Annotated in this window: 103 protein-coding genes, 1 tRNA gene and 2 pseudogenes (1 of these 106 only partly in view); 55 read left to right on the forward strand and 51 right to left on the reverse strand. The window is 64.8% G+C overall.

The features are described 5' to 3' along the window. Positions 1 to 313 precede the first annotated feature (313 nt). The 6 genes from LJ656_RS26980 to LJ656_RS27005 all read right to left on the reverse strand — a co-directional run bounded on the left by LJ656_RS26980 (position 314) and on the right by LJ656_RS27005 (position 4,128). On the reverse strand, positions 314 to 802 hold the full coding sequence (locus LJ656_RS26980) for a hypothetical protein (protein WP_230512587.1): 489 nt from the start codon (positions 800 to 802) through the stop codon (positions 314 to 316). Further along, positions 795 to 1,190, reverse strand: a complete 396-nt coding sequence (locus LJ656_RS26985) for a hypothetical protein (protein WP_230512588.1) — start codon at positions 1,188 to 1,190, stop codon at positions 795 to 797. The genes LJ656_RS26980 and LJ656_RS26985 overlap by 8 nt, the downstream gene beginning before the upstream one ends. Before the next feature lie 96 nt (positions 1,191 to 1,286). Then, a complete protein-coding gene (locus tag LJ656_RS26990; protein WP_230512589.1) occupies positions 1,287 to 1,619 on the reverse strand; it encodes a hypothetical protein in 333 nt (110 codons plus the stop codon). Between the two features lie 109 nt (positions 1,620 to 1,728). Further along, a complete protein-coding gene (locus LJ656_RS26995) occupies positions 1,729 to 2,148 on the reverse strand; it encodes a DUF4279 domain-containing protein (RefSeq protein ID WP_230512590.1) in 420 nt (139 codons plus the stop codon). Between the two features lie 7 nt (positions 2,149 to 2,155). Continuing rightward, the gene (locus tag LJ656_RS27000; RefSeq protein WP_230512591.1) at positions 2,156 to 2,929 is read right to left on the reverse strand and encodes a hypothetical protein; all 774 of its coding nucleotides are present in this window, start codon (positions 2,927 to 2,929) and stop codon (positions 2,156 to 2,158) included. A 389-nt stretch (positions 2,930 to 3,318) separates the two neighbouring features. Then, positions 3,319 to 4,128 carry a mechanosensitive ion channel family protein gene (locus LJ656_RS27005; protein ID WP_230512592.1) on the reverse strand — a complete coding sequence of 270 codons (810 nt, stop codon included), beginning with the start codon at positions 4,126 to 4,128 and terminating at the stop codon, positions 3,319 to 3,321. A 202-nt stretch (positions 4,129 to 4,330) separates the two neighbouring features. On the opposite strand from LJ656_RS27005, the gene LJ656_RS27010 reads away from it, so the two are divergent. Next, positions 4,331 to 4,552 carry a hypervirulence associated TUDOR domain-containing protein gene (locus tag LJ656_RS27010; RefSeq protein WP_230512593.1) on the forward strand — a complete coding sequence of 74 codons (222 nt, stop codon included), beginning with the start codon at positions 4,331 to 4,333 and terminating at the stop codon, positions 4,550 to 4,552. Between the two features lie 14 nt (positions 4,553 to 4,566). On the opposite strand, the gene LJ656_RS27015 is transcribed toward LJ656_RS27010, so the two are convergent. The 3 genes from LJ656_RS27015 to LJ656_RS27025 all read right to left on the reverse strand — a co-directional run bounded on the left by LJ656_RS27015 (position 4,567) and on the right by LJ656_RS27025 (position 7,403). Then, positions 4,567 to 6,276, reverse strand: coding sequence for a putative bifunctional diguanylate cyclase/phosphodiesterase (locus LJ656_RS27015; RefSeq protein ID WP_230512594.1), 1,710 nt, complete (start codon positions 6,274 to 6,276; stop codon positions 4,567 to 4,569). Positions 6,277 to 6,317: 41 nt separating this feature from the next. Further along, the gene (locus tag LJ656_RS27020; protein ID WP_230512595.1) at positions 6,318 to 6,818 is read right to left on the reverse strand and encodes a GAF domain-containing protein; all 501 of its coding nucleotides are present in this window, start codon (positions 6,816 to 6,818) and stop codon (positions 6,318 to 6,320) included. A gap of 159 nt (positions 6,819 to 6,977) precedes the next feature. After that, positions 6,978 to 7,403 (reverse strand): TOBE domain-containing protein, encoded by a 426-nt coding sequence (locus tag LJ656_RS27025; protein ID WP_230512596.1) that lies wholly within the window; start codon positions 7,401 to 7,403, stop codon positions 6,978 to 6,980. A gap of 150 nt (positions 7,404 to 7,553) precedes the next feature. Between LJ656_RS27025 and LJ656_RS27030 the strand changes: the two genes are divergently transcribed. From LJ656_RS27030 to LJ656_RS27060, 7 genes are all read left to right on the forward strand, one after another. Next, complete coding sequence (locus LJ656_RS27030; protein ID WP_230512597.1) at positions 7,554 to 9,188, forward strand: SH3 domain-containing C40 family peptidase; 1,635 nt, start codon at positions 7,554 to 7,556, stop codon at positions 9,186 to 9,188. A 134-nt stretch (positions 9,189 to 9,322) separates the two neighbouring features. After that, positions 9,323 to 9,808 carry a VOC family protein gene (locus LJ656_RS27035; protein WP_230512598.1) on the forward strand — a complete coding sequence of 162 codons (486 nt, stop codon included), beginning with the start codon at positions 9,323 to 9,325 and terminating at the stop codon, positions 9,806 to 9,808. Positions 9,809 to 9,900: 92 nt separating this feature from the next. Beyond that, complete coding sequence (locus LJ656_RS27040; RefSeq protein ID WP_230512599.1) at positions 9,901 to 10,377, forward strand: VOC family protein; 477 nt, start codon at positions 9,901 to 9,903, stop codon at positions 10,375 to 10,377. Positions 10,378 to 10,480: 103 nt separating this feature from the next. After that, on the forward strand, positions 10,481 to 11,689 hold the full coding sequence (locus LJ656_RS27045) for an MFS transporter (protein WP_230512600.1): 1,209 nt from the start codon (positions 10,481 to 10,483) through the stop codon (positions 11,687 to 11,689). 418 nt (positions 11,690 to 12,107) lie between these two features. Then, entirely contained in the window at positions 12,108 to 12,635 is a 528-nt protein-coding gene (locus tag LJ656_RS27050; protein ID WP_230512601.1) for a spore coat protein U domain-containing protein, read from the forward strand. Positions 12,636 to 13,258: 623 nt separating this feature from the next. Beyond that, entirely contained in the window at positions 13,259 to 13,864 is a 606-nt protein-coding gene (locus tag LJ656_RS27055) for a sigma factor-like helix-turn-helix DNA-binding protein (protein ID WP_230512602.1), read from the forward strand. Continuing rightward, entirely contained in the window at positions 13,842 to 14,834 is a 993-nt protein-coding gene (locus tag LJ656_RS27060) for a FecR domain-containing protein (RefSeq protein ID WP_230512603.1), read from the forward strand. The genes LJ656_RS27055 and LJ656_RS27060 overlap by 23 nt, the downstream gene beginning before the upstream one ends. A 65-nt stretch (positions 14,835 to 14,899) precedes the next feature. On the opposite strand, the gene LJ656_RS27065 is transcribed toward LJ656_RS27060, so the two are convergent. Continuing rightward, positions 14,900 to 15,832: a recombination-associated protein RdgC gene (locus tag LJ656_RS27065; RefSeq protein WP_230512604.1), complete on the reverse strand. Its 933-nt coding sequence runs from the start codon at positions 15,830 to 15,832 to the stop codon at positions 14,900 to 14,902. 212 nt (positions 15,833 to 16,044) lie between these two features. Between LJ656_RS27065 and LJ656_RS27070 the strand changes: the two genes are divergently transcribed. Beyond that, positions 16,045 to 16,374: a hypothetical protein gene (locus LJ656_RS27070; protein ID WP_230512605.1), complete on the forward strand. Its 330-nt coding sequence runs from the start codon at positions 16,045 to 16,047 to the stop codon at positions 16,372 to 16,374. A gap of 51 nt (positions 16,375 to 16,425) precedes the next feature. Here LJ656_RS27070 and LJ656_RS27075 read toward each other — a convergent pair whose 3' ends face one another. The 3 genes from LJ656_RS27075 to LJ656_RS27085 all read right to left on the reverse strand — a co-directional run bounded on the left by LJ656_RS27075 (position 16,426) and on the right by LJ656_RS27085 (position 19,577). Continuing rightward, entirely contained in the window at positions 16,426 to 17,271 is an 846-nt protein-coding gene (locus LJ656_RS27075) for a glycosyltransferase family 2 protein (protein ID WP_230512606.1), read from the reverse strand. 63 nt (positions 17,272 to 17,334) lie between these two features. Beyond that, entirely contained in the window at positions 17,335 to 18,273 is a 939-nt protein-coding gene (locus tag LJ656_RS27080; protein ID WP_230512607.1) for a glycosyltransferase family 2 protein, read from the reverse strand. A 14-nt stretch (positions 18,274 to 18,287) separates the two neighbouring features. After that, complete coding sequence (locus LJ656_RS27085) at positions 18,288 to 19,577, reverse strand: O-antigen ligase family protein (protein ID WP_230512608.1); 1,290 nt, start codon at positions 19,575 to 19,577, stop codon at positions 18,288 to 18,290. Positions 19,578 to 19,908: 331 nt separating this feature from the next. Here LJ656_RS27085 and LJ656_RS27090 point away from each other — a divergent pair, with 331 nt between their 5' ends. Next, positions 19,909 to 21,069, forward strand: a complete 1,161-nt coding sequence (locus LJ656_RS27090; protein WP_230512609.1) for a glycosyltransferase family 9 protein — start codon at positions 19,909 to 19,911, stop codon at positions 21,067 to 21,069. 149 nt (positions 21,070 to 21,218) lie between these two features. On the opposite strand, the gene msbA is transcribed toward LJ656_RS27090, so the two are convergent. Continuing rightward, positions 21,219 to 23,012, reverse strand: a complete 1,794-nt coding sequence (gene msbA / locus LJ656_RS27095; protein WP_230512610.1) for a lipid A export permease/ATP-binding protein MsbA — start codon at positions 23,010 to 23,012, stop codon at positions 21,219 to 21,221. A 261-nt stretch (positions 23,013 to 23,273) separates the two neighbouring features. Here msbA and LJ656_RS27100 point away from each other — a divergent pair, with 261 nt between their 5' ends. Then, positions 23,274 to 24,035, forward strand: coding sequence for a glycosyltransferase family 2 protein (locus LJ656_RS27100; protein WP_230512611.1), 762 nt, complete (start codon positions 23,274 to 23,276; stop codon positions 24,033 to 24,035). Positions 24,036 to 24,084: 49 nt separating this feature from the next. Here the strand turns inward: LJ656_RS27100 and dnaE are convergent, their stop codons facing one another. Continuing rightward, positions 24,085 to 27,657 carry a DNA polymerase III subunit alpha gene (dnaE, locus tag LJ656_RS27105; RefSeq protein WP_230512612.1) on the reverse strand — a complete coding sequence of 1,191 codons (3,573 nt, stop codon included), beginning with the start codon at positions 27,655 to 27,657 and terminating at the stop codon, positions 24,085 to 24,087. A 395-nt stretch (positions 27,658 to 28,052) separates the two neighbouring features. Here dnaE and LJ656_RS27110 point away from each other — a divergent pair, with 395 nt between their 5' ends. After that, complete coding sequence (locus tag LJ656_RS27110; protein WP_230512613.1) at positions 28,053 to 28,916, forward strand: sulfurtransferase; 864 nt, start codon at positions 28,053 to 28,055, stop codon at positions 28,914 to 28,916. Between the two features lie 55 nt (positions 28,917 to 28,971). Further along, positions 28,972 to 29,862: a tRNA glutamyl-Q(34) synthetase GluQRS gene (gene gluQRS / locus LJ656_RS27115; protein ID WP_230512614.1), complete on the forward strand. Its 891-nt coding sequence runs from the start codon at positions 28,972 to 28,974 to the stop codon at positions 29,860 to 29,862. 76 nt (positions 29,863 to 29,938) lie between these two features. Here gluQRS and LJ656_RS27120 read toward each other — a convergent pair whose 3' ends face one another. The 6 genes from LJ656_RS27120 to purT all read right to left on the reverse strand — a co-directional run bounded on the left by LJ656_RS27120 (position 29,939) and on the right by purT (position 36,866). Beyond that, positions 29,939 to 31,405 carry a DEAD/DEAH box helicase gene (locus LJ656_RS27120; RefSeq protein WP_230512615.1) on the reverse strand — a complete coding sequence of 489 codons (1,467 nt, stop codon included), beginning with the start codon at positions 31,403 to 31,405 and terminating at the stop codon, positions 29,939 to 29,941. Between the two features lie 210 nt (positions 31,406 to 31,615). Further along, entirely contained in the window at positions 31,616 to 33,052 is a 1,437-nt protein-coding gene (locus LJ656_RS27125; RefSeq protein ID WP_230512616.1) for an aldehyde dehydrogenase family protein, read from the reverse strand. A gap of 52 nt (positions 33,053 to 33,104) precedes the next feature. After that, complete coding sequence (locus LJ656_RS27130) at positions 33,105 to 34,757, reverse strand: acetolactate synthase large subunit (protein ID WP_230512617.1); 1,653 nt, start codon at positions 34,755 to 34,757, stop codon at positions 33,105 to 33,107. 171 nt (positions 34,758 to 34,928) lie between these two features. Continuing rightward, entirely contained in the window at positions 34,929 to 35,309 is a 381-nt protein-coding gene (locus LJ656_RS27135; protein WP_230512618.1) for an MliC family protein, read from the reverse strand. 86 nt (positions 35,310 to 35,395) lie between these two features. Next, on the reverse strand, positions 35,396 to 35,620 hold the full coding sequence (locus LJ656_RS27140; RefSeq protein WP_230512619.1) for a DUF6726 family protein: 225 nt from the start codon (positions 35,618 to 35,620) through the stop codon (positions 35,396 to 35,398). A 31-nt stretch (positions 35,621 to 35,651) separates the two neighbouring features. Then, positions 35,652 to 36,866, reverse strand: a complete 1,215-nt coding sequence (gene purT, locus LJ656_RS27145) for a formate-dependent phosphoribosylglycinamide formyltransferase (protein ID WP_230512620.1) — start codon at positions 36,864 to 36,866, stop codon at positions 35,652 to 35,654. 194 nt (positions 36,867 to 37,060) lie between these two features. Here purT and LJ656_RS27150 point away from each other — a divergent pair, with 194 nt between their 5' ends. Further along, entirely contained in the window at positions 37,061 to 37,597 is a 537-nt protein-coding gene (locus tag LJ656_RS27150) for an META domain-containing protein (protein WP_230512621.1), read from the forward strand. A gap of 3,569 nt (positions 37,598 to 41,166) precedes the next feature. Beyond that, positions 41,167 to 42,711 (forward strand): annotated as a pseudogene (locus LJ656_RS35140) (DNA translocase FtsK); the annotation flags it as partial. Positions 42,712 to 42,837: 126 nt separating this feature from the next. On the opposite strand, the gene LJ656_RS27160 reads toward LJ656_RS35140, so the two are convergent. Beyond that, on the reverse strand, positions 42,838 to 44,019 hold the full coding sequence (locus tag LJ656_RS27160; RefSeq protein ID WP_230512623.1) for a lactonase family protein: 1,182 nt from the start codon (positions 44,017 to 44,019) through the stop codon (positions 42,838 to 42,840). Positions 44,020 to 44,486: 467 nt separating this feature from the next. Between LJ656_RS27160 and LJ656_RS27165 the strand changes: the two genes are divergently transcribed. Continuing rightward, complete coding sequence (locus LJ656_RS27165) at positions 44,487 to 44,639, forward strand: DUF3096 domain-containing protein (protein WP_013088853.1); 153 nt, start codon at positions 44,487 to 44,489, stop codon at positions 44,637 to 44,639. A 270-nt stretch (positions 44,640 to 44,909) separates the two neighbouring features. On the opposite strand, the gene LJ656_RS27170 is transcribed toward LJ656_RS27165, so the two are convergent. Then, entirely contained in the window at positions 44,910 to 45,155 is a 246-nt protein-coding gene (locus tag LJ656_RS27170; RefSeq protein WP_230512624.1) for a hypothetical protein, read from the reverse strand. 242 nt (positions 45,156 to 45,397) lie between these two features. Between LJ656_RS27170 and LJ656_RS27175 the strand changes: the two genes are divergently transcribed. Both LJ656_RS27175 and LJ656_RS27180 read left to right on the forward strand, forming a co-directional pair. After that, positions 45,398 to 47,278, forward strand: a complete 1,881-nt coding sequence (locus tag LJ656_RS27175) for a glycoside hydrolase family 15 protein (RefSeq protein WP_230512625.1) — start codon at positions 45,398 to 45,400, stop codon at positions 47,276 to 47,278. Between the two features lie 181 nt (positions 47,279 to 47,459). Next, positions 47,460 to 48,737 (forward strand): polyhydroxyalkanoate depolymerase, encoded by a 1,278-nt coding sequence (locus tag LJ656_RS27180; protein ID WP_230512626.1) that lies wholly within the window; start codon positions 47,460 to 47,462, stop codon positions 48,735 to 48,737. Between the two features lie 128 nt (positions 48,738 to 48,865). Here the strand turns inward: LJ656_RS27180 and LJ656_RS27185 are convergent, their stop codons facing one another. After that, positions 48,866 to 49,498, reverse strand: a complete 633-nt coding sequence (locus LJ656_RS27185) for a TetR/AcrR family transcriptional regulator (protein ID WP_075296257.1) — start codon at positions 49,496 to 49,498, stop codon at positions 48,866 to 48,868. A 185-nt stretch (positions 49,499 to 49,683) separates the two neighbouring features. On the opposite strand from LJ656_RS27185, the gene rsxB reads away from it, so the two are divergent. The 3 genes from rsxB to LJ656_RS27200 all read left to right on the forward strand — a co-directional run bounded on the left by rsxB (position 49,684) and on the right by LJ656_RS27200 (position 51,992). Beyond that, positions 49,684 to 50,655 (forward strand): electron transport complex subunit RsxB, encoded by a 972-nt coding sequence (gene rsxB / locus LJ656_RS27190; protein ID WP_230512627.1) that lies wholly within the window; start codon positions 49,684 to 49,686, stop codon positions 50,653 to 50,655. Positions 50,656 to 50,699: 44 nt separating this feature from the next. Beyond that, positions 50,700 to 51,344: an endonuclease III gene (gene nth, locus LJ656_RS27195; protein WP_230512628.1), complete on the forward strand. Its 645-nt coding sequence runs from the start codon at positions 50,700 to 50,702 to the stop codon at positions 51,342 to 51,344. Between the two features lie 213 nt (positions 51,345 to 51,557). Beyond that, positions 51,558 to 51,992, forward strand: a complete 435-nt coding sequence (locus tag LJ656_RS27200; protein ID WP_230512629.1) for a DUF1841 family protein — start codon at positions 51,558 to 51,560, stop codon at positions 51,990 to 51,992. Between the two features lie 112 nt (positions 51,993 to 52,104). On the opposite strand, the gene LJ656_RS27205 is transcribed toward LJ656_RS27200, so the two are convergent. Together LJ656_RS27205 and LJ656_RS27210 are read right to left on the reverse strand one after the other, a co-directional pair. Further along, complete coding sequence (locus tag LJ656_RS27205) at positions 52,105 to 52,488, reverse strand: c-type cytochrome (protein WP_230512630.1); 384 nt, start codon at positions 52,486 to 52,488, stop codon at positions 52,105 to 52,107. 46 nt (positions 52,489 to 52,534) lie between these two features. Further along, positions 52,535 to 52,903, reverse strand: coding sequence for a c-type cytochrome (locus LJ656_RS27210; RefSeq protein ID WP_230512631.1), 369 nt, complete (start codon positions 52,901 to 52,903; stop codon positions 52,535 to 52,537). Between the two features lie 339 nt (positions 52,904 to 53,242). Between LJ656_RS27210 and LJ656_RS27215 the strand changes: the two genes are divergently transcribed. The 4 genes from LJ656_RS27215 (at position 53,243) to tal (ending at position 57,828) form a co-directional block, all read left to right on the forward strand. Beyond that, a complete protein-coding gene (locus LJ656_RS27215; RefSeq protein WP_075296245.1) occupies positions 53,243 to 54,085 on the forward strand; it encodes an AAA family ATPase in 843 nt (280 codons plus the stop codon). 61 nt (positions 54,086 to 54,146) lie between these two features. Further along, a complete protein-coding gene (locus tag LJ656_RS27220; protein WP_230512632.1) occupies positions 54,147 to 55,322 on the forward strand; it encodes a vWA domain-containing protein in 1,176 nt (391 codons plus the stop codon). Between the two features lie 110 nt (positions 55,323 to 55,432). Next, entirely contained in the window at positions 55,433 to 56,653 is a 1,221-nt protein-coding gene (locus LJ656_RS27225) for a benzoate/H(+) symporter BenE family transporter (RefSeq protein WP_230512633.1), read from the forward strand. Positions 56,654 to 56,874: 221 nt separating this feature from the next. Beyond that, on the forward strand, positions 56,875 to 57,828 hold the full coding sequence (tal, locus tag LJ656_RS27230) for a transaldolase (RefSeq protein WP_230512634.1): 954 nt from the start codon (positions 56,875 to 56,877) through the stop codon (positions 57,826 to 57,828). Positions 57,829 to 57,957: 129 nt separating this feature from the next. On the opposite strand, the gene LJ656_RS27235 is transcribed toward tal, so the two are convergent. The 5 genes from LJ656_RS27235 to LJ656_RS27255 form a co-directional block, all read right to left on the reverse strand. Then, a complete protein-coding gene (locus LJ656_RS27235) occupies positions 57,958 to 59,097 on the reverse strand; it encodes an FUSC family protein (RefSeq protein WP_230512635.1) in 1,140 nt (379 codons plus the stop codon). 164 nt (positions 59,098 to 59,261) lie between these two features. Next, the gene (gene mctP / locus LJ656_RS27240) at positions 59,262 to 60,812 is read right to left on the reverse strand and encodes a monocarboxylate uptake permease MctP (protein ID WP_230512636.1); all 1,551 of its coding nucleotides are present in this window, start codon (positions 60,810 to 60,812) and stop codon (positions 59,262 to 59,264) included. Continuing rightward, positions 60,812 to 61,051 carry a DUF3311 domain-containing protein gene (locus tag LJ656_RS27245; protein ID WP_230512637.1) on the reverse strand — a complete coding sequence of 80 codons (240 nt, stop codon included), beginning with the start codon at positions 61,049 to 61,051 and terminating at the stop codon, positions 60,812 to 60,814. The genes mctP and LJ656_RS27245 overlap by 1 nt, the downstream gene beginning before the upstream one ends. Positions 61,052 to 61,504: 453 nt before the next feature. Next, the gene (locus LJ656_RS27250) at positions 61,505 to 62,428 is read right to left on the reverse strand and encodes a class I SAM-dependent methyltransferase (protein WP_230512638.1); all 924 of its coding nucleotides are present in this window, start codon (positions 62,426 to 62,428) and stop codon (positions 61,505 to 61,507) included. Between the two features lie 155 nt (positions 62,429 to 62,583). Then, positions 62,584 to 64,824, reverse strand: a complete 2,241-nt coding sequence (locus LJ656_RS27255) for an NADP-dependent isocitrate dehydrogenase (RefSeq protein ID WP_230512639.1) — start codon at positions 64,822 to 64,824, stop codon at positions 62,584 to 62,586. 353 nt (positions 64,825 to 65,177) lie between these two features. Between LJ656_RS27255 and LJ656_RS27260 the strand changes: the two genes are divergently transcribed. The 3 genes from LJ656_RS27260 to LJ656_RS27270 all read left to right on the forward strand — a co-directional run bounded on the left by LJ656_RS27260 (position 65,178) and on the right by LJ656_RS27270 (position 67,024). After that, complete coding sequence (locus tag LJ656_RS27260) at positions 65,178 to 66,005, forward strand: AraC family transcriptional regulator (RefSeq protein ID WP_230512640.1); 828 nt, start codon at positions 65,178 to 65,180, stop codon at positions 66,003 to 66,005. An 81-nt stretch (positions 66,006 to 66,086) separates the two neighbouring features. Beyond that, positions 66,087 to 66,500, forward strand: a complete 414-nt coding sequence (locus LJ656_RS27265; RefSeq protein ID WP_230512641.1) for a cupin domain-containing protein — start codon at positions 66,087 to 66,089, stop codon at positions 66,498 to 66,500. Positions 66,501 to 66,520: 20 nt separating this feature from the next. Then, the gene (locus LJ656_RS27270; protein WP_230512642.1) at positions 66,521 to 67,024 is read left to right on the forward strand and encodes a GNAT family N-acetyltransferase; all 504 of its coding nucleotides are present in this window, start codon (positions 66,521 to 66,523) and stop codon (positions 67,022 to 67,024) included. Here the strand turns inward: LJ656_RS27270 and LJ656_RS27275 are convergent. The 4 genes from LJ656_RS27275 to LJ656_RS27290 all read right to left on the reverse strand — a co-directional run bounded on the left by LJ656_RS27275 (position 67,009) and on the right by LJ656_RS27290 (position 71,946). Beyond that, positions 67,009 to 67,485, reverse strand: a complete 477-nt coding sequence (locus LJ656_RS27275) for a DNA-deoxyinosine glycosylase (RefSeq protein ID WP_230512643.1) — start codon at positions 67,483 to 67,485, stop codon at positions 67,009 to 67,011. The genes LJ656_RS27270 and LJ656_RS27275 overlap by 16 nt on opposite strands. Next, positions 67,485 to 68,243: a chorismate--pyruvate lyase family protein gene (locus tag LJ656_RS27280; protein WP_230512644.1), complete on the reverse strand. Its 759-nt coding sequence runs from the start codon at positions 68,241 to 68,243 to the stop codon at positions 67,485 to 67,487. Before LJ656_RS27280 ends, LJ656_RS27275 begins: the two co-directional genes overlap by 1 nt. A 215-nt stretch (positions 68,244 to 68,458) precedes the next feature. After that, positions 68,459 to 70,357, reverse strand: a complete 1,899-nt coding sequence (gene htpG, locus LJ656_RS27285; RefSeq protein ID WP_230512645.1) for a molecular chaperone HtpG — start codon at positions 70,355 to 70,357, stop codon at positions 68,459 to 68,461. A 131-nt stretch (positions 70,358 to 70,488) separates the two neighbouring features. After that, positions 70,489 to 71,946, reverse strand: coding sequence for an aminotransferase-like domain-containing protein (locus tag LJ656_RS27290; protein ID WP_230512646.1), 1,458 nt, complete (start codon positions 71,944 to 71,946; stop codon positions 70,489 to 70,491). Positions 71,947 to 72,235: 289 nt separating this feature from the next. Between LJ656_RS27290 and LJ656_RS27295 the strand changes: the two genes are divergently transcribed. From LJ656_RS27295 to LJ656_RS27320, 6 genes are all read left to right on the forward strand, one after another. Further along, the gene (locus LJ656_RS27295) at positions 72,236 to 72,928 is read left to right on the forward strand and encodes a VOC family protein (protein WP_230512647.1); all 693 of its coding nucleotides are present in this window, start codon (positions 72,236 to 72,238) and stop codon (positions 72,926 to 72,928) included. Positions 72,929 to 73,032: 104 nt separating this feature from the next. Next, on the forward strand, positions 73,033 to 74,229 hold the full coding sequence (locus LJ656_RS27300) for an aminotransferase-like domain-containing protein (protein ID WP_230512648.1): 1,197 nt from the start codon (positions 73,033 to 73,035) through the stop codon (positions 74,227 to 74,229). Between the two features lie 105 nt (positions 74,230 to 74,334). After that, the gene (locus LJ656_RS27305; protein WP_075296211.1) at positions 74,335 to 74,799 is read left to right on the forward strand and encodes a RidA family protein; all 465 of its coding nucleotides are present in this window, start codon (positions 74,335 to 74,337) and stop codon (positions 74,797 to 74,799) included. 223 nt (positions 74,800 to 75,022) lie between these two features. Then, entirely contained in the window at positions 75,023 to 75,937 is a 915-nt protein-coding gene (locus LJ656_RS27310; RefSeq protein WP_230512649.1) for a PhzF family phenazine biosynthesis protein, read from the forward strand. Positions 75,938 to 76,285: 348 nt separating this feature from the next. After that, positions 76,286 to 78,640 (forward strand): bifunctional diguanylate cyclase/phosphodiesterase, encoded by a 2,355-nt coding sequence (locus LJ656_RS27315; RefSeq protein ID WP_230512650.1) that lies wholly within the window; start codon positions 76,286 to 76,288, stop codon positions 78,638 to 78,640. Positions 78,641 to 78,675: 35 nt separating this feature from the next. After that, on the forward strand, positions 78,676 to 79,884 hold the full coding sequence (locus LJ656_RS27320; protein ID WP_230512651.1) for a chromate transporter: 1,209 nt from the start codon (positions 78,676 to 78,678) through the stop codon (positions 79,882 to 79,884). 72 nt (positions 79,885 to 79,956) lie between these two features. Here the strand turns inward: LJ656_RS27320 and LJ656_RS27325 are convergent, their stop codons facing one another. The 5 genes from LJ656_RS27325 to LJ656_RS27345 all read right to left on the reverse strand — a co-directional run bounded on the left by LJ656_RS27325 (position 79,957) and on the right by LJ656_RS27345 (position 87,887). Next, positions 79,957 to 80,415, reverse strand: coding sequence for a CopD family protein (locus tag LJ656_RS27325; protein WP_230512652.1), 459 nt, complete (start codon positions 80,413 to 80,415; stop codon positions 79,957 to 79,959). Positions 80,416 to 80,697: 282 nt separating this feature from the next. Then, the gene (gene parC / locus LJ656_RS27330; RefSeq protein WP_230512653.1) at positions 80,698 to 83,019 is read right to left on the reverse strand and encodes a DNA topoisomerase IV subunit A; all 2,322 of its coding nucleotides are present in this window, start codon (positions 83,017 to 83,019) and stop codon (positions 80,698 to 80,700) included. A gap of 62 nt (positions 83,020 to 83,081) precedes the next feature. Beyond that, a complete protein-coding gene (locus LJ656_RS27335; protein WP_230512654.1) occupies positions 83,082 to 85,067 on the reverse strand; it encodes a DNA topoisomerase IV subunit B in 1,986 nt (661 codons plus the stop codon). A gap of 347 nt (positions 85,068 to 85,414) precedes the next feature. Beyond that, positions 85,415 to 87,349, reverse strand: a complete 1,935-nt coding sequence (locus LJ656_RS27340; RefSeq protein WP_230512655.1) for an ATP-binding cassette domain-containing protein — start codon at positions 87,347 to 87,349, stop codon at positions 85,415 to 85,417. A gap of 136 nt (positions 87,350 to 87,485) precedes the next feature. Then, positions 87,486 to 87,887, reverse strand: a complete 402-nt coding sequence (locus tag LJ656_RS27345) for a DUF4399 domain-containing protein (protein ID WP_230512656.1) — start codon at positions 87,885 to 87,887, stop codon at positions 87,486 to 87,488. 307 nt (positions 87,888 to 88,194) lie between these two features. Between LJ656_RS27345 and LJ656_RS27350 the strand changes: the two genes are divergently transcribed. The 4 genes from LJ656_RS27350 (at position 88,195) to LJ656_RS27365 (ending at position 90,688) form a co-directional block, all read left to right on the forward strand. Continuing rightward, a complete protein-coding gene (locus tag LJ656_RS27350; protein WP_075296315.1) occupies positions 88,195 to 88,386 on the forward strand; it encodes a rubredoxin in 192 nt (63 codons plus the stop codon). A 240-nt stretch (positions 88,387 to 88,626) separates the two neighbouring features. Continuing rightward, a tRNA-Arg gene (locus LJ656_RS27355) sits at positions 88,627 to 88,701 on the forward strand. Between the two features lie 167 nt (positions 88,702 to 88,868). Next, on the forward strand, positions 88,869 to 90,080 hold the full coding sequence (locus tag LJ656_RS27360) for a tyrosine-type recombinase/integrase (protein WP_230512657.1): 1,212 nt from the start codon (positions 88,869 to 88,871) through the stop codon (positions 90,078 to 90,080). 104 nt (positions 90,081 to 90,184) lie between these two features. Continuing rightward, the gene (locus tag LJ656_RS27365; protein WP_230512658.1) at positions 90,185 to 90,688 is read left to right on the forward strand and encodes a hypothetical protein; all 504 of its coding nucleotides are present in this window, start codon (positions 90,185 to 90,187) and stop codon (positions 90,686 to 90,688) included. Between the two features lie 345 nt (positions 90,689 to 91,033). On the opposite strand, the gene LJ656_RS27370 is transcribed toward LJ656_RS27365, so the two are convergent. Both LJ656_RS27370 and LJ656_RS27375 read right to left on the reverse strand, forming a co-directional pair. After that, positions 91,034 to 91,285, reverse strand: a complete 252-nt coding sequence (locus LJ656_RS27370) for a transcriptional coactivator p15/PC4 family protein (protein WP_230512659.1) — start codon at positions 91,283 to 91,285, stop codon at positions 91,034 to 91,036. Next, positions 91,282 to 91,515 carry a helix-turn-helix transcriptional regulator gene (locus LJ656_RS27375; protein ID WP_230512660.1) on the reverse strand — a complete coding sequence of 78 codons (234 nt, stop codon included), beginning with the start codon at positions 91,513 to 91,515 and terminating at the stop codon, positions 91,282 to 91,284. The genes LJ656_RS27370 and LJ656_RS27375 overlap by 4 nt, the downstream gene beginning before the upstream one ends. Before the next feature lie 376 nt (positions 91,516 to 91,891). Here LJ656_RS27375 and LJ656_RS27380 point away from each other — a divergent pair, with 376 nt between their 5' ends. From LJ656_RS27380 to LJ656_RS35145, 9 genes and pseudogenes are all read left to right on the forward strand, one after another. Beyond that, positions 91,892 to 92,122, forward strand: coding sequence for a hypothetical protein (locus LJ656_RS27380; RefSeq protein ID WP_230512661.1), 231 nt, complete (start codon positions 91,892 to 91,894; stop codon positions 92,120 to 92,122). Beyond that, a complete protein-coding gene (locus LJ656_RS27385) occupies positions 92,115 to 92,369 on the forward strand; it encodes a hypothetical protein (RefSeq protein ID WP_230512662.1) in 255 nt (84 codons plus the stop codon). Before LJ656_RS27380 ends, LJ656_RS27385 begins: the two co-directional genes overlap by 8 nt. Further along, the gene (locus LJ656_RS27390) at positions 92,359 to 92,703 is read left to right on the forward strand and encodes a hypothetical protein (protein WP_230512663.1); all 345 of its coding nucleotides are present in this window, start codon (positions 92,359 to 92,361) and stop codon (positions 92,701 to 92,703) included. The genes LJ656_RS27385 and LJ656_RS27390 overlap by 11 nt, the downstream gene beginning before the upstream one ends. Then, on the forward strand, positions 92,700 to 93,032 hold the full coding sequence (locus LJ656_RS27395) for a hypothetical protein (protein ID WP_230512664.1): 333 nt from the start codon (positions 92,700 to 92,702) through the stop codon (positions 93,030 to 93,032). The genes LJ656_RS27390 and LJ656_RS27395 overlap by 4 nt, the downstream gene beginning before the upstream one ends. Then, positions 93,029 to 95,755 (forward strand): DUF927 domain-containing protein, encoded by a 2,727-nt coding sequence (locus tag LJ656_RS27400; RefSeq protein WP_230512665.1) that lies wholly within the window; start codon positions 93,029 to 93,031, stop codon positions 95,753 to 95,755. The genes LJ656_RS27395 and LJ656_RS27400 overlap by 4 nt, the downstream gene beginning before the upstream one ends. A 410-nt stretch (positions 95,756 to 96,165) precedes the next feature. Continuing rightward, on the forward strand, positions 96,166 to 96,960 hold the full coding sequence (locus LJ656_RS27405; protein ID WP_230512666.1) for a hypothetical protein: 795 nt from the start codon (positions 96,166 to 96,168) through the stop codon (positions 96,958 to 96,960). A 130-nt stretch (positions 96,961 to 97,090) separates the two neighbouring features. Then, positions 97,091 to 97,930, forward strand: coding sequence for a hypothetical protein (locus LJ656_RS27410; protein WP_230512667.1), 840 nt, complete (start codon positions 97,091 to 97,093; stop codon positions 97,928 to 97,930). Beyond that, positions 97,930 to 98,145, forward strand: a complete 216-nt coding sequence (locus LJ656_RS27415; RefSeq protein ID WP_230512668.1) for a hypothetical protein — start codon at positions 97,930 to 97,932, stop codon at positions 98,143 to 98,145. Before LJ656_RS27410 ends, LJ656_RS27415 begins: the two co-directional genes overlap by 1 nt. A gap of 146 nt (positions 98,146 to 98,291) precedes the next feature. After that, a pseudogene (locus tag LJ656_RS35145) lies at positions 98,292 to 98,933 on the forward strand (phage baseplate assembly protein); the annotation flags it as partial. Between the two features lie 233 nt (positions 98,934 to 99,166). Here LJ656_RS35145 and LJ656_RS35000 read toward each other — a convergent pair. Both LJ656_RS35000 and LJ656_RS27425 read right to left on the reverse strand, forming a co-directional pair. Next, positions 99,167 to 99,928 carry an excisionase gene (locus LJ656_RS35000; RefSeq protein WP_329958907.1) on the reverse strand — a complete coding sequence of 254 codons (762 nt, stop codon included), beginning with the start codon at positions 99,926 to 99,928 and terminating at the stop codon, positions 99,167 to 99,169. A gap of 123 nt (positions 99,929 to 100,051) precedes the next feature. Further along, positions 100,052 to 101,275 (reverse strand): hypothetical protein, encoded by a 1,224-nt coding sequence (locus tag LJ656_RS27425; protein WP_230512669.1) that lies wholly within the window; start codon positions 101,273 to 101,275, stop codon positions 100,052 to 100,054. A gap of 200 nt (positions 101,276 to 101,475) precedes the next feature. On the opposite strand from LJ656_RS27425, the gene LJ656_RS27430 reads away from it, so the two are divergent. The 3 genes from LJ656_RS27430 to LJ656_RS27440 are packed head-to-tail and all read left to right on the forward strand — an operon-like array spanning position 101,476 to position 102,429. Next, a complete protein-coding gene (locus LJ656_RS27430; protein WP_230512670.1) occupies positions 101,476 to 101,784 on the forward strand; it encodes a hypothetical protein in 309 nt (102 codons plus the stop codon). A gap of 2 nt (positions 101,785 to 101,786) precedes the next feature. Further along, on the forward strand, positions 101,787 to 102,116 hold the full coding sequence (locus tag LJ656_RS27435) for a hypothetical protein (protein WP_230512671.1): 330 nt from the start codon (positions 101,787 to 101,789) through the stop codon (positions 102,114 to 102,116). Between the two features lie 10 nt (positions 102,117 to 102,126). Then, positions 102,127 to 102,429, forward strand: coding sequence for a hypothetical protein (locus tag LJ656_RS27440; RefSeq protein ID WP_230512672.1), 303 nt, complete (start codon positions 102,127 to 102,129; stop codon positions 102,427 to 102,429). Between the two features lie 348 nt (positions 102,430 to 102,777). Here LJ656_RS27440 and LJ656_RS27445 read toward each other — a convergent pair whose 3' ends face one another. The 3 genes from LJ656_RS27445 to LJ656_RS27455 form a co-directional block, all read right to left on the reverse strand. Beyond that, entirely contained in the window at positions 102,778 to 103,497 is a 720-nt protein-coding gene (locus LJ656_RS27445; RefSeq protein WP_230512673.1) for a glutathione binding-like protein, read from the reverse strand. A 169-nt stretch (positions 103,498 to 103,666) separates the two neighbouring features. Then, the gene (locus LJ656_RS27450; protein ID WP_230512674.1) at positions 103,667 to 103,888 is read right to left on the reverse strand and encodes a hypothetical protein; all 222 of its coding nucleotides are present in this window, start codon (positions 103,886 to 103,888) and stop codon (positions 103,667 to 103,669) included. Positions 103,889 to 104,157: 269 nt separating this feature from the next. Further along, entirely contained in the window at positions 104,158 to 104,349 is a 192-nt protein-coding gene (locus LJ656_RS27455) for a CsbD family protein (RefSeq protein WP_230512675.1), read from the reverse strand. A gap of 210 nt (positions 104,350 to 104,559) precedes the next feature. On the opposite strand from LJ656_RS27455, the gene LJ656_RS27460 reads away from it, so the two are divergent. The 5 genes from LJ656_RS27460 (at position 104,560) to LJ656_RS27480 (ending at position 109,221) form a co-directional block, all read left to right on the forward strand. Beyond that, entirely contained in the window at positions 104,560 to 104,871 is a 312-nt protein-coding gene (locus tag LJ656_RS27460) for a hypothetical protein (RefSeq protein WP_230512676.1), read from the forward strand. 347 nt (positions 104,872 to 105,218) lie between these two features. After that, complete coding sequence (dcm, locus tag LJ656_RS27465) at positions 105,219 to 106,499, forward strand: DNA (cytosine-5-)-methyltransferase (protein WP_230512677.1); 1,281 nt, start codon at positions 105,219 to 105,221, stop codon at positions 106,497 to 106,499. Between the two features lie 57 nt (positions 106,500 to 106,556). Continuing rightward, positions 106,557 to 107,003 carry a very short patch repair endonuclease gene (locus tag LJ656_RS27470; RefSeq protein ID WP_230512678.1) on the forward strand — a complete coding sequence of 149 codons (447 nt, stop codon included), beginning with the start codon at positions 106,557 to 106,559 and terminating at the stop codon, positions 107,001 to 107,003. 250 nt (positions 107,004 to 107,253) lie between these two features. After that, a complete protein-coding gene (locus tag LJ656_RS27475; RefSeq protein ID WP_230512679.1) occupies positions 107,254 to 107,757 on the forward strand; it encodes a YbhB/YbcL family Raf kinase inhibitor-like protein in 504 nt (167 codons plus the stop codon). A gap of 39 nt (positions 107,758 to 107,796) precedes the next feature. Beyond that, on the forward strand, positions 107,797 to 109,221 hold the full coding sequence (locus LJ656_RS27480; protein ID WP_230512680.1) for an MFS transporter: 1,425 nt from the start codon (positions 107,797 to 107,799) through the stop codon (positions 109,219 to 109,221). 162 nt (positions 109,222 to 109,383) lie between these two features. Here the strand turns inward: LJ656_RS27480 and otsA are convergent, their stop codons facing one another. From otsA to LJ656_RS27500, 4 genes are all read right to left on the reverse strand, one after another. Further along, positions 109,384 to 110,811, reverse strand: coding sequence for an alpha,alpha-trehalose-phosphate synthase (UDP-forming) (otsA, locus tag LJ656_RS27485; protein WP_230512681.1), 1,428 nt, complete (start codon positions 110,809 to 110,811; stop codon positions 109,384 to 109,386). Between the two features lie 281 nt (positions 110,812 to 111,092). Then, the gene (locus LJ656_RS27490; protein ID WP_230512682.1) at positions 111,093 to 111,305 is read right to left on the reverse strand and encodes a hypothetical protein; all 213 of its coding nucleotides are present in this window, start codon (positions 111,303 to 111,305) and stop codon (positions 111,093 to 111,095) included. A gap of 202 nt (positions 111,306 to 111,507) precedes the next feature. Next, a complete protein-coding gene (locus LJ656_RS27495) occupies positions 111,508 to 111,768 on the reverse strand; it encodes a hypothetical protein (RefSeq protein WP_230512683.1) in 261 nt (86 codons plus the stop codon). Positions 111,769 to 111,934: 166 nt separating this feature from the next. Beyond that, positions 111,935 to 112,869, reverse strand: the 3' portion of a protein-coding gene (locus LJ656_RS27500; protein WP_230512684.1) for a sigma-54-dependent transcriptional regulator. It continues 466 nt past the right edge of the window; only the last 935 of its 1,401 coding nucleotides appear in the window; its start codon lies beyond the right edge, outside the window — the gene reads right to left on this strand; its stop codon occupies positions 111,935 to 111,937.

The raw sequence follows: 112,869 nt of genomic DNA on the forward strand, positions 1-112,869 counted from the left end.
CAGGGCAGGCAGCGGCCCTCGGGCCGCTGCCTGCGAAGCGACGGTGCGTTTCTTCTTCATCGGCATATCCATGACCTTGGTCCTTCATGATATGCCCCGCCCACAAAATGACGGATAGGTCCGGGATCGACGTCGCTTTGCTCGTCCGTGAGCAACGCTGAAAGAGCATCCGGCCGTAACCGGCGCATCGCCTTTTCTACCTTGCGATCGTAGCGCCTGTCGTTGGGACCGTGCCCCGCGTGTGCCTTGCGTGCGTATCGCTGCACGAAGCAGCCGAGTTCACCAGCGAGGCGGACGCGCTTGCGATTGACCGTCACGACAGTGACCATGGATCGACCTTCCCGCCCTCGATCACGAAATGTCGCGCGTCAGAATCGGGGGCAAAGAAACGCCAGTCTTCGTCCCCCTCCATTCCGCTCGGTGTTATGACGATGCGAAAAGTTTTCGACAGCGAAAGACACAGGCCACCGGAATCGTCTACCTGCACGCTCTCAACAGTGGTGCGACCATGTTTGATCAGAAGATCCTCTATCCGCTCAGTTGCACGATGTTGAGCCGCATCGTCCGGCACAGATAAATCGCTTTCTGTTGCCACGGTCTCACCAGCCCGTTCTAGACGCCAACTGCACTGAATGTGTAGCGCCCAAGCGCCCCCTTCGAGGATCGTTCCACGCCGCGTGGTGGATTCCTTTTGCGGGCCGAACTGCAATGTGAGCATGTCGGCGGCATGGCTCACAGCGCTTACATTGAGACCGATTAGCGCGGAAACGCGGTTTGCAGTCTCTCGTTTCGTGTCAATCACTACGACCTCCAAACATGTCCCGTGCCGAAATAGCCCGTACTGTCAGCGAATCAAATTCGACAGCCAATTCGGCACCAAGGCTCGCGTACATAAACACGAGCTTTTGCGCTTTCCGCCCGACTAGTCGCTCCGCCTTGCTTAAGGCAACCATAGTCGCGTCATAGTTTGTTTCGCCCGGCTCAATCGGCCTGATGCTGTACACGATATTTTGTGGCCCGAATCCATCCAGGTGCATGCAGGTCACCCCTTCGAATGTCACTGCCACTCGTTTTGAGTCGAAGTAAAGTCCAAGCGTCAGCGCACACGATTCGACATCTGGCCCAACGGAGATCGAGTCCAGATACCAATCATGAAAATGATTCCATTCGGTCACTGTATTCGCTGTCATCTGGTTCACCAGGGGAGTAACAATATCGGCACGCTCTTGCCCCACATGGATGCGATCTAGTCGTGCGAATAGGAAGCGCAGTTGCGTTGATGTTGTTCACGTCCTGAGAGCAACAGAACCGCAGATAACAGCCATCTCCGCACTGCACGACAGCTCAAGAACGAATAGCACCCGTCTCCCAGCTCCAAAATCTCCGACGTAGTCTTCGCTTTGCCCTTCACTGATAGCTGTTGCCTTATAGTCATCCCGACTGTCGATCCACTGAACCCACGTCTGAACCGCCACCGGCGAAAAGATATATCGCGGCGAAACAAGAAGCCTCGATACAACGTTCTGGTTGGCGAAATCGATCAAGCGCTGGCCGGTCACTTCTGAAAATCTCAGCACTTCGATTCCACCACCAACCCGTCGAAAGCGAAGTGCGAGCACACGCTCCGCGGGAGCGTGTTCGACGCCGATTAGCTCCGCATCGTGGAAGCTCGGAAAATTCGGAGAACGCTAACTCACCCTGCGCGGCCCGCGTCCTCAGCCAAACGAACTAGCGATATTCATCAATCTCGACAGTGCCGCCCATCGCTGCGACCATCACGCGAATATCGGCAGGGACATCCGGTACACGGTCGCCGCTCTCGTTGTCCCAGTAACACAAGAAGCGCATTCGGGCCCCGTTGTCCGCGAGCACCTGGCGCAGATCCGATCGTGGCAAGCGCAGACGAGCCAAGAGGTAGCGCAGATGCGGCTCTAGCGTGTCGCTACGAATAACAATCTCGCTCCGTACTGCCCACACGCCGGTACGCCCGGGCACGCTGCTGAGCTGGCCCGACGGCGTTGTGAATCGCTCCCCTTTCACAGCCGAAAAATCTGGCACGACGCCAAAGTAAGCGCTCCAGAACTCAGGGCGGAGACTTTCTCCAGTCACCGTGAACGAAACGTGGGCGAGCCGATGTGTATCTGTCATATCGTTCTCAGTACGCATAGTCGTGCATGTTACCGATGATGCCTTTATTGAATTCCACGTCGCCGTTGTCGTGCCAGATAACGTTGTCGTCGCCTCGCAAGTCAAGGCTGTATTTCATGGCGTGGACCATGTTGCCAAAGACCTTCCTGTCATACCCGAGCATCTTGGCTGCATAGTTTGGTTCATTGGTACTGGCCGCAAGTTCTTTTACGTCGTTGCTCAGTTCAGCTGGACGAAAGTCGAACGCCTGTGCCTCCCCAAGCCCCGCCGCTACCGGCGTAGCAATGGTTCCATCGGGCAGCACGTCGCCGGGCTTAGCGAACCAGAGAGCAAGACCATCGTCGGCGGCTAGCCGCGGCAGCGCTGGACGCTTGCATGACCGCACGGACTTCACCACGGAAAGCGAGCGCCGGAATAGCTGCGATGGCGTGACGGTTTCGTAGTACGGCCGAATCTCCTGCTCAATCGGCGCACCGGTTCTTACTGCGGCAAGCGACTTCGCCACAACCGCAATAACATCGCCACGCTCGACAGCGGCCTGCAGCGCCTGAGCAAGTTGCTCCGGTGCAGCGCCACTCGCGCGAGCACCGACACACAAATCGCGCATGAACGCGGCGAGCACCACCAATTGCCGCGTGTCGCGCGTAAGTTCGCGCGACGATGCCGACGCAACCAGCCGTCGACCATCGCGCGCCTCACTGCTCGTGGCACTTCCGTGATATTCCCGTCGCGCGCAGAGCGTGCAGCGCCTATCTGCCCCAACCGTGAAGTCAATCGCCATCCGTGCGTCACCCCGTCGATATGCGTCACACCGCCCGCTTATATATCGATCGATGACAGCGAAATGCGGTGTGCAATCTCTTTTCCGGTACCCGCCGCGTCCCCTTCAGCTTCGAGACCAACTCACAGAACACAACACTTTCCGCTTCGCATCGCAGCTTGAAAAAAATAAGCGTTGTCTCAGGCGCACATACGAACACGCGACACACCCCGGCAGCAATCGGAATAGTCCTATTAAGAGTTCTGACGACCAGGCCAAAACTGCCTCTCAGCGAACGCAGAACGCCTCGGCGAACGCAAACGCAGAGCGCAAAAAAAAACGGCCCACTACGGCCGGCTCTTCCCACAAACCTCTCAAACAACAAAAAAAACAAACAACCACCAACAGCCTTAAATCGCCACCTCACATCCCGCCTCCTCCAGCACCGCCTGCGCTCGCTGCTGCAAATCGCCTCCAGCCAGCGACGCATCCGGCGCCTTTACCCAAGCCGCGATCCGCAGCTTCGCGCCGCCATCGCGCGGATAATCGGCCACGCTAACCACCGGCGCGAGGGTCGTCCCGCTCAACACCCGCGGCTCATCGGCGACGAGCTTTTGCAATTGCCCGATCGCGGCATCGACATCCTTGCGTTGCGTGAGCTCCACTTCGACCTCGATGCGTTGCGTGCCGCCGCAGCTGTAATTGATCACCGGATTACTCCAGATCTGGCTATTCGGCACGAACACGATATTGCCGTCGCCCCGTTCGATCCGCGTCGTGAACAAGCCCACCTCGCGCACGATCCCAGCCGCCGCGCCGCTGCCTTCGATCACATCGCCGACACGAAACGGCCGCAGCAACAGCAACATCAAACCGGCCGCGATGTTCTGCAACGTCCCTTGCAGCGCCAGCCCGATCGCGAGACCCGCCGCGCCGAGGACGGCCAGCACGCTCGCGGTCGCGATACCGACTTCGCCGAGCGCCGCGATGAACACCAGCACGCGCACCGCCCACGTGCCCATCGCCGCGAGCATCGGCGCCAATGTCGGATCAGCGTGCGTGCGCGCGAGCGCCTTCGCGAACATCGCGCCGACGCGATTCGAAATCCACCAGCCGATCACGAGGATCAGCACCGCAATCGCGACATGAACAGCGTTTTGCGTGATCGCGACAAGCAACGACGGCTGAAGATGAAATAGACGGCCAAAAAAATCGTTCATCGTCCGGCCTCCCGGAATTTATCCCGACGCAAACGAAGCAGAATATGTTCCCGTCCCGTGCGCTCAGCAACGCGGTACGCGACTTGCTTTAACGGTAAAAGAAAGCCGCACTCACTCCCTCAACCTCCGCAACAAAAAGGTCGGCGCGACTTTCACGACCGCGAAGGCTGCATTCCAGACACGCATCTGAAGGAACTCTCCAATGCCCGCTCATCTGAAACTTCACGACCGCGTCAGCTGGAATACGCCGCAAGGCGTTACGCATGGGAAGATCGTGCGTGTCATATCTACTCGCGAGACGATCGACGGCAGAACCGTCGATGGATCGAAAGCCGATCCGCACTATGAGGTGGAAAGCGAGAAGAGCGGCAAACATGCGGTGCATCGGGGCGATGCACTAACACTAACGCTCCTGAAAGACTGACAGTATTGACAGACTCAAAACGTCCCCAACGGCTGCAACACATTGCGCAGCGCCGCGATCGTCAGCGGACGCGAGAACCAGAACCCCTGCGCTTCGTCGCAACCGAGCGCTTCGAGTTGCGCGGCTTGCCCGGCCGTCTCGACGCCCTCGGCCGTCACACGCAGTTTCAGCGCGTGCGCCATCGCGATGATCGCGCCGACGAGCGCCGCGCTCTGCGCATCGGTACTCATGCGTTGCACGAACGAGCGATCGATCTTCAGTCGATTGAGCGGAAAGCGCGTTAGGTACGCGAGGCTCGAATAGCCGGTGCCGAAATCGTCGACCGCCGCTTCGACGCCGAGCTCGCGCAGCGCGTGCAACGTCTGCGACGCCTGCTCGACGTCGCGGAGCAGCACCCCTTCGGTGATTTCCACTTCGAGGTACGAAGGATCGAGCGCGGCCGCATCGAGCGCATCGCGAATCGTGTCGAACAGGTCCTGCCGCTGGAACTGCTGCGGCGATACGTTCACCGCGATGCGCGGCAACGTGCCGGTCTGGCGCAGCAGTTTGCCCGCTTCCCGGCACGCGGTACGGATCACCCACTCGCCGATCCGTTCGATCAACCCCGCCTCTTCCGCGACCGGCACGAACTCGCTGGGACTGATCATCCCGCGTTGCGGGTGGTTCCAGCGCAGCAGCGTCTCGACCTGCGCGATGCGGCCGGTCGCGAGCGTGATCTGCGGTTGATAGACGAGATGCAGTTGCTCCCGCTCGAGCGCTTCGCGCAGCATCGTCTCGAGTTCGAAGCGGCGCGCGGCCTGCCCTTCGAGCGCGGTCGAAAACCGCCGCACCGCATTGCCGCTCACCGTCGAGGCGGCCGACAACGCGACGCCCGCGCGACGCATCAAAGTCGGCGCATCGGCGCCATCGGCCGGATACGCGGCGGTGCCGATGCTCGCGGTGATGTTCAGCGTGGTGCCCGCATAGTCGATGGCCTCGGCGAGGCGGCCGAGCGCTTCGGCGGCGAACGCATCGGCCGCCGGGCCGGTCTCGTTGACGAGCAGAGCGAACTGCGTGCCGCCGATCGATGCGATCGTGCCGTCGTGCGGGAACATGCCGCGCAGGCGTTCGCCGACGATCTGCAGGATCAGTTCGGCCGCGGGCAGCCCCAGCGCGTCGCGCAGCTTGCGCAGATGATCGAGTTCGGCGATCAGCACGGTGAAGCCGCCGCCGCTGCGCCGGCAACGCGCGATCGTCAGTTCGAGCCGTTCGGTAAACAGCGTTTGATTCGGCAGCCGCGTGACGCCATCGTGATGCGCGACGTACCACAGGCGCGCTTCGGATTGCGCATAGCGCGTCATGTCGATCGCGATGCCGACATAGCGAAGCGCCGGCAATGCCGCCGCATCCGAGCCTTCGCTTTCGCTCGCGAGCGGCGCCAGCGCGAACGCGACGCGCACCGTCGAACCGTTGCGGCGCAGATAGGTCCATTCGCCTTCGTAGCGCGATTCGAGCGCCGCGAGCGACGGCAATTCCGCGCGCCGTTTGATCAGTTCGGAAGGATCGTGCAGCGACTCGAACGAGCGCCGGCCGATCAGTTCCTGCGCGGCGAAACCGGTCAGCTTTTCGAAAGCCGCGTTGACGGTCTCGAAGATGCCGTCCGCGGTACAGATGAACATGCCGTAAGGCGCGGCTGCCAGAACGGCATCGCGCGGGCGCGCGTCGACGAGGGAGGAGTCTTGCATCGCGCCGGCCTTATGGTCCTGTTTGATCAACCGGCGAAAAACTACACGCCGCGCGGCAGCGCCGCTTCGATGAACACCGTGCACAACGCTTCCATGCCCTTCGCGTCGTCCGCGTCGAAGCGCGCAACAACCGGACTATCGACGTCCCACACACCGATCAGCGTGCCGTCGGCCGCGACCAGCGGCACGACGATTTCCGATTGCGACGCGCTATCGCACGCGATGTGGCCGGGAAACTCGTGCACGTCGCGCACGACCTGGATCTGACGGGTTTGCGCGGCCGTACCGCACACGCCCTTGCCGAGCGGGATGCGCACGCAGGCGGGCTTGCCCTGGAACGGGCCGACCACCAGTTCGCGGCCGTCGTGAAAGTAGAAGCCGGCCCAGTTCAGATCGCTCAACGAATGAAACACGAAGGCGGAAAAATTCGCCGCGTTGGCGATCCAGTCGGTTTCGCCGGCGAGCAGCGCGCGCGCCTGCGCGACCAGTTCTTCGTATTGGGCGGCTTTGGGCAGATGCGAGGTGGAGGAAACTTCGAACATGACGGCGTCCGTGATGAGAGCGGAAAGACGGGCGGATTGGAAAACCGCAAGGCGTGCAGTGTAATGCAAGCGAGGCCACACCGGTCAGCGCGAACCGCGGGGCTACGCCGGCCGGACGCCCGCCAAATGTGCGATCTGCGCGCCGCGAAAAACCGCGCGTTACTGATCGACGCCGATGATCACGCTCGATGCCTTGAAAATCGCCGTAGCGGGTTTGCCGCTCGCGAGGCCGAGGCGCTCGACGCTGTCGTTGGTGACGATCGCCGCGATCTGCGCGGCGCCCGCGCTGATCGTCACTTCGGCATTGACCGCGCCCTTCGTGACCGCGGCAACGCTGCCTTCGATGCAGTTGCGGGCCGACACCTGCTGCTTCGCAACGTCGACCATCACGATCACCGACGACGCCTTCACCAGAGCAAACGCCGCCTTGCCGACCGCAAGGCCGAGCGACTGCGCGCTGCCGTGCGTGACGATCGCAACGATGTCGAGACCGTCCTGGGTGCGCAGCGTGACTTCGTCGTTGACCGCGCCGTGGGTGACGGCGGTAACTTGTCCGCTGAACTGATTGCGGGCGCTGGTTTTCATGTGGACCTCCTCGCCGGTTCGACGCGCTCGCGTAAGCGTTGTGCCGCAACGCGGCCGGACGCGAGGTTAAAGAGAATGACGCGAGTGTAGCGGAACCTCGATGCGCCGACACCGTATCATCGTCCCCTTGAACTTCGGACCGAACCTTTTATGCCCGTAGCCGTTGCCTCCCGCCGCGCGTCGTCGTGGCCAGCCTCCTTGTCCGCCGCGCGATCCGCGCGATCCGCGCGATCTGCGATACGCAGCGTGTACCGCGCCGTCGCGCTCGCCGCGAGCGTCACCGCGCTGGCCGCGTGCAGCACCCCGGCACCGCCGCGCGACACCCGCGCGGCCGTCGAGACCATCTCGCTGTTCCCGCTCGCGAACTACGACCAGAACGTCGATCACTGGCTCGACCCGGACAGCCCCGGCTACGACCAGCCGTTTGTCAGCGCCGCCGAGCAGCGCGCGCACTTCGACGCGCTGTTCGCCCGTTACTTCGGCACCGGTCCGAACGCGCCGTCGCCATGGAATGCCGCGTATGTGAGCACGCGCGTTTTTCGCGCGCAGGGCGCGGACATTGCCGCGCTGCAGCAGCGCCGCATCGACAAGTTCGACAACACCGGCAAACAGGGTCGCGCGCTCGGCTACGGCGAGAACTTCCGGCCGCACGACAAGGCGTGGATCGACGCGATCGCACGCAACATGAACGTCGCGCAATTCACTCAGGCGCCGTTTTATCAGCCCGAGCGCCGCGCAATCGCGACCGGCAATCTGATGGTGCGCGAGCTGCCGACCACCGATCCGTCGTTCTACGACCATCGGCTGGCGGGCGAAGGCTATCCGTTCGACAACCTGCAGATTTCGGCGGTGCGGCCGGGCACGCCGCTGTATGTGCTGGGCAGCAGCGTCGACGGCGCGTGGCATTACGTGCAGACGCCCGACGTGCAGGGCTGGGTGCGCAGCGACGGGGTCGGTTTCGCGGACGAGCGCTTCATCGATCAATGGCGCGCGGCGGCCGGGCAGAAACTCGGCGCGGTGATCGTCGCGTCGGCGGCGGTGCGCGACAGCCACGGCGTGTTCCGCTTCGACGCGCCGGCGGGAACGATGCTGCCGTTGGTTCCGGCAGCGGCAGCAACGGCAGCGGCAACCCACAACGACGCAACAGCAACCCTCCAACTGCTCGTCCCCGCTCGCGACGTGGACGGCCGCGCGCTGATCCGCACCGCGTCGCTCGACCCCGCCCAGATCGCGCCGATGCCGCTCGCCGCGACGCCCCGCCATCTGGCCATGCTGCTCAGGGCGCTGATCGGCCGGCCGTACGGCTGGGGCAACAGCGGCCTCTACAACGACTGTTCGTCGGAACTGCAGAGCATCTTCGCGGCATTCGGCGTGTGGCTGCCGCGTCATTCGTCGACACAGATGAGCGCCGGCCAGATGACCGACCTGTCGGATTCGACGCCCGCCGAGCGGCTCGACTATCTGGCGCGGCATGGGGTGCCGCTGCGCACGCTGATCTACATCGGCGGCCACGTGATGCTGTATCTCGGCAACACGACCCGCGACGGCCACGCGGTGCCGGTCGTCTATCAGGACGTGTGGGGCTTGCGGCCCGCCGACAACAGCCGGCGCGCGGTGATCGGCGGCTCGGTGATCCTGCCGCTCTACGAGCACATCCCCGAGGACGCGACGCTGCAATCGCTCGCCGCGACGCGCACGTTCCAGATCAGCATTCTGGGCGCGCCGCCTGGCAGCGCGACGCCGTCCACCGCGCCGCCGGCCGACGAGGACAACCCGGCGGGATAAGCGCAAAAAGATAAGCGCAAAAAATTTTCCCCGCTGTGTCGATCCGGTGGCCGCCGACTCGTCGTAATGTTGAAGACCCAGCTCAAGCAGCCGGTCTTTCCACTGAGGAATCGTTACTTCAAGGAGCCACCGTCATGTCCAGCGACGCAGTCAAACCCATCCCCGACGGGATGCATTCGCTCACGCCATACCTGATCTGCAAGAACGCCGCCGACGCGATCGCGTTCTACATCAAGGCCTTCAACGCCGTCGAACAGATCCGTCTGCCGGGCCCGGACGGCAAGGTGATGCACGCGACGCTGAAGATCGGCGACTCGATGCTGATGCTGACCGACGAATGGCCCGAGCATCAGGCGTTCGGCCCGCTCACGCTGAAGGGCACGCCGGTCACGATTCACCTGTACGTGCCGGACGTCGACGCCAGCTTCAAACAGGCGGTCGACGCGGGCGCCACTCCGTCGATGCCGGTCACCGACATGTTCTGGGGCGACCGCTACGGTCAGGTGAAGGACCCGTTCGGTCACAGCTGGTCGATCGCGACGCACAAGCGCGATCTGAGCGCCGAGGAAATCCAGCAGGCGATGGCCACGATGCAGTGCCCATCGGAGGAGCAGAAATAAGCGGCCGGGCCGATTCGACCCGCGAGCCGCGAGCCGCGAGCCGATTCGACCCGCTTCCCGCCAACCCTCAGCAGTCCGGAAGGAGCCAGCTCATGCAGAAAATCGCGCCGTGCCTGTGGTTCGACGGCCAGGCGGAAGAAGCCGCGCGCTTCTACCTGTCGGTGTTTTCCGGGTCGCGCATCGCCGCGACGCTGCACTATACGGAAGCCAGTCCCGGCCGCACAGGCGACGTGCTCGCCGTGACGTTCGAGATCGAGGGCCAGGAGTTCATGGCGCTGAACGGTGGGCCGCAATACCAGTTCACGCCGGCGATCTCGCTGATGGTGCATTGCAGCTCGCAGGCGGAAGTCGATCGCTACTGGTCGGCGCTTCTCGACAGCGGCGGCAAGACGATGGCGTGCGGCTGGCTGACGGACCGCTATGGGGTGTCGTGGCAGATCGTCCCGGACGTGCTGCTCGACATGCTGCGCGACCCCGATCACGACAAGGCGAACCGCGTGATGGCCGCGATGATGAAGATGATCAAGCTCGATATCGGCGAACTGGAAAAAGCCTGGCGCGGCGACTAGCAACGAAGCCGCCCGGGCCGCGGGCGCGCCGCCGCATGACGACGACGCGCCCGCGCGAACTTTGTTAGGATCGCTGTCGACCCCATCCGGCGAGACGATCCCCGTGCGCGCAAACCATCAGGCCTTCTTCTGCTCGCTGTTCATCGCCCGTCTCGCCGACCAGATCCTGCTGTTTCTCGTCCCCCTCGTCGTGTTTCAGACCACCCGCCAGGTGTCGTGGTCGGGCCTTGCGTTCTTCATCGAAACGCTGCCGCGCTATCTGGTGTTCCCGCTGTTCGGTGCGCTGTGCGACCGCTTCCCGCCGCTGCGGCTGATGCGCGTGAGTCAGGCGGTGCGCGCGCTCGCGTGCTTCGGCGGGATCGCCGGCTATGCGCTGTTCGGCGGCATCGGCTGGTTGATTGCGTTGTCGGCCGCATGCGGGGTCGCGACGAGCCAGGGGCTGGTCGCGCGCGAAGTGATGCTGCCGCAGATCTTCAGCACCCAGCAGATTCAGCGCGTACTCGCCTATTCGCAGCTGGCCGATCAGTTGGGCTTCGTGCTCGGGCCGATGCTCGCCGCGCTGCTGCTCGGCGTATGGCCCTGGCAAGCGGTGGTCGCCGCGAGCGGCGTGCTGTTTCTCGCCGCCGATACCGCGCTGTTCGTCTGGCAGCGGCTGAGCGGCTTTCGCATGGCGCCGCGCAGCCCCGTCCCCGCCGCGCACTGGACCCGGCCGCTGCGCATCGCGCTGCACCACGTATGGACGCTGCCCGGCCTGAAGAAAGTGATCCTGCTCGCGGCGGCGGAAAACCTCGTGATCGGCGTCACGCTCGCGACTTCCGCGGCGATGGTCACCGGTTTTCATGCGCAGTCGAACCGCTACTACGCGGGACTGCAAACGGCCGGGGCGCTCGCGACGGTGCTGGTGCTGCTGACGGTCGCGCGCGCCGGCTGGCCCGCGCGCGTGCTCGGCCTCGTCGCGTTCGTGACGATCTGCGCGGGCGGCGTGATCGCCGGCGCGAGCACGACGCCGTGGGGTTATGCGCTCGGCTTCCTGCTGATCGTCGGCTTCGACAAGATGTTCAACGTCTACATCCGCAGCGCGCGACTACGGATCATTCCGCCCGAGGACTACGGCAAGACGATCGGCGTCGCGATCCTGCTGAACAACCTCACGCAACCGCTCGCCGGCCTGCTGGTCGGCGTGTTCTCCGCGCGCACGCAGACCGGCCCGTTGATCGTCGCGCTGTCGCTGACGATGGGCGCGATCGGCGCGGCGGTCTCGCTCGGCGCGGCGCTGCTGCGCCGCAAGCGCGGCTGGGCGCTCGAAGAGTGAGCGCCGGCGCGCCGCCGCTTCACCGTTTTATCCGGCCGGTTCTCGCAATTTATTGCCGCTTGTTCGCGCGGCATTGCGCATCCCATTTCGAGAAACGGCGATGGCATAAAAATATGCGCCACCATTACTCAAACATAAAAAATAAATCTTTATATAAAAAAATCACCTGATTTTATGCGGAACCGCATATAGCACCACCCGCTACAATTACGGCCCGCTCTACGGAAACCCGTACGAACCTTGAATCTTTCGAAATACTGCACAACAATCCCACCGTCGACGATTGGTATGAATAGTTCGTTCCCAGCGAGTTATTGACGCACTATTCAATTAGCGTTTAAGAATGAATTTCGCGCCCGCGCAATGGGAAGAAAAAACGCGCTATGCCGGCTGCCCTCAATCCGACTGGCGCGCTGCAATGAAACAAGCCCTGCTTCTGCTCGCCCTGGGCCTGCTGCTCGGCGGCGCGCCGCGCGGTGCCGGCGCGCACACTTGTAGCGCGAGCCCGTCGGCGCTCAGCTTCGGCAATGTCAGTCCGATCGCGCTGAACGCGGTCGCGGCCACCGGCAGCGTCACCGTGCAGTGCACGTGGCCCATGCTCACGCTGACGCCGAGCGTGCAGGTGTGCCTGAACCTTGGTGGCACGCGGCCGCGCTATCTGGCGAGCGGCATCGGCCAGGTGCGGTACGACCTGTATCGGGACGCCGCGCATTCGCTCGCGTGGGGTTCGACCGCACTCGGCACCACGCCGATTTCGCTGACGCTCGACAAACCGCTGAACGGCACGCGCGCGTCGGCGACCGTGAACTTCTATGGACTGATCGCCGCGAACCCGCCGACCGTGCCGACCACCGGCAACGTCAGAACCGTCTACGCGCAGACGTTGAGCCAGACTTCGCTGAACTATGGGTTTTTCCTGATGCTCGCGCCGGGCTGCCGGCAGTGACGACGAGCGCCGGCAGCTTCGCGATCGACGCGCGCGGCCGCCCCGAAGTTACCCACAGATTTTGTTGGCAAATCTGTGCATAACTTTCCGGGAAACTCCGCAAACCGTTGATGCAACTGTCCTTTTTCCGCCGACGCCGAATCCGGGCAGCCCCGCCAGTCGTGAGGATCACCGCCTGTGGCCCGGACCGGCGAACGATCAATCAGGTTTTTATGCATACGCTGGATAAGTACAACGCAGGCAATTACAAACATCGATCTGATTTTTCCCGTAGTGCAATTAACACTGATCCAGATCAGATGTTATAAGAAATAAACCAGCGACCCATAGCGCAATACGGTTACGCTTTGATGACAACGCGCGCGTTGGCGGAAAAGCGCTAGTCGCCACGCGACACAATGTTAAACGCGCCCCTGCCGACAGCGACGTAAATTGGCAAAACAACGGATTGCCGTTTGGGGAAGTTCCAATGCATAAATCAAAACCTAAACCACCTGCGCATTTTTAAATCCCGCAAAGTGGAATAACCGACAAAGATTGTTAAATGGCATTGTTAAATCCAGCCCGGCTCGGGCACATTTAACAAAATTCTCTTGTCTCAAAATCGGAAACTCCAGTCAATCATGACCACGACTCCTGCCGGCTCATTGCAGTCGCTGTACACCGAGCGCTCGGGCTTCATGAGCGCCTGCCTAAGCGCCTGCCTGAAAGGTTGCTTGGGCGGCGGGCTGCGCAGGCTTCTGGGCGCAGGCGAGCGCGCGGACCCGCTGGCGCGCGCCGGTTTCGCGCCCCCGCCGCACGCGGGGTCCGCCGCGAGCACCGCCGGCACCGCCAGCGCCACCCACGCCGCGCTACCGCCCGGCCCGCCCCTGCTGCCGCAGCCGGCCGGCTTGTTGGGCTCGCTCGCGCGCCGGCTGGGCCTCGCGCAGCCGGACGTCCAGTCGCTCGAACACAGCTATCTGGCGATGCTCGCATCGCAGCCCGAACTGCACGCGCCGTCGGAACAGGAACGCGCGCTCGTGCTCGCGAGCCTGCGCCGTCTCGATACGCTGCTGCCGCGGCTGACCCCGCCGGCCCGCGCGGCGCTGCTGCTGTCGCAACTCGACGGCCTGAACGACCGGCAGATCGCCGCGCATCTCGCGGTGTCGGTGCGGACCGCCCAACGTTATCTGGCGACGGCGTTCGAAGCCTGCCTCGCCGCGCTCGATGACCAGCCCACCCGCCGTTGACCGGCACCTCCTGCGGCAAGCCGCGCAACTGCTGGCCCGGCTCGAGGCGGCCGACGCCAGCGACACGGACCACGCCGACTGCGAACGCTGGCGCGAGCAGAGCGACGCGCACCGGCGCGCATGGGCACTCGCCGAGCAGTTGCGCCAGCAGTTCGACGCGGTGCCCGCCGGCGTCGGCCCCGCGCTGCGCGAACGCGCGGGCATCGGCACCGTGTCGCGTGGACGGCGCCGCGCATTGAGGATGCTGACCGGCGTCGTGCTTGCGGCGCCCGCGGGATGGCTCGCGAGCCGCCTGCCGTGGCACGCGTGGAGCGCCGACTTTCACACCGCGACCGGCGAACGGCACGACGTGCTGCTCGCCGACGGCACGCAGATCACGCTCGGCAGCGCGAGCGCGGTCAACGTCGGCTTCGATGCGGGCGTGCGGCGGATTCATCTGCTCAGCGGCGAGATCATGGTGCGCCCCGCCGACCACTCGCGCGACGCGACCAACCCGCAAAGCGAGCGCCTGCGCCCGGCGGCGCTGCTGGTGCAAACGGCGGAAGGGGTGGTGGAAGCGCTCGGCACGCAGTTCAGCGTGCGTCAGCAAAATGGTTTCACGCGGGTGGCCGCGTTTCGCGGCGGCGCGCAACTGTCGCCCGCGGCGAGCGACGGTGTGCTGCTGATGCAGGATCAGTCGAGCACCTTCACCCGCACCGGCGTGGCGGCGCCGCGGCCGCTCGACGCGCGCGAGGCGATGTGGACGCGCGGCCTGCTCTACGCGAACCGGATGCCGGTCGCGGATCTCGTCGCCGAACTCGCGCGCTACCGGCACGGCATCCTGCGCTACGCGGCCGACGTCGCCGGCCTGCGCGTGTCGGGCATCTATCAGCTCACCGATACCGACGCGACGCTCGCGCTGCTGCAGCGGACCTACCCGCTGCGCCTGCGCTCGATCACGCCGTACTGGACGGTGGTCGAAGCGCGCTGAGTACGGCGCCGGCCTGCATTACCGCCGTCAACACCATCCTCGACGCCCACCGCTAGCGTCAAGCGTCAGGCCGCCACCGTCTGCGGCAAACCGAAACGCGCCTGGTCCTGCTCGCCGCCGAGCGCGTCGATCAGATCCGTCAGCAGCCGGTCCAGCTCCGCGGTCATCAGCACGACGTCCGAATCGAAACGCTCGTCGTCGTTCTGCGCGGTCGGGTCGCTCGCTTCCTTCAGCACGTCGAGCGGCGCGATCCGCTTGATCGTCAGCGACGGCGTCAGCACGAACGACACCCGGTCGTTCCACGTCATCGCGAGCCGCATGCACTGCTTGCCCGCTTCGATATGGCGGCGCATGTCGTCGGCGTCCAGCGTATGGCCGACATAGCGCACCGTCGCGTTGCCCTCGGCGGGCGAACGCAGTTCGGTGTCCTGGTCGAGCGTGAAGCCGGCCGGGCCCTCGCCGTCGAGCAGCCAGCCGGTCATCGCCGCGACCGGCGACTGCGCGACGCTCACGCTCATCAGCGGCAACTGATCGATCGACTTCACCAGCAGCCCGCGCACGTCGTCGGCGACCGTCTGCGACGCCGCGTCGATCACCAGCCAGCCGTTCTTGCAATCGATCCACACACGTGTATCGCGGCGGATGCTGAACGCGCGCGGCCGCAACTCGTCGGTAACCTGCTCCTTCAATTCGCGCATCTGCTTGCGGCCGGGTTTGAAGCCCTGCTGCTCTTCGAGTTCGAGTGCGCGCTCACGCGTGACCTGGGTGACGACCGAGGCCGGCAGCAGCTTCTTTTCGGCGCGGTAGGTCAGCAGCATCTGGCCGTTTAGCGCATACACGAGCGAGTCGCCGTCGCGCGGCGGCGCCCACCCCTGCGCCTGCATCTCGACGCTCTGGCCCGGCGCGAACGCGTACGGCGCGAGCCACTTCTGCATCTGTTCGGGGGTAACGGACCACGGCGCGGGAAGACGGTGCAACTGGAGGTTTTTGAACCACATGGGCGGACTCGGAATTCGGGCAAAGCGCAGCATTCTATCCGACCGCGCGCGGCGCAAGCGTGCTCGCCGGCCGGTCGCGGGATGCGTTCGCGTGCTTGCGCGGCAGCGTCTCTCGTCCGCGTCCTACGGGTTTTGCTCAGGGCTCGCGCCCACGCGCTGCGGCGGCAAATCACCTAGACTTTTTGACATCACACAGCAAGACGGAGGCGGCCATGGCCGACGAAACCGCAGCGTGGCAAAGCGTGCTCTACGAGGGCTTCGAAATACATGTGTCGCCGCTCGCGATCGAACCGCCGGGCGCCGCCCAGACCATCGCTTCGGCGGCCGCGCAAAGCAGCCGCTACACGTATCTCGGCTATGTGTGCCATCCGGGCGCCGACCCGCATATTCCGGGCCATGCGGTGCCGTTTCACGCGGACGGCGAAGAGAGCTTCGCGAGTCGCGACGAAGCGCTCCACGAAGCGGTGCACGTGGGGCGCAGCATCGTCGACGGCACGCATCCGGATCTGACGGTGCTGCCGCTGGTGACGGGCGGGGTTTGAAGCGGCGGGGGTTTGAACCCGCTGCGCGGCCGCGGGTCTGAAGCCGCTGGTTCAGCCCAGCGCGCGCTTGATGCGCGACTTCAGCAGCGCGCGCTTGAGCCGCCCCGTGCGCTCCGGCTCGCCGACCGCGAGCGCGCCGTCGAGCGCGGTGCCGCGGCGCAGGTAGTAGCGGTCGAAGGTCGCCTGCGTGATCCCCCACTTGTTGAGAAACTGGCGACGCCCGTCGTTCTTCACGACCTTGCCGGTGCTCTTTTGCTGGAAGTGATAGACGAGACTGTCGCCGACCCCGACGAACACGCGGCAGCCCGCGTCCCACAGCTTCATCGAGAAATCGTTGTCGCTGCTCATGCCGGGGCTCAGCTCGCTGCTGTAGCCGCCCAGCTTGAACCACCAGTCGCGATGCACGAGCGTCGGCGGCCACGTCGCGCCGCGCCAGTCGGCCCGCGCGAGGCCCGGCGTCGCGGCGACCAGCTCTTCGGCGCGAAACACCTGCGCGTCGCGGCCGAAGTCGCTGACCACCACGCACGGATTGCCGGTGTCGACCGGCTCGATCATCGTGCCCGACAGCATGAACAGGTTGTCGGCCGGCATCTGCGCGAGACGCTTGATCAGCGCGTCGTCCCAGCCCGGGCAGCAGTACATGTCGTCGTTCATATAGACGATGTAGTCCTGGGTCGCGCGCGCCGCCGCGATGTTGACCGCGTGGCAGATGCCGATGTTGTCCGGCGACGCGGTGTGCTCGATGCCCTCGTCGCGCACCCACGCGAGCGTGCCGTCCGAGCCGTCGTTCACGTGCACGATGATCTGATGCTGATGCGTCGAATGACGCCGCAGACTTTTGATCACGAGGCGCAGGTACGGCAGGTTGTTCCAGGTCGGGATGATGATTGAGAACATCGGCGATGAATTCCGTAGTGATGTGGTCCGCGCGCGGCGCACGGCGCGTGTGACGCGGGCCGCTCAGTCGCGCCCGCCGCGCTGTGCCGGCGTCGCGCCGGACGGCTTCTTCAGGAACGGCAGCTTGGCGGGCAGATCGGCGTCCCAGCCTTCGAGATCCTCGAACGGATAGCGGCTCAGCGCGTACAGCACCCGTTTGACGCGGCTTTTGAACGGCGCGCGCGGCACGTTCGGCAGCGTGCCGGGCGCCGCCTCGGCGCTGCGGCGAATATAGCCGCGCAAAAAGTCGCGCTGCGAGATCCCCCACTTCATGAGGAATTCGCGGCCGCCGCGATTGCGGCGAATCCGGCCGGTCGACTTGCAGCCGAAGTGATAGATGCGGCTCGCGCCGACCACCCGGAACACCCGGCAACCGACCAGCCACAGCTTCATCAGAAAGTCGTCGTCGCTGCTCATGCCGGGGCCGAATTCGATGCTGTAGCCGCCCACCGCATGCCACAGCCGGCGGCTGATCAGCATCGGCTGCACGGCCACGCCGTCGCGATCGGCCGCCTGCATCGCGGCCGTGTACGCGAGCAGACCCGCCTCGTCGAAATTCTGCGGCCCGGTGCCGAAATTGGCCGCGGTGACGTTGCTGTTGCCGGTATCGGTCGGCTCGATCAGCACCGACGACAGATACGCGGCCGAGCCGTCGAGCGCGCGCACCGCGGCCTCGAAGCCGAGATCCCAGCCTGGGGTGCAGAACATGTCGTCGTTCAGGAACAGGATCCAGTCGCGGGTCGCGAGCCGGGCCGCGTCGTTCAACGCGATGCAGACGCCGACGTTGCCCGCGCTCCACGTGTGTCGAATGCCTTGCGCGCGCACCCAGTCGAGCGTGCCGTCGCTACCCTCGTTCACGTGCACGATGATCTCGTGATCGAACGCCGAGTGACGCCGCACACTGTCGATGCACAGTTGCAGATACGGCAGGTTATTCCAGCTCGGAATCAGGATGCTGAACATGAGTGGATCGGACCTTATTGATTGGAACGGGGCGAGGACTGCGCGGTGCCGCTGTGCGGCGCGCGGCGGTCGGCGTACGTGCAACCGGCGACGAGGATCGCCAGCAGCGTCGAATAGAACGACACGGTCAGCTTCAGATCGAAGGTTTCCACGCTCAGCCCGAAGATCCAGAACGACACCACGAAGGTCAGCCCCAGCAGCGCCGCCCGTTGGGCCGGCAGGGCCGGCGCGCCCAGACGGCGCCAGAAAATGATGCCCGGCACCAGATAGATGCCTAGCAGCGCGAGGCCGCCGATGCCGCCGTAGTCCGTCATATACGCGAGCATCTGATTGTGCGCCTCGCCGCGGCCGAACTGCGCGGCGATCGGCGTGATCAGGCCGGCATCGGCGAACGCCTGCATGCTGTCGCGAAAGCCGTCGCCGCCCAGCCCGAGCAGCGGATGGCTTTCGACGATGCGCAGCGCCGCCTCGTAAAGCTGCAGGCGAATGCCCATCGCGGTGTCTTTATGGCCGTGCATGTACTGGACCAGATCGGACGACACGCTGCCGAAGCGGGCCCGCACGGTCGACGAAAAAACGTAGACGCCGGCCAGCAGCGCCGCCATCGCGAGCGGAAGCACCACTTTCCACTTGCGCGACTTGCCGCGGCTGCGCAGATAAACCACCATCACCGCGACGACCGGAATCGCGATCCAGCTGCCGCGCGTGCCGGTGATCACCGACGCGGCCAATCCCGCGAACAGACCGGCGATCTTGACGAGCCGCACTGCCGCGCGATCCTTGCGCCACCAGTTCAGCGACAGCACCGACAGCGCACCCATCGCCAGCGCGATATCGCCGAAGTGGATCGGATTGAGGAACTTGCTGCTGATGCGCCCGAGACCCCAATCGCGCGGAATGAACAGCAAAATGCCGAGCGAGGCCAGCGCCGCCAGCGCGAACGACAGATCGGCCCACGCGAGCGTGCCCGGCAGGCTACGCCGCAAGATCAGAAAGACCGGCGCGGCGAGCAGGAAACGGGATGGGGAATCGAGCGTGCTGACGACCAGCTGGCCGTGCGCGACACCGGCCAGCAGTACCGCGAGCACCGGCAACGCGGCGCACACGCAGAACGCGGTATCGATGCGGTCCCAGTCGCGCATCGACAGATCGGTCCAGCGCTGCGGTAACGCCAGCAGCACCAGCGCGACGATCGCGGCGGCGATCGACAACGCGCTGCCCGCGCCCGGAATCAACAGGGACGCCGACGGATACGTGAGCAGGAACAGGGCAGGCGGTAGACTTCGCAAAGTGACGCGCGGCAAACAGATTTTCGAGGGCGTCGACATGTCTTTAGTAGGAGCCAGTCGTCGCAGAATTCGATATGCGACCGGGTAATGTGGCCCGCCATTGTACCGGGTCCGCGTGCTAATCCCGTAATTCGCGGGGCCGTTGGGGGCCTCGCCGGGGCGTTGCCACGCTGCTGCCAGGGCCTTGCCGGCACGCCCGCCAATGCGGCGGCCCAGGGCCCCGCCCCCGGTGTGTCGGCGCTAAGCGCACTGTTACCATAGCGGGCTACGTGACGCGCGATGACCGGCGCGCCCGCTCTCGACAACCGTCGCCTGTCGCAGCCCACCGGCTTGCAGGCTTCAGACAATGAAACCGTTGATGCGCTCGCTCTACCGTCTTGCTCCCGCCCCGTTCAAAACAATCGTGGAAACCGCCGTCGACCGTTCGGTGCGAATTCCTTATAGCGGCGTCGCGCACGAGCCGGACACCTTTCTGCGCAAGACCTCGCGAGCGAAGATCGTCAAAAAGTTCCTGCACAAAGCGCTGTTGCTGCGGTGGTTCGGACAGCGCGGACTGGAACTGGACAGCGTGTCCACGACGAAGCGGCTGCTGTGGATCTATACCGGCAAGCGCAATTTCGGCGACGCGACGATGGACCTGTCCGGACGCGCGTTGCTGAAGGGACGCGGCTTCGAGATCGACCTGTTCACGCTGCCGAACCTGCATCCGCTGTTCGGCGAAGACGATATCTTCCAGCACGTTTATTCCGACTTGCAGCAACTTGCCAGCCGCCACTACGACGCGATCGTGATGTCGGAATTCAATCTGCCGTCGATCAAACTGAAAGCCCGCCACTTTCGGCACCTGCCCTATGTGTGCCTGTTCCAGTTTTTCTACGGCCCCGACCGCAACCAGACCGCGTTCAGCCATGCGGCGGTCAATCGCTATTTTTCGCTCGGCTATTCGGCCGCGAGCGCGGTCGAGTTGAGCAAGCCTTATCTGACGGCCTCGGCCGCGACGCGCGAGTCGGTGCGCGCGCTGCTGCCCGACGAGCGGTTCGTCGCGCTGGCGGTCGGCGGACTCGACGCGAACCGGACCTACAACCGCTGGGGCGAAGTGCTGTCGCTGCTCGATCGGTCGGCGGACAGAACGCTGCCCAAACGGGTCGTGCTGCTCGGCTCGGACAATGGGCTGGCGGCCGCGCAGGCGCTGGCCGGGCAAGCGTTCACGACGTTGCGGATCGAGTCCTGCGTCGGCAAGCTGAGCCTGCTGCAATCGCGCGAGGTCGCGGCCAACGCGTGTCTGTTCGTCGGCGCGGACGGCGGGTTGATGCACGTCGCGCATTCGACCCCGACGCCGAGCGTGTCGCTGTTTTCGGACCGCGAGCCGCCCTATCTGCGGCTGACCGCGCAGTGCCATTCGATCGGCATCCAGAGCAGCGGCGACGTCGACGAGATCGCGCCCGCGGACATCTTCAGCGCGATCCGGCAACAGTTGGTCGAGACGGCGGGCGCGGCTTCGCATTAAAGGGCCTGGGGCGGCGGCGCCAGCGCTGGGGCCGCTACCAGTGCCAGTGCCGCTGCCGCTGCCGAAAAAAAGCGCCCGGGGCGGGCGCTTCGGCTGGACTTCAGCAGGAACGGCGCGTCGCGCCGCCCCGCTGCACCCGTTCCTGGAAATTACGCGGGGCTGTGCTGAAACTGGATCCGGTGCAGATGCGCGTACAAACCGTCCTGCGCGAGCAGCTCGCGATGGCTGCCGCGCTCGACGATCTTCCCTGCTTCCATCACCAGAATCCGGTCCGCGCGCTCGATCGTCGACAGCCGGTGCGCGATCACCAGCGTCGTGCGGCCCTTCATCAGCGTTTCGAGCGCGGCCTGCACGTGGCGCTCGGATTCGGAGTCGAGCGCCGAGGTCGCTTCGTCGAGAATCAGGATCGGCGCGTCTTTGTAGATCGCCCGGGCGATCGCCAGACGCTGGCGCTGGCCGCCCGACAGCATCATGCCGTTGTCGCCGACCAGCGTCTCGATGCCCTGCGGCATCGCCTGCACCGTATCCCACAGATTGGCCGCGCGCAGCGCCGCCTTGACCTTCTCCGGATCGGCGGTTTGCCCGTACGCGACGTTGTGCGCGATCGTGTCGTTGAACAGCACGACGTCCTGGCTCACCATCGCGATCTGGCTGCGCAGCGCATGCAGGTCGTATTCCGGCAGCGCGACGCCGTCGACCAGAATCTGCCCGCCGGTCGGATCGAAGAAGCGCGGCAGCAGATTCACCAGCGTGGTCTTGCCGCTGCCCGACGGGCCAGCGAGCGCGACCATCTCGCCCGGCGCGACCTTGAACGACACCTGATCGAGCGTGTGACGGCTATGCGTCGAGTTGCTGCCGTAGCTGAACGACACGTCGCGGAACTCGACTTCGCCGCGCGCGCGCTCGAGCGGCCGGCCGCCGCCTTCCGGCTCGGCCGGCTCGTCGATCAGACCGAAGATCAGCTCGGCGGCGGTCATTCCGCGTTGCAGCGGCTGGTTCACGTCCATCAGATGCTTGAGCGGCGAGATGATCAGCAGCATCGACGTGACGAACGCGACGAAGCCGCCAACCGTGGTCTGATCCGACGACGACTGCACCACCGCGATCGTGATCACGACCGCCAGCGCGATCGACGCGAGGAACTGCGTGAGCGGCTGCGCGAGCCCGCCGGACACCGTCATGCGCATCGCGTAGCCGCGCAGACGCCGGCTCATCGCGGTGAAGCGGTCCATTTCGTACTGCTCGCCGTTGTGCACCTTGACGACCTTGTAGCCGCCGACCGTCTCCTCGACGATGTACGACAGCTCGTTGGTCAGCAGCTGATGCTCGCGATTCAGACGCCGCAGCCGCCGGTTGATCTTGCCGACCAGCCAGCCGATCCCCGGCAGCAGCACCGCGACGATCAGCGTCAGCCGCCAGTTCAGATAGAACAGGTAGCCGAGCAGGAAGATCACCGTCAGCGAATCGCGCACCAGCGTGACCATCACGCTCAGCAGCACGTTGAGGATCTGGTTGACCTCGAAGACGATCGCGTTGATCACGGTACTCGCGGTTTCGCGCTGGAAAAACGCGACGCTCGTGTGGATCATCCGGTTGAACATCTTCAGGCGCAGTTCGAGCAGGATCTTGTTCGACACATACGCGAGCAGATAGCCGGACGCGTACTGCGACACGCCGCGGATCAGCGCGAGGCCGATCACCGCGAGCGGCACCAGCCACTTGGTCTTGTCGATTGCATGCGAGCCGAAGCCCTTGTCGAGCAGCGGCTTGAGCAGCGCGGGAATCGCGGCGTCGGTGCCGGCGCTGACCGCCATCGCGAAGATCGCGCCGAACAGGACCCCCAGCAGCGGCTTGATGAACGGCCACAGGCGGCGCAGGACGACGGCCGGCGACGACGCATCGCCTGTCCCGATGGGTTTGCTTAAGGTTGGCTTCGCGCTCAAGGAGTCCTCTGGAAATGCGGAACGGCGAACACGCGACGCCCGGGGCCGCCGCGTGAAATATGGAAAAGCTGCATTGTAATCGCTTGAAGATCGCGGCCGGCGCGGCGTGCGCGCTGCCGCACACGGAAACGCGCAACCCGGTGGTGCGCGGACAAAAGGGGCTGTGTATACTCGCCGCTCGCGTGGCACCTCTACGCAACCGGGTCCACGCACCGAGTCGCCGCACCCGAATCCCCGCAACCGAGCCCACGCTACCCAGGTATGCAAAACACTACTCTTGGCGTCGCCCTCATCACCCGCAACGCGGCGGCCCGGCTCGCCGAGTGCCTGCAGGCGGTGGCCTTCGCCGATCAGATCGTCGTGATCGACGGCGGCAGCACCGACGGCACCGCCGAGATCGCCCGCGCGAACGGCGCCCGCGTGATCGAACAGACCGACTGGCCGGGTTTCGGCCCGCAAAAGAACCGCGCGGTCGAGGCGCTGACCACGGACTGGATCCTGTCGATCGACGCCGACGAAATCGTCACGCCCGAACTGGCCGCGTCGATCCGCGCGGCCATCGCGGCGCCCGCCGCGAACGTCTACGCGGTGGACCGGCTGTCGAGCTTTTGCGGCCAGTGGGTGCATCACAGCGGCTGGTATCCGGACTGGATTCCACGGCTGTTCAAACGCGGCACCGCGCGTTTCTCCGACGACCTCGTGCACGAGCGGCTGGTGTTCGACACGCCTGCGCAGCGCCTGACCGGCAAGCTGCTGCACTACTCGTACGAGGACTACGAGGGCGTGCTGCGCAAGCTCGACGCGTATTCGACGGCCGGCGCGCGGCAACGCTACGAGGCCGGCAAGAAAGGCAGCATCCGGCTCGCGATCGGGCGTGGGTTGTGGGCGTTTTTGCGCACTTACGTGCTGCGGCGCGGGTTTCTGGACGGCCGCGCGGGTCTGCTGATCGCGGTGTTCAACGCGGAGACCGTGTATTACCGGTTCCTGAAGATTTCCCGGCTGGAGAAAACCGGCGGGCGGTGAGCAGCGGTGCCCGCGCACTCGGCGCGGGTCCACGCTTTCATCAGCTACATCAGTAAACGATCTCGATCGAACTGCCGGCGAACTCCCCGCGCAACGCGGCGAGCAGTTCGTCGGTCGGCTTCACGCGCCACGCGTCGCCCAAGCGCATTTCGCCCTGCGCGTTCTCGCTGCGATAAACGATCTGCACCGCGAGGCCGTTCGGAATCTGCACCGGCTGACGCTGCCGGTCGCCGCCGAAGCCGCCGCGCCCGCCGCCGTTGCCGCCGCCACCATTGCCGCGCGCGGCCGGCGCCGGAGCCGGAGCCGGCACGTCCTTGCCCGCGCTATGCGCTTCGAGCACGCGCCGCAGCGCCGCCGCATCCGCATTGCCGTTCATCTGCACCTTGACCGAGTCCGCGTAGCGGCAGCGCGCGCGGCCCAGGTCCATCACCGTCTCGACCGTGAAGCGGATCCCGCCGGTGAACGCGTCGTTGCGCGCCTGGCCCTGCACGACCAGCAGTTCGTCTTCCTTGAACAGCTGCTTGTGCTCTTCGAAGACCTCGTTGAAGACGGTCACTTCGCACTGGCCGCTGCCGTCGTCGAGCAGCGCGATCAGCATCTTGCCGCGCTGGGTCATCTGCGTGCGCAGCGACACGATCACGCCGGCGACCAGCTTGTCGCGCCCTTCCTTCAGATCGCCGATCTTCTGGCGCACGAAGCGGCGCACTTCATCCTTGTACGCGTCGAACAGGTGGCCCGACAGGTAGAAGCCGAGCGCGGCCTTCTCTTCCTGCAGCTTGCGCTTTTCCGGCCACTCCGCCTCGTCGACCAGCTCATGACCTTGCGACGGCGCATCGCCCATGTCGAACAGGCCCGCCTGCAACGCATTGGCCGCCGCCTGTTCGGCCGCTTCCATCGCGAGCGACACCGACGCGATCAGTTGCGCGCGGTTCGGGTGCAGCGAATCGAACGCGCCCGCGCGGATCAGCGCCTCGATCGTGCGGCGATTGACGATACGGCGATCGACCCGATTGCAGAAATCGAAGATGTCGATGAACGCGCCCTCTTCGCGCGCGCGCAGGATTTCCTCGATCGCGTTCTGGCCGCTGCCCTTGATCGCGCCCAGACCGTAGCGGATCGTGCGCGAGCGTTTGCCGTCGGCTTCCGCGACCGGCTCGAAGCGGTACGCGGACTGGTTCACGTCCGGCGGCAGCACCGCCATCTTGTTCGCGAGGCAGTCTTCGAACAGGATCTTGACCTTGTCCGTGTCGTCCATCGCGAGCGACATGTTGGCCGCCATGAATTCGGCCGGATGGTGCGCCTTCAGCCACGCGGTGTGGTACGCGAGCAATGCATACGCGGCCGCGTGCGACTTGTTGAAGCCGTAGCCCGCGAACTTCTCCATCAGGTCGAAGGTTTCGTCCGCTTTCTCGCGCGTGAGGCCGTTCTTGGCCGCGCCCTCCGCGAAAATCTCGCGGTGCTTGGCCATTTCCTCGGGCTTTTTCTTACCCATCGCGCGCCGCAGCAGGTCGGCGCCGCCGAGCGAGTAGCCGCCGATGATCTGCGCCATCTGCATCACCTGCTCCTGGTAGACCATGATGCCGTAGGTCTCTTTCAGAACAGGTTCGACGCGCGGGTCCGGATACTCGACCACTTCGCGCCCGTGCTTACGCGCGCAGAAACTCGGGATCAGGTCCATCGGACCCGGCCGGTACAACGCGACCAGCGCGATGATGTCCTCGAAACGGTCGGGCTGCGCGTCCTTGAGCATGCCCTGCATGCCGCGGCTTTCCAGCTGGAACACGGCGACCGTATTCGCTTTCTTCAGGATCGAGAACGCCGCGGGGTCGTCGAGCGGCACCTGGGCGAGCGACCAGTCCTGCTTCGACGGATCGAGACGGCGAATGTAACGCTCGGCCCAGTCGAGAATCGTCAGCGTGGTCAGACCCAGAAAGTCGAACTTCACGAGGCCGACCGCTTCGACGTCGTCCTTGTCGTACTGGCTGACCACGCCGCTTTCGTCGCCCTGCGTGTACAGCGGGCAGAAGTCGGTCAGCTTGCCGGGCGCGATCAGCACGCCGCCCGCGTGCATGCCGACGTTACGCGTGAGGCCCTCCACGCGCTGAGCGAGTTCGAGCAGCTGGTGCACTTCGTCTTCGTTGTCGAAGCGCTCCTGCAGCAGCGGCTCTTCCTTCATCGCGTCGGCGATGGTCACGTGCTTGCCGGGCTTGAACGGGATCAGCTTCGCGATGCCGTCGGTGAACATGTAGCCGAGGTCGAGCACCCGGCCGATGTCGCGCACCGCCGCCTTCGCCGCCATCGTGCCGAAGGTCGCGATCTGCGACACCGCATTCGCACCGTACTTCTCCTTCACGTACTGGATCACGCGATCGCGGCCGTGCTGGCAGAAGTCGATGTCGAAGTCGGGCATCGACACCCGCTCCGGATTCAGAAAACGCTCGAACAGCAGGTTGTAGCGCAGCGGGTCGAGGTCGGTCACGCCGAGCGCGTAGGCGACCAGCGAACCGGCGCCCGAGCCCCGGCCCGGACCGACCGGCACGCCGTTGTTCTTGGCCCAGTTGATGAAGTCCGCAACGATCAGGAAGTAGCCCGGAAAGCCCATCTTGATGATCGTGCCGCACTCGAATTCGAGCCGCTCGTAATAGGTCGGGCGCTGCGCGTCGCGCTCGGCCGCGTCCGGATACAGCTGTTCGAGACGCTTTTCGAGGCCCTCTTTCGACAGCTGCACCAGGTAGTCGTCGAGCGACATGCCGTCCGGCGTCGGGAACAGCGGCAGCTTCGGCTTGCCGAGTTCGAGCGTCAGATTGCAGCGCTTGGCGATCTGCACGGTGTTGGCGAGCGCCGCCGGGATGTCGGCGAACAGCTCGGCCATCTCCTGCTGGGTGCGGAAATACTGCTCGGGCGTGAAGCGCTTCTGGCGACGCGGATTCGCGAGAATGTCGCCTTCGGAAATACACACGCGCGCTTCGTGCGCGGTGAAGTCGTCCGGCGTCATGAACTGCATCGGGTGGGTCGCGACGACCGGCAGCTTCAATGCCGCCGCCAACGCGACCGCCTGCTGCACGTATTGCTCGCCGCCCGGGTGGCCGCAGCGCTGCAACTCGATATAGAAGCCGCCCGGAAATACCTTCGCCCAATGGAGCGCGTTGCGCCTGGCCGCTTCCTCATTGCCGGCCGCGAGCGCCAGACCGATATCGCCGGATTGCGCGCCCGACAGCGCGAGCAGCCCTTCGCCCAGCTCGGTTTCGAGCCAGCCGGCTTCGAGTTCCGCGCGGCCGCGATACTGGTTCGTCAGCGACGCCTTGCTGAGCAGTTCGCACAGATTCAGATAGCCGCGCCGGTCCTTGACCAGCAGCAGCAGACGGGAAGGCTTGTCGCGGTCGTCCGGATTGGTGATCCAGACGTCGCAGCCGGCAATGGGTTTGACCCCTTTGCCACGCGCTTCCTGATAGAAACGGACGAGGCCGAACGCATTGCCGAGGTCGGTGAGCGCGAGCGCGCCCTGACCGTCTTTGGCCGCCGCATTGACGATGTCGTCAAGACGCACGATGCCGTCGGCAATCGAAAATTCGGAGTGAACGCGGAGATGAACGAAGCGGGGATCTGACATGATGGGCGACATTGTAACCCCAGCGTTGCGCGGATTTCAGGTCGAAACGGCGGGTTGGCCATGCGGCCAGGACGGGCTGGGCGCGACGGACTGCGCGGTTGTGCGCGGCGGTTTTTGCGCGGCTTTTTGCGCGGGTGTTGCAAGGGTATCGAGCGGGTATTGCGACGGCGTTTACGGAATTACTGACCGTCCTTTGCGCTAGCGCAACCCATAGTGTTTCGGCCACGTCGGGCAAAACCCCAGCTTGAGGGATAATAGCGGTTTCGCCTGATTCGACGTGGCCGCGAATGGATCCCACCCCGGAGCCGCGCTCGCGCCCAACTGCGCAGCTCAGCGCGCGCCCCAGTGGGCTTGCGGGGCGCCGCAACGCCCCTCGCCACGCCGGCCATTTTTACCGCAGACCACACATGAGTATCGTCAATCTCGCCGCGTATCAATTCGCGACCATCGAAGACACCGCCGCCTGGCGTCCCCTCGTCACCGAACGTTGCAACGCGCTCGGCCTGCGCGGCACCGTGCTGCTCGCGCCGGAAGGCATCAACCTGTTCGTCGCCGGCACGCGCGAGAACACCGACGCGTTCATTCACTACATCCGTCACGATCCGCTGTTCGAAGGCAAGTTCGCGAGTCTGCAATTCAAGGAAAGCCTGTCCGACTCGCAGCCGTTCACGCGCATGCTGGTCAAGCTCAAGCGCGAAATCATCACGATGAAAAAGCCGGCGATTCGCCCGGAACTCGGCCGCGCGCCGTTCGTCGATGCGGCCACGCTCAAGGGCTGGCTCGACCGCGGCCACGACGACGAAGGCCGTCCGGTCGTGATGCTCGACACGCGCAATGCGTTCGAAGTCGACGTCGGCACGTTCGACAACGCGCTCGACTACCGGATCAGCAAGTTCAGCGAATTTCCCGAAGTGATCGAGAACAATCGCGCGGACCTGGAAGGCAAGACCGTGGTGTCGTTCTGCACCGGCGGGATCCGCTGCGAGAAGGCCGCGATCCATATGAAGGAAGTCGGCATCGACAACGTCTACCAGCTCGAAGGCGGCATCCTGAAGTACTTCGAGGAAGTCGGCGGCGCGCACTATCACGGCGACTGCTTCGTGTTCGACTATCGCACCGCGCTGAACCCGCAGCTGGAGCCGTCGGCCACCACTCAATGCTTCGGCTGCCGCGCGGTGGTCACGCCCGAGCAGCAACAATCGCCGCTGTACGTGGCGGGCAAGACGTGTCCGGCGTGCCATCCGGACAGCAAGGCGGCCCGCGCCGCGTAAGCGCGGCGGGCAGCCGGCGGCGTCACCCGGACGCCGCCCTCTCTCCTTCACACCCATGACCTATCGCGGACGCTTCGCGCCGTCGCCGACCGGCCCGCTGCATTTCGGCTCGCTGGTCAGCGCGCTCGCCAGCTGGCTGGACGCGCGCGCGCATCGCGGCGAATGGCTGGTGCGCATCGAAGACATCGACGGGCCGCGCACCGTGCCCGGCGCGGCCGAGGACATCCTCGCCACGCTCGAACGCTTCGGCATGCGCGCGGACGCGACCCCGCTGTGGCAAAGCCAACGCGTCGCGCATTACCGGCAGGCGCTCGAACAGCTGAAGGCCGGCGGCCTCGTCTATCCGTGCGGCTGCACACGCCGCGAAATCGCCGATTCGCTGCTGCACGCGCACGCGCGCAACACCACGCTCGCGTACCCCGGCACTTGCCGTAGCGGTCTGCATGGCAAACCGGAACGCGCATGGCGGCTGCGGGTGCCTGACGGCGACGCGGCCATCGTCAGGTTCGACGACCGCTGGCAAGGTCCGCAAGCGCAGAACCTCGCGACCGAAGTCGGCGACTTCGTGCTGCGTCGCGCGGACGATCAATGGGCGTATCAGCTGGCTGTGGTGGTGGACGACGCCGATGCGGGCATCACGCATATCGTGCGCGGCGCGGATCTGCTCGATTCGACCGCGCGGCAGATTTATCTGCAGCACTGCCTCGGTGTCGCAACGCCCGCCTATCTGCACGTGCCGGTCGTCACGAACGAGCACGGCGAGAAGCTGAGCAAGCAGAACGGCGCGACCGCGCTCGACAGCGACCGGCCGCTCGACGCGCTACGCGCCGCGGCTGCGCATCTGGGACTGGATCTGGGCAGTGAGCCGGCGGGAACGCTGGAACAGTTCTACAGCGCCGCGACGGCGGCGTGGGCGAAACGGATGGAGATTCGCGGCTCGCAGTGAGCCGCATCCGGCACGATCCGCGGCATTGGGCGCCGCGGCATTCACTCGACGCATTGCACGTCGAGCGCAAGCCTCATCAGGACGACGAGCTCTTGCGCGGCATTCCCAAACCACCGAGCAGCGCGGCCAGTTGACGCTTCGGCGCCGGCTTCTGCGGCGCGCCGCCGTTCGACCCTGCGGTTTCCTCGACCTTGCGCACCGAAGCCGGCGACGGCTCGTACGGCTTCAGGAAGAAGTCGTCGACGGGTTGCGCGCGATGATGATGCGGCCGGTCATACGAACCCGATGCGCCACCCGGACGGCGGCGGCTGCGCTCGTCGCGTGCGTCGCTGCGCTCGCGGCGCGGCGGGCGATCTTCATGGCGGTGACGCGGCGGCGCATCGACGGTCAGGCGCTGCAGTTCGAGCGGGCGCTTGATCAGCTTTTCGATGTCGGCGAGCTGTTTGCGCTCGTTCGGGCTGCACAACGACAGCGCGTCGCCCGATGCGCCCGCGCGGCCCGTGCGGCCGATCCGGTGCACGTAGTCTTCCGCGTTGAACGGCAGGTCGAAGTTGATCACCGCCGGCAGTTCGGCGATATCGAGACCGCGCGCGGCCACGTCGGTCGCGACCAGTGCTTCGACTTCGCCGCGCTTGAAGGCGTCGAGCGCCTGCATGCGCTCGCTCTGCGAGCGGTCGCCGTGAATCGCGGTCGCCACCACGCCGTCGCGTTCCAGGCTGCGCGCGAGCCGGCTCGCGCCGATCTTGCTGTTGCAGAACACGATCACCTGCTTCAGGCCGCGCTCGCGGATCAGTTGCACGACCGCGCCGGTCTTGTCGCCTTCGGCGACCTCGTAGACGATCTGCGTGACGTTGGTCGCGGTCGAGTTGCTGCGCGCGACTTCGATGGTCTGCGGGTTGCGCAGATAAGTGGCGGCCAGCTTCTTGATTTCGCCGGAGAACGTCGCCGAGAACAGCAGCGTCTGACGCTCCTTCGGCAGCAGGTTCAGGATGCGCTGCAGGTCCGGCAGGAAGCCCATGTCGAGCATGCGGTCGGCTTCGTCGAGCACCAGCATCTGCACCTGACCGAGGTTCGCGGTCTTTTGCTGCACGTGGTCGAGCAGACGGCCCGGCGTCGCGATCAGGATTTCGACGCCGCGGCGCAACTGGTCGGACTGAGAATTCATATCGACGCCGCCGAACACGACCGCGCTGCGCAGCGCGGTGTGCTTCGCGTAGGCCTGCACGTTGGCGGCGACCTGGTCGGCCAGTTCGCGGGTCGGCGTGAGGATCAGCGCGCGCACCGGATGGCGCGCCGGCGACGCGCTGGTACTGGCCTGTGGCAACAGACGCTGGATGATCGGCAGCGAGAAGCTGGCGGTCTTGCCGGTGCCGGTCTGCGCGGCGCCCATCACGTCACGGCCCGACAGCACGACGGGGATCGCCTGCGCCTGGATCGGCGTGGGCGTCGTGTAGCCCGATTCCTTGATGGCTTTCAGGATGTCTGGCGCGAGACCGAATTGGTCAAAAGTCTCAGTGCTGGGCGTGACGGCTGTGTCGGACATGGTGGCTTTCGCTAAAAATGCGCGTGGCGCGATGCGCGCGACAGCGGTCGGGACCGCGTGGGCATCAGAATGAAGGTGGAGCCACGGCGTTGCGCGCGAGGCCCGTCGGAGTCCGGGCAATCCACCGGCTCCGGTCGGCGGAAACGACCGCCGAAAGGCCGGTATTGTAGCACTTCAGCAAAATCGCTCGCGGTGGCGGGCGCCCTCACCTCACCACGTCTCCCGCATCACCATCAGCCGCATCTCGGTCATGTCCTCGATCGCGTAGCGCACGCCCTCGCGGCCGAGCCCCGAGTCCTTCACGCCGCCGTACGGCATGTTGTCGACGCGGAACGACGGGATATCGTTGATCACCACCCCGCCGACCTCCAGCGCGTCCCACGCGCGATGCGCATGCGCGAGCGAATCGGTGAACACGCCCGCCTGCAGGCCGAAGTCGCTGTCGTTGACCTGCGCGAGCGCCGCCTCGAAATCGTCGAAACGCTCGAGCACCGCGACCGGCCCGAACGCCTCCTTGCGATACAGATCGGTGTCGCGCTTCACGTCTTCGAGCAGCGTCGCCTCGAACATCGCGCCGTCGACCTTGCCGCCCGCGATGATCTTCGCGCCCGCCTGCACGGCACTATCCATCCAGCCGGCGAGGCGCTTCGCCTCCGCTTCCGAGATCATCGGCCCGACGAAGGTCTTCTCGTCCTTCGGGTCGCCCATGACCAGCGACCTCGTCTTCGCGATCAGCTTTTCGCGCAGCGCATCGTAGACGCTCGTGTGCACGAGAATCCGCTGCACGCCGATGCAGCTTTGCCCCGACTGATAGAACGCGCCGAACGCGAGCCGCTCCACCACGTAGTCGAGCTTGCCCGCCTGATCGCCATCGACGATCGCCGCCGCGTTGCCGCCGAGCTCCAGAATCACCTTTTTCTTACCGGCCCGGCTCTTCAGATCCCAGCCGACCGCCGGCGAGCCGGTGAACGACAGCAGCTTGAAACGCTCGTCGGTGGTGAACAGATCGGCGCCGTCGCGATGCGCGGGCAGGATCGAGAACGCGCCTTTCGGCAGATCGGTCTCGGCGAGGATTTCGCCGATGATCAGCGCGCCGACCGGCGTGCGGCTCGCCGGCTTCAGCACGAAGGGCACGCCCGCGGCGAGCGCCGGCGCGACCTTGTGCGCGGTCAGGTTCAGCGGAAAGTTGAACGGCGAGATAAACGAGCACGGCCCGATCGGCACGCGCTTTACGTACCCGTGATACCCGTTCGCGCGCGGCGAAATCTGCAGATTGATGATCTCGCCGTCGATCCGCACGCTTTCCTCGGCGGCCACCTTGAAGGTATCGATCAGCCGCGTGACCTCGCCCTTCGAATCGTTGATCGGCTTGCCCGCCTCGATGCACAGTGCGAGCGCGAGTTCGTCGTAGCGCTCGCGAAAGCGCTTCACGCAATGTTCGAGCACCGCCTGGCGCTTGAACGGCGGGTACGCGCGCATGGCCGGCATCGCGTCGACCGCGTAGCCGATCGCCTTGTCGATCGCGGCCGCGTCGGCCATCGCGACGCGGGTCGCGACTTCGCCGCTGAATTTGTCGGTGACTTCGAGATCGGTGTTGGCCGCCACCGGCTCGTTGGCGAGATAGTACGGGTAGGTCTTCTGCAACATCACGCGTTCTCCTTCCGAGGCATTCGATTCGTTCGATGACTGTCGCGCCCGCTTACAGCCGCGCCGACAGCCGCTTGATCTCGCGATTGAGCACGCGCTCGTTGTCCGAATAGTCGATCGGCAGATCGATCACGTGCACGCCCGGCGTCGCGAAACACTCGCGCAGCAGCGGCGCGAACTGGTCGGCCGATTCGATCCGATGTCCTTTTGCGCCGTAGCTCTGCGCATAGGCGACGAAATCCGGATTGGCGAGCGTCATCCCGTAGTCGGGGAAATTCATGTTTTCCTGCTTCCAGCGAATCATCCCGAACGCGTCGTCGCGCAAGATCAGGATCACCAGATCGAGTCTCAAACGCACCGCCGTTTCGAGTTCCTGCGAGTTCATCATGAAGCCGCCGTCGCCGCACACCGCGATCACCTTGCGCTCCGGGTGCACGATCTTGCTCGCGATCGCCGACGGCAAGCCCGCGCCCATCGACGCCAGCGCGTTGTCGAGCAGCAGCGAATTGGGCTCGTGCGCGCGGTAGTAGCGCGCGAACCAGATCTTGTACATGCCGTTGTCGAGACAGACGATGCCGTCCACCGGCGTGGTCTCGTACACGTCGTTGACGATCCGCACCGGGTACATCGGGAAGCGGTCGTCGTGCTGGCCCTTCACCAGATGCGCTTCGAAGTGCTCCTTGATCTCCTTGAAGCGCGAGAAGTCCCAATGCTCCTGACGCTCCTTCAGGCTTTCCTTCAGCTGCCACACCGCATTGGCGATATCGCCGACCACCTCGATCTGCGGGAAATACACCGGATCGACCTCGGCGCCGAGGAAGTTCACGTGGATCACGGTCTTCTCGCCGGCCTCGCCGCTGCGCATGAAGAACGGCGGCTTCTCGATCACATCGTGGCCGACGTTGATGATGCAATCGGCGTGCTCGATCGCGCGATGCACGAAGTCGCCGTCGGACAGCGTCGCGTTGCCGAGCCACATCGGATGCGATTCGTCGATCACGCCCTTGCCCATCTGCGTGGTGAAAAACGGAATGCCGATCTGGTCGACGAACTCGCGCAGCATTTTGGTGGTGGTCTTGCGGTTGCCGCCGGCGCCGATCATCAGGAGCGGATGCTTCGCCGCGGTGATCGCCTCGACCGCGCGCGCGACCGCCTTCTCCTCGGCCACCGGCCGCCGGCTATAGCTCTTCGGAATCGGCTTGCCGTCGCCCTCCTCGTGCGCGACGTCCTCCGGCAACTCCAGATGAGACGCGCCCGGGCGCTCCTCCTCCGCGCGCCGCACCGCCTCGCGCACCGCCGCCGGAATATTGCCGATCGAGACGATCTGCCGCGTGTACTTGGTGAGCGGCTCCATCATCCGCACCACGTCGACGATCTGGAAGTGACCCTGCTTGCTCGACTTGATCGGCTTCTGCCCGGTGACCATCAGCATCGGCATGCCGCCCAGTTGCGCATAGGCCGCGGCGGTCACGAAGTTGGTCGCGCCGGGGCCGAGTGTCGCCAGACATACGCCGGTGCGGCCGGTGAGACGGCCGTAGGTGGCGGCCATGAAGCCGGCCGCCTGTTCGTGGCGGGTGAGGATCAGACGGATTTTCGAGCGGCGCAGCGACTCGAGCAGATCGAGATTTTCTTCGCCGGGGATGCCGAACACATACTCGACACCTTCGGCTTCCAGCGACTTGACGAACAGGTCCGATGCTTTCATTGAGGGTCTCGCTTGATGACAAGGGGACGGATAGCGGATTCGGGATGCTGCGCGCGACGACGCGCCCGGCATGGCGGACGCGATGCCGGACAGCTTACTACTCGAACGGAAACGATGCCCGCTAGCGGGCAGGGCCGCAGGGGGCGTGTCTGGAGGTGATTGAGATGGGAATCAGCGGATCACGGTCACGCAATCCGACAGCAGCGGCGGCGCGTTCTCGCCGCTGGCGAGGTCGTACAGATTCGCGCGCGGTCCCTTGGTCCACCACGTATAGCTGCCGGCCTGGTACTTCGCGCCCGACGCCGACACGGTGTTGACGAACAGCATCGGCGTGCCCTTGACCGGCAGCACCGCGAAGCTCTGGCCGTTCTGCGCGTCCCAGTAGGTAACCTGCAGGATGCGGCCGGTTGCGCACGTGTATTTGCGCGTCGTATGGTGCTTGCCTTCGATCTGCCGGAACTGCAGCGGCGCCGCCGCCGCGCCGCCCGGAAACGCCGCCGTCGAAACCAGCGTTGCCGCCGCCGTGAGAGTTGCAACGAGCGCTGTCTTCATCGAACACCTCGGTTGGTGCTGCGGATTGAACACGGGGAACGCGTGATCCGGGCGGTGCCCGGCCCCTAAGGTTGCCGGCGCTGCGATCAGGGATCGATGACGCCGGCGCAGGCATCGGTCGGCGCGGCGGCCACGTGCCCGACCACCGGCACGATCTTCAGCCCCGCCGAGGCGATCCGGCACGGCGCGGCGGCCAGACCGCAGCCGCCGAGGCCGGCGCACACCGCCACCAGCACGCCGAGTGCGCCGAGCGCGCCGAGATGGCGAGCCGTGATCCGACGCGGCGCATTGGCGCGAACTTCGACTGTCATGAATTGCTCTGCCCGGGCCTGGCGATGCGGCTTACTTCGCCGACACCGGCCGCACCGCCGCCGCGGCGCGTTTCGCGCGCGCGCGGGCTTCGTCGATGTTCTCGCCGGTCGCGAGCGCCACGCCCATGCGGCGCTTCGTGAAGCTTTCCGGCTTGCCGAACAGGCGCAGGTCCGCGTTCGGCACCGCCAGCGCGTCCGCCACGCCTTCGAACGCGATGCCGGCTTCGTCCCGGCCGCCGTAGATCACCGCCGACGCACCCGGCGCGCGCAGCGACGGATCCACCGGCAGACCGAGGATCGCGCGCGCATGCAATTCGAACTCCGAGAAGCGCTGCGAGCACAGCGTGACGAGACCTGTATCGTGCGGACGCGGACTCACTTCGGAGAACCACACGTCGTCGCCGCTCACGAACAGCTCGACGCCGAACAGGCCGCGGCCGCCGAGCGCTGCGGTGACCTTGTGAGCGATTTCGCGCGAGCGTTCGAGCGCGCGCGGGCTCATCGGCTGCGGCTGCCACGATTCGATGTAGTCGCCCGCCACCTGCACGTGGCCGATCGGATCGCAGAAGTACGTGCCGACCTGGCCGGTCTCGAAATCGATCGCGCGCACGGTCAGCTGGGTGATTTCGTATTCGAAGTCGATAAAGCCCTCGACGATCACCCGGCCGTGATTCACGCGGCCGCCCGCCATCGCGTACTGCCATGCCGGTTCGACGTCGGCGTCGCTGTGCAGCACCGACTGGCCCTTGCCCGAGGACGACATCACCGGCTTGACCACACACGGATAGCCGACCTTGGCGATGCCGGCGCGCAGTTCATCGAGCGAGTCGGCGAACGCGTACGGCGAGGTCGGCAGGCCGAGTTCCTCGGCGGCGAGGCGGCGGATGCCTTCGCGGTTCATCGTCAGTTGGGTCGCGCGCGCGGTCGGGATCACTTCGGCGAGCGCTTCGGCTTCGATCGCGGCGAGCGCGTCGGTGGCGATCGCCTCGATTTCGGGGACGATCAGATGCGGACGTTCCTGCTCGACCAGCGCGCGCAGCGCGGCGCGGTCGGTCATGTCGATCACGTGCGCGCGATGCGCGACCTGGTGACCCGGCGCGTTCGGATAACGGTCGACGGCGATCACTTCGACGCCCAGCCGTTGCAGCGCGATGATGACTTCCTTGCCGAGCTCGCCGGCGCCGAGCAGCATGACGCGCGTCGCGGATTCAGAAAGGGGCGTGCCGATCCGTTGGCCGATCTGCATGAGGTCTCCAGATAAAAGTCGAATGAAAGTGGGATTGGACAGGACGCGATGTTAACATGCGGACCCCTTCGCAAGCGGCGCTCGGACAGACGGTCGCGGGGGACGGCGAGCGCTGCGCCGCACGCGTGCGCTCGCGCACGAAGAGCTTAGTACGTTACCCTTACGCCTTCGCCAGTTTGAAGAGGACCGCCGCCATGCTCACCCGCTCCATCCCGCGACGTCTCGCGCGTGTCGCCCCGTGCCTGCGCACGGCCGCCGCCGCGTTGAGCATCGCCACGCTGCTCGGAGCCTGCGCGATCCCAACCCATCCCGACGCGTCGGCGGCGCCGCCCGATCCGTTCAATCCCGCCGCCGCGCAGTTGCTCGACGACACCAGCTGGACGCTCAGTTCGTGGAACAGCGCCGACGGCGCGGCGCGCGCGGTGCCGTCGAAAGATCAGGGCCCGCTCACGCTGGCGCTCTCGACCGAAGGCGGCAAGCGTCACGCGAGCGGTTTCTCCGGCTGCAACCGCTTCGCCGGCACCTATGCGCTGAAGGACGGCAAGCTCAGCTTCGGCCCGCTCGCCGGCACCCGCAAAGCGTGCGTGTCGCCGGCCGGCGAACTCGAACGGCCGTTCCTCGATGCGCTCGCGCGTATCGAGCGCACCGGCGTGCAGATGCGCGCGCCGCAACAGATGCAACTGATCCTCGACAACGGCGACACGCTGGTGTTCGATCGCAGCGACCAATGACGCCAACCTCGCTCGTGCGACGGTTCGCTTTTAAACTCGACGGGTTGCGCGCTCGCGCGGTCCGTCATTCGTAGATGTCTGGTATGCACACGGTAGTTTTCGGCTGGTTCGGCGGGTCGGCCGTCTGGTTTCTTCCTCTCTTGTGGCGCGTCGTGAAGTCGGTGCTGCCGGGCGGCGCGGGGCTGCGCGGCCCCGGCACGATCCGGCTGTGGCTCGGCTTCGTCGGCGTGCTGATCGCCAGTTGCACGCTCGAGGCTTCGCTGCTCGATCTGATCGGCATCAACGGTTTCGGCCACGCGCTCGCCGCGGGCTTCGGCCATCTGCTCGGCCACATCGGCACGCCGCTCGCCGCGCTCGCGCTGCTGCTGATCAGCTTGCCGTGGCTGATCGATTTCAGCTGGGGCGACGTCGCAATCTGGGCCGACGGCGCGTTCGGCCTCGGTCTGTCGCGCGGGCTCGCGAAACGCGACGAGGAAGCGCGGCGTCATCGCACGGTCGACGATGCCGCGCCGTCGCATGCGCTGCCCGCCACTAATACGATGGCGCCGAGGACCAGCCGCGGGCGTTATGCGCGGCCTACCGTGTGGCGCCCGCCTGCCGGCGGGCGTGGAGCGCGCGACGGTGGCGCTGCGGCGGCCGCTGCGGCCGGAGTTGGCGGCGCTGCTGTGGCCGGCGGCAAGGACGCGGCCGCGCGCGGCGCCGGCGCGGGCTCGCGTGCGGACGGGAATGGTGGCAACGGCAGCGCGCGCGGGCCCGTGACGCAGATCGAGCCGGTGTTGCGCACCGGGACCCTCGCGACGCCGCGCTCGACGGCTGCGGCGGCATCGATGTCTTCAATGCAAACGCAGGCGCTTGGGGCGGACCGGACCTCGTCCGGAAAATCGACGGATAAGGCAGCCGCGCCCTTCGTGCCGACCGAGCCGGTTGCGCCGGCCGGCTGGCTGCGGTCGGCCGAGGCGCGCGTAGGCGCGGGTGTTGCCGGTTCAGGTGTTGCGGGCTCGGGTTCGGGTTCGGCGCTGGCGGGTGCGGGTTCGGCCGCTGTGTCCGCCGCGCGCGCTGCGGGCGCCCCGGTTTCGGCTCGCGATGGTGTCGCGCTGCCTGGCCGCCGTGCCGCGGCTGAAGCGCGTCCGGCTGCGTCGTTCGGCTCCAGCGCGGCGCTGGCGGCGACGGCTGCGAGCGCGTCGGGGGTGTCGCCGCGCGCCGCGCAGGCGATGGCCGCGCGTTCGTCGGCGGCGGGCGCCGGTATCGGCATGAGCACGGGATCCGTGCATGCGGCGACTCGCGGCGACCGGCCGTCGTCGCTGCAACGTCCGGCCGAGCCTGGCGCGTCGCTCAATCGCGGCGCGACGCCGCGTCAACCGTTCCAGGTCACGCGCAACAGCGGCGTCACGCCGCCGGCGGTCGCCCGCCGGAGCGCGCCTGCGGCGCCTGCGTTTACCCGGCCGCTGTCGAACGCGCCGCAAGTCACCCCGCCCGCGAGCGTCCAGGAGACGCTGCGCAGCATCGCGGAAAACGCCGCCCGCTGGACCGATATGGCCGGGGTGAGCCTTGCGCGTAGCCGCGCCAGCGAAGCGGTGAAGGTCGGTGAGGTGGCGACGGCGGTGGCGGGCGGAGACTTGCAGCCGGCGCCGGTGGGGCTTCGGGCGGATGAGCAGGTCGGGGATGTGGCGGCGGTCGAGGCTGTGCCGGTAGAAGCTCTGCCGGTAGAAGCTCTGCCGGTAGAAGCTCTGCCGGTGGAAGCTCTGCCGGTCGAAGCTGTGCCGGTCGAAGCTGTGCCGGTCGAAGCGGCGCCAGTTGAAGCTGCATCCGTCGAAGCGGCGCATGTCGGTGCAACGTCGGCTCCCGCACAGCCGGTGCAAGTGGCACCGCTCGCGGCAACGCCGGTCGATGCCACGCCGGTTCAGGCGGAGCCGACACAAGTAACGCCGTCCCATGTCGTGCCGGTCGACGCAGTGCCCTTCGAAGAAGCGCCAATTGCAGCCGACCCCGTGCACGCAGCACCGGCGGAGGCAGCACCCGCACCGACCCCGGACGCCATCGATACCCCGCTGGAGGTCATCGCGCAGCCAGTGGCGCAATGGCCGACCGAACCGCCGGTCATTCACGTGCAGCCGGCGACTACATCGCAGGCGACAGATGCGATCGAGTCCGCTGCTCCCATTGCAACGAAAGCGGCCGCCGGGATCGAGACCGAAGTAACGAGCGAAGCAACGGCCGAAGCGCTAGCTGAAACTCCTGCACCGGTCGTGCTGGCGCACACCGTGTCCGTGTCTGTAGAGCCGGTCGCTGAGCCCACGCCTGCGAAACCTCTATCGACGGTGGCGGCACCGGTCGCGTCGGCAGTCGCTGTATCGGCGCCGGCCCATGCCGCCTCGCCGGCCGACACGCCGGAGCACTCGCCCGCAGCCGCGGCGACACCGTTCCAGCGTTTCGCGGCGCAGCTGCACGACGAAATTTCGCAAGACGACTCGCTGCCGGACGAAGACGACGCGCAGGACTGGGCGACTGCCGTCCACCACGACGACGAAACCCAGCCGGCCCCTGCCCTCCCCGTGAGTGAGCCGGTCGCACAGCAACACGCCAGCGAACCGGCCGGCCATGCGCTCGCCGCGGCGCAAACCGCTGCCGCGCCGACGCCTGCCGTCGCCACTGCGCCCTGGCTGGACGAAGCGACGCCCGAAGCCGCACTGGCAGCGAACACCAGCGCGGCGTCGGACTCGCCGGTCACTCCGGCCACTCCGGTCGCTCCGGTCGCTCCGATCACTCCGATCACTCCGATCACTCCGATCACTCCGATCACTCCGATCACTCCGATCTCGCCGGTCTCGCCGGTCTCGCCGGTCTCGCCGGTCTCGCCGGTCTCGGCGGTCTCGCCGGACGCACCGGTCGCTCCGGCCACTCCGGTCTCGCCGCCCCACCCCGTCGCCGACGCGGCCACCACCGCCCCATCGGCGCAGCCAATACAGCTGCCGCAACCGGTCGCGCCCGAAGCCGAACTCGTCATCGACAAAACGCTGGTGCCATGGGAAAGCATGCTCGGACAGGCGGCGGCGCAACACGCGGCGGCGGTATCGCCTGCCGCGCAGCCTGCTTCGGTCGCCCCGACGACCGATATCGACCCGCCCGTCTCCGCCCCGCTCGCGCCACGTGTCGAAAGCGGCGCTCCGACAGCGAACGAAGCAGCCGCAGCGCCGCTCCAACCGGCCCCGGCGGCACACGACACACCTGCTGCCCACTCCGCCGGACTGAACGCAGCATCGTTCGCGCCGACAGCTCCGACAATTGCAACAGCGTCGACGCCGCTGGTTTATCCGGTAGGCCAAGCCGCCGCCTCACCGATTATCGAATCGCCGACGGCGCTGCCCGCCGCACCATCGACGCCACTGACCCAAGCGGTCGGCCAAGCCGCGAGCGCGGCGCTCACTGGAGCGCCGGCGGTACCGCCTGCCGATCCGGCCAACCCGGCGACTCAACCGCCCGGCGAACCGCTCGGCCAACAGCCCGGCCAACCGACAGTTCCGGCACTCACCGAAGCCCCGGCGTCCGCCCCCACCGAACCACCCGCTCCCCGCGCGCCCCTGCGCGGCCACGCGCCGGTCAACGGCTTCGAATTCCACGCGCCGGCCGCGTCGATGGTCGAACTGCCGACGCTCGATCTGCTCGCCCGCGCCGACACCGACGTCGAGCCGGTCTCCGAGGACAAGCTGATCGAAACCGGCCTGCTGATCGAGCAGCGCCTGCAGGAATTCAAGGTGCCGGTGACGGTGGTCGGCGCATCGGCCGGTCCGGTGATCACGCGCTTCGAAGTCGAGCCCGCGCTCGGCGTGCGCGGCAGCCAGATCGTCGGCCTGATGAAGGACCTGTCGCGCGGTCTCGGCCTCACGTCGATCCGCGTGGTCGAGACGATCCCGGGCAAAACCTGCATGGGTCTCGAACTGCCGAATGCGAAGCGGCAGACGATCCGGCTGTCGGAAATCCTCGAGGCGAGCGTCTACCAGAACTCGCATTCGCAGCTGACCCTCGCGATGGGCAAGGACATCACTGGTCATCCGGTCGTCGCCGATCTCGCCAAGGCGCCGCACATGCTGGTCGCCGGCACGACCGGTTCGGGCAAGTCGGTCGCGATCAACGCGATGATCTGCTCGCTGCTGTTCAAGGCGACGCCCGAGGAAGTGCGCCTGATCATGATCGACCCGAAGATGCTCGAACTGTCGGTGTACGAAGGAATTCCGCACCTGCTCGCGCCGGTCGTCACCGACATGAAGCTCGCCGCCAACGCGCTGAACTGGTGCGTCGGCGAAATGGAGAAGCGCTATCGGCTGATGTCGGCGGTCGGCGTGCGCAACCTCGCGGGCTTCAACCAGAAGATCCGCGACACCGAGGCCAAGGGCAAGAAGCTCGGCAACCCGTTCTCGCTGACGCCCGATGCGCCCGAGCCGCTCGCGCCGCTGCCGCTGATCGTCGTCGTGATCGACGAGCTCGCCGACCTGATGATGGTCGCGGGCAAGAAGATCGAGGAGCTGATCGCGCGCCTCGCGCAGAAGGCGCGCGCGGCCGGCATCCACCTGATCCTGGCGACCCAGCGGCCCTCGGTCGACGTGATCACAGGCCTGATCAAGGCAAACATTCCGACCCGGGTCGCGTTCCAGGTGTCGTCGAAGATCGACTCGCGCACGATTCTCGACCAGATGGGCGCCGAATCGCTGCTCGGTCAGGGCGACATGCTGTTCCTGCCGCCGGGCACCGGCTACCCGCAGCGCGTGCACGGCGCGTTCGTCGCCGACGAGGAAGTGCATGCGATCGTCGAATACCTGAAGCAGTTCGGCGAGCCGCAGTACGAGGAAGGCATTCTGGACGGCCCCGCCAGCGATGGCGGCGCCGCCCAGGACCTGTTCGGCGAATCGCCGGATGCGGAAGCCGATCCGCTGTACGACGAAGCGGTTGCGTTCGTCGTGCGGACGCGGCGCGCGTCGATTTCGTCGGTGCAGCGGCAGTTGCGCATCGGCTATAACCGCGCGGCGCGGCTGGTCGAACAGATGGAAACGGCCGGGCTGGTGTCGGCGATGAGCATCAACGGCAGCCGCGAAGTGCTGGCGCCGGGGCCGGCGGAGTAAGCGGCGGGTGTCGGCCAATCGCCAGCCGATCGCCGGCCGCAAAAAAAACGGACCGTCTCACCTCGTGAGCGGTCCGTTTTTTTATTGCCCGCGCGCGTCGCTACCAAAGCCGCCGCGCGCCATCTATCACGCCGGCGACACCAGCTTGAAATCGACCGGCGCGCCGAGATCGAAATGCTGCTTCGGCGTCGGATCGAGCAAGCCGCTGTGCGGATCGCGCTTGAACACATACACGGTGTCGCTCAGCTGATTGCCGACGATCAGCCAGTTGCCGGTCGGATCGATCGCAAACTCGCGCGGCGACTTGCCGAGCGTCGACTGGCGGCCGATCTGCTTCAGATGTCCATTGGACGCATCGATCGAGAAGATCACGATCTCGTTCGCGTCGCCGCGATTGGACGCGTACAGGAAGCGCCCGTCCGGCGACAGATGGATCGCCGCCGCCCCCACCTTGCCCTTGAAGCCGGCCGGGCTCAGCGGCAAGGTCTGCACGAGCTTCAGTTTGCCGTCCTGATAGTCGAAGCTGCTGACCGTCGCCGTGAGTTCGCTGGTCAGGTAAGCGTGCCGGCCGTCCTTGTCGAAGATCAGATGGCGCGGGCCGGTGCCGGCCTTCATCTGCGTGTACGCCCAATCGGTCGCCGCGAACGGCGCGCCGCCGCTTTGCGGCGTATAGCGGTACGAGTACAGCTTGTCGGCGCCGAGGTCCTGCGCAAACATGTAGCGGCCGTCCGGCGAGAACACCGTCGAATGCACATGCGAGCCGTCCTGGCGCCCCTTCACCGGACCGCTGCCCTCGTGATGCACGGTCTGCACCGACGTGCCGACCTGACCGTCGCCCTGCAGCGGGAACACCGCGAAGCTGCCGCCCGGATCGGCGGCGACCGAGTAGTTCGCGGCCAGCAGATATTTGCCGTCCGGCGAAAGGCTCAGATGCGCCGGATCATTGCCATCGGACGACACCTTGTTCAGAAACGTCAGTTGCCCGCGCGCCGGATCGAAGCCGAATGCGCTGACGCCGCCACGCTGCGTGGCCGGACCGTCGTCGCCGGGCAGTTCGTTCACCGAATAAACGAAGTGCCGGTCGGGGCTCACCACCAGAAACGACGGATTGACCGTCTTCGCGACCGACACCGGCGTCGCCGCGCCGCTCTTCGTATCGAAGCGATAGACATAAATGCCCTCGCTCTTGCCGCTGGTGTACGTGCCGATCAGCATCGTATAGACGCCATCGGCCGGGACCGGGCCGGAATCTTGCGCATAGGCGTGCGCGGCGACCATCGAGACCATCAGCATGAAACCTTTTATCATCGTGCTGGCGGCACGCACCGGCGCGCGGCGCTGCGCGCGAGTCCGCTGAACCTCGGGCTCGCAACGTGGGATGGCAGCAAAGGCGGAAACGGGCGCAGAAGCAGAAACAGAAGCAGAAGCAGAAGCAGAAAGTGGGCTCGAAACGGGGCGCGCGGCAAACCGCCCGGCGGCACGGCGACTACGAAGCATGAGACCTCCTCGACATCGATTGTCGGTTGCAAACGGTGCAATGGGTGTAAACGGTGTCTGGTCTGCCGCGCATCGAAACGTGATGGTGCGTTGTTATTTGTGGGAGCCAGTATAAGAGCGTTACGTCGGCGCATGCAGCCAATCCGTCCGGTTGCCCGAGCCGTTGTATGACTGACCGCGCGGCCGCTTGCCTGAAGGGCCGCGCCGGCAGCTTTCCGGTTCCGCGTCGCGGGACCGTTTTTTAATCGCGTGTTACGCGCTTCACCTAGGGAGTCTCCATGAACGTCACTCTGAGCCTGGGCCCGCTCGTTTCGCTGATCGCCGGCATTCTGATCCTGATCATGCCGCGCCTGCTGAACTACATCGTCGCGCTCTATCTGATCATCATCGGCATCATCGGAATCTTCGGGGTGGGCTCGTCGCATCTATGACGATGCGCGGCGCGCGAGCGGGAGCAAGGCTTGCAACCGCTGCGCGCGCGCCTGCGCGACGGGCCGCAAACCGGGCTCATGTCATGTGTATGACGCGCAGGTGAACGCGTGGCCTCGCCACGCAGAGGTGGGATACACGCGGCGCGTAGCGGGCGCGAATGGCTGCGCCGCGTCGCGCGGTAGAAGCCGGGCGACGCAGCGCGGAAACGCCGGAGCAACGCCGGAGCAACGCCGACGAGCCGTCAGCGAATCTTCAGGACAACCGTTGATTTAGCCGTTCACGAGCTGGTCGAGCCGCAGGCGTCCCTGCAACGACAGGGGGCCGACGGCATAATGGCCGTGGTCTGCCCAATAGCGCCGGAAACATGCACGTTCGATCAGAAACGACGCGGTGGCGAGCATGCAGTTGCGGCTCAAACCGAGCCGGTCATGATCGAGAGACAACAAGGAATCCTCGCTGAGTTGGCTGGCGGCCGAGAGAATCGTGATGCAATCTGATTTCGAAGGGTTCAGCATAGCTTTCGTCCTCGGAAACGGCGTCTGCATGCGCCATGAGCAAGGCCGATTCGCAGCCCGGCGAGCACCGGGTATCGGCATGAAGTTTGATTGTAAGCACGGATTTGACGTTTTCCAACTCGCGTTTTGCCGTAGTGTGCGGTGAACCAGACAAAGCAGATGATGTTCCGGTAATAACGTCCATCAAGGACGCAGCAGTCCTGAATATCCGTAATAACGACTCGCTCTACGACACGTTTTCCATGCCTGCACTCATCGAAGACTATGCACTCATCGGCGACGGCCACACGGCCGCGCTCATCTCCCGCGAAGGTTCGGTCGACTGGCTGTGCTGGCCGCGCTTCGACTCCGCCGCGTGCTTCGCCGCGCTGCTCGGCACGCCCGCGAATGGCCGCTGGCTGCTGACCCCCGCCACCGACACCGCGCCGACCGTCACGCGCCGTTATCGCGGCGAAACGCTGATCCTCGAAACCGATTTCGAAACGCCAGAAGGCGCAGTCACGCTGATCGACTTCATGCCGCCCGGCAACGGCTGGTCGGAGATGGTGCGGATCGTCGTCGGCAAGCGCGGCACCGTGCGCATGAAAATGGAGCTGGTGCTGCGCTTCGACTACGGCTTTTCGATTCCGTGGGTCGACAAGCTCAGGAACGACAGCGGCATCAAGGCGATCGTCGGCCCCGACAACGCGGTGCTGCGCACGCCGGTCGAGCTGCGCGGCGAGGACATGAAGACGGTCGCCGACTTCACCGTCACCGCGGGCGAGCGCGTGCCGTTCTCGCTCGCGTACGCGCAGTCGCATCTGCGCATTCCGCCGGCGCGCGATCCGCACACCGCGCTCGCGCGCACCGAGACCCATTGGCTCGAATGGTCGGCGCGCAGCACGGTCAAGGGCCGCTGGGCCGCGCAGATCCAGCGCTCGCTGATCACGCTCCGCGCGCTCGCCTACGAGCCGACCGGCGGCATCGTCGCGGCGCCGACCACCTCGCTGCCGGAAAAGATCGGCGGCTCGCGCAACTGGGACTACCGCTACTGCTGGCTGCGCGACGCGACCATCACGCTGCTCGCGATGATGCGCGGCGGCTACTACGACGAAGCGCGCGCGTGGCGCAGCTGGCTCGGCCGGGTGATGGCCGGCGCGCCCGATCAGTTGCAGATCATGTACGGAATCGCCGGCGAGCGGCGCCTGCCCGAATCGGAGATCGACTGGCTGCCCGGCTATCAGGACTCGAAGCCGGTGCGGATCGGCAACAACGCGGTCGGCCAGCGCCAGCTCGACGTCTACGGCGAAGTGATGAACGCGCTGCATCTGGCGCGGGTCGGCGGGCTGCAGGCGGACAACACCGCGTGGAGCGTGCAGTGCGCGATGCTCAAGCACCTCGCGACGATCTGGCGCGAGCCCGACGAAGGCATCTGGGAAACCCGCGGCGGGCGCCAGCACTTCACGTTCTCGAAGGTGATGGCGTGGGTCGCGTACGACCGCGCGATCCGCTCGGCCGAAATGTTCAAACTCGACGGCCCGCTCGACGACTGGCGCGAGATCCGCGACACGATTCACGCGCAAGTCTGCGACAAGGCGTGGAACCCGGATCTGAACGCGTTCGCGCAGTCGTACGGCAGCGACCAGCTCGACGCGAGCGTACTGCTGATGCCGCTGCTCGGCTTCCTGCCGCCGAAGGATCCGCGCATCAAGGGCACCGTCGCCGCGATCGAACAGAATCTGATGCACGACGGTTTCGTGATGCGCTACCGCACCACCGAGTTCGACGACGGTCTGCCGCCGGGGGAAGGCACCTTTCTTGCGTGTTCGTTCTGGATGGTGGACAACCTCGCGCTGCAAGGTCGCGTGAAGGAGGCGACCGAGATGTACGAGCGCCTGCTCGCGCTGTGCAACGACGTCGGCCTGCTGGCCGAGGAATACGACCCGGTCGAAAAGCGCCAGGTCGGCAACTTCCCGCAGGCGTTCTCGCACGTCGCGCTGGTGCATACCGGACTGAACCTGATGAAGCACGAGGAGGAAATGGCGCAGGCGACCGGCCAGCCGCCGCATAACGGCAGCCGTGCAGCGGAACTTGAGGTTCAGGCAAGCCCTGATAGCGGCGCAGCAACATCGCCACTAGCATGAGCCGATGACAGTTTGCGTACACTGAATGCGGAAATTGTTGCGTTGCACAAAATTGCTTTGTTCGATATCATCGTCCCGACTGTCGGCCTAAAACATATGTGCCAACAACCAAAAATGGCCCGCCGCAACGCATCGTGCGTGTTTGCGAAGCCCAATGCGAACCGCTTTATACGGAGCACCCATGCTCTATCAATTGCATGAATTCCAGCGGGCGATGTTGAGCCCCCTCACCGCCTGGGCGCAGGCAGCGTCGAAGTCATTCGCGAATCCGGCCAGTCCGCTGGCCTATGTGCCGGGCGCCACCCGCCTGTCCGCCGGTTACGAATTGCTCTACCGGCTCGGCAAGGACTACGAGAAACCTGAGTTCAACATCCATCAGATCGTTAAGGATGGTCATAACATCCCGATCGTCGAGCAGACCATCGTGGAGAAACCGTTCTGCCGTCTGATGCGTTTCAAGCGTTTCGCCGACGACAGCGACGCTGTCAACCAATTGAAAGACGAGCCGGTCGTGCTGGTGTGCGCACCGTTGTCCGGACACCACGCCACGCTGCTGCGCGACACCGTGCGCACGTTGCTTCAGGACCACAAGGTCTACATCACCGACTGGATCGACGCGCGCATGGTGCCGCTCGAAGCCGGCGAATTCCGCCTGGATGACTACATCGCGTACATCCAGGACTTCATCCGCCATATCGGCGCGAAGAATCTGCACGTGATCTCGGTGTGCCAGCCCACGGTGCCGGTGCTCGCGGCCATCTCGCTGCTGGCAAGCCGCGGTGAAGATACCCCGCGCACCATGACGATGATGGGCGGCCCGATCGACGCCCGTAAGAGCCCGACCTCGGTCAATTCGCTGGCCACCCAGCACTCGTACGAGTGGTTCGAAAACAACGTGATCTTCACGGTGCCGCCGAACTATCCGGGCGTCGGTCGCAAGGTATATCCGGGCTTCCTGCAGCACACCGGGTTCGTCGCGATGAATCCGGAGCGTCACGCCGCATCGCACTGGGACTTCTACCAAAGTCTGCTGCGCGGCGACGAAGACGACGCCGAAGCGCATCGCCGCTTCTATGACGAGTACAACGCGGTGCTCGACATGGACGCCGACTATTACCTCGACACGATCCGCGTGGTGTTCCAGGAATTCCGCCTCGCCGAAGGCACGTGGGACGTGGCCGGCGAACGCGTGCGGCCGCAGGACATCAAGACGACCGCGCTGTTTACGATCGAAGGCGAACTCGACGACATTTCCGGCGACGGCCAGACCTTCGCGGCGCATGAACTGTGCAGCGGCATTCCGGCGAAGAACAAACGTCACTTCACCGCGGAAAAATGCGGTCACTACGGGATCTTCTCCGGCCGCCGCTGGCGCACCATTATTTATCCGCAGCTGCGCGACTTCATCCTCGAGCATAACAAGACGACAAGGACGACGAAGGAAAAAGTCGAAGCCTGAACGTCTGACCGGCAAGCATGAAAAAAACCGACGGCCTCTACGGAGGCCGTCGGTTTTTTTTTGGTGCTTGGTTCGTGATACTGATTGTCTGCCGCGGCAGAGGCGCGGCAGACGATGCGAGCCGGCCGCTACTTGCGCAACAGGTACGCGAGCAGCAACTCGGTATTCATCTGGATCACTTCGCTGCGTTCGGCGGCGCTGCTGAAATCGCGGCCGAGCGTCGCTTCGAGCGTAAAACGGTTCGACACGATGTAGTAGCCCATCCCCGACAGCGTCACGTAAAAGCGCAACGGGTCGACGTTCTGGCGAAACAGTCCGGCGCGCTGACCGCGTTCGAGAATGCCACCGAGCGTCGCGACGATCGGCGAGATCATTTCGCGGATGCGCGTGGACTTCTGCATGTAGCGTGCTTCGTGCAGATTCTCGTTATTGATCAGCCTGAGCAGTTCGGGATGGTCGCGGTAGTAGTCCCATACGAAATGGGCGAGCCGCGTAACCGCCTCGACGGGCGCGACGCCGTTCAGTTCGAGCGTGCGTTCCGCTTCGTTGAGTGCGCTGAATGCATGCTCGAGTACCGCCGTGAATAGCTGCTCCTTACTACCGAAGTAGTAATACAGCATGCGTTCATTGGTTTCCGCGCGGCGGGCGATCTGATCGACGCGTGCGCCGAATAGTCCACCATTTGCAAACTCTTCGGCCGCCGCAAGCAAAATTCGGCGCCTCGTGCCTTCAGGATCTCTTTTGATTTTCGGCTGATTCATGGTGGCATCGTCTTCGTGAGCCGCGTTATCCGGATCGCGCCGCCGGCCTCTCTCCTGAGCCTTTTTTTGGCGGCGTTGACGGGCGCGTCATGGTTGGGGAACACACCCTTTTCTGCGGTCTTTCGAAAAAAGCGCTTCGATTATGGCACATGGATTGCGAATGGCAATTGGGGAAATCGGCGATAATGTGCTATTTAGTTCAGGCCGTGCATCAGCATGGCAAACCCCGCGCCGTAACCGTGACAGACGTCAAAACACTCGCGGATCGCATCGAAGATCTGCTGCCCCAAACGCAATGCACGAAGTGCGGTTATCCCGCATGCCGTCCCTATGCCGAAGCCGTCGCTACTGGCGACGCGAACTATAACCAGTGCCCGCCCGGCGGTGCCGAAGGCATCGCGCGTCTGGCCGCGCTGCTCGGCAAACCGGTGATACCGCTCAATGGCGCCAATGGCGTCGAACGTCCGCGACCGCTGGCGGTTATCGACGAACAGGTGTGTATCGGCTGCACGCTGTGCATGCAGGCGTGTCCGGTCGACGCGATAGTTGGCGCACCGAAACAGATGCACACGGTCATCGCCGAACTGTGTACCGGCTGCGATCTGTGCGTGCCGCCCTGCCCGGTCGATTGCATCGCCACCCCGGCCGTTACCGGCGAAGCGACCGGTTGGGCCGCGTGGAGCCAGAGCCAGGCCGACGCCGCGCGCAAGCGCCACGACCGGCGCACAGCGCGTCTCGCGCGCGAACGCGACGCGGCCGAAGCGCGTGCGGCTGCGCGGCGCGCCGCGAGCACGGCGCCAGCGCCGGAAGCGGCCGATGCGGCTGCCGACGCGTCCGCTACGTCCGCCTCGGCGCAGACGCCTGCCGCCCCGGCGGTGAACGACGCCGAAGCGAAGAAACGCGCGATCATCCAGGCCGCGCTCGAACGCGCCCGCCAGAAAAAAGAAGAAATGGCCGCGAAAGGCCAGGGTCCGCAGAACACCGCCAACGTCAGCGCCGACGTGCAGGCGCAGATCGACGCCGCGGAAGCACGCCGGCGCCGGCTCGGCGTCGCCGGCAAAGACAGCAACGACAGCAACGACGGCAACGCCAACACCGGCGAACCCGCGCAGCCGCCCGAGCCGCGCCAACCTCCGAAGCCGTCGACCCCGCGCTAGCTCCGCCCGCGCGCCACGCCTTAACCGCCACCGACACGCTCCGCATGAACGCGAACAAACGCCGCGCCATCTACGAAACGCTTCAGAGCCTGAATCCGCATCCGACCACCGAGCTCGCGTACACGACGCCGTTCGAACTGCTGATCGCGGTGCTGCTGTCGGCGCAGGCGACCGACGTGTCGGTCAACAAGGCAATGCGCAAGATGTTCCCGGTCGCGAACACGCCGCAGAAGATCGTCGAGCTCGGCGAAGCGGGCGTGGCCGACTACATCAAGACGATCGGCCTGTATCGCACCAAGGCCAAGAACGTGATCGCGACCTGCCGGATCCTGCTCGACCAGTACGGCGGCGAGGTGCCGGAGGATCGCGAGGCGCTCGAAAGTCTGCCGGGCGTCGGCCGCAAAACCGCCAACGTGATCCTGAATACCGCGTTCGGCCATCCGACCATCGCGGTCGACACGCATATCTTCCGCGTCGCCAACCGCACCGGGCTCGCGCCGGGCAAGGACGTGCGCGCGGTCGAGGCGGCGCTGGAGAAATTCACGCCCGCCGAGTTCAAGCAGGATGCGCACCACTGGTTGATCCTGCATGGGCGCTACGTGTGCAAGGCGCGCCGGCCCGAATGCTGGCATTGCGTGATCGAGCCGCTGTGCGAGTTCCGGCCGAAAACGCCGCCGCCCGAGCTGTGAGCGAGCCTGGCGGCGGCACGGCGCGCGCTTCGAGGCCAACGCCAGCGTCAACACCAACGCCAATGCCAGCGCCAACAACAGAGCACACACCAGCGCCAGCAGCCCCTAACGCCGCGGCGTAAAATGTCGCTTTCGCGCGCCGCGCCGGCCCCACAGCCACACGCGCCACACGCGCAACCCGGCACCCCATTCCCTACACCCACCGGTTCCACGATGTTCAATCCCAGCCGCGACGAAGTCCGCCAATTTTTCATCGACACCTGGCGCAAGCAGCGCAACGGCGAAATCCTGACGCCGCTCGAAGCGATCGCCGCCGACTGGATCGTCGAACATCCGGAATATCACGCGGACCTGTCCGACGGCCCGGCCGCGCAGGCGCAGGACTATTCGCCGGAACGCGGCCAGACCAACCCGTTTCTGCATCTGTCGATGCATCTGGCGATCTCCGAGCAGTTGTCGATCGATCAGCCGCCCGGCATCCGCGCCGCGCACGAGCGGCTGGCCGCGCGCATGGGTTCGAGCCACGACGCGCAGCACGCGATCATGGATTGCCTCGGCGAAACCATCTGGGAAGCGCAACGCACCGGCATGCCGCCCGATACCGATGCCTATCTGCAACGGATCGAACGACGCGCGACGCGCGACTGAAGAACGCGCGAACGCGCGCCGCCAACCCCGCCCCAAAAGCAAAACACCCCGCCGAGGCGGGGTGTTTCGTTTGCAGCCGCTTCGCTCGCGCAACGCGCGCGAGGTCGAAGGCTTACTTCTTCTGCACCAGATCGCCTTGGAGCGATTCGATGTAAGCGGCGATGTCCTTCATATCGCTCAGCGACAGGCTCTGCACCTGGGCCTGCATGATCGCGTTGTTGCGGCCGAAGTGCGGATTGCCGAGGCCCATCTGATATTGGCGCAGCGCGAAGAACACGTAGTCGGAATGCTGGCCGGCGAGCTTCGGATACTCGGGGCTGACCGGCTTGTTCAGGTTCACGCCGTGGCAGGCCGCGCAGTTGTGGCTGTCGGAGAGCACCTTGCCGTTGGAAGCGTCAGCCGCGTGGGCGCCGTTCGCTGCAACCAGACCGAGCACGGCCGCCGACGCGCAGGCAGCCTTGAATACCGTGTGGAGTGCCTGTTGGGGCTTGATCATGGAATCTCCTATCCCGAGAATTTGATGTGCTGGTGACCGACGCCGATCACTTGTCGGGATTGTTTTTCGAAGCGGCAGTTTGCGCTGCGTAGTACGCGGCGATGTCGGCAATGTCCTGATCCGACAGCGACACCGCGATCGCATGCATCGTGTCGAAGTGGCGGTCGCCCTTCTTGTACGCGTGCAGTGCGTTCTCGAGGTACGCCTGGTTCTGGCCGCCGATCTTCGGCACACGGAACACCTCGGGATACGCGGTGCGATATTCGGGGATGCCGTGGCAGCCGATACACATCGCGACCTTGCCCTGGCCCGCCTTCGCGTTGCCCACGACATCCGCTGCCTGCGCACTGGCCGCATAGCCCGCGAGCACCGCCAGCGCTGCGATCACGACGTGTTTGCCGACGAATTTATTCATAGATGTAACCTGGCTTGAGGGGAAACGGGCGCCCAGAAAAGCGCGGTCCGTGCCGTTCTTCTTGTAGGGTAGCCACGCAGGCCAAAAAAATCGGGCTCATTGTACCGCGACGCCACGACGCACGTCCACCAGCCGCGGGGGCCGCGCAACGCCCGCCACGGCAGGCCGCAGCGCCTTATCCGGCGGGGCTGAGCGCACGCCGGGCGGGCCTGCCGGACCTGTATCAGGCAGCCGCTCCCGGGTGCCGCGCAACCCGGCTCACACCATACGCGAGCCGGTTTCAGGCCAACAGGTCTTCTGACTTATACTGGGTTTTTTCCCAAAAAAGAGCACCTCGCCATGCGTTTCGAAGGCTCATCGCAGTACGTCGCCACCGACGACCTCAAGCTCGCGGTCAACGCCGCGATGACGCTCAAGCGCCCGCTGCTGATCAAGGGCGAACCCGGCACCGGCAAGACCATGCTCGCGGAGGAAGTGGCCGCCGCGCTCGGCATGCCGCTGCTGCAGTGGCACATCAAGTCGACCACCAAGGCGCAACAGGGGCTGTACGAATACGATGCGGTCTCGCGTCTGCGCGACTCGCAGCTCGGCGACGAGCGCGTCAAGGACATCGCCAACTACATCGTCAAGGGCGTGCTGTGGCAGGCGTTCGAGGCCGACCAGCAAACCGTGCTGCTGATCGACGAGATCGACAAGGCCGACATCGAATTTCCGAACGACCTGCTGCGCGAACTCGACCGCATGGAGTTCTACGTGTACGAGACGCACGAACTGGTGCGCGCGAAGCATCGGCCGCTCGTGATCATCACGTCGAACAACGAGAAGGAACTGCCCGACGCGTTCCTGCGCCGCTGCTTCTTCCACTACATCAGGTTTCCCGATCCGCAGACGATGCAGCAGATCGTCGAGGTGCACTATCCCGGCATCAAGAAGGAACTGCTGGCCGCCGCGCTGCAAAGTTTCTTCGAACTGCGTAACGTCGCGGGCCTGAAAAAGAAGCCGTCCACCTCGGAACTGCTCGACTGGCTCAAGCTGCTGCTCGCCGAAGACATCCCGCCCGAAGCGTTGCGCTCGGCCGACCAGAAGCAGATCGTGCCGCCGCTGCACGGCGCGCTGCTGAAGAACGAACAGGACGTGAGCCTGTTCGAACGGCTGCTGTTCATGAACCGCAACAACCGTTGAGCGGGCACCCCGCCCTGACCCGACTGCGCGGCCGAGCCCGGCCGCCGCAAGGACACCCAGCATGCTGATCGACTTCTTCTACTCGCTGCGCGCCGCCAAACTGCCGGTGTCGGTGAAGGAATACCTGACGCTGCTCGAAGCGCTGAAGGCGAACGTGATCGCGCCGTCGCTCGACGAGTTCTACTACCTCGCGCGCATCACGCTCGTGAAGGACGAGCAGTACTTCGACAAGTTCGACCAGGCGTTCGGCGCGTATTTCAACGGCGTCGCGCAGAGCTCGGAACTCGCGTTCGAGGTGCCGCTCGACTGGCTGAAGAAGAAACTGCAACGCGATCTGTCGCCGGAAGAGAAAGCGCAGATCGAGGCGATGGGCGGCCTCGACAAGCTGATGGAGCGCCTGAAGGAACTGTTCGACGAACAGAAGGAGCGCCACGAAGGCGGCAACAAATGGATCGGCACCGGCGGCACGTCGCCGTTCGGCAACGGCGGCTATAACCCGGAAGGCGTGCGCATCGGCGGCGACGCGGCCGGCAACCGCACCGCGGTCAAGGTCTGGGAAGCGCGCGCGTATCGCGACTACGACGACCAGGTCGAGATCGGCACCCGCAACATCAAGGTCGCGCTGCGGCGGCTGCGCCGCTTCGCGCGCGAAGGCGCGGCCGAGGAGCTCGATCTGCCCGACACGATCCGCAGCACCGCGGCGAACGCCGGCTGGCTCGATCTGAAGATGGTGCCCGAGCGGCACAACAACGTGAAAGTGCTGATGCTGCTGGATGTCGGCGGCTCGATGGACGATCACGTGAAACGCACCGAGGAGCTGTTCTCCGCCGCCAAGGCCGAGTTCAAGCACCTCGAGTTCTACTATTTCCACAACTGCGTGTACGACTTCCTGTGGAAGAACAATCGGCGCCGGCACGCCGAACGCACGCCGACGTGGGACGTGCTGCACAAGTTCACGCCCGACTACAAGCTGATCTTCGTCGGCGACGCGACCATGAGTCCTTATGAAGTGCTGCAGCCCGGCGGCTCGGTCGAGTACAACAACGCCGAGGCCGGCGCGGTGTGGCTGCGCCGGCTCGCCGATCATTTCCCGCATTTCGCGTGGCTGAACCCCGAGCCCGAGGCGCTGTGGCCGTACCGCCAGTCGGTCAGCGCGATTCGCGAAGTGCTCGGCCACCGGATGTATCCGCTCACGCTAGCGGGCCTCGAGACTGCCATGCGCGTGCTGAGCAAGTAACGGCGCCGCTCGGCGCCCCGCGCCGCTTTATCGACTCACCGCTTTACCGCCTCACCACCTCACCGCTTCACCTCCGATAACAAGCAACAGGCCATAAGAAAAGCATCCGCATGAGCTCGCCCCCTTCGCCCCAGCTGTCCCCCGCCACCACGCCGCCTGGGCGCTTCAACCCGCTCGCCGATACCTCGCTATCGACGATCGTCGCCGGCTTCGTCGCGATGATGACCGGCTACACCAGTTCGCTGGTGCTGATGTTCCAGGCCGGCCAGGCCGCGCACCTCACCGATGCGCAGATTTCGTCGTGGATCTGGGCGCTGTCGATGGGCATGGGTTTCTGCTCGATCGGACTGTCGCTGCGCTTTCGCGCGCCGATCGTGATCGCGTGGTCGACGCCGGGCGCGGCGCTGCTGGTGTCGTCGCTCGCGCATGTCGAGTATGCGCAGGCGATCGGCGCGTTCATCGTCTGCGCGGTGCTGCTCACGCTGGTCGGCGTGACCGGCTGGTTCGACACGCTGATGAAAAAAATTCCGGCCGGCCTCGCGTCGGCGCTGCTCGCCGGGATCCTGTTCGAAATCGGCATCGAGATTTTCCGCGCCGCGCAGTACCAGAGCGCGCTCGTGCTGACGATGTTCTTCACCTACCTGATCGTCAAACGGCTGTCGCCGCGCTATGCGATCGTGACGACGCTGGTGGTCGGCACGGCGGCCGCCGGCGCGCTCGGACTGCTCGATTTCAGCCACTTTCACGTCGCGCTCGCGCATCCGGTGTTCACGATGCCGGCGTTCTCGGCGGCCGCGGTCGTGAGCATCGGGATTCCGCTGTTCGTCGTCGCGATGGCGTCGCAGAACGTGCCCGGCATCGCGGTGCTGCGCGCCGACGGCTACCAGACCCCGTCCGCGCCGCTGATCGCGACGACCGGCCTCGCGTCGCTGCTGCTCGCGCCGTTCGGCTCGCACGGCGTCAATCTGGCGGCGATCACCGCGGCGATCTGCACCGGCCCGGAAGCGCACCAAAATCCGCGCCGCCGCTACACCGCGGCGGTGTGGGGCGGCATTTTCTATCTGCTCGCCGGCGTGTTCGGCGCGACCATCGCCGCGCTGTTCGCCGCATTGCCGAAGGCGCTGGTGGTGTCGGTCGCCGCGCTCGCGCTGTTCGGCTCGATCATGAGCGGACTTGCGAACGCGATGCAGGACACGCGCCAGCGCGAAGCGGCGCTCGTCACCTTCATGGTGACCGCGTCGGGACTGACGCTGCTGTCGATCGGCTCGGCGTTCTGGGGGCTCGTCGCCGGTGTGCTCACGCAACTGATCCTCAATGCGCGGCGCGCGTGAACGAAGCGCCGCCTGGCGGGGTCCATATCGGTTGTCGCTATCCGCTGTTCATACCGTTGCCGGCGATCCGCCATAGAATAGATACATCCGGCAGCGCATCGCCGCCCCTCGCGGAACGCGCTGCGGCTTGACTCGCGGCCGCCGCGCCGCTCCACCGGGCGACGCGGCGGCGTCCTCATTTCCCCTGAACCACGGCGCACAGGCGCCCTGAAGGCCCGAACATGACAACCGCACTCGATCAACTCAAGCAATACACCACCGTGGTCGCCGACACCGGCGACTTCCAGCAGCTCGCGGCCTACAAGCCGCAGGACGCGACCACCAATCCGTCGCTGATTCTGAAGGCCGTGCAAAAAGACGACTACCGGCCGCTGCTCGAAAAAACCGTCAAGGCGCACGCGTCGAAACCGGTCGGTGCGATCATCGACCAGTTGCTGATCGCGTTCGGCACCGAAATCCTCAAGATCATCCCGGGGCGGGTCTCGACCGAAGTCGACGCGCGCCTGTCGTTCGACATCGAAGGCTCGGTCGCGAAGGGCCGCGAGCTGATCGCGCTGTACAAGGACCACGGCATCGAGCGTGAGCGCGTGCTGATCAAGCTCGCTTCCACCTGGGAAGGCGTGCGCGCGGCCGAGGTGCTGCAGAAGGAAGGCATCCGCTGCAACATGACGCTGCTGTTCTCGCTCGCCCAGGCGGCCGCCTGCGCGGAAGCGGGCGCGCAACTGATCTCGCCGTTCGTCGGCCGGATCTACGACTGGTACAAGAAGAGCGCCGGCAGCGCGTGGGACGAAGCGAAGGACGGCGGCGCGAACGACCCGGGCGTCAAGTCGGTGCGCCGCATCTACGCGTACTACAAGAAGTTCGGCTACAAGACCGAGGTGATGGGCGCGAGTTTCCGCACCACTTCGCAGATCCTCGAACTGGCCGGCTGCGATCTGCTGACCATCAGCCCGGACCTGCTGCAGAAGCTGCACGACAGCAACGAGACGGTCGAGCGCAAGCTGTCGGGCGACATGGCGCAGGAAGCGGACCTCGAACGCGTGCCGGTCGACGAAAAGTCGTTCCGCTTCCTCGTCAACGACGATGCGATGGCGACCGAGAAGCTCGCCGAAGGGATCCGCACGTTCGCCGCCGATGCGGTAAAGCTCGAAAAGCTGATCGACTCGCTGCGTTGAAAGCCTGCGTCGAGAAGCTGAGCCGCGCGCGCTGATGGAGCGGTGATCGAGCGCCGATCCGCGCTCCAGCCGAGCCCGCTGCGCAAAACCGAACGACCCTGAACCTCACGGTTCAGGGTCGTTCGCCGTTTACCGTCGCGCGGTCTTCGCGTCGCTCCGCGAACCGCGCGTATGCCCTTCGATATCCCAGTTCGGCTCGGTCTCGAGCAACAGCGCGCGCAGCCGGTCCACCTGTTCCGCGAGCCGCTGGCCGAGCCAGTACGGCCCCTGCCATTCGGGCGGCAACCCCGCCGCCCCGCCCGGCGCGTCGACCAGCGGCGCCGCGGCTGGAATGCCCGCGTTGGTCGTGTGACCGAAGCGCAACGCGCGCGCCATCGACAGCAGAATCGCCCGCACCGCGCGCACCTCGTTGCCGCAGTGCGCGGCGTACGCGGCACGCGCGGCGGCGTCGGCGTGCATCAGCGGACCGGTCGCGAGCAGTTCGAGCGAACTGAGCACCGAGCGATGCAGCCGCTGGATCTCCTCGAGCCGGGTCAGCGGCACGCCGATTTCCTTCGCGACCGACGGCATCAATCCGCGCAACTGCACGAGCCGCTTGTTGATCGCGACGAAATGCCGGACCTGCTCTTCCTCGCCGATCGTCTCGCCGTCGAGCAGCCGCGCGTAGATGCCCGCGCATTCGCGCAGATTGGTCGCGAGCCCGTAGCGCCACGAATACGTCGCGTGCAACGGAAACGCGAACGAGAAGCCCAGCGCGATCACGATGCCGATCAGCACATTGAAAGTGCGCCACAGCCCGACGTCGATCAGGTTGTCGCCGTGACCGGCGACGATGCACATCGTGATCGCGGTCAGCAGTCCGACATAACCCGCCTTGCCGATCGCGAACCATGCGCAGATCCCCGCGATGATCGCCTCCAGCACGAAGGTGAGCGGCAACGAGCCGATCATGTTCTGCTGCATGATCAGCACGAGTCCGATCGCCGCGCCGAGCAGCGTGCCGGCCGCGCGCTCGGCCGCTTTCTGGCGGATATTTCCGTGATGCTGGAGGCCGCCGATCACGACCAGCAGCGTCACCGACGACCAGATGCCGTGCGGAATGTCGATGCCGGTGGTCGCGAGAATCGAGAACAGCATCGCGAGGCCGACCCGCAGGCTGTGCAGCACCTTCGCGTGGCGATAGCGGTAATAGGGCGAGCTCACCGCGCGAATCATCCGGCTGAGCGCCGAGCGGCGCGGGATCACGGTGGGAGTATCGGCAGCAGCCATGGCAGCGCGCGGCGAACGCGTGAAGGAACGGTTCCGCTATCGTGCCCTGGAGTGCCGCGCAAACACAAACGCCCGCGAACTTTCGTCCGCGGGCGTTGCATTTGCGACTGTGCCTTCAGCTAGCGGCGCGGCCGCCCCCCGAACCTCGGGAAGCGGCGCACCGCTCAGCCTTCGACGACGTCCAGATAGTCTTCCGGACGGGTCCGGTCCTCGCCGCGCTGCATCCCCGCCGCGCGCACCAGCAGACTCACGACGACCGACACCACGAGGTTGACGATCAGCGCCCACACCGCCGCGTAGCCCGGCACCGCCATGCCGAACAGATGGATCGTGAAGATCGAACCGGCCAGTTTCAGCGAAATCGCCATCCACGTACCGGTCACGATACCGGCTGCCCAGCCGGCCAGCAGACCGCGGTAGTCGAGCACGCGGGTGTAGAGGCCGAGCACGATCGCCGGCAGCGTCTGGATGATCCAGATCCCGCCGAGCAGTTGCAGCTGGATCGCATACGTGAGCGGCAGGCCGAGAATGAACGCGACCGCGCCGACCTTGACGATCAGCGACACCAGCTTGGCGACGTTGGTCTCCTGCTCGTGCGTCATGTTGCGGTTGACGAACTCCTTGTGCACGTTACGCGTGTACAGGTTCGCCGCCGCGATCGACATGATCGCCGCCGGCACCAGCGCGCCGATCCCGATCGCCGCGAACGCGACGCCGACGAACCACGACGGGAAGAAGTGCAGGAACAGCGCCGGCACCGCGAAGTTCGGACCGAAGGCCTTGAAGTACGGCGCGAACTCCGGCATGTCCTTCACGCCGGCCGCGAGCGCCATGAAGCCGAGCAGCGCGAGCAGACCGAGCACCAGCGAGTAGGCCGGCAGCAGCGCCATGTTGCGGCGGATCGTGTTGCCCGACTTCGACGACAGCACCGCGGTGATCGAGTGCGGATACAGGAACAGCGCGAGCGCCGAGCCTACCGCCAGCGTCGCGTACGCGCTATAGCCGTTCAGGCTCGACACGTCCGGAGACTTCAGCAGCAGCTTGGCCGGCGGCACCGCGCCGAAGATATGGCCGAAGCCGCCCAGCTGCGGCGGAATCACGATGATCGCCGCGAAGATCGTCACGTAGATCAGGATGTCCTTGACCACCGCGATCATCGCCGGCGCGCGCAGGCCCGACGTGTACGTGTAGGCCGCGAGGATCGCGAACGCGATGATGAGCGGCAGATCGCCGACGAAGCCGGTGGTGTCGAAGCCGAGCGCGCCGATCACCACTTCGATACCGACCAGTTGCAGCGCGATGTACGGCATCGTCGCGACGATGCCGGTCACGGCGATCGCGAGCGCGAGCATGCGGCTGCCGTAGCGGGCCGACACGAAGTCCGCCGAGGTCACGTAGCCATGCTTCTTGGCGATGCTCCACAGCTTCGGGAACACGACGAACGCGAACGGATAGATCAGGATCGTGTACGGCAGCGCGAAGAAACCGGTTGCGCCCGCACCGAATACCAGCGCCGGCACCGCGATGAACGTGTACGCGGTGTACAGGTCGCCGCCGAGCAGGAACCACGTGACGATCGTGCCGAAACGGCGGCCGCCCAGGCCCCACTCTTCCAGATGGGCGAGATCGCCGCGCCGCCAATGGGCCGCGACGAAGCCGAGAATCGTGACGCCGATGAAGAACAGGACGAAGACGAAGGTTGCAATCGGGTTCATTATTGCGCGCCCCCGTTCGAACGACCGGTATAGCGGGATTTGGTCTTCATGTAGACGAACGCCGTGATGGCCGCGCTAATCAGCACCCACAGCAGTTGATACCAGTAGAAGAACGGAAAATCGAACAGCTGCGGTTCGATCCGGTTGTAGGACGGCACCCAGATCATTGCGATCCACGGTAGCAGCAATAGCCAGAGCCAGTGCTTGCTGGCCTTTTTCACGTCGGCGTCGTGAGCCATGACGTCTCCTCTTTCCTATTTTGAATTTATCTGCCCGTGGTCGACGGGAGTGGAATCGCGGCGGGTGGTCGTCCCGCGGATTGGCCACGGGCGCCCCGAAAGCTTCGAAAGAGTATAGGAGTGGCGAATGCCCGGTCAAGCAGGGACGACCCGAGGCACAGCGAGGTGTGGCAACGCCGTCACGGCTTCGGCGCGCGGTGTTGATCAGAGTCTGGGATGCCTTTGCGAACGCGCGTTTTGCAGATGGGGTTCGAATGCGGAAAACAGAGGGCGAGGCGGAAAGAATTGCAGCGTGGGAAAAGTGCGCAGTGCTACGTATATGATTTTTGCATCGGTTCGCTGAAGCGGGTGAAATGCCGCTTCAGCAAATCCGCGAGGAGCACCTGGGCAGGCGCCGCGGCTGTGCGCCCCGGCCTAGCGTCCCGGTCAGGCGCCCCCGGCCAGGCGCCCCCCTCAGATCACGAACGACGCGCCGGTCTGTCCGGTCGATTCGCGCAGCCCCTTGATCCACTTGCGCGCCGGCAGACCGAGTTCGGCTTCGATCAGCTTCGCGCGTGCGTCGAGCGCGGTGAACGGCACGTCGAGCGCCGGGCCCGAGAACGCGATCGCGATGCGGTTGCCGTCGTGCACTTCGGGCAGCGCGACCACGCGGCCGTCGAACGCTTCGTTCAGGCGCTTCATGTTGCGCACGAAGCTCGGATGATCGCCGAACAGGTTCACCGTGACGATGCCCGCGTCGGTCAGACACTCGCGCGCCGCGCGGTAAAAGCCGACGCTATCGAGCACCGGACCACGCGCGGTCGCGTCGTACACGTCGATCTGCAACGCACCGATCGTGCCGTGATTCGCGCGATCGTTGACGAAGTCCCATGCGTCGATTTCGTGCACGGTCAGACGCGCGTCGTCGTGCGGCAGATCGAACATCGTGCGCGCGGCGACGACCACCGCCGGGTTCAGCTCGACCGCGTCGACCTTCGCGCTCTTCAGGAAGCGATGCGCGAACTTGGTCAGCGACGCCGCGCCGAGCCCGAGCTGCACGATGCGCTTCGGCGTTTCGAGAAACAGCAGCCAGGCCATCATCTGCTGCGCGTATTCGAGTTCGATATGGTCGGGCTTGCGCAGACGCATCGCGCCTTGCACCCACTCGGTGCCGAAATGCAGGTAGCGCACGCCGCCTTCTTCGGAGAACGTGACCGGCGCGAAACGCGGCTTGCGCGGCGCTTCGATTTGCGGCGCGTCGTGCAGGTCGGTGTCGGCGGCGGGCTTTGCGTTGCGCGCGGCTTTCGGCGCGCTCTTCTGTTTACCGCCGACAGCGTCGGCGTCCCGATTGCGGAATGCACGCGCTTCGGCCGAAGCGCGCTTGATCAGTTTGGTCATGTGAGGATTTCTGGAGGTCGCGCTGGACGCGCAATTTCTGGACGACCGAGAGCATAGCATTCGACGTCGGCAGCGGCCGCGAACCAGCACGCCACAAAAAAACCGCCCGCATTGCGCGGGCGGTTTGTCTTCACTTCATTTCGGCGTGCTTCGGATTACGCTTCGCGAGCCGCGGCCAGCGCCTCGTTGAACGTGCGGCTCGGCCGCATCACTTCGTCGAGCTTCTCGAAGTCGGGCTTGTAATAGCCGCCGATATCGGCCGGGTTGCCCTGCACCGAGGCCAGTTCCGCGACGATCACCTGCTCGTTGGCGGTCAGCTGCGTCGCCAGCGACTTGAAGCGCGCGGCCAGTTCGGCGTCGTCGGTTTGCGCGGCCAGCTCCTGCGCCCAGTACATCGCCAGGTAGAACTGACTGCCGCGATTGTCGAGTTCGCCGCTTTTCGGACGCGGGCTGCGGTTGTTGTCCAGCAGCTTGCCGGTCGCGGTATCGAGCGTCTTCGCGAGAATCTTGGCCTTCTGGTTGCCGGTCTTGATCCCGAGTTCCTCGAGCGACACCGCGAGCGCGAGGAATTCGCCGAGCGAGTCCCAACGCAGATGGTTTTCCTCGACCAGCTGCTTCACGTGCTTCGGCGCCGAGCCGCCCGCACCGGTCTCGTACATGCCACCGCCGGCCATCAGCGGCACGATCGACAGCATCTTCGCGCTGGTGCCCAGCTCCATGATCGGGAACAGATCGGTCAGATAATCGCGCAGGATGTTGCCCGTGACCGAAATCGTGTCGAGCCCGCGCACCACGCGTTCGAGCGTGTAACGCATCGCGCGCACCTGCGACATGATCTGGATGTCGAGGCCGGTTGTGTCGTAGTCCTTCAGATAGGTCTCGACCTTCTTGATCAGCTCGGCTTCGTGCGGACGATACGGGTCGAGCCAGAACACCGCCGGCGTGCCCGAGTTGCGCACGCGCGTAACCGCCAGCTTGACCCAGTCGCGAATCGCCGCGTCCTTCACCTGACACATGCGCCAGATATCGCCCTGCTCGACGTTCTGCGTGAGGAGCACTTCGCCGGTGGCCAGATCGACGATGCGCGCCTCGCCGTCTTCCGGCACCTCGAAGGTCTTGTCGTGCGAGCCGTATTCCTCGGCCTTCTGCGCCATCAGGCCGACGTTCGGCACGGTGCCCATCGTGACCGGATCGAAGTTGCCGTTGGTCTTGCAGAAGTTGATGATCTCCTGATAGATGCGCGCGAACGTGCTCTCCGGAATCACCGCCTTGGTGTCCTTCGGACGGCCGTCGGCGCCCCACATCTTGCCGCCCAGGCGGATCATCGCCGGCATCGACGCATCGACGATCACGTCGTTCGGCGCGTGCAGGTTCGAGATGCCCTTGGCCGAATCGACCATCGCCAGTTCCGGGCGATGCTCGTGGCACGCGTGCAGATCGCGGATCACTTCCTCGCGCTTCGATTCGGGCAGCGTTTCGAGCTTCTCGTACAGATTGACGAGGCCGTTGTTCACGTTCACGCCGAGTTCGTCGAACAGCTGCTGGTGCTTCGCGAACGCTTCCTTGTAGAACACCCGCACCGCGTGGCCGAACACGATCGGATGCGAGACTTTCATCATCGTCGCCTTCACGTGCAGCGACAGCATCATGCCGGTCTTGCGCGCGTCTTCCATCTGCTCTTCATAGAACTCGAGCAGCGCCTTCTTGCTCATGAACATGCTGTCGATGATCTCGCCGTCCAGCAGCGCGACCTTCGGCTTGAGCACGATCGTCTTGCCGCTCTTCGTGACGAGTTCCATCTTCACGTCGCGCGCGCGATCGAGCGTCATCGACTTTTCGCCGTGATAGAAGTCGCCGTGGCGCATGTGCGCGACGTGCGTGCGCGAGGCCATGCTCCATTCGCCCATGCTGTGCGGATGCTTGCGCGCATAGTTCTTGACCGCGGCCGGCGCGCGGCGGTCCGAGTTGCCTTCGCGCAGCACCGGGTTGACCGCGCTGCCCAGGCACTTCGAATAGCGCTGACGGATGTCCTTCTCGATGTCGGTCTTCGGATCTTCCGGATAGTCGGGCAGGCGGTAGCCCTTCGACTGCAACTCCTTGATCGCGCTCATCAATTGCGGCACCGACGCGCTGATGTTGGGCAGCTTGATGATGTTGGTGTCGGGCAACAGCGTCAGGCGGCCGAGTTCGGCGAGGTTGTCGGGCACGCGCTGGGCGTCGGTCAGGAACTCGGGAAACTCGCCGAGGATACGGCCCGCGAGCGAAATGTCGCTGGTCTCGACCTGCACGCCCGCCGGCGCGGTAAAGGTCCGGATGACCGGCAGGAACGCACTGGTCGCGAGCAGCGGGGCCTCGTCGGTGAGGGTGTAGATGATGGTCGGTTGCTGGGTCGTCATTGCTGGGCTCTGGGCAGGCAGTTGAAAGGCATCTCGCACGCGGCGGCCGGGTGAAACGGACAACGCGGTCGGGAATCGGGCAACTCTGAGGCAGACACAACGTGTGCGGCGGACGGCGATGCGGGGCGGGTATTCACGAAACGCGGTACGCAAACGCGAACCCGGCGGCCTACGTCGCAGAGCGGGGGAACACGTCCGGATTCTGCCTCATTTTTGGGCTGGCGGAAAAGCGCGCGGGCAACCTTCAGCGGTCGCGCCCGAACGCGGGCACCGGGCGGGAAAGCGCGTTGTGGCTACAATGATTCGCTACGCAAGCCCGCAGCCGGCCGCGCCAGACAAAGTTGGAGAATGTGATGAGCAGCGACACCAGTAAGGCCCGCTCCGACTGGATCGACCGTTCGGAATCCGCGGGCGGCGTCGAGCGCATCGAAGCGTTCTTTCACGGCAACGCGTATTCGATGCATCGCCACGACACCTACGCGATCGGCCTGACGCTCGCCGGGGTCCAATGCTTCCATTACCGGAACAGCTTGCGCCACAGCCTGCCGGGACAGGTGATGGTCCTGCATCCCGACGAAGCGCATGACGGCCAGGCCGGCACGAATGAGGGTTTTCGCTACCAGATGGTGTACGTGCAGCCGACCGCGATCCAGGCGGTGCTCGGCGGGCGGCCGCTGCCGTTCGTCGAAGGCGGCGTCACCGACGATCCGCGCCTGTTCGACGCGACCCGCACCGCGCTGTGCCAGTTGCACGAACACGCTGAGCCGCTCGAACGCGACGATGCGCTCGCCGCTCTCGCGCTCGCGCTGGACGGCGCGGCCGGCGCCCAGCCGGCGCGCCGGTCGGCGGATTTCGGGGCGGCGCGCGCCGCGCGGGAGTATCTGGACGCATCGTGCACCCACGCCGTCACGCTCGATGAACTCGCCGCCGTCAGCGGCCAGGACCGCTGGAACCTGTCGCGCGACTTTCGCACCTTCTATGGCACGAGCCCCTATCGCTACCTGGTGATGCGCCGCCTCGAAGCGGCCCGCGCGCTGATGCTGCGCGGCGTCGCGCTGGCGGAGACGGCCGCGGCCGCCGGTTTCGCCGACCAGAGCCATATGACCCGGCATTTTCGCCACGCCTACGGGATTCCGCCCGCGCGCTGGCTCGCGATGATGGGCGCGCGCCGCGCCGGCTAGCGCGGGTTTGCACAATCGTTCAAGACGCGCGCTGCGCAGCGGCCTAAGCTGCGTTTCACGCGTCCTCTGAATGGAGCCATCATGCCTATCCCTACCCCAACCCCTATCCCGCCCGCGCCCGCGCAACGCGGCCAGCACCAGAGCATCAACCTGCTCGACAAGATCCGTCTGATCGACGGCCACTGGCAGCCGCGCGTGGTCGCCGAAATGAACGACTACCAGTTCAAGGTCGTGAAGCTGCTTGGCGATTTCGTCTGGCATCACCACGCCGATACCGACGAGACCTTCATCGTGCTCGAAGGCCGCTTGCGCATCGACTTTCGCGATCGCTCGATCGAATTGCAGGCAGGCGAGATGGCGGTGGTGCCGAAAGGCGTCGAGCATAAGCCGTATGCCGAAGCCGAAGTGAAAGTGCTGCTGATCGAGCCGCGCGGTGTGGTCAACACCGGCGAGATGACGAGCGATAGAACCGTCGCCAACGATCAATGGGTCTGAGCGCCGCGATGCAAAAGCAAATGCAAAAGCAAACGCAAGCGCCGGCACCGCTCATCCGCGAAGCGGTTTTTCCGACCGATACGGCGCCGCTCGTCGCGCTGATCCGCGAGTATGTGCGCTGGCTCGATATGGATCTGTCGTATCGCGGCTTCGAGGCCGAAATGGCCGCGTTCGAAGCCACTTATACGCTGCCGTCCGGGATGTTCTTCGTCGCCGATGCCGGCGGCGAACTCGCCGGTTGCGTGGGACTGCTTCGTCATACTGACGAGACCGCCGAAGTCAAACGGCTGTATGTGCGCGAAGCATTTCGCGGCCTGTCGCTGGGGGAAAAGCTGGTGGCGTCCGTAATCGGGAAAGCGCGCGAGCTGGGCTACGCGAGGCTCGTGCTCGACTCGGTTCCGCAAACGCTGTTTGCGCAGCGCATTTACGAGCGCGCGGGGTTCGTGGATACCGCGCCCTACTATGAAAATCCTGTGGCGGGCACGCGCTTTCTTGCGCTCGAGCTTGGTCAGGCCGGTATCTGACGCCACAGCGCCAGCTTCTGCTCGAACGACAGCATCGCGTTCGCCGGGCTGGACGACGGCAGCACGAGGGTTTCATAGCCCGCTGCGCCGATTACGTCGGCGAACCGGCCTGCCGTCTTGCCGTTGAAGCAGACCTTCCTTAGCTGCGGCGCGTGCTCGCGCAGCGATGCGAAGTCGTTCGGCTGCGCATTGCGGATCGCCGAATCGAGGCTGCCCTGACGATGGCACGCATCGAGCACGTCCCAGATGCCGATGCGATGAGCGAGCACCCGCGTCAGACGCTCTTCGTAGGGCAACTCGTGCAGCGATGCTTCGCCCAGCACCGCGCCGAGCAGACGCCAGAACTGATTGCGCGGATGCGCGTAATACTGCGCAGCCTCCAACGACGCCTCGCCGGGAAAACTGCCGAGAATCAGCGTATGCGTATCGGCCGCGACGACCGGGGGAAAGCCCTGCAACATCAGCGGCTCCTGTCGTCGGCGGGACGCGGCGCCGGGTGAGCGCGCGAGGCGGTGTGATCGAGCGGACGGCCGTGCTCGCGCATCCGGGCGTGCGCTGCGTTCGCTGCGTGCGCTGTGTGCGTCACGGCCGGCCCCGCTGCGGAATCAGTCGCGGCGGCCGCATCATCGCCCCCCGCGCCGCCCGCTTCGCCGATCGCAGCGACCCGCTCCCACAGCGCCGGCAACATACACTCCGTCACCATCAACGGCGCGCCGTGCCGCTCGAACACCGAGCGTCGCGCGACCAGCGCATGGGGCGCCGGCGGGTCAGCCGCATCGATCTCCCGCACCGCCAGCCGATACAACGGATGCCGCGCGCCCACGCTGCGACTGACCAGCGCCGAACGCGCGACACTGGTATCGCTATACAGCAGCTCCGCGAGCGGCCGCGTGCGCAAGCGCCGCGTGGCCTGCCACACGCCGACGCTGGCCGCGCGCGGCGTCACGCTATGCGCGGCGACGAACGGCGCGCCATCGACCGACAGCACCACCTCGCGCACCCACACCGGCGCGCGCGGCGCGAGCCCGAGCGCGGCGGCTTCGTCGGGCCACGGCAGCGCGACGCTCTCGCGCGTCACGCGCACCGCGACCGCGCCGAGCGTGCGCAGATGCGCGGTCAGGGAACCGCCGCGGGTCAACCAGTCTTTCTGCGCGGCGCTGAAACGGGGCACAGGCGCGACGCGCCAGTGCGCGTCGGCGGGATCGAAACGGATAGGCATGGTGTCGGATTATAGCGGCGTGATTTGTCGGACTTGAGCGGCCACCGGCAGTCGAGCACAAGCGAATCGCCACGGCTCGCCGACCAACCGACACGGCGCGCGCGCAAAAAAAATGCGCTGCCGAAGCAGCGCATTTTTCACCAGCCGGCTAACGCATCGTCACACTCACAAGCAACGACGCTCGCAGCCCAGGCTCAAAGCAGGCAAGCCCAACCTCAACCCGCGCGCGACAACAGCAACGCATTGGTCCGCTTCACGAAGCTCGCCGGATCCTCGAGCGAACCGCCTTCGGCCAGCATCGCCTGATCGAACAACAGATGGCACCAGTCGTCGAAATTCGCGCTGTCCGCGCGAAGGCCCTTCACCAGCGCGTGCTCCGGATTCACTTCGAGAATCGGATGGAAGTCCGGCGCCTGCTGACCGGCCGCCTTCAGCATGCGCTGCAGGTAGCCGCTCATTTCGCCGTCGTCGGCGACGAGGCAGGACGGCGAATCGGTCAGGCGGAACGTCAGACGCACGTCCTTCGCCTTGTCCTTCAGCGCTTCCTTCATCTTCTCGACCAGCGGCTTGAACTCTTCGCCGACCTTCTCCTGCGCGGCCTTCTCTTCGTCGTTCAGCGCGCCCAGATCGAGGTCGCCGCGCGCGACGCTTTGCAGCGGCTTGCCGTCGAACTCATTGAGGAACGACAGCATCCATTCGTCGACGCGGTCGGTCAGCAGCAGCACTTCGACGCCCTTCTTGCGGAACACTTCGAGGTGCGGGCTGTTCGCCGCGGCCTGCCACGTATCGGCGGTCACGTAGTAGATCTTGCTCTGCTCCGGCTTCATGCGCGCGACGTAGTCGGCCAGCGCGACGGTCTGCTCGGCGGTGCCGGTATGGGTCGACGCAAAGCGCACCAGCTTCGCGATCCGCTCGCGATTGGCGAAGTCTTCGCCGATGCCTTCCTTCAGCACCTGGCCGAACTCCTTCCAGAAGCCCGCGTACTTTTCCTTTTCCGCGCCGTTATCCGAGTTCGCCAGTTCTTCGAGCATCGACAGCGCGCGCTTGGTCACGCCTTCGCGGATCGCCTTCACGTCGCGGCTTTCCTGCAGGATTTCACGCGACACGTTCAGCGGCAGATCGGCCGAATCGACCACGCCCTTCACGAAACGCAGATACGTGGGCAGCAATTGCTCGGCGTCGTCCATGATGAACACGCGCTTCACGTACAGCTTCAGGCCGCCGCGCTGCTCGCGATTCCACAGATCGAACGGCGCATGCGCGGGCACGTACAGCAGCTGCGTGTACTCGCTGCGGCCTTCCACACGATTGTGGGTCCACGTCAGCGGGTCCTGATGGTCGTGCGAGATGTGCTGGTAGAACTGCTTGTACTGCTCGTCGGTGATGTCGTTCTTCGCACGGGTCCACAGCGCGCTCGCCTGGTTGACGGTCTCGTCTTCATCCTTCGTGACCATCTCGCTCTTTTCCGCGTCCCACTCTTCCTTGCGCATCAGGATCGGCAACGCGACGTGGTCCGAGTACTTCTGGATGATCGACTTCAGGCGGTACGACGACAGCAGTTCGTCCTCGTCGGCACGCAGATGCAGCGTGATCGTCGTGCCGCGCGCCGCGCGGTCGATCTGCTCGACCGCGAAATCGCCCTCGCCCGCGCTGACCCAGCGCACGCCTTCCGAAGCCGGCAGACCGGCGCGGCGCGTTTCGACGGTGATCTTGTCGGCGACGATGAAGCCCGAGTAGAAGCCCACGCCGAACTGGCCGATCAGCGCCGCGTCCTTCTGCTGGTCGCCGGACAGCTTGCCGAAGAATTCCTTGGTGCCCGAGCGCGCGATCGTGCCGAGGTTCGAGATCGCTTCTTCGCGGCTCATGCCGATGCCGTTGTCGTCGATCGTGACGGTGCGCTCGGCCTTGTCGTAGGACACGCGAATACGCAGATTCGGATCGTTCTCGTACAGCGCGCTGTTTTCGATCGCCTCGAAGCGCAGCTTGTCGGCCGCGTCGGACGCGTTCGAGATCAGCTCGCGCAGAAAGATTTCCTTGTTGCTGTACAGCGAATGGATCATCAGTTGCAGAAGCTGTTTCACTTCTGCCTGAAAGCTCATGGTTTCTTGTGCCACGGTCGGATTCCTCTCTGTTGCGAATGGGTTTCGGGCGGTCACGAAGCGCGCTTCGTGACCGGTGGGCGGGGCAACCGGCTAGCCCTGCCGGGCCGGATCGTCCGCGCAAATGGGGACGTGCCGGCGGGGTTTCAAGAGGCGCGTCGCGCGACGCCGTCCAGGTAGCCGCTCAGGAACGCCGGCAGTTCGGGGTCGCCGCAATTGGCGATGTTGAAGCGCATCCACGTGCTCGGCGACTGCTGCGGCGAAAACAGGCCACCCGGCGTCAGCAGAAAACCAGCTTCGTGGCCGGCCGCGGCGAGCGCGCCGGCGTCGACGCCGGTGTCGGCCCACAGAAACATCCCGGCGGTCGGGCTCAGGAACAGCTTCATGCCGGTCTTCTCGATCATCCGCACGGTCTTTTCGCGCACCCCGTCGAGCCGCGCGCGGATTCGCTCGACGTGCCGCCGGTAATGGCCCTCGGTCAGGATCTTGTAGATCACCCGCTCGTTCAGCTCGGGGCTCGTCATGCCGACCAGCATCTTCTGATTGCTGACCACCAGCGCGACCTCCGGCGCACTCGCGATAAAGCCGACGCGCAGATTCGGCGCCAACGTCTTCGAAAAGCTGCCGAGATAGATCACGCGCTTGAGCTGATCGAGGCTCGCGAGGCGCGTGCCCGGATAGCCGGGCGGGCACAGGTCGCCGTAGATATCGTCCTCGACGACGATGAAGTCGTACGCCTCGGCGAGCCGCAGAATCCGGAACGCCTGCGCGGCGCTCAGCGACGTGCCGGTCGGGTTTTGCAGCACCGAGTTGATCACCAGCATTTTCGGGCGCCATTGCTGCACCAGCGCTTCGAGCGCGTCGAGGTCCGGGCCGTCCGGCGTGTACGGCATCCCGACGAGGCGCGCGCCCTGCGACGCGAAGCAGCCGAACATCTGGAACCACGCCGGATCGCCGACGATCACCGCGTCGCCCGGCTTCACATAGATGCGCGAGATCAGGTCGACCGCCTGGGTGATGCCGGACACCGTGACGATCTGCTCCGGCGACGCGCCGATCTCGAGTTCTTCGAGGCGCGTCTGCAACTGCTGGCGCAGCGGCAGAAAACCCTGCGCGGTGCCGATGCCGAGCATCTGCGCGCCGCTTTGCCGGCCGAGCGTGCGCAGCGCGTTGGTGATCAGCTCGCCGTCGAGCCAGCGGCTCGGCAGATAGCCGAGACCCGGACTGCGCTCGGGGCGCGCGCCGGTGTGCAGCATGTTGCGCAGCAGCCAGACGACGTCGATATTGGCCGGCACGGGCAGCGCCTGCTCGCGCGGATGCAGTTCGGTGACGCTCGCGACCCCGCCCTGCCGCTCGCGCACATAGAAACCGGAACCGCGCCGCGATTCCAGAAACCCCTGGGCGACGAGGCGCTCGTACGCCTCGACCACCGTGAAGCGCGACACGCCTTTGTCTAGCGCGAGCTTGCGGATCGACGGCATCCGCATGCCGGGGCGGAACACCCGCTCCTCGATGCGGCGACGCGCCCACTGGACGAGCTGTTCGACCAGCGTCAGCGAGGCGGTGTCGTGCGGGGTGGGAATCTGGGCAAGCGGGACGGACATGACGGGCTCCAACTGTACCGAACAGTATCGCGGCGATTGTACCGTTACTGTGCAGGTCGCGACCGTTACATTTGAACCCAGCAAAAAAGGATGACGCACCGCAAAGACGACGCCACAACGTCGCAAACGCGCTGCACAGCGGGCCGGATCGCGGTTCGCCCCTCGTCCGCATGGCCCGCCGATCCGGCAAACGGTTATGCTTACGGCCCCGGCAGCGCAGCCTTCACGCGTGCAGCACGCGCGGCGCGCACCGGCCTCCCGCAAAAATAGCGTTTTCCGTCGTTTCGCCATGACAGCCCCGACCGCTCATTCGCTCAGTCTCGATCACCTCGTGGTTTCCGCGCGCACTCTCGACCAGGGCGTCCAGTACGTCGTCGACCGACTCGGCGTCGCGCCGGCCGGCGGCGGCGCGCATCCGCTGATGCGCACCCACAATCGCCTGCTCGGTCTGTGGGGCGGCGTCTATCTGGAGGTGATCGCGATCGATCCGCAAGCGACGGCCGGCAGCGAATCCGCCCGGGCACGCCTGTTCGCGCTCGACGACCCGGCCACGCACGCGCGGCTCGATAAAGGGCCGTATCTATCGCATTGGGTCGCGCGGGTCGAACGGCCGAAGCAACTGACGACGTGGCAAGCGCAGTACCCGCGGCGCATCGCACCGGTCGTACCGATGACGCGCGGCGACTTGCGCTGGGGGCTGACGGTGCCGGACGACGGCGCGTTCCCCGCATGGCAAGGCGCCGGCGACGGCGTGCTGCCGTCGCTGATCCAGTGGGACTCGCCGCAACATCCGTCGCAACGGCTGGCGCCAAACGATCTTGCGCTGAAGACGCTGAAGGCGGCGCATCCGCGGGCGGACCTGATCGTCGAACAGCTGCAGTGGCTCGGCGCCGCGCACCTGCTGGAGGTGCAGCCCACCGACGGCGCGCCGGCGCTCGTCGCCGAATTCGAAACACCCGAGGGTCCGCGGACCCTCGAATAAGCCGCGCGCGAGCCGACAATCGGCCGGCCGACCGGCAATCGCTGCCGACTCGCGCGATAATTGACGTTTTTTGACCGGTTCCAGAAATACCAGCAGAGGAGATCATGGACCAAAGCGATCTGAAAGCCCCGACGTGGCAATTGTCCGAACGCGCCCGCAAGCTTACGAGCTCGGCGATCCGCGAGATCCTGAAGGTAACGGAACGGCCCGAAGTCATTTCGTTTGCCGGCGGCCTGCCGTCGCCGGCCACGTTCCCGGCCGAGCGCATGCGCGAAGCGGCCGACCGCATCCTGCGCGACAACCCCGCCGCCGCGCTGCAATACAGCGCGACCGAAGGCTATCTGCCGCTGCGTGAGTGGATCGCGCAACGCTACTCGACGGGCGGCGCGCAGATTCGTCCGACGCAGGTGCTGATCACGACCGGCTCGCAGCAGGCGCTCGACCTGCTCGGCAAGGTGCTGGTGTGCCCGCAGAGCCCGGTGCTGGTCGAAACGCCGACCTACCTCGGCGCGCTGCAATCGTTCTCGATGTACGAGCCGCATTACGTGCAGGTGCCGACCGACGCGCAGGGCCTGATTCCCGAAGGCCTGCAGCCGGAACTGACCAGGGGCGCGCGCCTGCTGTACGCGCAGCCGAACTTCCAGAACCCGACCGGCCGCCGTCTGCCGGTGGAGCGCCGCCGCGCGCTGGCCGAATTCGCGAAGAGCGCGCCGTTCCCGGTGATCGAGGACGATCCGTACGGCGCGCTCGACTACGCGGGCGAACCGTTGCCGACCATGCTGTCGATGGCGCCCGATCACATCGTCTATCTCGGCTCGTTCTCGAAGGTGCTCGCGCCGGGTCTGCGGGTCGGCTTCATCATCGCGCCCGAAGAGCTGATCTTCAAACTGGTGCAGGCCAAGCAGGCCACCGACCTGCACACGCCGAGCTTCACGCAGCGCATCGTTCACGAAGTGATCAAGGACGGCTTCCTCGACACCCACGTGCCGACGATCCGCGAGCTGTATCGCAACCAGTGCCAGGCGATGCTCGACTCGCTCGAGCGCTATATGCCCGAAGGCGTCACCTGGAACCGTCCGGAAGGCGGCATGTTCATCTGGGTCGATCTGCCCGCGCAGATCGACACCATGAAGCTGCTCGAAGAAGCGGTCGCGCAGAACGTCGCGTTCGTGCCAGGCGGTCCGTTCTACGCGAACGATGCGCAGCACAATACGCTGCGTCTGTCGTTCGTCACGGTGCCGCCCGCTAAAATCGACGAAGGCGTCGCGCGTCTCGCGGCACTGGTGCGCGCCAGGCTGTAAGCGATAGCCGCATCACGCTCACCTCGGGGCGAACCCGGCACACAGCATGCGTGCCGGGTTCGCCCCGCCTGTTTTAACGCAATCTCACCGAATCGAGGACACGACATGGCTCAAGCGAATGTGTACGACAAGCTCAAGGAACTCGGCATCGAACTGCCGGCAGCAGGCGCGCCGGCGGCGGCCTATGTGATGAGCGCGCAAAGCGGCAACACGGTGTACCTGTCCGGCCACATCGCGAAGAAGGACGGCAAGGTGTGGGTCGGCAAGCTCGGCGCGACGATGACGACCGACGAAGGCAAGGCCGCCGCGCGTTCGATCGCGATCGATCTGCTCGCGACGCTGCACACGCACGTCGGCGATCTGAACCGCGTCACCCGCATCGTCAAGCTGATGAGCCTCGTCAACTCGACGCTCGAATTCACCGAACAGCATCTGGTCACCAACGGTGCGTCGGAACTGGTCGCCGACGTGTTCGGCGAACGCGGCAAGCATGCGCGCTCGGCCTTCGGCGTCGCGCAGATTCCGCTCGGCGCGTGCGTCGAGATCGAGTTGATCGCCGAGGTCGAATAAGCTTCGACGCGCCGTGACGCGCGGCCTGACCATGCGTCCGGCATAGCGTCGGTTTCGGACCCGGTTCACGCCGCATCAACCAGCTGAACGCGCCGCCCGGTGTCTCGCACCGGCGGCGCGTTTAGCTTTGGAGCAATTCAGAGCGCGCGTGATTCGCCGGTCCGCACGCGGCTGGAATCGCCGCACTCCCCCAACGTTCGCATCAGCCGAGAGAGCCCTGTCGATGCCCGTTCACAACGTCCGTTTCAAACAGGTCGACGTGTTTACGTCCACGCCGTTCAAAGGCAATCCGCTCGCGGTCGTGTTCGACGCCGACACGCTCGATAGCGCGCAAATGCAGACCATCGCGCGCTGGACCAACCTGTCCGAAACCACCTTTCTTCTGCAACCGGACCACCCGGCCGCCGACTATCGCGTGCGCATCTTCACGCCGGGCGGCGAGCTGCCGTTCGCCGGTCATCCGACGCTCGGCACCGCGCATGCGCTGCTCGAAAGCGGCTACCAGCCCAAGCGCGCCGGCAAGCTGATCCAGCAATGCGGCGTGGGGCTCGTCGAGCTGGAAGAACTGGAACACCCTGCGGCGCCCGCGCCCGCCGGCACGTCACGCGCGTGGGCCTTCGCCGCGCCGCCCGCGCGCGTCGCGCCGCTCGGCGAAGACCGTTACGAAGCGCTCGCGACAGCTTTGCGGAGCAGCGCGATCGATTTCAGCGCGCCGCCCTGCGCGGTCGATAACGGCGCGCCGTGGCTCATCGTGCGCGTCGATTCGGCCCGTAGCTGCCTCGCACTTGAACCGGACGCGCTCGCGCTCGCCGAACTCGCGCATTCGGTCGACACGCACGGCATCGCGGTCTACGGCCCGCACGAGCCCGACGGCCCCGCGACCTTCGAAATCCGTTGCCTGATGGCCGGCGGCGGCTTCGGCACCGGCGAGGATCCGGTGACGGGCAGCGCCAACGCCGCGCTCGCGGGTCTGCTGCAGCTGCAGCACCGCTGCCCGGGCGCCCGCTACACCGCGCGACAAGGCACCGTGCTGGGTCGCGCGGGCGAGGTATCGGTGCACTACGACGATGCGCGCGGCAAGATCTGGATCGGCGGCCCAACGGTGACGATCGTCGACGGCACCTGCCGGCTCGCCTGAGCCACGTGTGCAACAGCGCGCGACGGCAAGTGCCGTGCCGATTGCGGGATCGACCGCCCGCGCGCGCGAAATCCGCACCAGCACTAGCGCTCGCGGCTCTTGGTCGAGCGCGCCGCGGCGCCAGTCGCGCCCGCGTTTACCCGAGGTGCGGACCCTTCCTTAATCCAGTGGCATTCAGTAAGATCGAAAACATACCCCGTTGACCCGTGGACGGTCAGGCGCGGCGCCACGCCTTCTCCTGCTGCGCAGCAGCTTTGGCACCTTGGTCACCATGCAGCCATTCATTCAATCAGCGCAGTCGATGCCCGTGCGTTTGCCAATCGCTCGCGCCGAGCCGCGGGCCAGCCGATGAGTCAATCCCGCTTCTCCGCCCCGCACGAAGCCAGAGCGCCGCGCGATCCGTCGATCACGCGCCGGCGCGCGCTGCTCGTCATCCCCGCGCTCGGGGTGCTGGTGCTGATCCTGCTGTGGACCGTGATCTTCGCGCGGCTGGCGGTCGAAAAGGAAGCGACCTACCGCGAGGCGATGGCCTCCTCCGCGATTCTTTCCGCCGCGCTCGAACAGCACACGATCAAGGCGATTCACCAGGTCGATCAGATCACCCGCTTCGTCAAATTCGAGTTCGAGAAGACGCCGAATCATTTCGATCTCGCGAGCACCGTCGAAAAAGGCGTCGTGCAAAGCGAGACGCTGGTGCAGGTATCGTTGATCGACGAGCACGGCAAGCTGCTCGCCAACACCGCCGAACTCAATCCGAAACACATCGATCTGTCCGACCGCGAGCACTTCAAGGTCCACGAGCACGAGAACGACGACCAGTTGTACATCAGCAAGCCGGTGCTCGGCCGCATCTCCGGCCACTGGACGCTGCAGATGACGCGGCGCCTGAATCATCCGGACGGCTCGTTCGCGGGCGTGGTGGTGGTGTCGGAAGACCCGAGCTATTTCACGACCGACTTTTACAACAACGCGGCGATCGGCCGCGAAGGCGTGATCGCGGTGATCTCCGACAACGGCACCGTGCTCGCGCGCCGCACCGGCAGCGCCGATAAAGCGAGCGGCGCGTTCACCGCGAGCGGCACCTACCCGACCTCGGAACACGTATCGGGCACCTACGTCGATTCGATCGACGACGTCACCCGCATCGTGTCGTACCGGCATATCGACGGCTATCCGCTCGGCGTGCTGGTCGGTCTTTCGCAGGCCGAAGAATTCGCCGACTACAACCACACGCGCAACGTCTATCTGCTGATGGCGGGCTTCATCTCGCTCGCGATGCTGAGCTTCTTCGCGGTCGCGACCGGCCTGATCGGCAAACTGCTCGGCCGCGAGCGCGAGATGACGCACCTCGTCGAATACGATCTGCTGACCGGGCTGCGCAACCGCTACGCGACGCTGCAGGCGCTGCGCCACGACGTCGCGCAACCGGCCAACCTCGGCCGCCTCGCGATCCTGTTCATCGATCTGGACAACTTCAAGACCGTCAACGACACGCTCGGCCACAATGCCGGCGATATCGTGCTGCAGATGACCGCCTCGCGGCTGGCGGCCGCGGTCGGCGACGGCGGCGCGCTCTCCCGGATCGGCGGCGACGAGTTCGTGGTGGTGATCAAGGGCGACGACGTCGAGAAGCGCGCGGTCGCGCTCGCCGAAGCCGCCGCCGACGTGTTCTCGAAACCGTTCGACGTGCGCGGCAGCTCGTTCGTGCTGCATGCGAGCATCGGCATCGCGCTGTACTCGGTCGCCAACGAAAGCGAGATCGATCTGCTGAAGAAGGCCGACCTCGCGATGTACAGCGCGAAGGACGCCGGCAAGAACTGCTATCAGTTCTATTCGCCGGATCTGTCGCATCGCGCGGACCATCTGATGAAGTGGGAGCAGCAGCTGCGCGTCGCGCTCGCGGAGAAGCAGCTGTTCCTCGCGTATCAGCCGAAGATCGATCTGACGCGGCGCTGCATCACCGGCTTCGAGGCGCTGGTGCGCTGGAACCATCCGCAGCACGGTCTGATTCCGGCCAACGAATTCATCCCGGTCGCCGAATCGACGGGGCTGATCGTGCCGATCGGCGACTTCGTGATCGAGACCGCCTGCCATCAGCTCGCGCAGTGGCAGCAGCAGGGTTACGACACGCTGTCGCTCGCGGTCAATATTTCGGCGGTGCAGTTCTGGCGCGGCGACCTGTTCGAGACGATCTCGCGCGCGATCGAAGAAACCGGCATTTCCGCGCGCCGCCTCGAACTCGAAATCACCGAGACGACGATGATGGAATATCCGGAAGTCGTCTCCGAGAAAATCGTCGCGCTGAAACGTCTCGGCGTACGTATCGCGCTCGACGACTTCGGCACCGGCTACTCGTCGCTGTCGTATCTGAACCGCTTCTCGGTCGATACGCTGAAAGTCGACCGCTCTTTCGTGCAGGCGATTCCGGGCGACCGCAGCGTGTGCGTGATGGTCACCGCGATCGTCAATCTGGCGCGCTCGCTCGGGCTCAAGGTGGTGGTCGAGGGCACCGAGACCGAGGAGCAGATTGCGTGGCTGGCCGCGCTCGGCCATATCGAGGCACAGGGCTTCCTGTTCTCGCGGCCGGTGCCGGTCGAGGCGATCCCGGCGCTGCTCGAACGTTTCGGCGTGTGCGGCGTCAACAGCCGGCGCGCCGCGCACGAAACGGATCACACCAGCAGCGTGTCGAGCACCAACAATTAAAGGACCGGTCCCCGCGCCGGGGCCGGCGTATCGCGATGCAGACCATCACGAGCGAGGAGGCTGCGAGCCGTGGGCAACGGGAACCGCTCTGGACGCTGTTCCGGGTCGTGCTTGGGCTGTCCGCGCTGTCGTGGGGCGGCCTCGCGCTGATGGCGCAACTCGAGCATCACTATGTCGAACGCGAGGGACGGCTGTCGCGGATCGCATTCTCCGATCTGATCGCGTTGGCGTGGATGGTGCCGGGGCCGGTCGGCTGCAACGTCGCGGTTCAACTCGGCCATGCGCTGCGCGGACGCGCCGGCGCGTGGGTCGCCGGGATCGCGAGCGTGCTGCCGTTCTTCACGCTGATGACACTGTTCGCGATCTTCTACCGCACACCGCTCGTGCATGCGGTCGCCTCGCAAACGCTGCTGCATCACTTCAGCGTCGTGCTCGCCACCTTGATCGCGGTGACCTGGTACAAGCAGACCCGTGCGCTGGTGCGCGGCAAACTCGAAGGGAGCGCGGCGCTGCTCGGCTGCATCGCGCTGTTCTTCGCGCACAGCCCGGCCGCCTACGTGGTGATGCTCGGCACGGCGTTCGGCGCCGGCTGGTTCGCGAGCGCCGAGCGCGCTACACGGCTGAACGTCTCGCTCGCACGCGGCGACTACCGGCTGCTGACCGCACTCGCGATACTGCTCGTTCTATTCGCGGTGCCGCTGTCGCCTCGCTACGAACTCGCACTGCTGTGGCCGCGTCTGGCCGGCGCCGGAATGACGCTGTTCGGCGGCGGCTTCTCCGCGCTGCCTGTGCTCAAGACACTGTTCGTCACGCCGGCGATCGGCGTGTCGGATAACGACTTCACGCTCGCGTTTTCGCTGTCGCCGCTATCGCCCGGACCGCTGCTCAACGTGGTGCCGTTCTTCGGCTATCTGATCGACGGCTGGGCCGGCGCGCTGCTCGCGACGCTCGCGCTGTTCGTGCCGTCGGGCGCTCTGGTGGTGCTCGCACAGCGGCATCTGCACCGGTTGAAGGCCAATCCGCGCTTCGAGCATGGGATGAGGATGCTGCGCGCGGTCACGACCGCGTTTCTCGCGGTGGCCGTGCTGAAGATTGCCGCGCATATGCCGCTGGAGCCGGTCTATCTGTTGACCGCGCTGTTCTCCGCGCTGTGCTTCGCGAGACTGAAGGTGCCGGTGTACGTCGTGTACGGGACGGTGGCGCTGGTGTGCGGCGTGTGGCTCGCGTATCACGCGGCCGGATGATGCGTTGCGGACCTCGCCGGGTTCCTCGACCCCGGCAAAGCCCGCAAGCCGTTCGATGAAGCTGAAGGGAAATCACAACCCGCGCGACAGTACCGCGACGCCGATCGTCACGACGCCGAGCACCAGATTGATCAGCACCAGACGACGAATCGTGCCGACCGCTTGCGCGCCGTCCGGCCACTTCTGCGCCTGCACCGCGCGGCGCACTCGCGGAAATACCGCGAAACGGATATGCCCGAAGATCAGCATCATCACGATGCCGAGGCCGGCCATCGCGTGCATCGGCCAGCTCGCGTGGCCGCCGCCGAATTGCATCAACAGGAAGCCGCCGCTGATCAGGATCATCAGCACCGACGCGCCGACCCAGTTGAAGAAGCGGCCGAACACCGACTCCCACAGCGGCAGCCGCAGCTGCGGCGACAGATCGCCGAGCGCCGGGCGCAAACAGAAATGCGCGAACACCATACCGCCGACCCACACCGCCACCCCGAGCAGATGCAGAAAAATCGCGACTTCGATGGCCTTGCCCATATAGTTTTCCTTTTCTGACGCGTTACCGTTCAGGACACTTGATCTTGACTGCGGCTACTGAGCGCATTCGACCATGCGTGCTGCATGCAGTTCCGGGTATCCATCAGGATTGCGTCGTATTGTTGTCCTGCTGATCGCGGCCCGTGTTACCGGCCGCGTTGCCGTCGCTCCCCGTTGTTGCCACCACCCTTTCGCGACGGTCTTTTTTGCGACAACCGGCGAGCGCCCCGCATGCTAGCAGGCGCGCGCCGTTTTCCAGCGTCAAACTTCGTTAAGTCGCGGTCATGCCGGCAGCACCGGCCGCATGCCGTCGAGCTTCATCTTGCTGTCGGGCGCGCGGCCCTTGCGGGCACGCTTGCCGACGTGCGCGGCGAGATCGGCGCCGCTCAGCTTCTCCTCGTCGACGCGGCCGCCGCGACGCGTGCCGATCAGGATCAGCCCGGCCGCGTTGATCGCGAGCGCTTGCACAAGCGTCTCGTTGTCGTCGAGCGCCATCAACGTAACGCCGCGCCCGCCGCCCGACAAGGTCTTCATCTCGTCGAGGCCGAACACCAGCAAACGCCCGCCCGAGGACAGACACGCGATCTGCGCGGCATCGGGCAGCATCGGCATCGGCGCGAGCGGCGCGGCGCCCGCGTCGATCGTCATGAACGATTTGCCGGCCTTCACGCGGCTGATCATGTCGCCGACCTTCGCGATAAAGCCGAAACCGTTGCTCGATGCGAGCAGCAGCGCCTGGTCCGCCGACGCCGCGTAGTAGTGCATCAGATGGCTGCCCGATTCGAGTTCGATCAGCGAGGTGACCGGCACGCCGTCGCCTCGGCCGCCCGGCAGCGTCGCGACCGCGACCGAATAGACGCGGCCGTTGCTGCCCCATGCGATCAGCGTATCCGGCGTGCGGCACTGGAACGCCGCATACAGGCCGTCGCCGGCCTTGAAGCTGAAGCCCGCGGCGTCGAGCCCGTGGCCCTTCAGCGCGCGCACCCAGCCCTTTTGCGACACCACTACCGTGACCGGTTCATCGACCACGCGCGCTTCGAAGGTCGCGCGCTTTTCCTGCTGGATCAGCGTGCGGCGCTCGTCGCCGTACTGCTTCGCGTCGGCGTCGATTTCCTTGACCAGCAGGCGCTTCATCGCCGATTCGCTGCCGAGCAGTTCTTCGAGCTTCGCTTTCTCGTCGCGCAGCTCGGCCAGTTCCTTCTCGATCTTGATCTTTTCCAGCCGCGCCAACTGGCGCAGACGGATTTCCAGAATGTCTTCGGCCTGGCGGTCGGACAGACCGAACGCGGCCATCAGCGCGACCTTCGGCTCGTCCGATTCGCGGATGATGCGGATCACCTCGTCGATATTCAGGAAGACGATCATCCGGCCTTCGAGAATATGGATCCGGTCGTCGACCTTCGACAGCCGGTGCCGCGTGCGCCGCGTGACCGTCGCGAAACGGAACGCGATCCACTCGCCGAGTATTTCGCCGAGACCCTTCTGACGCGGCCGGCCGTCGCCGCCGACCATCACCATGTTCAGCGGCGCGTTCGATTCGAGGCTGGTATGCGCGAGCAGCGTGTTGACGAACTCGGTCTGATCGATACGGCTCGACTTCGGCTCGAACACGAGGCGCACCGGCGCATCCTTGCCGGACTCGTCGCGCACCGCGTCGACGAGTGCCAGCAGCGTCTGCTTGGTCTGCAACTGCTCGGGCGTGAGCGCCTTCTTGCCGAGCTTGATCTTCGGGTTGGTCTGCTCTTCGATCTCTTCGAGCACCTTCTGCGCGGCCGTGTTCGGCGGCAGTTCGGTGATCACCAGTTGCCACTGGCCGCGCGCGAGTTCTTCGATCTTCCAGCGCGCGCGCACCTTCAGGCTGCCGCGTCCGGATTCGTACGCGGCCGCGATTTCCGCTTCGCTCGAAATGATCTGGCCGCCGCCCGGGAAGTCCGGACCCGGCACCAGCTGCATCAGTTCCGCGTGCGACAGCTTCGGATTGCGAATCAGCGCGACCGCCGCGCTCGCGACTTCGCGCAGGTTGTGCGACGGGATTTCCGTCGCCAGACCGACCGCGATACCCGATGCGCCGTTGAGCAGCACGAACGGCAGACGCGCGGGCAACACCTTCGGCTCCTCGAACGAGCCGTCGTAGTTGGCCATGAAGTCGACCGTGCCCTGATCGATTTCGCTGAGCAGCAGTTTCGCGATCGGCGTCAGACGCGCTTCGGTGTAACGCATCGCCGCCGCGCCGTCGCCGTCGCGCGAGCCGAAGTTGCCCTGGCCGTCGATCAGCGGATAGCGCATCGAAAAGTCCTGCGCGAGGCGCACGAGTGCGTCGTACGCGGACTGGTCGCCGTGCGGGTGATACTTACCGAGCACGTCGCCGACCACGCGCGCCGACTTGACCGGCTTCGCGTTGTCGCCGAGACCCATCTCGTTCATCGCGAACAGGATGCGGCGCTGCACCGGCTTCTGGCCGTCGCACACGTCCGGCAGCGCGCGGCCCTTGACCACGCTGACCGCGTACTCGAGGTAGGCGCGCTCCGCGTAGTTGCCGAGCGTCAGCACGTCGCCGTCCGGCGGCGGCTCGTTGAAAAGGTCGAGAGAGTTATCGTCGTCCATCTAGATTCCGTATCCGTGTTTGGCTTGAAGTCGATCTGCGGCTCGATGCGCGTGTTGCGCGCTCAGATATCCGCTTCCACTTCGTTGCCCTTTTCTTCGAGCCAGCTGCGGCGCGAGGCTGCTTCGCCCTTGCCCATCAGCATCGTCATCCGCGCGACGGTGGCGTCGTAGTCCAGCTCGCCGAGCGCGACCGGTTGCAGGCGGCGCGTGTCGGGATTCATCGTGGTGTCCCACAGCTGCTCGGCGCTCATTTCACCGAGGCCCTTGAAGCGGCTGATCGACCACTGGCTGTCGCGCACACCGTCCTTGCGCAGCTTGTCGAGGATCGCTTCGAGTTCGCCCTCGTCGAGCGCGTACAGCTTCTGCGCGGGCTTCTTGCCGCGCGCGGGCGCGTCGACGCGAAACAGCGGCGGACGCGCGACGCACACATGGCCGCGTTCGATCAGTTGCGGGAAGTGTTTGAAGAACAGCGTGAGCAGCAACACCTGGATGTGCGAACCATCGACGTCCGCGTCCGACAGGATGCAGATCTTGCCGTAGCGCAGATTCGACAGATCGACCTTGTCGTCCGGGTTGTGCGGATCGACGCCGATCGCGACCGAGATGTCGTGCACCTCGTTGTTCGCGAACAGGCGGTCGCGCTCGGTTTCCCACGTGTTCAGCACCTTGCCGCGCAACGGCAGGATTGCCTGGTACTCCTTGTCGCGGCCCATCTTCGCGGAGCCGCCGGCCGAATCGCCCTCGACGAGGAACAGTTCGTTGCGGCCGATTTCCGTCGATTCGCAGTCGGTCAGCTTGCCCGGCAGCACCGCGACGCCCGAGCTCTTGCGCTTCTCGACCTTCTGGCCGGCGCGGGTGCGCGCCTGCGCCTGCTTGATCACGAGATCGGCGAGCTTCTTGCCGTGCTCGACGTGCTGATTGAGCCACAGCTCCAGCGCCGGGCGCGAGAACGACGACACCAGCTTGACCGCGTCGCGGCTATTCAGACGCTCCTTGATCTGGCCTTGGAACTGCGGATCGAGCACCTTCGCCGACAGCACGAACGAGACCCGCGCGAACACGTCTTCGGCGAGCAGCTTGACGCCCTTCGGCTGCAGGTTGTGCAACTCCACGAAGCTCTTCACCGCCTGGAACAGACCGTCGCGCAGACCCGATTCGTGGGTGCCGCCCGCGGGCGTCGGAATCAGGTTCACGTACGACTCGCGCGTGAGCGGGCCTTCCTCGCTCCACGCGACGACCCATGCGGCGCCTTCGCCCTCGGCAAAGGTCTCTTCGCTCGAACGCGAGCTTTCCGCGTAGCGCTCGCCTTCGAACAGCGGGATCAGCAGGTCGCTGCCGTTCATCCCTTCGAGCAGATAGCCGCGCAGACCGTCGTCGTATTTCCAGCTTTGCCGCTCGCCGGTTTTCTCGTTGACGAGCGTGACTTCGACGCCCGGCAGCAGCACCGCTTTCGAGCGCAGCAGACGCTGCAGTTCGCCGAGCGGCAGGTTCGGAGAATCGAAATATTTCGGATCGGCCCATGCGGTCACGCGCGTGCCGGACTTCTTGTCGCCGCGCGCGGCCGCGCGCACTTCGAGCGGCTTGGCGACGTCGCCGTGCGCGAAGCTCAGTTCGGCGACCTTGCCGTCGCGCCACACGCTGACGTCGAGGCGGGTGGACAGTGCGTTGGTGACCGACACGCCGACGCCGTGCAGGCCGCCGGAGAACGTGTACGCGCCGCCCGCCGCCTTGTCGAACTTGCCGCCCGCGTGCAGGCGGGTAAACACGATTTCGACGACCGGCACGCCCTCTTCGGGGTGCATGCCGAATGGAATGCCGCGACCGTCGTCCTCGACCGAGACCGAATGATCCGCGTGCAACGTGACAGTGATTTGCCGGCCGTAGCCGCCGAGGGCTTCGTCCGATGCGTTGTCGATGACTTCCTGAATGATGTGCAGCGGATTCTCGGTGCGGGTATACATGCCGGGCCGTTGCTTGACCGGCTCCAGACCCTTCAACACCTTGATCGACGCTTCGCTATACGCGGCGTTTGGCTTTTTCGTAGACATGATTGACTCGGTGCGTCGGTTCATCGTTGTCCACAGGTCCTGTGGACAGGTCCGTGGACAAGGCGTTGAGTTTTCAAAAAAAGCGAAACGAAACAACAGAGTTAGGTGGGGTGCCCGCGCTGCGGGCAAGCTGTTTTGTCGCGCGGCTCCCCTCGAGCGTGCTCAGTTGTGCGGCGCGGCCGCGCAGGGCGCTGGGGGAGCTTGTTCGCGGGGTATTGTACTGATTTAGATCACGGCGGCAATTGACATCGGTCGCAATCGGCCGTGTGGACAAGGGAAAGCGGGGGATTGCGCGGCGCGCGCGACAGTTCGGCGCGAACGTGCGTTCGCGCCGCGTTATCTGCTGATTACTTGACGCGGTTTTCCAGTTCGTCCCAACGCTCGAGCGCGAGCATCAGTTCTTCGTCGATCTCCGCATAGCGCTCGGTCAGACGCGCGCCCTCGCGCGCATCGCGCGCAAACACCGAACCGTCTTCGAGCTGCGCGCCGATTGCTTTCTGCTCGGTCTCGAGTTCGGCGATCTTCTGCGGCAGCGCCTCCAGCTCACGCTGCTCCTTGAACGACAGCTTGACGCTGCGCTGCGCGTTGCGGCCACCGCCAGCGTCCTTCGGCGCGGCCTCTTTCGACGCTTCCTTGTTCGCGCCCTTCTGCGCTTCGAGCGCGAGCTGTTCGGAGCGCTCGCGCTGAGTCTGCCAGTCGCTGAAGCCGCCGACGTACTCGCGCCACTTGCCGCCGCCCTCCGACGCGATCACCGACGTCACCACGTTGTCGAGAAACGCGCGGTCGTGGCTGACCAGCAGCACCGTGCCGTCGTACTCGATCAGCAGTTCTTCGAGCAGTTCGAGCGTCGGGATGTCGAGGTCGTTGGTCGGCTCGTCGAGCACCAGCACGTTGGCCGGGCGCGCGAACAGACGCGCGAGCAGCAGGCGATTACGCTCGCCGCCCGACAGCGACTTGACCGGCGAGCGCGCGCGTTCCGGCGCGAACAGGAAGTCGCCCAGATAGCTCATCACGTGCTTCTTCTGGCCGTTGACTTCGACCCATTCGCTGCCGGGGCTGATCGTGTCGGCGAGGCTCTTTTCCAGATCGAGCTGCGCGCGCATCTGATCGAAGTACGCGACCTGCAGGTTGGTGCCGACGCGCACATTGCCTTCGTCGGGCGCGAGTTCGCCGAGGATCAGCTTGAGCAGCGTGGTCTTGCCCGCGCCATTCGGTCCGATGAAGCCGATCTTGTCGCCGCGCATCACCGTCGCGGTGAAATTGTCGACCACCGTGCGCGCGCCGTAGCGCTTGGTCACGTCGGTGAGTTCCGCGACGATCTTGCCGGACTTCTCGCCCTGGCCGACGTCAAGCTTCACGTTGCCCTGCACGTTGCGACGCTCGGCGCGCTCGTTACGCATTTGCACGAGCCGCGCGATACGGCCGACGCTGCGCGTGCGGCGCGCCTCGACGCCCTTGCGGATCCACACTTCTTCCTGCGCGAGCAGCTTGTCGAACTTCTCGTTTTCGATCCGCTCGACTTCGAGCTGTTGCGCCTTGCGCGTTTGATACGCGGAGAAATTACCCGGGTACGACAGCAGCCGCCCGCGATCGAGTTCGACGATGCGCGTCGCGACGCGATCGAGAAACGCGCGGTCGTGGGTGATGAACAGCAGCCCGGCGCGCAGCGACACCAGCAGATCTTCGAGCCAGCGGATGCCGTCGAAGTCGAGGTGGTTGGTCGGCTCGTCGAGCAGCAGCACGTCCGGCTGCACGACCAGCGCGCGAGCGAGCGCCGCGCGCTTTTGCATCCCGCCCGACAGCGAACCGACGCGCGCCTCGCCATTCAGGCCGATCTGCTGCAGCGTGGTCGCGACGCGGGTGCTCCAGTTCCACGCGTCGGCCGCATCGAGCGACGATTGCAGCGTGTTCATGCGCGCCAGCAGCGCGTCGTGCTCCGCGCCTTCGGGCGTGTCGGCGAGCTGATGGGCAACCACGTCGTATTCGTCGAGCAGCGCGCGCGCGTGGGTCAGGCCGGCGGCGACCGCGTCGAACACGGTGTCGTCCGGATTGAACTCGGGCTCCTGCGGCACGTAGACGGTGGTGAGGTTCTGCTGACGGGTGATCAGCGCGTCGTCGGGCTTGGCGAGATCGGCGACGATCTTCAGCAGCGACGACTTGCCCGCGCCGTTGCGCCCGATCAAGCCGACGCGCTCGGCCGCTTCGAGCGAGAAATCCGCGTGGTCGAGCAACGCGACGTGACCGAACGCGAGCTGCGCTCCGGTAATGGTGTAAAGCGACATGGGAATGGGAAAAGCAGCGATGGGTCGGAACTGCTTATTGTACCGGGGGCGGGGCGCGCCAATCGCACCTGTAAAACGAACGACGCGGGCGGCGCAAGCGATCCGCGCGTGCCCGCGTCGGGAATTAGGCCCTAGCTCATTTCACGTGGACCGTGATCGTCTTGCTCAACTCCGGCCCATACGAGCGATGCGCGCCGTCGCCGAATTGCAGCGTCAGCGTGTGGTCGCCCGGCGGCAGCGTCAGATCGGTTTCGGTTTGGCCCTTGCCGAAGTGCAGCGCCATGTCGTTCGCGGGGATCACGTCGCCCTTCGGCAGCGGCTTGCCGTCGATCAGCAGATGATGGTGCCCGGTGCCTTCGGTCATCGTGCCGGCGGGCGCGATCTTCATGCCGTCGACGGCGAACGCGACGTGCACCGGATTGCTGACGGTCGCGCCGTCGGCCGGCTGCACGAACGACACGCTCGCGGCCTGGGCCGCGCCCGACACGGCGATCAAACCCGCCGCTGCGAGACCGGCCAACCATTTGTTCTTGAACATCGTTTTCTCCTTTGGTAACTCGAGCCTGCCGCGCGACGCTGCTCACGCGCTCGATCGGGATGGAGCGTCGCGACGCCTGGTGCGCGCGCGGCCGGCTTGGTCTAACGAAAGCGCTGCAGATCAAGCATACACGCTGTGCGTGACAGGGCTTGTCGAAGCGGCCTCGGAGGGCTCCGCGGATACGGTCGCGGGGGCGCCCCCGGACTTTGCGGCCGCTTTGACAAATTCCGGTAACATTGCGGGTTGCCGCATGCCCCAAAAAGGGGCGGACCAGTCGGCCATTGGATTGAGTGAGAGAGTGTTTGTCGTGAGTGAAGTAATCGATGTAACTGAATACAAGAGCTGGGTCTGCCTGATTTGCGGCTGGATCTACAACGAAGAAGAAGGCCTGCCCGAAGAAGGCATCGCGCCGGGTACGCGCTTCGCTGCTATCCCGGAAGACTGGCGCTGCCCGCTTTGCGATGTGGGTAAGGCGGAGTTCGCGGTGGTGGAGTTCTGAGGTTCAGACCGACGCTCGTTAGCTCTCGTTAGTGAGATAGTTCTGTGAGTTACGGCGGCCCGGCAGGCGATGTTTGCCGGGCCGTTTGTTTTTTGGCCGGGCCTGTCGGGGCTGTTGGCCCGCGGGGCCTGTAAATGGCTAGTTTTGGCCCTCCTTTTGCTTGGGAGGGTTTGATATACTCTGCGCTCGCTGGCGGATCCGGGCTCTAAAACCCTCGCGGATTCCAGCCGGCCCGGTCCTCTCCCTGTAGTTCAATGGATAGAACAAGTGCCTCCTAAGCGCTAGATACAGGTTCGATTCCTGTCAGGGGGACCAGATAGCTTCCCAGCTACTCCCAAGATTGCCCAGAAAAGCCCCGTAAGCCTTGCGCTGCGGGGCTTTTTGCTGCCATCATTGCCTACGTTTGCCCACTACAAACCAAACTTTTTTGGGGTATCGGTGGGGATACCATCGAATACCCCAAAATCGATACCCCCAACGCCATGCCCAAGCAGATTGCACCGCTGACCGAGCTGCAAGTCCGCAGGGCCAAGCCGGCCGAGCAGCCCTATCGCCTTGCCGATGGCAAGGGGCTTTACCTGCAAGTGATGCCAAACGGCTCGCGCTACTGGCGAATGAAATACCGCTTCGATGGCAAGGAAAAGCTGGCCTCCTTCGGTGTTTATCCTGAAGTCGGCCTCGCAGACGCCAGGAAGGCGTGCTTGGCGGCGCGACAGCTTTTGACCGCGGGCACCGATCCCTCACAGCAGAAGAAGGAAACGAAGCGTGCGCGGGCGCTGGAAGCCGTATCGACCTTCGAGGCGGTGGCACGGGAGTGGTTCGAGTCGCAGAAAGACGGCTGGACTGAGGTCTACGCCAGTAAGGTGATCGGTTCGCTCGAGGTCGACGTGTTCCCGAAGATGGGCTCGAGGCCGATCAAGGACATCGAGGCGCCGCACATGCTTGAGATCCTGCGAGCTGTCGAGGCCCGCGGCGTCCGGGAGACCGCCAAGCGCATCCTGCAGCGGTCCCGCGCCGTTTTCCAGTACGGCATCATGACCGGCCGTTGCTCGCGCAATCCTGCTGCCGACGTCGACGCTGAGACTGTGCTAAAGAAAGGCGCCGGCGTGAAGCACATGGCGCGCGTCAAGCCAGTGGAGATTCCGCAACTCATGCAAGACATCGCCGAGTATCAGGGTGACGTCGTCACCCGGCTGGCACTCCAACTAATGGCGCTCACGTTCGTCCGAACCACGGAGCTGATCGAGGCCGAATGGACTGAAGTTGACGAGAAGGCCGCCGAATGGCGCATTCCGGCTGACCGGATGAAAATGCGCGATCCGCACATTGTCCCGCTGTCCCGCCAGGCGCTCGATGTGTTGGGTGAGCTACGGAAGCTCAACGGCAATGAGCAGCATATCTTTCACAGCGTGCAAGGCCGTACCCGCGGGCCGATCTCCAATAACACGATGCTGTTTGCGCTTTACCGCATGGGATACAAGTCTCGAATGACGGGGCACGGGTTCCGGGGCCTTGCCGCCACCGTCCTGCGCGAGCTCGGATACAGCCGCGATGTCGTCGATCGACAGCTTGCACACGCCGAGCGCAATCAGGTAACCGCGGCATATGTCCACGCGGAATACCTGCCCGAGCGCCGAAAGATGATGCAACACTGGGCCGACTATCTCGCCCAAGCGCAAGAAAGCGCCGAATAACAGCGGCTTTCTACAGGTTTGCCGCGCCTAGCCCGACGGGGCGAAAACAGGGCTCCCTTACCCTGCTGGCGCAGCATCAATTTTTAAGGGTGCGTGAGGGCGCAATGGACGATACAACTTTTAGCGAACCGGGTCCGGACTTACCGCAGCACCTATGCCCGCTTTTCATCATGGCGGCATATGTGTACATGCGCATCGAAGACACGGAAGTCTTTGCGCAAGGCTTCGCGCGACTCACGAACGCGCTTATTCAGGCTGGAACGAGGGGCGAGATCGCCGTTTTTCACCCGCAGACCCTGCTGCCCTATAACGCACACAACGCCGGATTCGAGGAGGAATCCAGTCCAGTTACGGCGGATTGGGTCGCGCGTATCGATGACGTGCTTCATTGGTTTGTGGAAAAGGATATTGAGTCTGCCAAACCGTTCGTCGATCAGATGCTCGCGAACGTCGAAATTAGAGAACCAATGCCGGTCGATCGGCGCGCCCGGATGGTAGAGGCGTTGGAGCGCAACGGCGGAAACAAAACAAAGACATCGGCGCGCCGACGAGCCACAGTTCCGCAGCGCTGCGGCCGGCGAACACGAAAAGCGGGTAGCGTTCGGTGAGTGTATTTGGGAGAGACGTTTGCTCAGAACGAGCGAGGATATGGCGCATGATGCGGCCTCCTATTGCAGTTTTGAACCCGCATCCCATCGCCAAATGGGGTGGGCGGGCACTGAACGGGGTTGGCGAACCGGCGCAATAGGAACCGGCAGACCCGAAGGTCTCCCCGCCCAGGCCCACCCATTGATCTTGGAGGCGCGCGAAGGCGTGCGGACGAAAAAAAAGCCGCGGGGCGGCTGTCCGCCTATTGCATGTCAGGTCGCCAAACCCGGTAGCTGTTGTCTCAGCCACGCGAAAAGTATACGCGCCGGGGTTTACGCGGTGCAAGGTCTTTTTATGGGGTGTCATCAATTAGCCCCATTTGGATCGAGCGCGCGTGAAGCGACGAGCAAGCCTTGGACGACCTCGGCAATCTGGTCGGGCCGCAGCGATACGCCGGCGCGGCCGGGCTTGTAATCGCCCGATTCAATCGAATACCAAACACGCAGGTCGATGAACGTGCGCCCGCGATACTCGGAAACGGTGACGCGCAGTCGCTCGCTGTCGCTCTTGCGGATGTCGAGGAACGTCGCTGTGGGCGCGCGAGTTGAGCCGTTCATGCGCCCTCCGCACGATAGTTCTGCGGATCCGCGATCCATTTATGAATCTCGCGGTTCGACCATACAGCGCAGCGTTTGGTGAGATGCTGACGCTTTGGGAACCGGCCGGCGAGCTCTCGCTGCCGAACCGATTCCCTGCTCATGGGAATGAACACCTTGATCTGCTCCCAGCGGGACAGACCGTCGACCGGGAGGGTTGCGCCAACGGGCGCATTTTCCTGAATCGCCATTGCTTGCACTCCTTGTGCGTCGTTGTGACGGAGTGCATTTGGCCGACGCAAGGCCCCCTTTCGGCTAGGAGGGCGTGGAATGTCGACGCTACTTGGCTTTGGCGGCCATACCGAAAGGATCATGCGGTACGAGTGCAAGGGCCTTGCGCTCGCGTTGGGGGGCTGAGCCCTGCTGGATGATTTGCGCGAGGCGCTGACGGCTGATACCAAACTCCGTGGCTGAGCATGGCGGACTTTCGCGATTTGTGTTTCCGTAACCTTATCGCTGGTGACACCTCGTTTGCAGGCGATGGTGCACGCCGCGAAGCGTTCAACGATGCATTCGCCCGAGAAATCGCTGTGTCGATCGCTCGCCAATCTCGTGCCGAGGTGCGTCATGGTTAATCGTACTGACATCGCACCTCGCGCGGCCGCTGAGATGAACGCCGCCGCCAAGGCATTGACTCAGGCAAATGCATTGTTCGTCGTCCTGGGAAAAATGGGCAGCGGCAGCATTGATCTCACCGAGGCAGTCTTGCTCGCCCAAATTGGCGCTGAATTGACTGCAAATTACGGCGACCGCGCCGCGGATGAAGCCGACTTCTTCGCGGAGGTCCGCCATGGATAAGCGACTGGCCAATCACACCGACGCGCTGAACACCGGCCACGATGTGGCGACATGTGCACTCGAAGGCTTTCAACGCCTCGAAAAAGTGCTGAAGGCGATGGAGCGCTTCGCGAGCCTGGCCGGCGCGGACGAGCTCGCCACGCTGGCCAAGGAAGGCGCGCTGGTCGCCGACAGATACGCCGACCTTGCTGACGGCGACGCAAAGCGATTTCGGGACGCTGCCGAGGAGATCGCACATGGCCAATAAAGCGACGCGCTCCGCAGTGGCTGAGCAACTGGACGTCAAAGAGGTCGTCTTCGCGATGGACAGCGCTGCGGGTTTGTTCGCATACGCGAGCACGTCTTTCAGCGATCTGGCCGCGTTGTTCGAAGCGATCCAAGAATCTGCGCAGCGCGGTAATGGCTCGCTGACGCAGCGACTGGCATCGTTGGGCCGGAATTTGTGCGACGCCCTCGAGAGCGACTTCGGCAACTACCAAGACGATTATCAGGCCCGCACCGAGTGCTATTCGGCCGCATGCGTCAACGACGCCTCTTTGCGTGTCGGTAGCGATAAGGACTCCTCACAGGAAAGCGCATGAGATTCCACCCGAAATTGATCAGAGTCGTGGACGGGGAGCCACATATCAACACCGCCGGCATCCTTCTGCTTTCTGCCGAGGCCGTACACGGACCGACGCCTCCGGCTGCTGACGCCATCGTTCGCGCGCAGCGTACGATTGACGAGTTGCTCGCCGCGGCGCGCGCCGGCGGCTTCGCGAAAGCGGGAATCCTCGAGACGATGATCGCAAAGGAGCGTCACTCCGATCGTGTAGTCGACATGGCACTGGAAGCGATGGCATGCATCGGCGGCCCGTCAGAGCTTGCAGCGGTGCTCGCGCGCGCTGGCTTCGATCCGGAGGCCTCATGAGTGCTGTCATGGACGATCGCGCGGAAGTCGAAGCCGCCCTGCTCTGCATACCGCCATCTGTGCCTCGCGATGTCTGGTGGCGCATCGCGGCGGCGCTGAAACACGCGTTTGGTGACGACGGCTGGTCCACGTTTGTCAGTTGGAGCCGTGGAGCAGACAACTTCGACGAGGGCGCCGCGCGCGACACCTGGAAGTCTCTAAGCGCCAACAAGGGAATAACGCTCGGCACCCTGTTTGCTATCGCTGGGGAGCACGGCTACGAGCGCTCTGCGTCGCGCGTTGTCGTGGACCGTGCCGAACTTCAGAAGCGGCGCACCGTTCGCGAGGAACAGGCGAAGTCGGATACCGAGCAGCGTCTGCTGGAAGGTCGGAAGGCAGCAGCGACAGCATTAGCCGTGGTCTCGAAGGCTGCGCCTGCCGGCGCCGACCATCCGTACCTCGAGCGTAAAGTCGTCGCGCCGCCTGGTGAGCTCTACGAAATGCCGGTGGATAGGCTGTCCAAACTGATCGGCTACCCGCCATCGATGCGAGATGAGCGCCTGTGCGGTCGCATTCTGATCGCGCCGGTAGTGGTCGACGGCAAGCTCTCGACGATCGAAATGATTGACGAAGCGGGCCGGAAAGCGGCACTGAAAGGCGGCATCAAGTCCGCCGGCTACTGGACATCGGCATCCCTCGATCGGGCGTCCCGAATTCTGATCGCCGAAGGCATCGCAACAGCCCTCTCCGCGCACGCATGCACCGGCGTGCCCGCAGTGGCGGCGCTTTCTTGTGGAAACCTGCGCAAAGTGGCCGTGTCGCTGTCGCGCGCTTATCCAAGCGCTGCCCTGACCATTCTGTCGGACATCGGCAACGGGTCCGAGGATGCTCGCAAGGCGGCGGATGCAACCGGCGCCGCGCTGGCTATTCCTGACTTCGGGGGCAAGCGCGGTGACGATCAGACTGATTTCAACGATCTGCACCGGGTCGCCGGCGCCTCAATCGTTCGTCAGCAGATCGAAGCCGCCCAGCAGCTCGGCTTTCCCGGTCTCGAAGATAGGCCCTGTTATCGCCTGTATGAAAGCGGTCTGGAAATCGACGGGCGCAAGGTCAAGCCCGGCGTCTATTGGCATGGATCGAAGCCGGGCAAAACCGACGAGCCGCCGGTTTTGATCGATAAGTGGATCTCGACACCGCTTCGCGTGCTGGCCACGACGAGCAATGGCGAAGACGCCGAATATGGCCGGCTGCTCGAAATCCGGTCGCCGGCCGGGAAGTGGAAGAAATGGGCAATGCCGATGTCGATGCTCGCAGGCGATGGCAGCGAGGCGCGGGGCGTTCTGCTTAGCGAAGGCCTGGTCTTTGACCTGAACGACCGCAATGCGATCCTGCGCTACGTTGCCGCCCAGATTCCCACGGTGCGCATGCGCGCAGCTGCCGTCACAGGCTGGAATCGCGATGCCTTCGTGCTCCCGCACACCGTTATCGGCGCTGACGACATCTGGTTCCAGGCATCCGGCAGGACTGCGCCGTATGCGACGGCCGGCACAGTCGAAGGCTGGAAGGAGCTTGCCGCGCTCGCGACCGGGAATCCGCTGCTTATGCTGGGCATCTGCGCAGCCTTGGCGGGGCCCTTGCTCGGCCAGCTCAACATCGACGGTGCCGGGCTCCACATCTACGGCGATTCGTCCACCGGCAAGACCACGGCCGAGACCGCGGCGGTCAGCGTATGGGGCGGCCCGCAGTTCAAACGGACGTGGCGCGCGACGGCCAATGGCCTTGAGGGAGCGGGGACACTGCACTCCGACACACTGCTCGCGCTCGACGAACTCGGCGAAATCGATCCCAAAAGCCTGTATGAGGCGGCGTATGCGCTCATCAATGGGACGGGCAAAACGCGGGCCAACCGACACGGCGAGGCGAAGGCTGCGGCCCGCTGGCGCGTGCTTCTGCTGTCGACGGGCGAATTGACGATCGCGGCGCGGATGTCTGCCGGCGGCTTCGAGGCGAAAGCCGGTCAGGAGCTTCGAATTCTGGACATTCCCGTGCAAGGCCGCTATGGGCTGTTTGAAGAGTTGCACGGGCGTGCATCAGGCAGCACGCTGTCGGACGAGATCCGCAACAAGTCGGCGCAGCACTACGAGCATGCGGGGCCGACGTTCGTCGAGGCGTTGATTCGGGCGCTGCGCGAGGGTCTGCAGCTCTCAGACGAACTGCATTCCATCACCGAGCGACTTAAAGCGGCCGAAGGTCAGGAGCGGCGAGCCGCGCGCACATTCGCACTGTGCGGGCTTGCCGGAGAACTTGCTGCCCGTTGGAATGTGGTGCCGTGGGCTGCCGGAGAAGCGACAGACGCGGCTGCACATGCGTTCGACATCTGGCGTAAGCGCCGCGGCGCCGCAGGGGGAAGTTCCGAGCACGGAGCCATTTTGCGCGCGGTTTCTGACTTCATCGATCGTCACGCGGACAGCCGATTCTCCAACATCGACGGCAGCGCCGACATCACCCGCGATCGCGCTGGTTACTGGAAACAGGACGGCTCACGTCGACTCTACCTATTCACTTCGGTCGGTCTGCGCGAAGCCACGAAGAGCTTTGAGCTGCTTCGAGTTACCGCGGCCCTTCACAAGGCGGGCGCCCTCGCGGCCACAGACCTAGACAAGCGATCGAAGAGGACGCGAGACCCGACAGGCAGATCTGTGCCCCTGTACCACGTCGACCCGGAAGCCCTCGACCACGAGTAACGAGATGGGCGGTTTATTTTCTAGAGGGAACAAAGGGAACATAGGGAACGCACCGACAGACAAGGCTCACGGCGTTCCCCGCTTCCAAATCGGGAGGGAACGGAGGGAACAACGAAAGCACATGGATCAGCTGCCGGATTTGTTCCCCCCGTTCCCTGACGACCACTCTGCCGGGAACGGCGAACCCCTTGCCGGGCAAGGCGTTCCCCCCGTTCCCGCTGTTCCCTTGCTTTTCAGAGAAGCATGGACGTTGAATCATCCGGTGGACGGTGGGCGCACGGCACGCGGAATATGTGACTCTGTCATGTATGTCAGTCATGTCAGCCCCTTATGCGGCAAGGCTTCGATCCCGACACGGCCCACTTTCAGCGTGTCAGGGCGTGTCAGGAATGACGAAGGGAAGGGTTCGCATGACACGCCTGACATTGCTGCAGCACCCCGTGTTATGGCTGAAAGCGTCGCTGGTAAAGCGTCTGATCAACCTGACCCATCTGACGCGCACTAGAGCGAACGAAGTAACTGAGTCACGGCAACATGACTATCGTATAACGGAGATGAATATGACCGCCCTGCGGTTTTTGACAGTCAAAGAGGCAAGTGCAGCCATCGCCGCTGCATTGGACATTGCGGATACTGACGACCGTGCATATGCGGCGCGATGCCATAAGAAGGCTTTGGAGGATGCGATCGCGAGTAATGCCATCGTCTACCGTGACCCAGTAAGCCGCCTGCGGATCAGTCGCGAAGGGATAGTCGCGGCGCTCGTTGCGCACAACTGCGTAATCAGCGTCGCGGATCTGAATGTGTGGCTCGATAGCATCGGGATCGGTGTGCGCGTCGCTGCGTCCGGTGACGAGCAGGTGAAGCCGGCAGATTTGACCACCGACGAGCGGCCGAGCAGCGAGTCACTCGCGAAGGCTTTGAGCCCATACCTGAGAACTGGTCGTGATTTCGACTGGCTGCGAAAGCGCCTCACTGAGGCGAAGCGATACCCTCGATTGTTGAAGTACCGAGTGTTTAAAGGCACCTCGGCGCGCTGGGAGGTCGGTGGCGTCGTGCTTTATCTCATCGAGGAAGGCGAACTGACGCGCGAAAAAGCGAAAGCTGCGCTGACGAAGTATTTCCCCCGGCACCAGTACGTGTTGGACAACCCGTCAATCCAAGGCGACCGCTCGGCCGCCTCGTTCATACCGAGCGGCATCTAGCAGGTCTACCCCTCCTCCCGCAATACGGCCGCCGTACGGTGGCCGTACGGTCGCATCTACCCATCGCCGTATCTAGACTCCTCTCAACGTCTCGGCAACCCGTGAGCGGTTGCCTCACCGAGAGGAGTCCATGAAACGCAACAACCAGAATGAAGCCGTAGCCCAGGCGCCAAAGCTAACTCTCGCGATCGACGCCGAGACGCTTAACGAGATGCACGGGCTGCTCGATCAGCGCAAAAAGCTCGACGACGTAATGAACAGCGCTCCAGCGGAGATCGCAGCCGCTGAGGCCGAACTAGCCAATCTGCGCTGCCAGCTCGGCGCCCTTGAAGCGGATGTCGTGCTCATCGATGACGCCAAGCTCCCCGCCCTGCAGAAAGAGATCGCAAAGCTCGCCGACACGATCGACACCAAAGACCTCACTTTGCGTCGCCTGAAGGCTCGCGTCGAGGCACTCGAGGCGCGCGCCCCCGAACTCGACAGCAAGATCGAAATCGCCATCGGATATGTCCGCGTTGAGGCGAACATGGCGGCGCAAGATATTCAGGTCGCACTGGCCGAGGAACTGCGAAACAAGGTCGCCGAAGTCAGATACATCTACGCGAAGTTGCGCGCGCTGCAAGGCTTCGTGCCGCACACGAGAACCAGCGATTTTCTGATCAGCGCCTATGTGCCAGACCTCGAAAGCTGCATGCGCATCAACACCAGCACTGGTCACTACGACGCAGCGCCGAATCTGCTGGCATCCGCCGATGCGGATACCGCTGAAGCAGAGGCTGAAGTGGCCGAGGCTCTCAAACCGATCACTGCAGCGCTTCTTGTCGCTCGGAAACACAAACCATATGTGCCGCTCGCGAAGCGCCCTCAACTCTACGTGAACCGAGGAACGTTGGTCGATCTCAGCGATTCCTCTGCCGCTGCCGTGCTCGCACAGCAAGGCTCTGTTCTCGGCACGCCGGAAGTGAAGTGATGAGCGCACTTAACCTCGCGAAATCCGAGCGGATCATCAAGCGCATCTCTTCCGGCGGCGCGCGACACGTCATCGTGGAGAACAGGCGTACCGAGATGATCGCCGTCATGACGGAGAGCGGCGTGCATGTCGCCACCATGAGCCGACGCGCGGCCGTCAGGGACGGCTTGATCGTGCAGACGCCGTCGTCGAAGTCCAGACGGCGCAGGACCTGAAAATCGCGTCCCAGCCGGCGGTGGGCATGTGAGCAAAACACCGGCAACTGTCGACGCTCATGGAAGCGGGGGCCTTTCCCGGTTTGTCAGGCCGGGCCAACCCCGCGGCGGGCGACAGTACAACCTCCAACCTCAAAGACAGCGCTATGACATCTGAAACCGTCAACTCGTATGCCGACGTGCAAAACAGCGATCTGGTCCCCATCGATCCGAACGTTGGTGACGAGGTGACCTTGATTGTGCGTAGCTTTGTCGGTCGCCCAGCGTCGCCGACCAGCAATGTTGTTCACTACGAGCTCGGGCCTGGTGCGACGCTGTCGGGCTGGACGAGCATCCGGGTAACAGCTGGCATTGCTAGCGTGCCGCGAACGTTCGAACTGGAGATGTCCGAATACTTCCCCGGCGCGAACGACGTTTTGGTAAGTGCGGGCGACTATTGCGAAGTGAGAATGGGCAGTGCACTTGTGCTTACTGGCTATGTCGACCTCGTCAATCCGAGCATCAACGCAAACACCCACACTATCCGTGTGGCCGGTCGGGGAATGTGCGCAGACATTGTCGACTGCTCCGCACAATGGCCAAACGGACAAATCAGCAACTGCACAGCGTTCGACATCGCGACGAAGCTCGCAGACGTGTACGGAATCTCTGTGTCCTTAGATCCTATGGTGGACGGCCTGCCGATCATCCCCCAGCAGAACATCATGCTCGGCGAGACGGCTTACGAGATTATCGAGCGGGTTTGTCGCTTCAGCGGATTGCTGCTCTACGAACTGCCGGACGGTTCGCTGTACCTGTCCCGCGCGAGCACCGGCTCAATGGTGAGCGGCATTCAGGAGGGGATCAACCTTGAGTCGGCCAGTGTCGCAGACAGCTTCGCAGAGAGGTTTTCAGAAGTTCAGGCCGTCATGATCGGCACAAACAATCTTCAGGATCTGAACGCGGTCAACTCGCCAGTGTTTACGGCGACTGATCCGAATGTCACGCGGCATCGCCGCCGCATTGTGATCACTGAAGCCGGTCAACTGGGATGGGATGTCGGCAAGCAGCGAGCGCTATGGGAAGTTGCCCGCAGGCGCGGACTCTCCGAGGTTGTTCGTGTCGTCGTCGATAACTGGCGGGACATGTACACGAACCTTTGGGCGCCAAACAAGCTTATCAGCGTGTTGATCCCGTCGCTAAAAGTATCGGGCGACGAGGCCGGGACCGTCCCGAAGCAATATTTGATCGCAGATGTGACCTTCCATCGAAGCCTTGACGGCATGCGCCGTATTCTTTCGCTGCTTGGATCTATGTACTCGGCGTCCGGGCTCACAAAATACCTGCCTCCAACCTTTATTGGTAGCGGCCAAATTCTTGCGTTTCTGCGCCAGTTGAGGAGTGTATTGCGATGTGGCGCAAGCTCGCCGAACATTTCTCTCGCCCAGACCTCCAGCGGAATAAGCTTTGGATTCTTCGGCGGCAGCGCCACGGATGGCCCTGTCTCGGCCTCACGCGGCAACGGGCGTGCGCTATCGATCGCGCCCTCGATCCTCTTTTTGCTGTCTTCGATTCCCGCAAGGACTCGCTCGACAAGCGGGAGCCTGCGCCGCTCGCGTTGCTCATCCAGCCATAGGCGATACTCGTAGATGTTGAGTTCGAGCCCGTCGTCTGTCCTTCGGAAATGCACTCCACGCTGCAAACGACCGTTGCGCATATTGCTCTTTATCCGCTGAAGACTGCGCCCCATGTGTTTGGCAGCTTCATCCAAAGGAACCCAATCTGCCTCCGATCGTAGTGCCATCCTCACAGTCCAATAGTGTCGGGTAATGCTATGTTGACTACGCGCTCCTTGCTTTGATTCCGTCGGCGCGCTTCAAAATGAGAAAGAGAAAACACGGACATCAGTGCCGATTCCGCCGGTGCCTCACACCGAGCCCGAGCGAACAGCCGAACTGGTGAAGGAGTCCACGCGCGCAAATCTCGGGTCTCGCGAATCACAGGCTGCGCGTGCCCACGCGAGCCATAGGCCGACCGAAGACTGCCCAGAGACGTCGATCCCTCGCTCCCGCGCGACGCCTTCGAGACGATCCAAATAGTGTCGACGTCGGTCCAACGCCTCCGATAGGTCTGCCTCGGCAAACACCGCCTCTATCGCCACCTTTTCGCGGTGAGCGGCTTCTGATGCCATCTGCTCGTGCCACGCTTTTTGCTGGCGCAGGGCCTCTTCGCGGGGGGCCCATTCAGAGTCCGCCTTGCGAGCGAGTTCGCGCTTTTCGTATCCGAACACCGCTCGCCTCAATCGCCCTGCAAGCTCGTTGAGCTGCTCCTCGAGGGAACCGTCCGCCTCATCCCTTGCCCGCATGTCCGGTGGGCCGAACCGATCGTAGCCGTGCTGGCGCAGCGTTATTCTTAGGCGGCCGAGCGCGTGCCATCCATCGTATCCCACACCTTTATCCGACTTTTCGGCCATCTCCGACATTCGGAACTGCATGACCACGTCTTTGCAGGAGATCACAGTGCAGTCGTCGCGGAGGGTTATCTTGAATCCTCGTGCCTCGAGCGCAACGAAAAACGCGTCAGCAATCGAAAGCGCGCGCGGTCGCGTTGCCGGCGTCACGACTATCGCTGCGTAGGCGGGGCCCATGTCCAGCAGGCCGCCCGGCTTCGTGACCTTGAACGCGACTCGGTCGAACTTAGGCCGACCTGCCTCGCTTTTTCGAGGACGAGATTCAACTTCGATTTGCTGGTCGATCGAGTTCAAGCGCTTCGCGATCCCTTTGATGAGTCGATGCCGCCACTCGCCGTCGGCAACCGGAGCAATGTGCCGCTCAGGGCGCGCTTCGTCAGATTCGATGACTCCCCGATGCGTGGCCTGGATCTCGGATTCAGCGACCCGACGCGTATATAGATCGGGTTGCGCTTGAACTATTGTCGGTCCATCGTGCTGCGGCAACGGCGTTCGTGTCACCTTCTGGCCGGAGCGAAGTTTCGCCCAGTAGCCGACTGGCGGGAATGGCACGCCGAGCTTTATGCAGATCTTGCGCAGTCCGTTATCGGATAGGCCGTAGCGCTTCGATACAGCGCTGAGCGGATCAGCCCAGACTTCCTCGTACAGCACAGCACGTGAAAACGGGATTTCGGCAACCATCGCGCATCTCTCCTGTGCATCTGTCATGGTTCTCTGGTAAGGGAACAATGCTATCCCTGGCTCTCCATTGACACTGCGGGTTCCTTCCGATTGAGGTGAGTTTTAACTCTTCATAGGATGGGCATATGTGTCCCAGCGAACATGCAGCTTCCTACTAAATGGATAGCGTCGTTAATAAGTAATTGAGCCGGACGAAGTTCATGATCGAGACAAAAGACGTCCTGGAGTGGTGCATAGTCCTAAGCGCATTGATCCTGGGCGTCTATGGATTTTTGTTCAGCGTCTACGTCACCGCTGTCAACACGATGAAGGCGCCCCCGAGCGCGTTTCTTTTTTTACGGCAATTCTGCTGTGTGCTCACCGGTGTGTTGGTTGCCTTGTGCGTCATAGCAGCTTGGAGCGGGCTAACGGCGGAACATTTCATCGGCTGGAAGGCGTGGAGCGTGCTGTTCTGCCTCTTCGTTGTAACCGCCTATTCCTTCCTTCTCACGATGAAGCTGGGGTGGTAGACATGACCCTGATGACTGCGGTTGATTGGCGTTACATCAAATATCTGGACTTCTATCCTTACTACTTCAAGAATCAGCAGGAATTTGACAACGTCGGGAAACAGGTATATGCAGGATTTATGAGGCATAGCAAGGGTGTTACGCCTGGACCTGGAGATCTCTTTCCTCTGCTCAATGCTCGTCTGCTGAATGAATTCCCTCCTATCGAGCCTTTCAAGTCGTTTATGGGGCGGAAACATCAGTTTATGGATCCGGACCGATACGAGTTTTACACTCCATCGGTGGCGCGGTTTCTGCTAGATACGTCGTACAGCACTTTCATTCTTCCGTGAGAGGTCCGCTATGAAAACGTCAGACTATGAAGGGTTGCCGGACGATGATGCCCTTGGCCCGCCGTTGCCCGAGATGACCGTCTCGGAACTGGAACAGCGAGCGCAAGCGTACGCAATGGAGATGCTCACTGGTACTTCGAGCGAAGGTCGAGAAATTTTCAACAGATACGCTGAGCAACATCCGGCTCGTGTCAAACGAGCCCTAGCGGCCTACAAACGTTCGTTTCAGTTGGTAATGAGCCAACACTTCTTGGTCGTCATGGATCAGCAGGCGGAAGCGCGGCCAGCGTCAACCTTTGCGCCGAGTTACTAGCCTCGCATTTCGCACCTCGGGCGGCTGCTTTTAGCCGTCCTCGGCAACCACACCCGTACTTCCTTAGGAGACGGATTTTAGGGGTACGAGTGGGGGTATAAAAATCGGTAAACACGCTAAAAATCCCTACCATCCTTGACGTATGAATTCTGTCAGGGGACCACCCGATAGCTTCCGAGGTACTCCCCGATTGCCTAAAAGCCCCGTATGCATCGCGCTACGGGGCTTTTTGCTGCCCCTATCGCCTCGATAAACAAAAGCCCCGCACGCATCGCGCCGCGGGGCTTTTCGCTTCAATCAGCAATCATCAATCAGCGCGCGACTACCAACGCGCGCACCATCGATCCATCACCCGGGCCGCTTCGGAATATCCAGCCCCCGCGTCACCGCCGGCCGCGCGACGAACGCCGCCAGCGCCCGCTGCACGTTCGGAAAGTCCTGAATCCCGACCAGCTCCCCCGCTTCGTAAAAACCGATCAGATTGCGCACCCACGGAAAAATCGCGATATCCGCGATCGTGTACTGATCGCCCATCACCCATGCGCGTCCCGCGAGGCGCTGTTCGAGCACGCCGAGCAGCCGCTTCGATTCGGCGATGTAGCGATCGCGCGGCCGCTTGTCTTCATACTCCTTGCCGGCGAATTTATGGAAGAAGCCGACCTGGCCGAACATCGGTCCGATCCCGCCCATCTGGAACATCACCCACTGGATCGTTTCGTAGCGACCGGCGCTATCGCGCGGAATCAGCTGGCCGCTCTTGTCGGCGAGATAGATCAGGATCGCGCCCGACTCGAACAGCGGCAGCGGCTTGCCGTCCGGACCGTTCGGATCGAGGATCGCCGGAATCTTGTTGTTCGGGCTCAGCGACAGAAACTCGGGCGTCATCTGGTCGTTGGTATCGAAACGCACCAGATGCGGCTCGTACCCGAGGCCGGTTTCCTCGAGCATGATCGACACTTTGACGCCGTTCGGCGTCGGCAGCGAATAAAGCTGGATGCGCTCCGGATGCTCGGCCGGCCATTTTTTCGTGATCGGAAATGCGGACAACTGCGCGGACAGATCGGTCATGGGTTCAGGTCGCCTCGGTGAGAGAAATGGCAGAGGCGCCCAATATAAACCGACTCGGCTCAGCGCGTGCGCGGCCAGGCGAAACTCCCGATCACGCCCGCGCCGCCGCATCGGCCCGCCGGACGCGCGTCACCGCCGCCGACTCACGCCTGCCATCGCACCAGCAGTGTCACCACAAGTCCTTGGTCGCGGTCCCGGCGCGCAGGTTGAAACCCTCGCGCCACAGCGACGCGCCGACCGACAGCAGCAGCGTCTTCTCGTTGCCGTCGAGCAGTTCCCAGGCGGTCGACAGCCATGTCGCGAAGCCCGCACACGTCGCTTCGAGATCGGGCGGGGTCTTGCCTTCCAGGTACTGCCGTTCGAACATCGAAAGTATCTTTTCGGGTGTCATTGGCGCTTTTCTCCTGGTGGGATTGCGCCCAGTCTAAATGCGTCGCACCGCCCGCGAAACGGCCTTTCGTGCGATCACGGGTTACTCCCAGGCAGGTTCGCCGGCAAGCGGCGAGCGCGATGCACACCGATACGGAACGCGTCGCGCCAACCAGCCCAACTCGCTGCCCCAACCCGCTAAACGCCTCTAAAGCTCCTAACGCCGCAAACAAAAAGGCGCCGCGGCACGCGCGACGCCTCCTCCGTTACTGCCGGCTATGCCGGACCGGCTCACGGGTTACGACGCTTCGCCTCGTCCTTGGCGTCCTCCTTCGCATCGCCATAGGCCTTCTGCACCTTGCCGGCGCCTTGCTGCAGGTCGCCCTTGAGTTCCTTCGCCGGATCGTTGGTGACCTTGCCAACGGCCTCGTTGACCTTGCCCTTGACCTGTTCACCCACGCCCTTTACTTGATCCTTGTTCATATTGGACTCCGATATCTTCGTTGGACAGAAATGCCGGCGCGGCTTTCCACCGGTATCGGGAAGCAGCAACGGCTATGCCCGCCACCGCCGCGGCGCCCGCGCGCGCATCGATCGGGGCGTTGGACGAATCGCGAAGAATCGCGAAAAAATTTTCATCGAGTGCCCTAAAGTTTCGCCGCGCGCCGCCGTAATGGTGCTCAGGGAGGAGCCATGGACAGCACACTCGCCACACCGTCGGGATCGCCGCAAGCCAAGCTGATCGATCAGGAGATCGCCCATATCGCGCGCGTCATGCACGTATCGCTGCATGGCGACTTCGGCGGCCCGATTTTGCCGGCCTCCTATTGGCGCAAACGCCTGAGCGCGCTGCTCGATGTCGGCGAACTCGGCCACGCGCAACTGTGCAAAATCGACAGTCTGCTGCTGCAACTTCAGCACCTCGAAACCACCCCGCAGGGGGAATGGGCGGCCTTCACGCCGCCTCGGCCGGCCAAGGCGGCGCAGTCCCGACGCTCGCGCTGACCGTCCGCGCGGCGTGCCGCGCGTGTCAGTCGCGCCTCGAAACCGCACCCCCGCCATACCCACGAAACACCACCGCAAACGCATGCGTGCCGCCCGGTCACGCGCTTTGCCACGCCCGCAAAAAAAACGGCCGCGTACAAGGTCGCGGCCGCCAACACACATCGCAACGCGGGGAATTCGCGTCACGTCGCAAGCGTACCCATCGATTCATGACAGGCCGATTTCGGCGCCGACGAACCGGCATTGCGACAGCTAGCAGAAAAATTTGGATCCGGCGCCGCTAAAACGAGGGAAATGGGACGACCTTAGGTCATAATGTCCGCAAAAATTCCCAGCAAGGACGCCACGTGACCCTCGCCGCCCCGCTCGACCTGCTCCGGCAGGCGCGCGCCCGCTTCACCCAACGCGAAATCGCCGCGCACGTCGGCAAGGACATCAAGACGGTACGTCGCTGGGAAAAAGGCGAAACGCCCTGTCCCGCGATGCTGGAGCCGGCACTGCGCGATCTGCTGCAACAAGGCGCGCGCGCGGCGAACCACACGGGCGACGCGGCGTCGTTCCGCTTCATCGATCTGTTCGCGGGCATCGGCGGCATCCGCATGGGTTTCGAGGCGCACGGCGGCGAGTGCGTGTTCACCAGCGAGTGGAACGACTTCTCGACCCGCACCTATCGCGACAACTATCCGGCCGGCGCGGAGCATGCGCTGATCGGCGACATCGTCTCGTTCCCCGCGGAGGAAGTGCCGAACCACGACGTGCTGCTCGGCGGCTTTCCGTGTCAGCCGTTCTCGATCGCGGGGGTCAGCAAGAAAAACGCGCTGGGCCGGCCGCACGGCTTCGAATGCACGACCCAGGGCACGCTCTTTTTCGACGTCGCGCGGATCATCGCCGAAAAGCGCCCCGCCGCGTTCCTGCTCGAAAACGTGAAGAACCTGCTGTCGCACGACAAGGGCCGCACCTTCGACGTAATCCTGCAAACGCTGCGCGACGAGCTCGGCTACGAGGTGCATTACCGAGTAATCGACGGGCAGCATTTCACGCCGCAGCACCGCGAGCGGATCATCATCGTCGGCTTTCGCGGCAAGACTGCGTTCACGTGGGACGATCTGCGCCTGCCCGAGCACGCGCCGCGGCTCGGCTCGATCCTGCATCGCACCGACGGCAGCGAGCCGGTGCTGCCGTGGGATCACGACCGCTTCTTCGACCACGCCGCGCGCCGCGTGCAGCCGAAGTACACGCTCACACCGAAGCTGTGGGCCTATCTGCAGAACTACGCGGCCAAGCATCGCGCGGCGGGCAACGGCTTCGGTTTCGGGATGGCCTATCCGGACAGCGTCACGCGCACGCTGTCGGCGCGCTATCACAAGGACGGCTCCGAAATCCTCGTCTATCAAGGCAAAACGCTGCGCCCGCGGCGCCTGACGCCGCGCGAATGCGCGCGTCTGATGGGCTTTCCCGACACCTTCCGGATTCCGGTCAGCGATACCCAGGCGTACCGGCAATTCGGCAACAGCGTGGTGATGCCGGTGATGCGCGAAGTGGCGCGTATCATGCTGCCGCACGTGCAAGCCCTGCTCGCCAAACCGACCCGCGATGCGTCCCGACACCCGCAACCGCTGCATGCATGACCGCCCCCATCAGCCGCGCGGCCGCCGCGCCGCGCACGCTTCGTCCGGCAGCTGACGATGGTCGATATCGTCGATAGCGCGACCCGCAGCCGGATGATGTCCGGCATCCGCGGCCGCAACACCAAGCCGGAGATTCTGATCCGCAGCCTGCTGCATCGGCAGGGCTTTCGCTTCCGGCTCGACGCGCGCGACCTGCCCGGCCGTCCCGACATCGTGCTGCCGCGCTATCGCGCGGTCGTGCTGGTGCACGGCTGCTTCTGGCATGGCCACGATTGCCATCTGTTCAAGTGGCCGCAGACCCGCCCCGAGTTCTGGCGCGAGAAGATCGGCCGCAATCGCAGCAACGACGACAAGGTGCGCGCCGCGCTGCTGGCGAGCGGCTGGCGTGTCGCGGTGGTGTGGGAATGCGCATTGCGCGGCGCCAATCGCGATATCGCGGGGGTGCTCGAACGGCTGGTCGACTGGCTCAAAAGCGACGCGCCCCAGTTCGAGGAACGCGGTTGAAACGGCGCTGAACCGCGCGTCCAGGGTGCGCGAGCGGCGCAAGTGTCCCGGTGGCTGGTGCTACACTCGACGAGCTAACCCGTAGCGCTTGCGAGGTGCGCCGCGGCGAGGCTTGCCGGGAGTTTTGCGCATGCCGGCGCGGCCCGTCCAACTGCTCCGCGGCACGCTTTGCATGCACGCCGGACACCCCAGCCGCCGCGGCATCGCCCGTTCCGACGATCCCAGAATCAATCAACAAGGGAGACACATCATGGCTGACTTCCGTCTCTGGTCCGACGACTTTCCCACCAACGGCTTCATGCCGAAAGCCCAGGAATACGACGACAGGGCGTTCGGCGTCGACGGCGAAAACATCTCGCCGTCGCTGCAATGGGAAGCACCGCCCGCGGATACGCAAAGCTTCGCGCTCACCGTTCACGATCCCGACGCGCCGACCGGCAGCGGCTTCTGGCACTGGGTCGTGGTCAACATCCCGGCCGATGCCCGTTCGCTGCCGCGCAACGCCGGCAAGGCCGACGGCTCGCTGCTGCCGCAAGGCGCGCTGCAGCTGCGCAACGACTACGGCACGGTCGGCTTCGGCGGCGCCGCGCCGCCGCGCGGCGACCGCACGCATCGCTACATCTTCCGGCTGCATGCGCTGAAGGTCCCGTATCTGGAAATCGGCGCGGAAACCACCAACGCGATCGCGCGCTTCATGACGCATCTGAACGAAATCGACTCGACGACCCACACGGGTCTCTACGAACTCAAATAACCGGCAGCGCGCGGCGCCCCACTACAACTCCAACAATCGATGCACGCACAACCCTCGCGCAACGACGGCCCCCCGCCGTCCGCCAAGCCCGCCTTCGCGAACGGCGCCGAACTGGGTCTGCCGGTACCGCAACGCTACTGGGCGATGCTCACCATTGCGCTGGCGCTGACCCTCGCGGTACTCGACAGCGCGATCGCCAACGTCGCGCTGCCGACCATCGCGCGCACTTTGAACGCGAGTCCCGCCGCGTCGATCTGGGTCGTCAACGCGTACCAGCTGGCGATCACGATCTCGCTGCTGCCGCTCGCGTCGCTCGGCGACCGGATCGGCTACCGGCGCATCTATCTGTCCGGGCTGATCCTGTTCACGATCGCGTCGTTCGGCTGCGCGCTGTCCACTTCGCTGCCGACGCTCGCGCTCGCGCGCGTGGCCCAAGGCTTCGGCGCGGCCGGCATCATGAGCGTGAACACCGCGCTGGTGCGGATGATCTATCCGCCCGGGCAACTGGGGCGCGGCGTCGCGCTCAATGCGATGGTGGTCGCGGTGTCGTCGGCGGTCGGGCCGACCGTCGCGTCGGGCGTGCTCGCGGTCGCGACGTGGCCGTGGCTGTTCGCGATCAACGTGCCGATCGGCATCGCGGCAATCATCGGCGGCTTCAAGGCGCTGCCGCTGAACCCCGGCCACGAATCGCCGTACGACTATCTGAGCGCGGTGATGAACGCGTTCGTATTCGGCCTGCTGATTTTCGCGGTCGATGGGCTCGGTCACGGCGAGAATTTCGGCTACGTGACGCTCGAAGCGCTCGGCGCGCTCGTGATCGGCTACTTCTTCGTGCGCCGCCAACTGACCCAGACCGCGCCGCTGCTGCCGATCGATCTGCTGCGCATTCCGGTGTTTGCGCTGTCGGTCGGCACGTCGGTCTGTTCGTTCTGCGCGCAGATGCTGGCCTTCGTGTCGCTGCCGTTCATGCTGCAGGAAACGCTCGGCATGTCGCAGGTCGAGACCGGGCTCTTGATGACGCCGTGGCCCGCGATCATCATCATCGCGGCGCCGCTCTCGGGGGTGCTGTCGGACAAGCTGTCGGCGGGCTGGCTCGGCGGGATCGGCCTCGCCGCGCTGACCGCCGGACTACTGCTGCTGGCGACGCTCGGCCCGCATCCGGATGCGCTGCAGATCGCGTGGCGGATGGCGCTGTGCGGCGCCGGCTTCGGCATCTTCCAGTCGCCGAACAATCGCACGATGCTGGCTTCGGCGCCGCGCGAGCGCAGCGGCGGCGCGAGCGGGATGCTCGGCACCGCGCGCCTGACCGGGCAGACGCTCGGCGCGGCGCTGGTCGCGCTGATTTTCGGGGTCGCGCCGCAGCATGGACCGGTCATCGCGCTGTATGTGGCCGCCGGGTTCGCGGCGGTCGCGGCGGTAGTCAGCACGCTGCGGGTCACGCACAACGCTCCGCAGCACGCATGATGGGCTGCGCGGGTCGCGCAAAACGCCAAAGGGCGCGCATCGCCGCAACGCGATGCGCGCCCTTCTTGTGCTTTTACTTCGTTCTCCGATCTTCGCTGCCGCGCTGCGCGAGGACGTGATCGGCATCCGCACCGCCCGCCGCAGCGGGGGGCGCCCGTCCGCTCAGGACGATGCCGTCACGTCAGCGAGCTTTACCGCTTTGGCCGTCACCGAAGCGGCGGTCGCGACATTGCGCAGATCGTCGAGGAAGGTATCGCGCCACACCGACAGGTTGTTCTCCCGCAGCGGTTTCATCATGTCCGCGTGACGCGCCTGGCGCTCGGCGAGCGGCATCGACAGCGCGCGCTCGAGCGCTTCGGCCATCTGCGACAGATCGAACGGATTGACGACCAGCGCGCCCGGCAACTGCTCGGCGGCGCCGGCGAATTGCGACAGCACTAGCACGCCCGGATCGGCCGGGTCCTGCGATGCAACGTACTCCTTCGCAACGAGATTCATCCCGTCGCGCAGCGGCGTCACGTAGCCGACCTGCGACTGCCGGAACAGCGCCATCAGCAGATTGCGCTCGTACTTGCGGTTCAGATACTGGATCGGCGTCCAGTCGAGCTGCGCGAAGCGGCCGTTGATGCGGCCCGCCTCGCCTTCCAGGGTCTGACGGATACGCTGATAGGTCTGCACGTCGGCGCGCGTCGGCGGTGCGATCTGCACGAGCGACACCCGCCCGTGCCAGCCCGGCGCGTTCTGCAGCAAACGCTCGAACGCCTGGAAGCGCTCGACCAGCCCCTTCGAATAATCGAGCCGGTCGACGCTCATGATCAGCTTGCGGCCGCGCATGCCGTCGCGCAGGCTCTTGACGGGCTTGCGGTCGGTGAACTGCTCGGCGGCTTTCGCGATCGCGTCCGGATAGATACCGATCGGATAGGCGCCGACTTTCAGGAAACGGTTATACGCGTGAACGATGCCGTCCTCGCTCGACGTGCCGTGCTGGCCGCGCTCGACATAGTCGACGAACGACTGGCGGTCCGCTTCGGTCTGGAAGCCGATCACGTCGTAGCTGCACATCGCTTTGACCAGTTCCTCGTGCGGCGGAATCGTGCGCAGCACCTCGGGCACCGGAAACGGAATGTGCAGGAAAAAGCCGATCGGATTTTGCACGCCGAGCTCGCGCAGATCACGCGCGAACGGCAGCAGATGGTAGTCGTGCACCCAGATGATGTCGTCCGGTCGCAGCAGCTCCTTGAGCTGCTTCGCGAAGATCGCGTTGACGCGCTGGTAACCCGCATATTCCTGGCGATCGTAGCGCGACAGATCATTGCGATAGTGGAAGGTCGGCCACAACGTCGTGTTCGAAAATCCACGGTAGTACTGATCGTAGTCGCGCTTGGTGAGGCCCACCGTCGCGTACGTCACGTTGCCCTGTTTCTCGATCACGGGCGCGGACGGTTCGCTCACCGTTTCGCCGCTCCAGCCGAACCAGACGCCGCCTGTCTCCTTCAGCGCGTCGAGCACGCCGATGGCGAGGCCGCCCGCCGCGGGGCGCGCTTCCTGAATCGGCGCGACACGGTTCGATACCACGATCAATCTGCTCATTAGTGCTCCATTGTTTCGTTGTATGCGGATATGCGCCAAAACGGTGCATGCAAGTCCCGTGCCGATCTCGAAGATATCCGAAAGGAAATTGTGTGCAAATGTGACGGGCGAGTAAAAGCACGCGCCTCCTGACAAGTCGCGAAGAAGATTTTTCTTCGTTATCGGGCGCAGCCAGAATCTTCGTCGCGCGAGGACCGGCACAGGCTGCGGAGCCCGCTCGGGCGGCGCCGGCTCGGGTCGCCCGTCGGTTAGGTGCCCGTCGCGTGCCAACGCGGCGGCGTTCAGGCGTCTTGCTCGGAGCCCAGATCGCGCTGGTATTCGAGGCCTTCCTGCCGCACGCCGCCCTGGTTGTGCTCGCCGTCCGGCGGCGTGTGCGGCGCGATCCGGTTCTGCGCGGCGGGGTCCGGGGCCACTGCCGGCTCGACGGTGGTCTCGACTGGCCGGGGACCGCGCTTCGCATGCCGCGCGGAACGACGCAATGCGGGGTGTCTCATGATCGATGCCTCCAGGGGAAGCGCGCCGCTTGTGGCGGGATCAATACAGTCTAGGAAGCGCAACGGTAAATTGCCGGTAAAACATGCGTCGGCTTTGTAACAAGTACACAAAAGCGCCGCGCTGAATCAACCTTTTTCAACCGACGAAAGCAGAGGCGGTGCGGCAGCGCAAATCCGCTTCTACGTAGCCACCTTGGCCGCATCAGCAGCGCAGTGCGGTTCCCTCGTTCCCGGACCACGCCTGCGGCGTTTGCGTGGGCTGCGGCGGCGGGTCGCCGATCGGTGGCGACACCGGTTCGATCGGCTCGATGGGCTCGGGACTAGGGCCGGGAATCGTATCTGGCTCGCCGGGGCCCGGCGGCGGGGGGGACGGCGGGGACGGCGGCGTGGGCAGCTCGACCGGCTCGGGCCGATGAGCGCGCTTGGGCAGGAACGGCTCGGAAACGGCAGCGTTGTGCGGCATGTCGGTGACCTCGTTTTACGTTCCTCTGGAACGCAGCAAGGGCTGTGCCGTTATGCGTGCTGTGGGGGTGTGTGGAGAAGGTGATGCGCTGCCGCCCGGCGCTGCGGGCGGCAGCTTGGCGACGGTTGCCGCGCACACCGTGCGCGGTCGTCGCGAATCATACGTATCAGACGTCGGCGCCGCCGAGCGCGCGCGATTCGTCGCTGGAGTCGCCGTCCTCGCGCGCATCGTTGCCGTATTCGACGAGGCGGTTATACAGCGTCTTCAGGCTGATGCCGAGAATCTCCGCGGCGCGCGTCTTCACGCCGCCGCATTGTTCGAGCGTGGCCAGAATCAGCTGACGATCGGCCTCGGCGAGCGAGGTGCCGAACGGAATCGTGATCGCCGTGCCGGCCGCGGGCTTGGACAGCGAAATCTGCAGCGGCACGGTCGCGGTGTTGTCCGAATCCGCGCTCGACATGATGTGCGCGCGCTGCACGTAGTTCTTCAGCTCGCGCACGTTGCCGGGCCACGGATACGACAGCAGCATCTCCTTCACCGCGGCGGGGAAATGCTTCTTCGTGCTGTGACGCTCGTTGAGTTCGTCGAGGAACGCCTGCGCGAGCAGTTCGACGTCCTTGCCGCGCTCGCGCAGCGGCGGCAGGCTGATCGGAAACACGTTCAGACGGTGATACAGGTCGAGCCGCAGCTTGCCTTCGAGCACCGCCTGTTCCGGATCGCGATTGGTCGCCGCGATCAGGCGCACGTCGGTTTCGATTTCCCTGGTGGTACCGACCCGCATGAACATGCCGGTCTCGAGCACGCGTAGCAGTTTCACCTGCAGCTCGATCGGCATTTCGGTGATTTCGTCGAGGAACAGCGTGCCGCCGTTCGCGCGCTCGAAATAGCCCTTGTGCTGACGATCCGCGCCGGTGAACGAGCCGCGCTCGTGGCCGAACATTTCCGATTCGATCAGGTTCGGCGAAATCGCGCCGCAGTTCACCGCGAGGAACGCGTGCTTGCGGCGCAAGCTCAACTCGTGCAGCGTCTGCGCGGCGACTTCCTTGCCGGTGCCCGATTCGCCGACCAGCATCACCGACGCGGCGGTCGGCGCGACCCGGC

It is taken from the genome of Paraburkholderia sejongensis (assembly GCF_020880815.1).
GTDB lineage: Bacteria > Pseudomonadota > Gammaproteobacteria > Burkholderiales > Burkholderiaceae > Paraburkholderia > Paraburkholderia sejongensis.

Excerpts from the sequence above, each read along its gene's own strand:
- LJ656_RS26985 (WP_230512588.1), bottom strand. The coding sequence starts at position 1,190 with ATGACAGCGAATACAGTGACCGAATGGAATCATTTTCATGATTGGTAT.
- LJ656_RS26995 (WP_230512590.1), bottom strand. The coding sequence starts at position 2,148 with ATGACAGATACACATCGGCTCGCCCACGTTTCGTTCACGGTGACTGGA.
- LJ656_RS27000 (WP_230512591.1), bottom strand. The coding sequence starts at position 2,929 with ATGGCGATTGACTTCACGGTTGGGGCAGATAGGCGCTGCACGCTCTGC.
- LJ656_RS27005 (WP_230512592.1), bottom strand. The coding sequence starts at position 4,128 with ATGAACGATTTTTTTGGCCGTCTATTTCATCTTCAGCCGTCGTTGCTT.
- LJ656_RS27010 (WP_230512593.1), top strand. The coding sequence starts at position 4,331 with ATGCCCGCTCATCTGAAACTTCACGACCGCGTCAGCTGGAATACGCCG.
- LJ656_RS27015 (WP_230512594.1), bottom strand. The coding sequence starts at position 6,276 with ATGCAAGACTCCTCCCTCGTCGACGCGCGCCCGCGCGATGCCGTTCTG.
- LJ656_RS27020 (WP_230512595.1), bottom strand. The coding sequence starts at position 6,818 with ATGTTCGAAGTTTCCTCCACCTCGCATCTGCCCAAAGCCGCCCAATAC.
- LJ656_RS27025 (WP_230512596.1), bottom strand. The coding sequence starts at position 7,403 with ATGAAAACCAGCGCCCGCAATCAGTTCAGCGGACAAGTTACCGCCGTC.
- LJ656_RS27030 (WP_230512597.1), top strand. The coding sequence starts at position 7,554 with ATGCCCGTAGCCGTTGCCTCCCGCCGCGCGTCGTCGTGGCCAGCCTCC.
- LJ656_RS27035 (WP_230512598.1), top strand. The coding sequence starts at position 9,323 with ATGTCCAGCGACGCAGTCAAACCCATCCCCGACGGGATGCATTCGCTC.
- LJ656_RS27040 (WP_230512599.1), top strand. The coding sequence starts at position 9,901 with ATGCAGAAAATCGCGCCGTGCCTGTGGTTCGACGGCCAGGCGGAAGAA.
- LJ656_RS27050 (WP_230512601.1), top strand. The coding sequence starts at position 12,108 with ATGAAACAAGCCCTGCTTCTGCTCGCCCTGGGCCTGCTGCTCGGCGGC.
- LJ656_RS27055 (WP_230512602.1), top strand. The coding sequence starts at position 13,259 with ATGACCACGACTCCTGCCGGCTCATTGCAGTCGCTGTACACCGAGCGC.
- LJ656_RS27060 (WP_230512603.1), top strand. The coding sequence starts at position 13,842 with ATGACCAGCCCACCCGCCGTTGACCGGCACCTCCTGCGGCAAGCCGCG.
- LJ656_RS27065 (WP_230512604.1), bottom strand. The coding sequence starts at position 15,832 with ATGTGGTTCAAAAACCTCCAGTTGCACCGTCTTCCCGCGCCGTGGTCC.
- LJ656_RS27070 (WP_230512605.1), top strand. The coding sequence starts at position 16,045 with ATGGCCGACGAAACCGCAGCGTGGCAAAGCGTGCTCTACGAGGGCTTC.
- LJ656_RS27075 (WP_230512606.1), bottom strand. The coding sequence starts at position 17,271 with ATGTTCTCAATCATCATCCCGACCTGGAACAACCTGCCGTACCTGCGC.
- LJ656_RS27080 (WP_230512607.1), bottom strand. The coding sequence starts at position 18,273 with ATGTTCAGCATCCTGATTCCGAGCTGGAATAACCTGCCGTATCTGCAA.
- LJ656_RS27090 (WP_230512609.1), top strand. The coding sequence starts at position 19,909 with ATGAAACCGTTGATGCGCTCGCTCTACCGTCTTGCTCCCGCCCCGTTC.
- LJ656_RS27100 (WP_230512611.1), top strand. The coding sequence starts at position 23,274 with ATGCAAAACACTACTCTTGGCGTCGCCCTCATCACCCGCAACGCGGCG.
- dnaE (WP_230512612.1), bottom strand. The coding sequence starts at position 27,657 with ATGTCGCCCATCATGTCAGATCCCCGCTTCGTTCATCTCCGCGTTCAC.
- LJ656_RS27110 (WP_230512613.1), top strand. The coding sequence starts at position 28,053 with ATGAGTATCGTCAATCTCGCCGCGTATCAATTCGCGACCATCGAAGAC.
- gluQRS (WP_230512614.1), top strand. The coding sequence starts at position 28,972 with ATGACCTATCGCGGACGCTTCGCGCCGTCGCCGACCGGCCCGCTGCAT.
- LJ656_RS27120 (WP_230512615.1), bottom strand. The coding sequence starts at position 31,405 with ATGTCCGACACAGCCGTCACGCCCAGCACTGAGACTTTTGACCAATTC.
- LJ656_RS27125 (WP_230512616.1), bottom strand. The coding sequence starts at position 33,052 with ATGTTGCAGAAGACCTACCCGTACTATCTCGCCAACGAGCCGGTGGCG.
- LJ656_RS27130 (WP_230512617.1), bottom strand. The coding sequence starts at position 34,757 with ATGAAAGCATCGGACCTGTTCGTCAAGTCGCTGGAAGCCGAAGGTGTC.
- LJ656_RS27135 (WP_230512618.1), bottom strand. The coding sequence starts at position 35,309 with ATGAAGACAGCGCTCGTTGCAACTCTCACGGCGGCGGCAACGCTGGTT.
- LJ656_RS27140 (WP_230512619.1), bottom strand. The coding sequence starts at position 35,620 with ATGACAGTCGAAGTTCGCGCCAATGCGCCGCGTCGGATCACGGCTCGC.
- purT (WP_230512620.1), bottom strand. The coding sequence starts at position 36,866 with ATGCAGATCGGCCAACGGATCGGCACGCCCCTTTCTGAATCCGCGACG.
- LJ656_RS27150 (WP_230512621.1), top strand. The coding sequence starts at position 37,061 with ATGCTCACCCGCTCCATCCCGCGACGTCTCGCGCGTGTCGCCCCGTGC.
- LJ656_RS27160 (WP_230512623.1), bottom strand. The coding sequence starts at position 44,019 with ATGATAAAAGGTTTCATGCTGATGGTCTCGATGGTCGCCGCGCACGCC.
- LJ656_RS27165 (WP_013088853.1), top strand. The coding sequence starts at position 44,487 with ATGAACGTCACTCTGAGCCTGGGCCCGCTCGTTTCGCTGATCGCCGGC.
- LJ656_RS27170 (WP_230512624.1), bottom strand. The coding sequence starts at position 45,155 with ATGCTGAACCCTTCGAAATCAGATTGCATCACGATTCTCTCGGCCGCC.
- LJ656_RS27175 (WP_230512625.1), top strand. The coding sequence starts at position 45,398 with ATGCCTGCACTCATCGAAGACTATGCACTCATCGGCGACGGCCACACG.
- LJ656_RS27180 (WP_230512626.1), top strand. The coding sequence starts at position 47,460 with ATGCTCTATCAATTGCATGAATTCCAGCGGGCGATGTTGAGCCCCCTC.
- LJ656_RS27185 (WP_075296257.1), bottom strand. The coding sequence starts at position 49,498 with ATGAATCAGCCGAAAATCAAAAGAGATCCTGAAGGCACGAGGCGCCGA.
- rsxB (WP_230512627.1), top strand. The coding sequence starts at position 49,684 with ATGTGCTATTTAGTTCAGGCCGTGCATCAGCATGGCAAACCCCGCGCC.
- nth (WP_230512628.1), top strand. The coding sequence starts at position 50,700 with ATGAACGCGAACAAACGCCGCGCCATCTACGAAACGCTTCAGAGCCTG.
- LJ656_RS27200 (WP_230512629.1), top strand. The coding sequence starts at position 51,558 with ATGTTCAATCCCAGCCGCGACGAAGTCCGCCAATTTTTCATCGACACC.
- LJ656_RS27205 (WP_230512630.1), bottom strand. The coding sequence starts at position 52,488 with ATGATCAAGCCCCAACAGGCACTCCACACGGTATTCAAGGCTGCCTGC.
- LJ656_RS27210 (WP_230512631.1), bottom strand. The coding sequence starts at position 52,903 with ATGAATAAATTCGTCGGCAAACACGTCGTGATCGCAGCGCTGGCGGTG.
- LJ656_RS27215 (WP_075296245.1), top strand. The coding sequence starts at position 53,243 with ATGCGTTTCGAAGGCTCATCGCAGTACGTCGCCACCGACGACCTCAAG.
- LJ656_RS27220 (WP_230512632.1), top strand. The coding sequence starts at position 54,147 with ATGCTGATCGACTTCTTCTACTCGCTGCGCGCCGCCAAACTGCCGGTG.
- LJ656_RS27225 (WP_230512633.1), top strand. The coding sequence starts at position 55,433 with ATGAGCTCGCCCCCTTCGCCCCAGCTGTCCCCCGCCACCACGCCGCCT.
- tal (WP_230512634.1), top strand. The coding sequence starts at position 56,875 with ATGACAACCGCACTCGATCAACTCAAGCAATACACCACCGTGGTCGCC.
- LJ656_RS27235 (WP_230512635.1), bottom strand. The coding sequence starts at position 59,097 with ATGGCTGCTGCCGATACTCCCACCGTGATCCCGCGCCGCTCGGCGCTC.
- mctP (WP_230512636.1), bottom strand. The coding sequence starts at position 60,812 with ATGAACCCGATTGCAACCTTCGTCTTCGTCCTGTTCTTCATCGGCGTC.
- LJ656_RS27245 (WP_230512637.1), bottom strand. The coding sequence starts at position 61,051 with ATGGCTCACGACGCCGACGTGAAAAAGGCCAGCAAGCACTGGCTCTGG.
- LJ656_RS27250 (WP_230512638.1), bottom strand. The coding sequence starts at position 62,428 with ATGACCAAACTGATCAAGCGCGCTTCGGCCGAAGCGCGTGCATTCCGC.
- LJ656_RS27255 (WP_230512639.1), bottom strand. The coding sequence starts at position 64,824 with ATGACGACCCAGCAACCGACCATCATCTACACCCTCACCGACGAGGCC.
- LJ656_RS27260 (WP_230512640.1), top strand. The coding sequence starts at position 65,178 with ATGAGCAGCGACACCAGTAAGGCCCGCTCCGACTGGATCGACCGTTCG.
- LJ656_RS27265 (WP_230512641.1), top strand. The coding sequence starts at position 66,087 with ATGCCTATCCCTACCCCAACCCCTATCCCGCCCGCGCCCGCGCAACGC.
- LJ656_RS27270 (WP_230512642.1), top strand. The coding sequence starts at position 66,521 with ATGCAAAAGCAAACGCAAGCGCCGGCACCGCTCATCCGCGAAGCGGTT.
- LJ656_RS27275 (WP_230512643.1), bottom strand. The coding sequence starts at position 67,485 with ATGTTGCAGGGCTTTCCCCCGGTCGTCGCGGCCGATACGCATACGCTG.
- LJ656_RS27280 (WP_230512644.1), bottom strand. The coding sequence starts at position 68,243 with ATGCCTATCCGTTTCGATCCCGCCGACGCGCACTGGCGCGTCGCGCCT.
- LJ656_RS27290 (WP_230512646.1), bottom strand. The coding sequence starts at position 71,946 with ATGTCCGTCCCGCTTGCCCAGATTCCCACCCCGCACGACACCGCCTCG.
- LJ656_RS27295 (WP_230512647.1), top strand. The coding sequence starts at position 72,236 with ATGACAGCCCCGACCGCTCATTCGCTCAGTCTCGATCACCTCGTGGTT.
- LJ656_RS27300 (WP_230512648.1), top strand. The coding sequence starts at position 73,033 with ATGGACCAAAGCGATCTGAAAGCCCCGACGTGGCAATTGTCCGAACGC.
- LJ656_RS27305 (WP_075296211.1), top strand. The coding sequence starts at position 74,335 with ATGGCTCAAGCGAATGTGTACGACAAGCTCAAGGAACTCGGCATCGAA.
- LJ656_RS27310 (WP_230512649.1), top strand. The coding sequence starts at position 75,023 with ATGCCCGTTCACAACGTCCGTTTCAAACAGGTCGACGTGTTTACGTCC.
- LJ656_RS27315 (WP_230512650.1), top strand. The coding sequence starts at position 76,286 with ATGAGTCAATCCCGCTTCTCCGCCCCGCACGAAGCCAGAGCGCCGCGC.
- LJ656_RS27320 (WP_230512651.1), top strand. The coding sequence starts at position 78,676 with ATGCAGACCATCACGAGCGAGGAGGCTGCGAGCCGTGGGCAACGGGAA.
- LJ656_RS27325 (WP_230512652.1), bottom strand. The coding sequence starts at position 80,415 with ATGGGCAAGGCCATCGAAGTCGCGATTTTTCTGCATCTGCTCGGGGTG.
- parC (WP_230512653.1), bottom strand. The coding sequence starts at position 83,019 with ATGGACGACGATAACTCTCTCGACCTTTTCAACGAGCCGCCGCCGGAC.
- LJ656_RS27335 (WP_230512654.1), bottom strand. The coding sequence starts at position 85,067 with ATGTCTACGAAAAAGCCAAACGCCGCGTATAGCGAAGCGTCGATCAAG.
- LJ656_RS27340 (WP_230512655.1), bottom strand. The coding sequence starts at position 87,349 with ATGTCGCTTTACACCATTACCGGAGCGCAGCTCGCGTTCGGTCACGTC.
- LJ656_RS27345 (WP_230512656.1), bottom strand. The coding sequence starts at position 87,887 with ATGTTCAAGAACAAATGGTTGGCCGGTCTCGCAGCGGCGGGTTTGATC.
- LJ656_RS27360 (WP_230512657.1), top strand. The coding sequence starts at position 88,869 with ATGCCCAAGCAGATTGCACCGCTGACCGAGCTGCAAGTCCGCAGGGCC.
- LJ656_RS27365 (WP_230512658.1), top strand. The coding sequence starts at position 90,185 with ATGGACGATACAACTTTTAGCGAACCGGGTCCGGACTTACCGCAGCAC.
- LJ656_RS27370 (WP_230512659.1), bottom strand. The coding sequence starts at position 91,285 with ATGAACGGCTCAACTCGCGCGCCCACAGCGACGTTCCTCGACATCCGC.
- LJ656_RS27375 (WP_230512660.1), bottom strand. The coding sequence starts at position 91,515 with ATGGCGATTCAGGAAAATGCGCCCGTTGGCGCAACCCTCCCGGTCGAC.
- LJ656_RS27380 (WP_230512661.1), top strand. The coding sequence starts at position 91,892 with ATGGTTAATCGTACTGACATCGCACCTCGCGCGGCCGCTGAGATGAAC.
- LJ656_RS27385 (WP_230512662.1), top strand. The coding sequence starts at position 92,115 with ATGGATAAGCGACTGGCCAATCACACCGACGCGCTGAACACCGGCCAC.
- LJ656_RS27390 (WP_230512663.1), top strand. The coding sequence starts at position 92,359 with ATGGCCAATAAAGCGACGCGCTCCGCAGTGGCTGAGCAACTGGACGTC.
- LJ656_RS27395 (WP_230512664.1), top strand. The coding sequence starts at position 92,700 with ATGAGATTCCACCCGAAATTGATCAGAGTCGTGGACGGGGAGCCACAT.
- LJ656_RS27400 (WP_230512665.1), top strand. The coding sequence starts at position 93,029 with ATGAGTGCTGTCATGGACGATCGCGCGGAAGTCGAAGCCGCCCTGCTC.
- LJ656_RS27405 (WP_230512666.1), top strand. The coding sequence starts at position 96,166 with ATGACACGCCTGACATTGCTGCAGCACCCCGTGTTATGGCTGAAAGCG.
- LJ656_RS27410 (WP_230512667.1), top strand. The coding sequence starts at position 97,091 with ATGAAACGCAACAACCAGAATGAAGCCGTAGCCCAGGCGCCAAAGCTA.
- LJ656_RS27415 (WP_230512668.1), top strand. The coding sequence starts at position 97,930 with ATGAGCGCACTTAACCTCGCGAAATCCGAGCGGATCATCAAGCGCATC.
- LJ656_RS35000 (WP_329958907.1), bottom strand. The coding sequence starts at position 99,928 with ATGGCACTACGATCGGAGGCAGATTGGGTTCCTTTGGATGAAGCTGCC.
- LJ656_RS27425 (WP_230512669.1), bottom strand. The coding sequence starts at position 101,275 with ATGGTTGCCGAAATCCCGTTTTCACGTGCTGTGCTGTACGAGGAAGTC.
- LJ656_RS27430 (WP_230512670.1), top strand. The coding sequence starts at position 101,476 with ATGATCGAGACAAAAGACGTCCTGGAGTGGTGCATAGTCCTAAGCGCA.
- LJ656_RS27435 (WP_230512671.1), top strand. The coding sequence starts at position 101,787 with ATGACCCTGATGACTGCGGTTGATTGGCGTTACATCAAATATCTGGAC.
- LJ656_RS27440 (WP_230512672.1), top strand. The coding sequence starts at position 102,127 with ATGAAAACGTCAGACTATGAAGGGTTGCCGGACGATGATGCCCTTGGC.
- LJ656_RS27445 (WP_230512673.1), bottom strand. The coding sequence starts at position 103,497 with ATGACCGATCTGTCCGCGCAGTTGTCCGCATTTCCGATCACGAAAAAA.
- LJ656_RS27450 (WP_230512674.1), bottom strand. The coding sequence starts at position 103,888 with ATGACACCCGAAAAGATACTTTCGATGTTCGAACGGCAGTACCTGGAA.
- LJ656_RS27455 (WP_230512675.1), bottom strand. The coding sequence starts at position 104,349 with ATGAACAAGGATCAAGTAAAGGGCGTGGGTGAACAGGTCAAGGGCAAG.
- LJ656_RS27460 (WP_230512676.1), top strand. The coding sequence starts at position 104,560 with ATGGACAGCACACTCGCCACACCGTCGGGATCGCCGCAAGCCAAGCTG.
- LJ656_RS27470 (WP_230512678.1), top strand. The coding sequence starts at position 106,557 with ATGGTCGATATCGTCGATAGCGCGACCCGCAGCCGGATGATGTCCGGC.
- LJ656_RS27475 (WP_230512679.1), top strand. The coding sequence starts at position 107,254 with ATGGCTGACTTCCGTCTCTGGTCCGACGACTTTCCCACCAACGGCTTC.
- LJ656_RS27480 (WP_230512680.1), top strand. The coding sequence starts at position 107,797 with ATGCACGCACAACCCTCGCGCAACGACGGCCCCCCGCCGTCCGCCAAG.
- otsA (WP_230512681.1), bottom strand. The coding sequence starts at position 110,811 with ATGAGCAGATTGATCGTGGTATCGAACCGTGTCGCGCCGATTCAGGAA.
- LJ656_RS27490 (WP_230512682.1), bottom strand. The coding sequence starts at position 111,305 with ATGAGACACCCCGCATTGCGTCGTTCCGCGCGGCATGCGAAGCGCGGT.
- LJ656_RS27495 (WP_230512683.1), bottom strand. The coding sequence starts at position 111,768 with ATGCCGCACAACGCTGCCGTTTCCGAGCCGTTCCTGCCCAAGCGCGCT.